Raw genomic sequence first — 114,840 nt, forward strand, 5'->3', positions numbered from 1 at the left:
GCACTGATCGTGCACAAGGACAACGCGCATTACAAAGGTCGCCAACTGACCGAGAAGATGAAAGAACTGATTCCGCGCCAGATGTTCGACGTCGCGATCCAGGCCGCCATCGGCGGGCAGATCATTGCACGGACTTCCGTCAAGGCTCTCAGAAAGAACGTACTGGCCAAATGCTACGGCGGTGACGTAAGCCGTAAGCGCAAACTGCTTGAGAAGCAAAAGGCCGGTAAAAAACGCATGAAGCAAGTAGGCAACGTGGAAGTTCCACAAGAAGCCTTCCTTGCGGTGCTCAGGTTGGATAGTTAGGTCCTATGTCACTAAATTTCCCGCTGTTGCTGGTCATTGCCGTTGCCGTCTGTGGTCTCCTGGCGTTGCTCGATCTGGTGTTCTTCGCCCCGCGTCGTCGGGCGGCCATCGCTTCCTATCAGGGCAGCGTCAGCCAGCCCGATGCGGTGGTGGTCGAGAAGCTGAACAAAGAGCCCTTGCTGGTTGAGTACGGCAAGTCGTTCTTCCCGGTGTTGTTCATCGTGCTGGTGCTGCGCTCGTTTCTGGTAGAGCCGTTCCAGATCCCTTCGGGGTCGATGAAACCCACCCTGGACGTGGGCGACTTCATCCTGGTGAACAAGTTTTCCTACGGCATTCGCCTGCCGGTGATCGACAAGAAAGTCATCCCGGTAGGTGACCCGCAGCGCGGCGATGTGATGGTGTTCCGCTACCCAAGCGACCCGAACGTCAACTACATCAAGCGAGTCGTCGGCCTGCCGGGCGACGTGGTGCGCTACACCAGCGACAAGCGCCTGTTCATCAATGGTGAGTCGGTGGCCGAGAAGCTGTTGGGCGCCGAGCCGAATACCTTGGGCAGCGCCGAGCTGTACCAGGAAAAACTCGGTGCGGTGGAGCACCAAATCCGCAAGGAAATGAGCCGCTACCGTGCGATGCCGGATGGCCAGTGGAAAGTGCCTGCCGGGCACTACTTCATGATGGGCGACAACCGGGACAACTCCAACGACAGCCGCTACTGGGATGACCCCAACATTCCCAAGGATCTGCTGGGCATGGTGCCGGACGAGAACATTGTCGGCAAAGCCTTCGCGGTCTGGATGAGTTGGCCGGAACCCAAGCTCAGCCACCTGCCGAACTTCTCGCGGGTCGGGCTGATCAAGTAATACAAGCGGCGCTGTGAACACAGCGCCGAATGCTTTTCTGGGGCTTGGACATTTTCCGATGCCCGGTACCCATCAGGATTTGAATTTGAACACTGCGTCAATCGTCGATGGCCGCCGGTGCCATCAACTAGATATGGATAAACCGTGACCGTTTCTCTAAGTCGTCTCGAGCGTCAGCTCGGCTACACCTTCAAGGACCAGGAATTGATGGTCCTTGCCCTCACACATCGCAGCTTTGCAGGGCGCAATAACGAGCGCCTGGAATTCCTCGGTGACGCTATCCTCAATTTCGCCGCCGGCGAGGCGCTGTTCGAGCGCTTCCCCCAAGCGCGAGAAGGCCAGCTGTCGCGCCTGCGCGCACGCCTTGTGAAAGGCGAGACCCTGGCCGTGCTGGCCCGAGGCTTTGGCCTGGGCGAGTATCTGCGGCTGGGTTCCGGTGAGTTGAAAAGCGGCGGTTTCCGTCGCGAGTCAATCCTGGCTGATGCCCTGGAAGCCTTGATCGGTGCGATCTACCTCGATGCAGGCATGGAGACGGCCAAGGAGCGCGTTGTCGCCTGGCTGGCCTCGGAAATCGAAAGCCTGACGCTGGTAGATACCAACAAGGATCCCAAGACCCGCCTGCAAGAGTACCTGCAGTCCCGCGGTTGCGAACTGCCACGCTACGAAGTGGTGGATATCCAGGGCGAGCCCCATTGCCGGGTGTTCTTCGTGGAATGTGAAATCACTTTATTGAACGAAAAAAGCCGAGGTCAGGGTGTGAGCCGTCGTATTGCCGAACAGGTAGCGGCCGCTGCAGCACTGATTGCCCTGGGCGTGGAGAATGGCCATGACTGATTCAACCGCAACACGCTGTGGCTATGTTGCCATCGTCGGCCGCCCGAACGTGGGCAAGTCCACGCTGCTCAACCACATCCTCGGCCAGAAGCTCGCGATCACCTCGCGCAAGCCCCAGACCACCCGCCACAACATGCTGGGCATCAAGACCGAAGGCAACGTGCAAGCGGTGTATGTCGATACTCCTGGCATGCACAAAGGCGGCGAGAAAGCCCTGAACCGCTACATGAACAAGACCGCCTCGGCCGCGTTGAAAGACGTCGACGTGGTGATCTTCGTGGTCGACCGCACCAAGTGGACTGACGAAGACCAGATGGTCCTCGAGCGTGTGCAATACGTGACCGGCCCGTTGATCGTCGCGCTGAACAAGACCGACCGTATCGAAGACAAAGCCGAGCTGATGCCGCACCTGACCTGGTTGCAGGAACAACTGCCGAACGCCCAGATCATGCCGATCTCGGCCCAGCACGGCCACAACCTCGAAGCCCTGGAGCGCGTGATCGCCGGTTACCTGCCGGAAAACGAGCACTTCTTCCCGGAAGACCAGATCACCGACCGCAGCAGCCGCTTCCTTGCCGCCGAACTGGTCCGCGAGAAAATCATGCGCCAGATGGGCGCCGAGCTGCCGTACCAGATCACCGTCGAAATCGAAGAGTTCAAGCAGCTGGGCAAGACCTTGCACATTCATGCGCTGATCCTCGTCGAACGCGACGGCCAGAAGAAAATCATCATTGGCGACAAGGGCGAGCGTATCAAGCGCATCGGCACCGAAGCGCGCAAGGACATGGAGCTGCTGTTCGACTCCAAGATCATGCTCAACCTGTGGGTGAAGGTTAAGGGTGGCTGGTCCGATGATGAGCGTGCGTTGCGCTCTCTGGGCTATGGCGACCTGTAACGGGTTGCACAGTGACTGGCGGGCTTGCTGTGGCGAGGGAGCTTGCTCCCGCTGGGCCGCGGAGCGGCCCCAACAAGGTCGACGAGGTTTTTCAGGTATAACTCGGTGGCTGCTAGAGGGGCTGCTTCGCAGCCCAGCGGGAGCAAGCTCCCCTCGCCACACAAGCGCTCTCCTTCTTTAGAGATTCCCCGTCTCATGTCGCAATCCCCACCCCCCAGCCAACCCGCCTACGTCCTGCACAGCCGCGCCTACCGCGAAACCAGTGCGTTGGTGGACTTCCTCACGCCCCAAGGCCGACTGCGCGCAGTCTTGCGCAGCGCACGGGGCAAGGCGGGTACCTTGGCGCGGCCGTTCGTGGCGCTGGACGTGGAGTTTCGCGGCAAGGGCGAGCTGAAAAACGTCGGCCGCCTGGAAAGCGTTGGCACCTCGGCCTGGCTGAATGGCGATGCGCTGTTCAGCGGCCTTTACCTCAATGAGCTGCTGATTCGCCTGTTGCCCGCCGAAGACCCGCACCCGGCGGTCTTCGATCACTACGCTGCCACCTTGCTGGCCCTCGCTGAAGGCCGTCCGCTGGAACCGCTGCTGCGCGCTTTCGAATGGCGTTTGCTCGACGACCTTGGCTACGGCTTCGAACTGGCCAACGACTTGCACGGAGAGCCCATCGCCGCCGATGGCATGTATCGCCTGCAAGTCGATGCGGGGCTTGAGCGCGTGTACCTGCTGCAGCCCGGCCTGTTTCAGGGCACCGAACTGCTGGCCATGAGCAACGCGGATTGGAGCGCGCCGGGCGCTCTGTCCGCCGCCAAGCGCCTGATGCGCCAGGCCCTGGCCGTGCACCTGGGCGGACGGCCGCTGGTCAGTCGCGAGTTGTTTCGAAAGCCCTGACGTCCCCGTGTATGCTGTGCACCGATTCTTTCCCTTTTCAGGAGCGCTTCCGTGACCACCAGCAATCGCATTCTTCTTGGCGTCAACATCGACCACGTCGCCACCCTGCGCCAGGCCCGGGGCACCCGTTACCCTGACCCGGTCAAGGCCGCGCTGGACGCCGAAGAAGCGGGCGCCGACGGCATCACCGTGCACCTGCGCGAAGACCGCCGCCACATCCAGGAGCGCGATGTACTGCTGCTCAAGGACGTGCTGCAAACCCGCATGAACTTCGAAATGGGCGTGACCGAAGAAATGATGGCGTTCGCCGAGCGCATCCGCCCGGCGCATATCTGCCTGGTACCGGAAACCCGCCAGGAGTTGACCACCGAAGGCGGCCTCGACGTCGCTGGCCAGGAAGCGCGGATCAAGGCGGCGGTGGAACGCCTGTCGCGGATCGGCAGTGAAGTCTCGCTGTTTATCGACGCCGACGAACGCCAGATCGAAGCCTCCCGCCGTGTCGGCGCCCCGGCCATCGAGCTGCACACTGGCCGTTATGCCGATGCCACCACGCCGACTGAAGTGGCCGATGAGTTGCAACGCATCATCGACGGCGTGAACTGCGGGCTCAACGAAGGCTTGATCGTCAATGCCGGCCATGGCTTGCATTACCACAACGTCGAAGCCGTGGCTGCGATCAAGGGCATCAACGAACTGAATATCGGTCACGCCCTGGTGGCGCACGCGTTGTTTGTCGGTTTCAAAGGCGCAGTGGCCGAGATGAAAGCCCTGATTCTGGCCGCTGCGAAGCACTGATAAACAATGAAGATCATTGTGGGAGCTGGCTTGCCTGCGATAGCGGAGCGTCAGTTTACGTATTCGTAGCTGGCCCACTGCAATCGCAGGCAAGCCAGCTCCCACACGATGAGTCTTCGGTGTTTTCAATGTGCGGCAATGCGAAGTCTTACTGTTTAGCCGACGCAGGTGTATCGTATCAGCCCTTTGCGGGCCCTTGGCCTGCGGCAGATACGCGAGGTTGTTGTGTCCCGATCCTTTTCCCGTCGACAAATCCTGGGTGGTCTTGCTGGCCTGGCCGTAGTAGGCGTCGGTGCCGGCGGTGGCTACCGCTACTGGCTGGGGAAAGTCGCTGAGTCCGAGGCGGGGCACGATTACGAGCTGATCGCCGCGCCCCTGGACGTAGAGTTGGTGCCGGGGCACAAGACCCAGGCCTGGGCGTTCGGCCCATCGGCGCCGGGCACCGAGTTGCGGGTGCGCCAAGGCGAATGGCTGCGGGTGCGCTTTATCAATCATCTGCCAGTCGCCACTACCATCCACTGGCACGGCATCCGCCTGCCGCTGGAAATGGACGGCGTGCCCTACGTCTCGCAATTGCCGGTGCTGCCTGGCGAATACTTCGACTATAAATTCCGCGTACCCGATGCCGGCAGCTACTGGTATCACCCTCACGTGAGCAGCAGCGAAGAACTCGGCCGTGGCCTGGTCGGCCCGTTGATCGTGGAAGAGCGCGAACCCACCGGTTTCAAGTACGAACGCACCTTGAGCCTGAAGAACTGGCACATCGACGAAGAGGGCGCGTTTGTCGAGTTCAGCATCCCCCGTGAAGCGGCGCGTGGCGGCACGGCCGGGCGCCTGTCGACCATCAATGGGGTGCCCCAGGCGGTCATCGACCTGCCGGCTGGGCAAATCACCCGCGTGCGCCTACTCAACCTCGACAACACCCTGACTTATCGCCTCAATATTCCTGGCGTCGAAGCGCAGATCTATGCCCTGGACGGTAACCCCATCGAGCCGCGCCCGTTGGGCAAGGAATATTGGCTGGGCCCGGGCATGCGCATTTGCCTGGCGATCAAGGCGCCACCGGCGGGCGAAGAACTGTCGCTGCGCAACGGCCCGGTGCGCCTTGGCACCTTCCGCTCTGTCGCCAATACCGACGCGCCTACCGCATGGCCACCGGCATTGCCGGCCAACCCGGTTGCCGAGCCAGACCTGGCCAATGCCGAGAAACTCAACTTCAATTTCGAATGGGTCGGTTCAGTGTCGGTCAATGTCGAAAACGGCAAGCCGCCGAGCCTGTGGCAGATCAACGGCCAGGCCTGGGACATCACCGACAAGACCTGCGCCGACCGCCCCATTGCCAAGCTGGAGAAGGGCAAGAGCTACATTTTCGAATTGAAGAACATGACCCAGTACCAGCACCCGATCCACCTGCACGGCATGAGCTTCAAGGTGCTTGCGTCAAACCGCCACAAGGTGATCCCGTATTTCACCGACACCTACCTGCTGGGCAAGAACGAACGCGCCCGCGTGGCCTTGGTGGCGGATAACCCAGGGGTGTGGATGTTCCATTGCCATGTGATCGACCACATGGAAACCGGCCTGATGGCCGCCATCGAGGTGGCGTGATGCGCCAGATTCGTCCCGCCGCGATTATCGACCGCAGCCGCGACCAGGACTTTATGCGCGAAGCCCTGGCGCTCGCCGCCCAAGGCGCTGCATTGGGCGAAGTGCCGGTGGGTGCGGTGCTGGTGCAGGGCGGTGAAATCATCGGCCGCGGCTTCAACTGCCCCATCAGTGGCAACGACCCCAGCGCCCATGCCGAAATGGTCGCGATCCGCGCCGCTGCTCAGGCGATCAGCAACTATCGGCTGGTGGGCAGCACGCTGTACGTGACGCTGGAACCGTGCAGCATGTGTGCCGGGCTGATCGTGCATTCGCGGGTGGCGCGGGTGGTGTATGGCGCGTTGGAGCCGAAGGCGGGCATCGTGCAAAGCCAGGGGCAGTTTTTTACCCAGGGTTTTCTTAACCATCGGGTGTTGTTTGAAGGCGGGGTATTGGCCGAGGAGTGTGGGGCTGTCCTGAGCGAGTTCTTCAAAGCCCGACGAGCCAAACCGTGATGATCGTTCCCACGCTCTGCGTGGGAACGCAGCACAGGACGCTCTGCGTCCCAAAGCGTGACGTAGAGCGTCTCAAGAGGCATTCCCACGCAGAGCGTGGGAACGATCATAGTGGTGTCATTTACGAGCGATGATCACCGCCCGCATCGGCGCCGGCAGCCCTTCAATGGTCTTGCTGTGATCCTCAGGGTCCAGGAAATCACTCAGCGACTGATACTTCATCCAGTGCGTCCCACGCTGCTCCTCAACCGTGGTCACGCTCACATCCACGCACCGCACGTCACTGAACCCGGCCCGGCGCAGCCACAGCATCAACGCCGGCACCGACGGCAGGAACCACACGTTGCGCATCTGGGCATAACGGTCTTCTGGCACCAGCACTTGTTGTTGGTCGCCTTCCACCACCAATGTTTCCAACACCAACTCGCCGCCCTTGACCAGGGTGTCCTTCAACGCCAGCAAATGCTCGATGGGCGAGCGGCGGTGGTAGAACACGCCCATGGAAAATACCGTGTCAAAGCCTTCCAGGTTCGCCGGCAAGTCTTCGAACGGGAACGGCAAGTGCCAGGCCTTGGGCTCGGACAAGTAGCGCTGCACCGCCTGGAACTGGCAGAAGAACAGCCAGTTGGGGTCCACGCCAATCACGCTGTCGGCCCCGGCGCCGAGCATGCGCCACATGTAGTAGCCGTTGCCGCAGCCCACATCGAGGATGCGCTTGCCTTTGAGGTCCAGGTGCGGCGCGACCCGCGACCACTTCCAGTCCGAACGCCACTCGGTGTCCACATGCACGCCGAACAGATGGAACGGGCCTTTGCGCCAGGGGCTCAGGCCCATCAGCGCCGTGTGCATCTGTTCGCGGGTGGCGTCGTCGCAATCGGTGTCCAGCACCAGGCCGTTGAGCAAATCTACTCTGTTGGGCTGGATCTTCGGCAGCGCATCCAAGGCGCTCTGCCAGCGCTCCAGGTCGCCATGGCCTTTTTCCATCTTGCTATCGAGCTGCGCTTGCAGGCCCTGGGCCCACACGGCCAAAGGAGTGCCGACCAGGTGGCGGGCGAGGGGGGACAAATCAATCATGGCAAGGCAATCAACGAGGCAAAGTTAAGACACTGGAACCACGGCACGACTTTCGAGAACCCGGCCGCCAGCAGGCGTTCGCGGTGTTCTTCGAGGCTGTCGAGCTTCATGACGTTTTCGATGGCGCTGCGCTTCTGGGCGATTTCCAGCTCGCTGTAGCCGTTGGCGCGCTTGAAGGCGATATGCAGGTCGGTCAGCAGCGCGTGCTCTTCAACATCGTTAAAGCGCAGCTTTTCCGAGAGGATCAAGGCCCCGCCCGGCAGCAGCGCCTGGCGAATGCGCCCAAGCAACGCCAGGCGCTCCTGGGGGGCGATAAATTGCAGGGTGAAGTTCAGGGCCACCACCGAGGCGGGCTTGAATTGCAGGGCGAGAATATCGCCCTCGATCACCTCCACGGGCAGCAACTCCTGGAACATCGAGTCCTGGCCATTGAGGTATTCGCGACAGCGCTCGACCATCGCGGCGGAGTTGTCCACGGCGATCACCCGGCAACCCTCGGTGCGTACATGGCGGCGCAGGGCTTGGGTCACGGCACCCAGGGAAGAGCCCAGGTCATACAGCACGCTACCCGGTTGGGCAAATTGCGCGGCCAGCACGCCGAGGTTCTCGACGATGGTGGGGTAACCCGGCACCGAGCGCTTGATCATGTCCGGGAACACCCGCACCACATCCTCGTTAAAGGCGAAGTCCGGCACCTGGGGCAGGGGCTGGGCGAATAGGCGATCGGGTTCTTTGCTCACGGCTGTTCCGGCGACGGTGGGGGAAAGGCCGGCATTTTAGCCAAGTTGGCCCTCGGATGCGCGGGTTGTCTGATGGAAAGCCGAGGCGGTGATGCCCCATTGCCCGAGCCAGTAGGTGGCGATCAGCAAATACGGCGCTGCCTCGAACGCCAGCACAAACCGGTTGATGCCGATCAGTGCGTCGGAAACCACAAACGACACCGCACCCGCCGCCGCCAGCCACGCTGAACGCTTGGGCACCTCGCTGTCCAGTCGCGCCAACGCACGCCAGAGCATGGCGCTGATCACCAGCGCGTAAACCACCACCGGTATCAAAAGCTCACCGAGGCCGTGGGAGATCAGGATGCTCAGCAAGATTGCGCCTACGCCGATGGCCAGCACCAGCGGCAGCAGCGCCAAGCGCCGACAGTCACTGAAATAGGCTTTGAGATAGGCCAGGTGCGCGAACAGAAACGCGCCCAGGCCAAAGATAAACAGGTCGCCTGGCCAGGCGAGCAACACGTCGCCCACCAGGGAAAAAATCAACCCCAGGCTGATCCAGCGTCGATACTCGGTGGGCGGCGCGTCATGCAGCCAACCCAGCAGCGCCAGCACCGGCAGTGGCTTGACCAGCAGGCACAGCAGCGTCGCATGGGTCGCCAAGCCATAGACAAAGGTGCCGGCGCCCATCAAGGCAAGGATCAGCCATGGCATATCAGTTCACCGTAATGGCGCAGTCAAAGGTTTCGGCAGGTTCGGCCTCCGGCTCCCAAGGTTGCTGGGATGTCAGGCGCAAACGCCCTTGCCCTGCGGCAAACGCCTGGAAGCGCCAGGTGGACTGGCCGCCACCGCCGATCACGCCGGACTCGGTGCTGCTGTAGACCTCGGGGCTCAAGGCGCGCAACACGCCGCCGGCGGAGTCCTGGATGGCCCAGCGGTAACCGGTGGTGGGGTTGCTGGGCAGGGTGAGGATCAGGTTTTGCCCGTTTTTAAGCTGGAGCGGGCAGGCGCTCTGGTTGTCCACGCTGACGTTTTGCTTGGGGGCACTGGCGCATGCGGCCAGCAGGGCAAGGCTCAAGGGGAGAAACAGGCGGGCAGCGGTCATGAAGGCTCCGTTAATACACGACGAAGGGGGAGCATAACCGAAGATGAGACAAGGTGTGACAAGGTGGGGTTTTGCGGGATGTATTCCCACGCAGAGCGTGGGAATGATCAGGTCTGGATATTTCTCAGAAGAGCACCTTCGCCACATCCGCAAACCGCTTGGCAAAGTGCACCGTCATCCCTTCCTTCAAATAGTCCGGCAACTCTTCAAAGCTGCCACGGTTGGGCTCCGGCAAGATCAACTCGTGAATCTTCTGGCGCCGCGCCGCAATCACCTTCTCGCGCACCCCGCCAATCGGCAGTACATGCCCGGTCAAGGTCAGTTCGCCGGTCATCGCCACGCCTTTTTTCGGCGGTTGGTTGCGGGCCAGGGACAGCAACGCACTGGCCATGGTCACGCCGGCACTCGGGCCGTCTTTCGGCGTGGCGCCTTCCGGCACGTGCAAGTGCACGAAAGCTTCGTCGAAGAACTTCGCATCGCCGCCAAACGACTTCAGGTTGGAACTGATGTAGCTGTAGGCGATTTCGGCGGACTCTTTCATCACTTCACCCAACTGCCCGGTGAGCTTGAAGCCGCGGTTGAGCGTGTGGATGCGCGTCGCTTCGATCGGCAAGGTGGCGCCGCCCATGCTGGTCCACGCCAGGCCGGTAATCACGCCGGTGCCGGACAGCACTTGCTCATTACGGAATACCGGCATGCCCAGGGAGCTTTCCAGGTCCTTGTTGCCGATCTTGATCACCGAGTCCGGCTCATCCAGCAGTTTTACCACCGCCTTGCGCACCAGCTTGCCCAACTGTTTCTCCAACTGACGCACGCCGGCCTCTCGCGCATAACCGTCGATCAAGGCGCGCAAGGCACCGTCGGTGATGGTCAGGCTGTTTTTGGCCACGCCGGCTTTTTCCAACTGCTTGGGCCACAAGTGGCGCTTGGCGATGGCGACTTTTTCTTCGGTGATATAGCCCGACAGGCGAATCACTTCCATGCGGTCCAGCAATGGACCGGGGATTGAGTCCAGGGTGTTGGCGGTGCACACGAACAGCACTTTGGACAGGTCCAGGCGCAGGTCCAGGTAATGGTCGAGGAATTCGACGTTCTGCTCCGGGTCCAGGGTTTCGAGCAGCGCCGACGCCGGGTCGCCCTGGAAGCTCTGGCCCATCTTGTCGATCTCGTCGAGCATGATCACCGGGTTCATCACTTCCACGTCTTTCAACGCCTGCACCAGCTTGCCAGGCAGGGCGCCGATGTAGGTGCGCCGGTGGCCCTTGATCTCGGCCTCGTCGCGCATGCCGCCGACACTGAAGCGATAGAACGGCCGCCCCAGGGATTCGGCGATGGACTTGCCCACACTCGTCTTGCCCACGCCCGGCGGGCCTACCAGCAATACGATGGAACCGGCGACTTCGCCCTTGTAGGCGCCCACCGCTAGGAATTCGAGGATGCGGCTCTTGATGTCATCCAGGCCCGCATGGTGCTTGTCGAGCACTTTGCGCGCGTGCTTGAGGTCGAGTTTGTCTTCTCCGTACACGCCCCACGGCACCGAGGTGGCCCAGTCCAGGTAGTTGCGCGTGACGGCGTATTCCGGCGAACCGGTTTCCAGGATCGACAGTTTGTTCAGTTCTTCATCAATGCGTTTTTTCGCTTGCGCCGGCAGCACTTTGCCTTGCAGGCGCTGTTCGAACTGTTCGACATCGGCGCTGCGATCGTCCTTGGTCAGGCCCAGCTCCTGCTGGATGACCTTGAGTTGTTCCTTGAGGAAGAACTCACGCTGGTGCTCGCCGATCTTGCGGTTTACCTCGGCGGAGAGTTCTTTTTGCAGGCGCGCGACTTCCACCTCTTTGCGCAGCATCGGCAGCACTTTTTCCATGCGTTTGAGCATGGGCACGCAGTCCAGCACTTCCTGCAGTTCATTACCTGTCGCCGAGGTGAGTGCCGCGGCAAAGTCGGTGAGCGGCGACGGATCGTTGGGGCTGAAGCGGTTGAGGTAGTTCTTCAACTCTTCGCTGTACAGCGGGTTGAGGGGCAGCAGTTCCTTGATCGCATTGATCAGCGCCATGCCGTAGGCCTTGACCTCATCGGTCGGCTCGCTGGGCTGATGCGGGTATTCGACTTCCACCAGGTAAGGTGGGCGGTGGTGCTTGAGCCAGGTCTTGATGCGCACGCGGGTCAGGCCCTGGGCGACGAACTGCAGCTTGCCGTTCTCGCGGCTGGCGTGGTGCACCTTCACCAGGGTGCCGTACAGCGGCAGGGCGGAGGTGTCGAAGTGCCGTGGGTCTTCGGGCGGCGTGTCCATGAAAAACAGCGCAAGGGAGTGGTGGTCGGATTTGCTCACCAGCTCCAGGGTTTCGGCCCAGGGTTCTTCATTGACGATCACCGGCAACACTTGTGCCGGGAAAAACGGCCGGTTGTGGATCGGGATGATGTAGACCTTGTCCGGCAGGTTTTGCCCAGGCAGGGCCAGGCCAGTATTGGACGAGGGGGCTTCAGCGTTTTCGGGGTCGGCGTAATCGTTGAGGTCGTAATCTGGAAATTCTTGCTGGTCGCTCATGGGGCACCTGCATCAGTAAGTATGCAGGTTAGATGGGGCGGGGTTGCGGTGGTTTCAATGGGGGGGCGTCGTTAGCAACAATTTGCATGAAATAACGGGAGAGTTGCGGTCAACGTACTTTACCCCTCCGCTTTTCGAACTGATCGTCAATAATGTGACGGCTAGACCCAGCTTTTATTGGGTTTACTTATCCCCAGTCCCAGCTAACCTGCTTTAATAAAATTCCCCATAAAAAAGGATGTTTTTTTGACGCCGGTTAGCAGTCGGCAGGGACGCGTATGACACAAGGAAAGCACGGCCAAGAGCGACGAGCGCGGCCCGAGGGCGCGGCCATGCACTGGCGCCACACGTTTCAGACCCGCATAGCCGGAGTGCTGGCGCTGTTGTTGCTGGTGGTCGTGGCCGCCACCTATTTTGCCGTGCACGCTGCCACCACCCGTGCGGTGGAGAACCAGGCCGACGTACAGTTGAACACCGGGCGTCAGGTGTTCGAGCGCCTGCTGGACCTGCGCGGGCGGCGCTTGCAGTACGGGTTGGACTGGCTCACCGCCGATGGGCCGTTCAAGCAGGCGGTGGCCGGCGGCCGGACGGTGCCGATCCTGGAGGCCCTGGGCACCCATGGCACCGGGGTCAGTTCCAGCGAAGTGGTGGTGCTGGGCCTGGATGACAGGGTCATGGTCAGTACCCTGCTGGTGCAGACGCGGGGCCAGTTGTTCCCGTATGCCGATGCCTTGCGCAAGGCGCGGCGCAGCGGCCAGCAAATGTTGATCGTCGCCATGGCCGGGCGCCCCTATTTGCTGGTGCAAAAAGATGTGCTCGGGCCTGTGCCGATCGCACGCGTGGTCATGGGCTTTCCCATGGACACGCAATTCGCCCATGAACTGCGCTCCATGAGCAACCTGGAGGTGTCGTTCCTCAGTGTGCAGGACGGCCATCTCGGTCAGCTGTTCACCACCCACCCTGGCAATTGGCGCCCAAGCATTATCAGCCTCTTGCATGGCACGCAGGTCGATCCTGAGGCGAAGATCCAGCTGTTCCATGGCCAGCGTGTGCTCAGCCAAGTGTTGCCCTTGGCCAACAGCGGCGAAGGCGATGAAGTGCGCGTGTTGCTGCAAAGCCCGCTGGACCATGCGCTGGAATCCTTCGCGCCGCTGGACCGGCAGTTCATGGGGATTGCCCTGGCGGTGCTGCTGGTCTCGCTGGCGGTGGCATTATTCCTGGCGCGGCGAGTGTCACGCCCGCTCAATGCGCTGGTGCAAGCCGCTGAACGGATCGGGGCTGGTGACTACCGCACCCCGGTGCGGGTGCGCAGCCACGACGAGTTCGGCCTGCTGGCGCGTGCGTTCAATGCCATGCAAAGCGGCATCGCCCTGCGCGAACGGCAACTGGCCCACAATGCCTTGCATGACCCGCTCACCGGATTGCCCAACCGTGCCCTGGCGATGGAGCGCCTGGGCAGTGCGGTCAGCGCACGTCGGCCAGTGGTGTTGCTGTATGTGGGGATCGAAAACTACCGAGTCATCAACGAAGGGTTTGGCCCCGAAGGTGTCGAGCACATGTTGTGCGAGGCCAGCCGCTGCTTGTCCAGTAGCCTGTTGGCCAGCGACACCGCGGCGCGCATTGCCGGCAGTGAGTTTCTGTTGTTGCTGGAAAACACCGAGATCGATTCTGCCGTGGCCCGCGCCGACCAGTTGCATGGGGCGTTGACCGAACCCCTGCGCATCGGCAATGACGAAGTGCGCCATGAGGTGAGTATCGGCATCGCCGCGTACCCTGCCGATGGGCAGCAAGTGGAAGAGTTGATCAACCGCGCGGCCATCGCCCGGCACGACGCGGCCAACTTGCCGGGGCATTTGCAGATCTACCAACCGGACCGCGACCTCGCCCACCAACGCCAGATCACCCTGATTCGCGACTTGCGCCGCGCCGTGATCGAAGGCGAGTTGTTCCTGTGCTACCAGCCCAAGCTCGATCTGCGGCACGGCCATGTGAGCCAGGCCGAAGCCTTGCTGCGCTGGCAGCACCCGACGCTGGGGCAAGTGGCCCCCGGGGAGTTCATTCCCCTGGCCGAACGCACCGGTAGCATGAGCGCGCTAACGCTGTGGGTGATCGAGGAAGCCATCCGCCAGATTGCCGAATGGGCGCAGCGTGGGCTGGTTATCCAGCTGTCGGTGAATATCTCCGTGAACGACTTGGCGGATGATGACTTGGCCATTCGCGTCACTGCGCTGTTGGCCCAATACCATGTGGGCGCCGAGCATTTGATTTTCGAGATTACCGAGAGCGCCATCATGCACAACCCGCAGCAGGCCCTCAGCGTGCTGGAGCAGTTGCGCAATTGCGGGATCAGCCTGTCGGTGGATGATTTCGGCACCGGTTACTCGTCCCTCGCCCAATTGCAGCGCCTACCGGTGCAAGAGCTGAAGATCGACCAGTCCTTTGTGCGCAACCTCGACAGCACCAGCGGCGACGGCGTGATCGTGCGCTCCACCATCGAGATGAGCCATAGCCTGGGGCTCAAGGTGGTCGCCGAGGGCGTGGAGTTCGAACACAGCCTCACCTTGCTCAAACGCTGGAACTGCGACACGGCCCAGGGCTACCTGATCAGCCGGCCGCTCAATGCCATGGCGTTCGAGCGGTGGATGCGGCGTGAGCAGGTGCCAACCTAGACAGTTTGACTGTGGCGAGGGAGCTTGCTCCCGCTGGAGTGCGAAGCGCTCCCAGGATCTTGGGGCCGCTGCGCAGCCCAGCGGGAGCAAGCTCCCTCGCCACAGGGGGGCTACTTTGGCAGCGTTCAAGCGACCAGGGCTTGCAATCGCACCCACAACCTTTGGACATGCTGATGCTCGGTGCCCAGCGCGCCGATGGACACCCTCACCATCCAGCGCTCATCGAGGATGGCGGGGGTGACGTAAGCATCGCCTGACTGGTTGAGTTTTTCTGCCCAGGCTCGCGTGTGATGGTCCAGTGCCTGGCCTTCCAAACCCGGCGGTTCATGGCGAATGCACAGGGTTTGCAAGGCGGGCGTGGCCACCAGTGTCCAGTGCTCAGTGGCTTCGATCTGCTCTGCCAGCCAGCGCGCATTGGCCAGGTCTCGCCGCAACCGCGCTTGCAGGCCGCTGACGCCTTGCTCGCGTATCAGGAACCACAACTTCAAGGCGCGGAAACGGCTGCCAAGGGAGATCCGCCAGTCACGGTAGTTTCGCACTTGGCCGTCTGCGCTGGACTGCAGGTAACTCGGGTTGGTGGTCATGATGCGAATCAAATGCTCGGGGTCGCGCACGAAGTACACCGAGCAATCGAATGCCGCGCCCAGCCATTTGTGCGGGTTGAGCACTAGGGAGTCAGCCTTTTCGATGCCATCCCACAAGGCCCGGCATTCTGGCAGGATCATTGCGGCGCCGGCCATGGCCGAGTCCACATGCAGCCACAGGCCGTGACGTTGGGTCAGTTCGCCAATTGCATCCAGGGGGTCGATCGCCATGGCGGCCGTGGTGCCGGTGGTGGCAATCACCACGCAGGGCGTGTTACCGGCGGCCAGGTCCTGTTCGATGGCGTGCGCCAGTGCCTGGGGCGACATTGCATGGTGTGCGTCGGTGGCGATGGTGCGGATATGGTTCTGGCCGAACCCGGCCAGGATCGCCGCCTTGTTGACCGAGCTGTGGGCATGGGCTGAGGTGTAGACGATCAGGGGCGCGCTGCTGTTTTGCAGGCCGTTGTGCATCAGCGCGTAATCGGAGCTGCGTTCCCGGGCGCTGATAAGCGCCACCAGCGTGGAGGTGGACGCAGAGTCCTGGATCACACCGCTCCACGTGTTGCCCAGGCCGAGCATGTCGCGCAGCCAGTCGGTGGTGACTTCCTCTATTTCGGTGAGAGCCGGACTGGATTGCCAGGACAACCCAATCACACCCAGGCCGGTGCTCAGGCAATCGCCCAGCACTGAGGACAGTTCCACATTGGAAGGGAAGAACCCGAAGAAACTGGGATGCTGCCAATGCAGCAAGCCGGGCATGATCAGTTTTTCGACGTCGCCCATGATCTGTTCGAACGGTTCGGCGGTGTCAGGCGGGCTGGCCGGCAGGGCAGCTTTGATCTCGCCAGGTCGGGTGGTGGGCTGCACGCCGCGTTGTTCGATGTTCTGTCGGTAGTCTGCAATCAGGTCGATCATGGCATAGCCATGTTGGCGGAATTCTTCGGGGGTCATAGATAAACGTCCATGTGCACGAGCAATAAAAGTATTAGCACCAGAAGTAAAACGGTTCGCCGGGGGTATAGCCGATAAACGACTGCATGCTGACGCGTTTTCCCGAATCGAACCCGCAGATGGCGTGGGGGCGGCGGGTATTGATGAGCACCAGTTCGTTCTGGCGTGGGCGGATGCGCAGCGGTTTTTGTAAACACTGTTCGGGCAGTTGGGCACCTTCGAAGCGCTTGACCTCATCATAGCTAAAGGCTTGGGTATCCCAGATGATCAACTCGCCCCCCGAAGGCGGTGTTTGCAGGTAGATATTGGCGCTGAATTGATGCTGCAGTTCAGCGATTGTGCGGGGCAGGCAATCCACATGGGGCACCGTTTCCGAGAGGTGCGCCGTCTCCGGGAACATGACGCGGATGATCCCGCAAAACATCGGTCGGCCCTGGAACGAAGCGGCTGTTGCACCTTGCGGCCAGAGCGCTTGGAACTGTTCCATCAGCTGTTGAATGGGCGGTTTTTGCGGCGCACAGAGGCTGTCGATAAGGCCGCGCATACGGGCCGCGTCTGCATAATATTTTTCTTGTGCGTCACCGCCGGCGGCCTTGCCGTACGTGGAGTTGAACGGGTTGCCCCAGCGATGCACACCATAGAAGTGCTGAACGATGCGCCCCTCTTCATAGGTTTCATGACCATAGTGTTCCAGGGTGGCGGTATCGTCGATGGCCTGAATCAACCGTGCGCTGGTGGTTGCGTTGGCAAATTCAGGTACCCGAATGGCAAGCACTTCGCCACTGATGAGTTTTTTCAAACTGGCAGTATTGAGGTGTTCAAGCTCCAGGATTTTTGTGGGGGTGGAAAGAATTGGTTTTGTAGCGACATGGTCCGTCATGCAGTGAAGCTCCCTTTAAAGTTTTATCCGTACGTCTTTTGTATTACGCAGGGCGTGCGCACTAAATTAGTTTTAAAGGGTTGAGGGGAAACGCTGGGGCATTATCAGCAGGCAAAAAAAAGCGGCTGCCCGTTCGGGCCGCCGCTTTTTTACCGCCAGCGCTACTTAATCCGGCAGTTTGAACGCCATTACATAATCACCCTGCTTGGTCCCCAGGGAACCGTGACCGCCCGCCATGACCAGCACGTATTGCTTGCCGTCCTTGCCGGTGTAGGTCATCGGGGTGGTTTGCGCGCCTGCAGGCAGGCGGCCTTCCCACAGTTGCTTGCCGTTTTTCACGTCATAGGCACGCAGGTACTGGTCCAGGGTGCCGCTGAGGAACGCGACGCCACCGGCGGTGGTGAACGTACCGCCCAGGCTAGGCACGCCCATGGTCAGTGGGATTGGAACCGGCGAGCTGTCGCGCACGGTGCCGTTCTTGTGCATCCAGATGGTCTGGTGGGTGGTCAGGTCGACCGCCGCCACGTAGCCCCAGGCCGGTGCCTGGCACGGCAGGCCCATCGGCGACAGCAGTGCTTCAAGGATCACACCATACGGGGCGCCTTTGTTCGGCTGCACGCCTTCGGTTTCGCTGACGCGTGGGCCTTGCTTGGCAATGTCGGCAGCCGGGATCAGCTTCGATTTGAACGCCATGTAGCTTGGGTTCACGAAGGCGATCTGGCGCACCGGGTCAACCGAGATACCGCCCCAGTCGAACACGCCGAAGTTGCCTGGGTACACGATCGAACCTTGCAGGGACGGCGGGGTGAACGGGCCGTCATAGCGCATGGATTTGAAATCGATCCGGCACAGCATCTGATCGAACGGTGTCACGCCCCACATGTCGCGTTCTTTCAACGGCGGCGGCATGAAGTTCAGGTCGGACTTGGGTTGGGTAGGGGAGGTGCGGTCGCCCGCCACTGCGCCCTGTGGCACCGGGATTTCATTGACGGGCACCACTGGCTGGCCAGTGGCGCGGTCCAGCACGTAGATGCTGCCTTGCTTGGTCGACGCCATCACCGCTTGCTTCACGCCCGCAGCGGTCTTGATGTCGATCAGCGAAGGCTGGCCGCCCACGTCCATGTCCCACAGGTCGTGGTGGGTGAACTGGAAGGTCCACTTCACGTGGCCGGTGTCGATGTCCAGGGCGGTCAGGCCCGCGGCGTACTTCTCGGACTCATCGGTACGGTCGCCGCCGTACTGGTCGGGCATCTGGTTGCCCATCGGCAGGTAGAGCATGCCGAGTTTTTCATCCACGGCGAACATGGACCACATGTTCGGCGAGTTGCGGGTGTAGGTCTTGCCCTCGGCCAACGGTGTGGTGTCGTCCGGGTTGCCGCTGTCCCAGTTCCACACCAGCTTGCCGGTGTGCACGTCGAACGCGCGGATCACGCCGCTTGGCTCGTCGATGGAAACGTTGTCGGTCACGTGACCGCCGATCACGACCAGGTTCTTGGTCACGGCCGGTGGCGACGTGGAGTAGTAACCGCCTGGGGCGAAGCTACCGATGTTGGCACGCAGGTCGACCTGACCTTTGTCACCGAAGTCTTCGCACATCTTGCCGGTGTCGGCGTTCAGGGCGATCAGACGGGTGTCGGCAGTCGGCACGAAGATGCGTTTCGGGCAGGCATTCGGTGCGGCGGCCGGGCTGGCAGTGCCAGTCGGGCTCTGCTCGGAAGCGTAGGCAGCGTCATCGTGGTACGACACGCCACGGCAGGTCATGTGCGCCCAACCTTTGAAGCTCTCAGCACCCTGGGTGGTGATCTTCGGGTCGAAACGCCAGATTTCCTTGCCGGTATCCGGGTCCAGGGCAATCACTTGGCTGTGCGGTGTGCACACGTAGAGCATGCCATTGACTTTCAGCGGGGTATTTTCGGCGGTGGTTTCACCGGGATCGCCTGGGCCAGGGATGTCGCCAGTGCGATAAGTCCACGCCGGCACCAGCTTATGGGCATTCTCCGGGGTGATCTGTGCCAGTGGCGAGTAACGGTCACCGAAGGCCGAGCGGCCATAGGAGTTCCAGTCGCCATCGGCCTGGGTTGGCGCAGCGCTGGCCATACCCGGCACCGCGTCGCGGTCCAGTTGGCCGGTCTTGACCATTTCACCAGGGTTGGTGAATTGGCTGGCCAGGGCGGTCGCGCCCGCCAGCACCACGGCAACGCTCAGCGCGCCAGTGCCCAGCGGTGCGGCTTGGCCACGCAGCAATGGCCGACGAAACCACGGCAGCAGCATGACGATGCCGAGGGCGAACAGCAGGGCCAGACGCGGCACCAGTTGCCACCAGTCCAGGCCCACTTCCCACAGGGCCCACACGGTGCTGGCAAACAACACCAGTGCATACAGGCCCAGCGCGGCGCGGCGAGTGGCCAGCAGCAATACGCCGGTCACGGCAATGCCGATACCGGCCAGCAGGTAGTACAGCGACCCGCCGAGCATACTCAGCTTGACGCCACCGGCCAGCAAGGCCAGCCCCATGATCAGCAGCAAGACCCCCAGCAGCCTGGGCAACAGGCGGCTTGGGCTTGAGGCACCATCAGTGCTCATAGTGTGTTTCTCCGTTACGTTGGAATTATGTAACCCCGTGCTTCACTCACTGTAGATGACGATTCGGCTCGGGCTTGGTTCATCGTTATTTTTGGTTTTTTCTGTGGATAACCGGGTTATCCACAGGCGGGCAATCAATCCCCTGGCGCAGGTCGATTCAAGACAGCGCTGTCTTTGTGCAGGAAGAAATTCGGCAAAGGGAGTCGACCGGGAGGTGAAGCGTTTCAGATTGTTGCGAAGGATAATGCGGCGGGGCGTTTTGAGAAAGGGTGAATCGCAAGATGCATCATTTCAGTTTTGGTAACAGTGACAGATAGTCGCTGCAAAAATAGCCTGATGGCAGGCTCTATCTCTGTAGGAGCGAGCTTGCTCGCGAAAAACTCACAGGCGCCGCGTTTATTCAGGAAGCGCGCGTTATCGTTGGCGTTTTTCGCGAGCAAGCTCGCTCCTACAGGGGGGGTGAGGTGACGGTTAGAAAGTGGTGCGGATGCCGAACTGCACACTGCGCCCCGGCGCCGGTGCGATGTCGCGCAGGATCGAGCTGGCATAGCGCACGGTCTGGTTGGTCAGGTTCTCGCCATTGACGAACGCCAGCCACTGGCTGCCGCCCACATTGAAGCGATACCCCGCGCTGGCGCCGAGGGTGGTGTAGCCATCGGTGCCGCTTTCGTTGTCCGGCACACGCCCTTGGCCTGCGGCATGTTCCACGTCGATACGCGCTTGCCAGCGATTCAGTTCCCACAGCAAGCCGCTGTTCAAACGCAATGGCGCAATGCGCGGCAAGGCTTCGCCGGTGTCCAGGTTGGTGGCGCGGGTGTAGTCGCCCGACAGTTCCAGCGCAAACTTACCGTAGGCGCCTTCGCCGAGCTTCCAGTGATCCTGGGCTTCGAAGCCGGCGAAACGTGCGCGCACGCCAGAATATTCGTACTCGGGAATACCTCCCGCGTCCTCTTCGCCTTCATCGTTCAGGGTACGACCCGTGCCCAACAAGCCGATGTAATTGGAGAAGTGGCTATAGAACACGCCGAAGCTGCCCTTGTGGGTGCCGTTGTCAAAGCGCAGGGCCAGGTCGCTGGACACGGCCTTTTCTTTCTTCAGGTTGGCATCGCCCAACTCGTAGGTACCGGTGGCAACGTGGGCGCCGTTGGCGTACAGCTCGTAAAAGGTCGGCGCGCGTTCGGTGTAGCCGAGGGTGGCGGCCAGGGACCAGATCGGCGTGAGGGTGTACACCGCACCTGACGACAGGCTACCGGCGGTGAAGTCACTGCTCTTGTCGGCATTGGCAAAACGCTCGTTGCCTTTGGCGTTCGGGTCGACGCTGGTGTGTTCCAGGCGTGCGCCGAGGCTGAGTTTCAGGCGTTCGGTGGCTTGCATTTCTTCGAGGATAAACAGCGCGCCGGCGTTGGTGTCGGTCTGCGGCACGAAGGCTTCTTCGCCCAGGGCCGAGAACTCGTTGCGGGTCACTTGGGCGCCGACCACGCCATCGAATGGGCCAATCGGCTGGTGACGAGCTTCCACCCGCGCTTCATAGCCTTTGTTCTTGAAGGTGGTGCCGGTTTCACCGCCTTCGATTTCGCGGTGTTCGTAGTCGGTGTACCCGGCGTCGATTTTCACCGAGGTAAACGGCCCTTGCAGGTTGCGGATCTCGGAGGCAAAGGCGTAGTGGTCCTGTTTCATGCGGATGCGCACATCCTGCTCGGCGGGTGAGCCGTAGTTACTGTCGTAATTACTGTAGGACAGCCCGGCATAACCATCGTCCCAGGTGTAGGAACCGCCCACCGCGCCGCCGTCCTGGCGCCCATTGCTGTTACCCAGGCGCCCGTTTTTGCCGGGTCCGTTTTCGCTTTCCGGCGCGTGGCGGCTGCGGGCATAGCCTGGGATTTTAAGGTCGTTGAACTCGCGCGCATTGGCATCCAGGTGCAAGGCGAAGGTGCCGTTGCCGGCTTCCAGCTTGCCGGCGCTGCTGCGGGTGGTGTCGGCGCCGCCGTAGCGCAACTCGCCAGCGCCATGGATGCCTTCGATGGCTTCGGTGGGGATGCGATTGTCGAAGGTGTTGACCACCCCACCGATGGCGCTGCCGCCGTACAGCAGGGCTGCCGGGCCCCGCACGATTTCGATGCGGTCAACGTTGATCGGATCCAGTGGCACCGCGTGGTCGTAGGACAGCGACGAGGCATCCAGCGCCCCCACGCCGTTACGCAGGATGCGAATGCGGTCGCCATCCTGGCCGCGAATGATTGGGCGGCTGGCCCCCGGGCCAAAGTACGAAGACGACACGCCCGGCTGCTTGTTCAGGGTTTCACCGAGGCTGCCTTTTTGTTGCAGGGTCAGGTCATCGCCTTCCAGCACGGTGGTGGGCGAGGCGAGTTGTGTGCTGCCCAGCGGGTTGCCGGTGACTACTTGGGGTGGCAGTTCCAGGGCATGGGCCTGGGAGCCAATCAACAGGGCGGCGGCGAGGGGCGACAAGCGCCAGAGAGAAGGCAGCGACATCGGATATTCCTGGGCAAAGTGACTGATAACTTAGGTTACAATATAACATCTCTTTTCTGTGAAAAAGGGGAACTTTTCCTGGCGGGCTATATTCAATGCGATGCTTCCACCTGCTCGCCCCGTCGGCTAAGGTGCGCGGCTGTGTTCCTCTTTTTGCAAAAGGCCCGGCATGACCGCGACAAGCAACGACCCGCTCCACGGTGTGACCCTGCAACACGTGCTCACCACCCTGGTGGAGCATTACGAGTGGAGCGGCTTGGCCGAGCGCATTGATATCCGCTGCTTCAAGAGTGACCCGAGCATCAAGTCGAGCCTGACTTTCCTGCGCAAAACCCCGTGGGCGCGGGAAAAGGTCGAAGGTTTGTACGTCAAGCTGATGCGTACCAAACGCCCACTGGATTGAGTGCATGAAGCGCTTTGTTGCGGCGGCGGCGTTGGCCGGTTGGGTGGGGTTGGCGATCCAGCAATACCTGATTCTCTATTCGCGCTGGGCCAGTGGCGCGAGCTTGCTGGGCGGCCTGATCAGTTTCTTCAGCTTCTTCACCGTTCTGACCAATACCTTGGTGGTCGTGGTGCTCAGCTACTCACTGGTCAAGCGCGACTCAGCCGCCAAGCGGTTTTTCCTCGCGCCTCGCATCAGTAGCGCGATTGCCGCGAGCATCGTGGTGGTGAGCCTGGCCTACAACCTGCTGCTGCGGCATCTGTGGAGCCCGCAAGGCTTTCAATTTATCGCCGATGAATTGCTGCACGACGTCATGCCGTTGTTGTTTGTGGTGTATTGGTGGCGGTGCGTGCCCAAGGGTACGTTGCGGCTCAAACACATTGCCGGCTGGGTGATCTACCCATTGGTGTACTTCGGTTATGTGCTGCTGCGGGGGCATATGCTCGGGCAGTATCAGTACCCGTTCATGGATGTGGACAGCCTCGGTTATCCACAAGTGTTTGTGAATGCCGGAGGGATTTTGGCAGGGTTTATCGTCATTGGGCTGGTGATCGTTGGCCTGGACAAGCGCCTCAAATCACCCTCGATTTAAAGTGAGCACCATTAAGGTGGGAGCAGGCAAGCCAGCTCCCACCTTATTCATTCTTCTCCGCTGCCCTCAGCACGCCAGTAACCCACGGCCTTGAGGTATTCCTCGTTGACCTTGTGCGCATCCAGCAGCACCCGCCGTACCTGGCGTGACAACTTGGTTTCGGTGGCGACAAAGCTGTACAGCGTGCCGCTGGGCAGCGTCAGGTTGCGCACCACGTCGAGCAGGTCATCCTGGCCGCGCATCACCCAAATAATCTCGACGTCCGCCGCGCTTTGCAGCGCTTGTTGCTCCGCCGCATCCGCGATTTCAATCACCGCCAGCACCTTGCGCCCGGCCGGCAGTTCTTCCAGGCGTCGACCGATGGCGGGCAGGGCGGTTTCGTCGCCGATCAGCAGGTAGCTGTCGAAAATGTCCGGCACGATCATCGAGCCTCGTGGCCCGCCGATATACAGGTGCTGACCGACCTGCGCCTGCTCGGCCCAGGTAGACGCAGGGCCATCGCCATGTAGCACGAAGTCGATATCCAGCTCGCCGATTTTCAGGTCGTAGCGTCGTGGCGTGTAGTCGCGCATGGCCGGTTGCGGGCCGTCGCCCTTGATGGCGAACGTCGGGCTTTCCAGCGCCGCTTGCTCGGCGGCGTTCTGCGGGAACAGCAGCTTGATGTGATCGTCGCTGCCCAGGCTGACAAAGCCCGCTAGCTCAGGCCCGCCCAGTGTGATGCGGCGCATGCGCGGGGTGATGTCCACCACCCGCAGCACTTCCAGGCGGCGGCGTTTTATTTCATGGGTTACGCGGTGAATAGCTTGTGTGTTCATTGGTCTGTCCCGTCGGCAATGGCTTGGGCGGTGCGATTGAGCAGCGCCGCAACACGAACGATTTCCTGCGGGCTCCAGTGCCCGTTGTGCGAATGCAAGGCGTGGCGCAGGTTATGCACCGCTTCATGGATTTCAGGTGGGCGGTCGTGGCCGCGCAGTGAGCGTTTGCTGACGTCGATGCGCATGCGCACGCCGTCCAGAGCAACGGCCTGCTCACTTAGAAAGAGACGACCGGCGTCGGTGATTGTGTAGTGCTTTTTCCCGCCTTCGGCATTGCCGCTGATCAGCTCGCTCTCTTCGAGGAAGGTCAGGGTCGGGTAGATCACGCCGGGGCTGGGGCTGTAGGCGCCGTCGAACAGGCTTTCGATGCGGCGGATCAGGTCGTAGCCGTGGCATGGCTGTTCGGCGATCAGCGCCAGCAGCAGTAATTTCAGATCACCCGGTGCGAAGACGCGAGGACCGCGACCGCCACGTTTTTCGAATTCACCGCGAGGTTCGTTTCTCATGCAGTCTCTCCAGACAGGTTTAGATATAACTTAAGATATATCTTAACGTGACGATAGGGCTTGGCGACCAACGGTCGTCGGCGCCTTTTCCGGCAGAGGACCTTGGAATACGTGGAATACGATTAATTTTAGAGTCATAACTTTAATTAGAGTTTAAACTCAGTTAAGTTTATGTCCGGCAGCTTGTTTGTGGTATTTTTCTGAGCGAAAGTTCTTTTGGTTGGCCCTGTTTTTTGTGTTGTAGTCTTGTTCTTACAGCTACTTTGAAAGTTTTGGCAAAGTGCCATGTTTTTCTCTCAATCCCTGATTAATAGGGCTACGCAGGCGTGAGAGGTTGCCTGCATACCTACTGTTGTTTTGAGTTGATCATTGTTTGGCGTTGCAACTAACGGCGGCGCGTTCGTTGTTAAGGCGGTTACTTGGCGACGAATCACTCAATGTTGATAACTACAGGTATTGACCATGTTCAAGAAGTTCGCGATTGCTGTTCCCCTGGCTGTTATGGCGCTGTCCTCCTCGGTAACAGCTTTTGCTGCCGGTGAAGCCAGCCACACCGTCAACATGAAGGCCACCATCCCGACTACCGTGTTCCACGCCCAGCCGCGTGACCCGAACTGGGGTCGCGATGAAACCATGACCTACAACCTGGTCAGCGGTGAGCTGGCGCCGTTGAGCGCCATCTACGACATCAAGAACACCAATGGTTCGGTTCACGCCTACATCGAAGGCGGCCCGGCCGTGCTGTTCAACGGTGACCCAAGCCAGAACATCCCGCTCACCACCACCCTCAATGGTGTGACCCTGACCGGCACCCCACAGGAAGTGGTCAACGAAGCCGACTCCACCCCAGGCGTAGGTGCGGAGATGCGCATCGTCGCAGCCAAACCTTCGGCGACTCAGCGCGGTTCGTACACCTCCGTGATGCCAGTGGTCTTCGACGCGGTACTGCCAGTAGCGCCTTGATGCCACTTAATGCCCGCTTGGCGCGGGCATGACTTTTCAGGTCGGCGAATGCCTCCTCCGTTCGCCGGCCTGGTTTTTGATTCTGGTCTCCTGGCATTCAGAGTATCCGTTCATGTTCCCGATGACGCCTATCGCGGCTGCGCTTGCGCTGCTGATATGTACGAGTGCGCTGGCGGCACCTGCTGCTTCCGGTGCAGCCACGCCCGGCAGCCTGATCACTCAGGCCCAAGGCTTGCCCGCAGGCTTTGCCGATCACTTTTTCGATGTACCCCTGGCGGTGCGCGTAGACCTGGACCACCAACTGCTTGGCGAAGCGCTGATCGTGCTGTCCCGGGATGACCGCGTTACCCTGCTCGAATTCACCGACACCGGCGACAGCAAGGTGCCGGCTGCCACCCGCGACACCTGGCAAGGTCTGCTGGAAAAAGGCGTGGCGTTGGGCGCCTGTACCCAGTCTTGCCCGCAAAAGATGATCTCTGCTTACTACAATCTGGAAAGCTCGCAGTTGTCGATCCTCACGCAGGACGTTGAACTGAGTAGCGAAGCCCCGCGCTTTTACGACCAGCCCGACGGCGGCAGCCTGGGGTTGATCATCAACAACCAGCTCAACCTCAATGGCGGTCAGCAAGACAGCCTCGGCGGCCGTTATGGTTTGCAAGCCAGTTCCAGCGTGGGCAACTGGAGCCAGGTGTTCAACCTGCAACTGGCGCGCCAGAGCGGTAATGACCAACCCATGCGCCACGCGATTCATGAGCTGTATACCCAGCGTGAACTGGAAGGGCAATTTTTTCGCCTCGGCCACTTCACCCCCAATTCCGATGGCCTGACCCGTCAACTGCGCAGCTTCGGCGCCAGCCCCGACACCGCCTTGGGCATCATGTACGGCAGTTCCGACAGCCTGGCGATCAACAACCCCAAGCCCAGCGTGTACCCGATCTACGTCACCGCCAACCGTCAGGCAGCGGTAGAGATTTATCGCAACGGCTTGTTGATCAACACCCAGGCCGTGGCCGCCGGCCTGCAAACCCTGGACACCCGGCCACTGCCCGGCGGTATCTATGAGGTGGAAGTACGCCTGGTGGAAGACGGCCTCACCACCAGCACTACCCAGGAGCTGGTGTACAAGCCCGGTAACTGGCGCAACGCCGAAGACCGCTGGCGCTACAACCTGTTCGCCGGGCGCGAAACCAAGCTGTTCAGCAACTGGGACGAGCAAGCCTCGGGTGCGGTGACGGCCGGCGCGTCGCTCAATTACCTGCTGCATCCACGGGTGATTCTTGGCCTGTCAGCCCGCCAGGTGCGCGAGCAACTGCAATATGGCAGCTCGGTGGACTGGACCGTTGCCGACAACACCAGCCTCTATGCCAATGTTTATCAAACCCGTGAACATGGCACGGGCCTTGACCTGCAAGGGCTCTACAGCTTCGGCGCGACCAACCTGGTGTTCAGTCACAACCGCAGCTGGCTCGACACCCGCGACACCTACGAAACCCTGCCCGACGGCACGCGCCTGCGGCGCAACACCTTTGTCGGCCAGGCCAGCAATTCGGCGTTGTCGGTCAACCATCGCCTTGATGCGAAAAACACTTTGAACATGCGAGTGTCCCACAGCCAAGGCAACGTCGAAGGTGCGGGGCTGGACCTGGGCTGGAGCCGTCACGACAGCTTTTTCGGCAGTGATGCCAACTGGCGTTTCTCGGTGTTCGACCGCCCCGGCAGCGCCGGCACCAATGACCAGCGCAACCGTGGCGTGGATGTGAGCCTGAGCGTGAACCTGGGCAGCGATGGCCGGCAGATTTCCGGCAGCATCGGCACCCGCACCGCCCGTGATGGCGGCCGCGATAACAATGCGTCGATCACGTATCGGCAGAACCTCACCGACCATGTGCTGCAAAGTGTCTCGGCCACGGCGATCACTGATACCTACGGCGTCGGCCTGTCAGGCATGGCCAACTTCAGTACCGACGTGGTCAGCGGCGACGGCTTTGTGCAGCGCAGCTCCTTCAATGGCGATTTCAGTGGTGGCTTGAACCTCAACAGCACCTTCGTCGCGGGCGCCGGGAAAATGCTGCTCAGCAGCCAGTACCAGGGCAACGGCGCGGGGATGATCATCGATGTGGAAACCGACCTCGACGAGATCGCCCTGCGCGCCGACGACCTGGGCGGCGGCAGCGCGGTACTGCGTCCGGGGCGCAACTACGTGCCGGTCTCGGCCTACAAGAGCAGCAGCGTGAGCTTCGACTTCGAAGGCAACCACCCGCCGGCGGCGAACATCCAGCCCGCACGCTCCAGTTACCACCTGAACAAGGGCGGCGTGGACTACCGCAAGATCACCGTGATGAAAACCGTCACCGTACTCGGCCGCCTGCTGGATGAACGCGGCGCGCCGCTTAAAGGCCATCACGTAATCAATCACGCCAGCCGTGGGGTCAGCGAAGTGGACGGGTTCTTCTCCATGGAGATGAGCGCCAGCGCGCCGACCCTGCAGGTGCGCTACCAGAACCAGTTGCTCTGCCAGTTCCGCCTGGACCCGAGCACTGCGCCGGATGAAAACGACGTGCTGATGATTGGTGATCTGCGCTGCACGCCGGACACGCTGGCCGAAGCTAACCACAAGGGCGAAACCGCCGGTTGACGGCGGTTGAAACGGGAGTTCATGACCTTGATTACCGCAATGAAAAAACGCTTGGGGCTCTGTGCATTCGCGCTGGTTTTGGGCGCTACCTACAGCTTGCCGGCACTGGCTATCGTCGAGCAGATCACGGCGGTGTTTCGCCCCGATCCGGCCAACCCAACGAGCAATAAATTCGTCAATACCACGCCGCAAAGTGGCTTGTGTCCCTGGCACGTTCCAGCCAGGTGCGAGGCGGTCAATACCTTCAGTATTCGTAACAGTTCGTTCCGGGCCTATTCCAATGGGCCGATACCGGCGTTTCCGGAGGATCCGCGCCAGAGCGCCTATTTCAAGGTGCCCTCGGCATTTCGCGATCTGCAAGTGACTCACACCGTCACCGGTCGTGCGGAGACGGTACAGATGCGCATTGCCGGTATTGGGGGACGGTGGAATGTCTCTTATCCACCGGGTGTGTCCGGCTGGGCCACGCCAGGCGTGGGCTGGAACGCTTATTGGCGAGGGGCGCCGGCACCGTGCTTGCCGATCAATTACATGGCGGCGGGACAAGCGTATGCGCTTTTTTTCTGGATCGTTCCAGAGAACGCCGGAGCCTGCAGCGTTACAAATGGTATGGAAATCGGGCGGATGAGCTACAGCACGCTTGAGTACGGCTACGAACTCAAGACACCAAACCCTCTGGGTATGGACGCTGGTACTTATGAGGGGTCCATCACTTACACCATGGGCCCGGGCGGCGATATGGATTTCGGCACCACCATGATCCCCGACGAAAACACCCTGACGTTCAACTTCATCTTGTCGGTGGAGCACGTGCTCAAGATTGACCTGCCGGCGGGCGGCAATCGCATCGAGCTGTTACCCGAAGGCGGCTGGCAAGCCTGGCTCAACCAGGGGCGGCGCCCCTCGCGGCTATGGCGTGACCAGACCTTCGCAATCTCCGCCAGCTCACGTTTCAAGATGACCCTGGAGTGCGGGCTGGTGATCGGCAACACCTGTGGCCTGCGCAACAACGACGGTGACGAAGTGCCGCTTCAAGTCGCCGTGAGCCTGCCCTATGGCTTGCGTGATCAGCACGACCAGGGCGTGAACAAACTGCCCCTGCGCCTCGACGGCGTCGGCACCGAACTGTTCCAGCCGTTGCAGTACGTGAACAACCGCGAGGGCAAGTTGCATTTCGAGGTGGGCAAGGATGACGTGGCCGACATGCTCAAGAAACCCGGCAGCACCTATTCCGGCGTGGCCACGGTGATCTGGGATTCGGAAGTCTAGGCGAGCCCGGCTCGCATATCGGCTCCCTGTGGTGGGCCGCGTTCAATCAATAAGGCGTAATCAAACATGAAACATGCAGTGTTAGGGGCTGGGCTGTTGCTGATGTCATTGGCGGCGCAGGCCGGGCCGGCGATCAATGTCGGCGTGGTGTATGACTACCTGGAGGGCGACCGCAGTTCTTATCTCAAGCGGGTGTTCAACGGCGGCACCAGCACCGCCTTTATCAAGGTCAATGTGCTGGAAATTGTCTATAACGCCGACGGCACGTCCAGGGAAATCCCGGTGGCCTCCCTGACGGATGACAAGGGCGCCGCCACCAGCCGCGACGGCCTGATGGCCAGCCCGGCGCGGTTGATCGTTCCGGCGGGCGGGCGCCAGGGGACGCGCTTGCTGTACATGGGCGAGCGCGACAAGGAGCGTTACTTCCGGGTGCGCTTCATCCCGGTGGTGCCGGAGAAGGAAGACGACTTCGCCGTGACCGACGCCGAGCGCGACGAGTACAAAAAAGATCTCGCCGCCGGCGTCAACGTCATGGCCGGTTACGGCACGGTGTTTTTCGTGCGGCCCAAGGACACCCGCTTCGATACGAAGGTCGTCGAGACCGCCGACCAGTACACACTGCGCAACGCCGGCAACAGCGTGGTGGTACTCGATGAGTTCCGGGACTGTTCAGCGGCGAAAAAAACCGACTGCGAAGCCACCACCAAACACCACATCCTGCCGGGACGCCAATGGCAGCTCGAGAAGAAGCCCGGACGTGAATACCGCTTCCAGATGATCGAAGGCCGCGACAAAACACCGATGACGGTCAACAGCAACGGGTGATGACAATGTTCAAGCAACTGACGGTATGGGCGGGGCTGGTCGCAACGTTGTTCATCGGCGGGCCGGTACAGGCGTTTCAGGAGCGCCAGAGTTTTGATGTGTCGGTCACCATTCCGATCCACGAAGCCTATGTGCTGCCCTCCGAACCTGACTGGATGGCGCAGGACCAACTGCTGGCCTGGGACCTGGCGACCTCCAGGCTCGGGCGCCTGCGCAAGAACTTCGACGTGAAAAACCTCAATGGCGGCGTAGCTGCGCGGCTGGGGGACGTGCCCTATCTGTTGAGCGGCCGCGACCGTATTGATTTGCGCGTGCTGTTCAACCGGGTGCCCCTGACCCTGGACTCGACCCAGATACTCAGCGCTGACGAGGCGGGCATGGGCCGGCGCGTCGAGCTGGAGATTGCTCCGATCGAGCCGCAGGGTGGATACCAGGGCGGGTCCTACTACGGCACGGTGCACCTGATGTTTGATTTTCTGGCGCCTTGACCGTTCGGGCTCATTTCATCGAGCTGCTGGTACTTCAGGTCGAAGGTGTTGCCGTTGTTCCATTTGGCGGTGGGGTTCTGCTGCTCAAGGTAACGCTCCCAACCTTCTCAACCGGGCTACCAGCGTACTGCGATAGGCCAGATGAATACCGGCCTCGTCGTCCGATGTGAGCCGGTGCTGGTCAAGCCGCGTGCGGGTAGCGGGGCTCGAATAACAGGGTTGGGTAGTCTGTAAGTCAGATGACCTACCCTAATCACGTCCATGAAAGCATGGGTATCTACACAACTTTTTGGTGCGACGGCGGACCTGTGGGAGGGGGCTTGCCCCCGATGGCGGCCTCAGGGCCGACCAGGGTGCTGGGCTTTGATCGAGTACATATCCGTGCTATGGGTTCCGCTTTTACAGCGGGTCACTTTCGAAAAGCGCGAAAGTAACCAAAGCGCTCTTGCCCCACCACTCGGCACCTCGCTTAGGCTCGGTGTGCCCGTAATCCGCCATGGATTTGGGGGGCCGCCGCCACGCGCCATCCATGGCGCGGGGCGGCTAAACCGGCATCCCTGCCGGTTTACCCCCCAAATCCCTGTCGAATTCCGGCCAGCGTGGTTTGACGGGGCGCCTAAGATCAAGATCAAAAGCAGAGCAAGAGCAAGAGCAAAAGCGGCTCGCTTCGCATCGTGGTTACGGTTGGCAGTGGCTACAAAAGTTGTGTAGATACCCATGCCCATGAAAGGCCAATACATAACCATTGCATCGCAGTTTGCGCTGCACGCTTATTTACCGGTGCTGCTCACGCAGGCGTTCTGCTCGTCGCCTTGCAGGTATGGCATCAATAGGGGCGCCATGCCTTTGAGCACCTGCACCGGCAGCGCCGAGGTGAAGGTGAAACCCTGCGCCGAACTGCCGGGCACGAAGGCGGTGAGCGTGCCGAAGTGGCGCTCGCCGATATAAAACACAAAGGTGGCGGTGCGGTTGATCGCTTTGGAGCTGAGAATGCGCCCGCCGGCACCGATGGCTTCGATACGGTTATCGCCGGTGCCGGTCTTGCCGCCCATGGCCAACGGTGTGCCGTCGGCGTGTTTGAAACTGCCGGCGACGCGTTTGGCGGTGCCGGCATCGACCACCTGGGAGAGCGCGCCGCGCAGGGCCGTCGCCACCTCGGAAGGCATCACTCGGCGGGCGCGGTCGGGGGCATTGATCAGGCGGGTGTCATAGGGCGTGCCGGCAGCAAAGTGCAGGCTGTCAATGCGCAGCACCGGAATGCGTACGCCGTCATTGAGGATGATGCCCATCAACTCGGCCAGCGCTGCCGGGCGGTCGCCGGAGCTGCCGATGGCGGTCGCCAACGATGGCACCAGATGGTCAAACGGATAACCCACGGCTTTCCAGCGCTGATGAATATCCAGAAACGCTTCGATCTCCAGCATGGTGCGGATACGCCCGTCGCGGGCGCTCTGATGGCGGCTTTTGAATAACCAGCTGTAAACCTCCTGGCGTTCGAACTGACTGGCTTTGACGATCTCGCTGAACGTCGCGTCCGGATGGTTGAGCAGGTAGCCCATCAGCCACAGGTCCAGCGGGTGCACCTTGGCGATATAGCCTTGGTCAGGCAAGTCATAGGCGCCTGGGCCGTAGCTGTCGTACAGCGTGTCGAGGCGTTTGTCGTTCAGCGTCTGCTGGCCTTTGGTTCCCGCCAGGCGCGCACGCAGGAAGCTGTTGAAACTCTCGCGGCTGGCGTCGGGCAGCAGGTATCGGTGCACGGCCGCCAGGCGGATCGGCGTGGGATGCAGACTGTCGAGGAAGGTTTCCAGGCGCGCCTGGGTGTCTTTTTTCTGGTACTTCTTCCAGAACTTGAGCAAAAAAGCGGTGCCTTCGCGGTCGGCGAATTGCGCCAGGTATTCCTGGCGGCGTGGCTCGCTGTCGTCCTTGAGCAACTGCGCGCTGTTGTTGGCGCTGGTGTAGGTGACGTAGCGCACCAGGTCGCGCATCAGGCGGATGAACGGCAGGTTGATCGACTCGCGCAGGGCATCGCGCAGGCTCGGGTTGCGGCCGTTGTCCTGGTTGCGAAAGTTATGGAAGCGGTGCAGGCCGCCACCGGTGAAAAAGCTTTCGCCGGGGCTGGCCGAATAGGTGCGGTCCAAGGCCGCTTCGAGCATGTCTGCCAAGGATTTGCCGGGATTTTGCAGCAGGTAGTCCACGGCCCAACGGCTGAGGCGGTCCTGCTCGGCGACCTCGACTTTTTTCAACGCTGCTGGCGTCAATGCGCCGTAGCGCTCATGTAGCTCGGCGATGATTTGCAGGTAGGTGGTCAGCACGCGCAACTTGGCGGTAGAACCCAATTCAAGCTTGCTGCCCTCGTTGATGTCGAACGGCTGGTCGGTGTTGTCGGTCTGCACCCGCACGCGCGCGCTGTCGGCGGTGCGCTCGAACAAGGTAAAGCTGTAGCGCACCTGCGGCGTGCTGGCGGGGGTGAGCAAGCGCTCGCCCAGCAGCCCGATCTCTTTGGCATAGACCGGGTCGGCCAGTTGCTTGAGGTACGCGGTGATCTGCTCCTGCAGTCGGCCTTGCAAGGTGCTGGTGGCGGACAGGTCCAGGCGGTCGAGGTCGTACAGCGGGCGATCGAGCAGCGCGGCCAGGCGGCTGCGGGCCACGCTGATGCCTTTGTTGGCCTCGATCTTCTGGGTGGTCGGTTGTTGCTGCCAGTCGCGGTAGGTGACCTGGCTGGCCAGCGCTGCCTTCAATAATCCCGGCTCGATCACGCCCTGTTGCGCCAGCAGTCGCAAGTGACTGTCGGTCAACTGCGCCAGCTCATCGCGGCCCTTGGTCAGGTAGTGGGACGGGCGGCGCTGGGCGATCATCAGCGACAGCACTTGGCGCAACGCCAGGCCACGGGCCGCCAGGCTGGGCGCGGTGTTCGTGGTGTCGGCCAGGGCCCGGTTGACCTGGTTGAAGTCGGCGCCATACCACACCCGCAGGCCTTCGGCCATGCCGTGCACTTCGCCGTGGCCGGGCACTGCCGAAAGCGGCACGCTGTTGAGGTAGTCGCGCACCACGTTCTGCCGAGCGAGGAGGGTGTCGGGGCCGTGCTGATAGGCGCGCACACTGGCCGAGAGCATCTGGCGCAGTTTTTCGCTGCCCGACAGGGTCAGGCCGTCCGGCGAATGGCGGTACTTTTCCAACTGCGTGGCCAGGGTGCTGCCGCCCGCCGTTTGCCCCGGCAGGTGCAACTGGCGCGCAACCTGTGACCACGCGGCCTTGGCAAAGCGCGGCCAGTCCACCGCCGGGTTGGCCTGGGCCGGCTGCGGGTCGAGCAACTCGCGGTTTTCGATAAACAGCAGGCTGCGCACCATCAACGGTGGCACGTCGCTGAACTGCGCATACAACTGCGTCGGGTAATTGAATTGATACAGCGGCGCGGCGCGGCAATCGGTGATGCTCAGCCCGGCCTGGATTTTTTCTGCGTAAGGAATAAACAGGCCGTGACGGCTGTAGTTCATCAGCGCCGCGGAGAAGCGTGCCTGGGACTCGATCACGTAATTACGCTTGAGCAGGCGCGGCAGGAAGTCGCCCAGGGCGCTGTAGCCCAGGCGCTGATCGAAGGGCCCGGCGCCGGGGTACAGAATCGCATCGCTGGCTCCGGGTTCGACGCGGTAGGTCAACTGCGCGGCCCATTGGCTGAGGGTGCGAGCCTGCCAGCGAGCGCTGTGCATCTCGCGCAACACGGCAAAACCCAGGGCGAGCAGCACCAGCAGCAGGATCAGCCAGAACAGCCGGCGCCATGGCCGGGGCGGTCTGAATTTTTTCGGCAATGGGGCGGGTGACGGGCTGTCGGCTTCAGCCTTGTGCGAGTCGGTTTGCCACAGTGCGCCCATAGTCGACTGATCCATTCCTACAGATTGATCGGACTTGTCTGAAGCGTAGACGCGAATTGCCTTGCCCATGAAGTTTGTCGACGGGGCAGCACACAGCGCGTCATGGCAGGCGTTAATTGTCTAGGCCAGCGGGTCGCTCGGCGGCGGTTAGCGTTTGATTTTAACTGCCCTCAGAGTATCAACATGACCGCTTCCACCCCTCCAGCCGACTCACAGCACCTCATCACGAGCGAGCAAATCGAAACGTTGTTTCGCGAGCCGCCGTCATTGCTGGCGGTAGCGCAAGAAAGCGCCCAGGCCTACCTTGACCAGCATTTTGCTGAACACAAATGGCAGGCCGGTCTGATTTATATCGCTGCGCCCGCCGACACTGACGGTAGCCTCGTTTACCAGGTCTTGTCCGAGTGGCTGCTGCAACGCCTGGCCCTCGCCGGCCCGGTGTTGCTGGTGGCGGACTATCACGTGGTCGCCCAACGGGTGCGCGAGGTGTTTGTGGAAGGTGGCCCGAGCCTGGTTGAACTGGAACGGCTGATCAACCGTTGCGGCGCACTGCTGTGGAGGACCTATGTGAAACGCCTGCAAGCCTGGTGGTCTGAAGAGCTGCCGGTGAACATGACGCGCTGGGGCTACCTGTCGGATGACCTGCTGACACTGCTATATGACTCACCCAAGCCGCCGGGATACAGCGAGGAGCAATTCGCCACACTGTTCCCCAAAACCCTGCTGCATCCGATTCGTCCGGATAACGAGTGGAGCGCCCACGGCGATGCATTGCGGGTGCAGGCGGTTTACCTGGCGGGGCCGCCCGTCGAGATGCTGCCGGTGCTGGTCCTTATTCACGGGCAACAGCGCTTGCTGTTCAGCCCGGCCAGTGGCCTGCACCCGCTGCGCGACGAGGACGAAATCGCTGCATGGTTGCCGGCTTTTGCTGAGGGCGCGTGCGTAGAGCAATGGTTTGCCGAGGACGTTGACAGCGATCCGTTCGACGCCCTGGCCGCGAGCTACCTGGCACGTCAACTGCGCGACATCGACCGGATCGACCGCAACCTGGCACTTGCACCGAGGCAGCATCAGGCGTTGCTCGACTACATCACCGATCCGCGACGCTGGTTCGTCGCCAGCCTGGGCGCGCGTCAGCAAGCGCTGCGCAGCGCCATGCCGCTGTGGCTGGCCCACGCCGAGGAGCAAGACAGCATCGCCTATGCGCGCCTGCTCCAGGCGCTGGTGGTGGCCCGCGAGCAAAATGGCGGAAAACAGTATCTCGACGGTATCGACTCGATCCGTCAGTTTGCCGATGACGCGCTCAAAACTTGCCTGCACGCTCAACCAGCGGCGCGCAAAGTGCTGCCTGCCGATGTTCAGCTGACCTTTAAACGGGTGATTGCCGCCGCAGTGCCGGTGCCGGGAGGTTTCATAGCGGGTGAAGTCGACCTGATCACCGTAAGCCTGACCGAACTGGCGCTGGAAAACCTGGCCGGGTTCCCTCACACCGTCACCAGCATCACGTTGAACGACGCCCCGGCGCCCGGTTGGTTGACTTACGACCTGCTGAGCGGGTGTGTGCAAATGGCTGACGTCGGCCAGGCTTACCCGGCTTTGTTGAAAAGAAAGCTGTTGGATGATCCAACCGAAAACGCTCGGCGCTTGCAGTTGTTCAAGCGCCAATTACGCGTGCAGTTGCCGATGCTGGCGTTGGAACTGAAGATCAAGGACGAGCACGGCCTGACGCTGGATGGCTTCAGGCGCGTGCAGGCTGCGCTGCAATCGCGCCTGGCCGATCGTACGGTACAGGACCAGGCAATGGCGCTGTGGCCGCTGGCGTTCAAGGCTTCGGCGGCTGCTGACGCCGATGAGGTGACCGCGCACTTCATCATTGGCCCAAGGGCCGGGCAGGCGGGCGTGCATCTGCTGTACCGGCCATTGCTCGAACCGATGTTGCAGGAGTACGCGTCGATCCACGCGTTGTTCGAGGCCATCAAGGCGCCAGGCCCATTACAGGACAGCGTGTTGACCTGGATCGCTCCGGCACGCCAGGCGGTCTACGCCAACGGCGGTTTCAATGAACCGCATATCCGTCGCTTTTTGCCTGGCGATGAGTTCGGCGTGTATGACAAACCGCCGGCGGCGCAACTGCACAAGCAGTTGGGCACGCAAGGCCCCTGCACCCTGGTGTTCAACGGCACGGCAAAGGCTCTGGTTGCCCTGGCTGACCGGCAATCGGTATCGAACGCCGAACAACGCTGGGCCCATATGAAACAGGTAGGTTGGCTGTTGTTTGCCAGTGTTCTGCCGTTGACCAGCGGGCCTTTGCAATTGGGCGGATGGTTGGTGCAATTGGTCGACAGCCTGCAGCAGGATATTCAGGACCTGGCCAGCGACGATGAACAGGCCAGGAACAAAGCCGTTACGGATGTACTGAGCAACCTGATGGCAATTCTTGCGCACCAGGCCACGCCCCACGCCCCCCATCAGGCGCTGCAACTGGAGCACCCCGTCTTTGCGCCGTTGGCACACGCCGAGCCCGCCGCGTCGGTGCCCGTTCGTGTCCCCGTGCCTGCAATGTTCCACACCCCGATCCGTTGGAGTAATGCGCGTAAAGACCTGACCACCGCGCAGAATGCTCGGGCACGCCGCCTGAGCCTCAGGGTTTTCTCCGGAGAATGGAGCAATGCCGAGCAAAGCGGCCCGCGCCAGGGTTTGGTCTATGACACTTCCTTTTCACCACCGCAATGGCATGCCTTGGTACGCGGGCACGTGTATCGGGTGGTGGACGAGGCCAATGCGGTGCGGGTCGTCAGCGCCGATGGCCGCGAGAAAGGTCCCTGGTTGAAATCCTTGGGTGACGGGTATTGGGATTTTGATGCGCGATTGCACTTGCCAGGGGGCAATGCCGATTCCGCGCTCGAAGCCGAACTGCAGGCACTTGAAGTGTCCGAGCCGAGCCTTGAACAGCAATATCGTGATGCTGGGCGCGCACGTGACAGGGCCGGTGCAGCCATGATCGTGGCGCGTAAGCTGGCGCGCGAATCAAAGGGCAAGGTTACCGAGGCACAGTTGGCGCAACTTGAGGAACGCTACCGCAAGGAAATGCAGAATAAGGTGACGTCCTCGCAACAAGAGCTGCAATTGCTGATGCGTTTGCGTGCGATCAAGCCACGGCCTCGCTATGAAGAAGAACTTTGTGAAGTGCTGGAATCACTGATTCTGGGCCTGCAATTACTGGATGCCGACACGCGTGAGCAGATGTTGCAGATCAATGCGCGCATCCGCCCTCTGCTCGATGTCCTGCAAGATGAGAGTGAGGACGAAGCCGGCTCCGATCTTAATCGCCAGGCCCATGCTGACCTGGACCGCAACATGCGTGAGCAAGTGGCAGCCGAGGAGGCGGCGATTCGCTGGCGCACGCTGGAAAAAACCTATATTGACCAACTCAGGGCAGTGCCGCGGCTTGGGCGCAACAAGGCCCGCGAGCTGCAAAATGACTTGGCTGCAAGGCCTTCGGTCCTGGATTTGCAAGCGTTGCAAGTGACCACACTGTGGGGCATCACCATTGATATCGAAGGCCCACCGCTGGAGGCGGAGTTTTTTGACAGCTTGAACCAGGTGATCAATCGTGCCCGCTGGGCCAGCCGCTCCCTGGCGGACCTGGAGCATCTTTCCATCGCGCGGGAAGAACGTGTAGAAGTGCTCAAAAGCCTGGGGCGCATCTATGCGCTCACCGACGACCACATTCAGTTCTGGCGCGCCATGGCGCCGGACACCTTTGACTTGGCCAATCTGCAAAAACTCCAGACGTTGCTGTCTGGCCTGCACCGTCAGGTTGAGGAGCAACTGGCTGACCTGCTGGACACCGCCCCCGGCGTGGTGTCGGTCAAGGCAGAGGCAGCAGGCTCGCGGCAAAAAAAGATCATCCGCACGCGCAACCGCGATGTGTATGTGGCCCGGGTCAAAGGCCCGACCGGCACCGCAGAGCTGGTGGACGACAAGGGCAGTGTGATCGCCACCTTCACCGAGGCCGACGACGGCGTATGGGAAGCGGTGGAACCGCCGGCCAAACCCCGTACGGCCAACCCGCAACTGGGTGCGCTGGTGAACAAGGGCCTGCGGCTGTTGGCAGGCGTCGACAACGCGATTGCGAAGGTGCAAGGCATGTCGGACAGGTGTGAGCCCGAATCCCTGCAAGCCCTGTTGGTGGCGCAAGCCAACAGTCGGCGTATGGTGGCGGCGGATATCGACAGAAAATTACGCAGCCTGGACGTCTCACGGCTGGCCGCCACCCAGCAGGCCAACGCCAGGGTGCGGGCCAGCGACTTGCGGGCCGCGGCGACGCGCCTGGAGGCGGCGGGTGTCGAGGCGCGTGTCCGGGCCAGCAAACTCAAGCTGACGCGGGCCGAAGATGTCGATTTCCTGCACGCGCTCAATGAGGTGCGCATCCAGCGACAAGGTGCCCGCGTACGCCTCAAGGGTAAAACCGTGGATTTTCTGCAAGTCTATGTTGTGCAGGATGCGCAAACGGCGCAGCCGCTGTGTTACGCGCACTTTCACTATGGAACCCGCCTGGGCCCGGACGATCACTACACCGCCGCCCACATCAAAAGCCCCGAGCAGCAGCGACTGGGGCGCCAGGCCCAGGCCGAAGCTGAAGCCCAGGCGTTCGCCCGAATGCGCAGCGGCCAGACCGGGCGCGTGCAGCAAACCCTGGACATCGACCGTGCGAGCATTTCCCGGCTGCTGGCCAGACGTTTGTTTTTCAGTGTGGACTGAACGGCACGCCGGCTCCCACATTTGAACGGCCTCGGGGTGCAGAACCGCGCCATCATGTGCTTGCCCCCAGGTGTCCCGATCCTGACCGGTTATGCAATACTCTGCGCCGTTTTGCGCCGGGAAGGCCGATCTAGACGCTTGGTGCTTGCACCGTCCAAGCGGTTTTTCTCGGGGCTTATCGCCAAATTTCCCTGTTTATTGAGTGAAAAGACCTGACGTTAGCTTTTTATACTGCACGCCCGCTGACCTGTGCGCGTGAGTCGCACCAGGCGGATTTGCCCATGAGGCGAGTCCGGTCCAGCCGGTGTATCAGCCCATCCGCGGATACGCCCAGGCTCGGTGGCTAAATCCAATAACAAAATGAGGTTGTATTCCTATGCCTGTCGGCAAACCACTGCCCCCTGGCGAGACCGCTCAAGGCGGCCCGCTCAAACGCGAACTCGGCGAACGGCATATCCGCCTGATGGCGCTCGGCGCGTGTATCGGTGTGGGGCTGTTCCTGGGGTCGGCCAAGGCCATCGAAATGGCCGGCCCGGCGATCATGCTCTCCTACATCATTGGCGGCCTGGCGATCCTGGTAATCATGCGCGCCCTCGGAGAGATGGCCGTGCACAACCCGGTGGCCGGTTCGTTCAGCCGCTATGCGCAGGATTACCTCGGTCCATTGGCAGGCTTTCTCACCGGGTGGAACTACTGGTTCCTGTGGCTGGTGACCTGCGTCGCAGAAATTACCGCGGTGGCGGTGTACATGGGGGTCTGGTTCCCCGATACGCCACGCTGGATCTGGGCACTGGCGGCGCTGATCAGCATGGGCACCATCAACCTGATCGCGGTCAAGGCGTTCGGTGAGTTCGAGTTCTGGTTCGCGCTGATCAAGATCGTCACCATCATTGCAATGGTGATCGGCGGCGTCGGTATCATCGCCTTCGGTTTCGGCAATGACGGCGTGGCGTTGGGCATTTCCAACCTGTGGACCCATGGCGGCTTCATGCCCAATGGTGTGCAGGGCGTGTTGATGTCCCTGCAAATGGTGATGTTCGCCTACCTGGGCGTCGAGATGATCGGCCTTACCGCCGGTGAAGCGCGTAACCCGCAGAAGACCATTCCCAGCGCCATCGGCTCGGTGTTCTGGCGCATCCTGCTGTTCTACGTGGGCGCGCTGTTCGTGATCCTGTCGATCTACCCGTGGAATGAAATCGGCACCCAGGGCAGCCCGTTCGTGATGACCTTCGAGCGTCTGGGCATCAAGACTGCCGCGGGTATCATCAACTTCGTGGTGATCACCGCCGCGCTGTCGTCCTGCAACGGCGGCATCTTCAGCACCGGGCGTATGCTCTACAGCCTGGCGCAGAACGGCCAGGCGCCGGCGACGTTCGGCACCACCTCCAGTAACGGCGTGCCACGCAAGGCCTTGCTGTTGTCGATCTTTGCCTTGTTATTGGGCGTACTGCTCAACTACCTGGTGCCGGACCAGGTGTTCGTATGGGTGACCTCCATCGCCACCTTCGGCGCGATCTGGACCTGGCTGATGATCCTGCTGGCCCAGCTCAAATTCCGCAAAGGCCTGAGCCCGGCGGAGCAGGCGGGCCTCAAGTACCGCATGTGGCTGTACCCGGTCAGCTCCTACCTGGCGCTGGCGTTCCTGGTGCTGGTGGTGGGCCTGATGGCGTACTTCCCGGAGACCCGTGTGGCGCTGTATGTCGGGCCTGCGTTCCTGGTGCTGTTGACCGTGTTGTACTACGTATTCAAGTTGCAGCCCGCCGTCGCCAATAGCAGCGCGACCCGCTCCGTTTAAATGTGCGGGCTTGCCTGCGATAGCGGTGGTTCAGTTGCAGATTAATTGACTGGCCCGCAGCCTTCGCGAGCAAGCCCGCTCCCACAGGGGGATCTGTGCCGGGCGTTGATCCTGTGGGCAATACCCAACCAATGTGGGAGCTGGCTTGCCTGCGATAGCGGTGGTGCAGTTAAAAATTCAGTGACTGACACTCCGCTTTCGCGGGCAAGCCCGCTCCCACAGGGGATCTGTGCCGGGCGTTGATCCTGTGGGCAATACACGACGAATGTGGGAGCTGGCTTGCCTGCGAAAGCGGTGGTTCAGTTGCCATCCTGGTGTCCGGCGGCGTCGCTAACTATGTAGTCGTGACGACGGCGCGGCTGGCGTAGCGTTGGTCCAGGCGCTTGTTCAGGTCCAGCCATGCCGCCAATAAGCCCATCAACACAGCGCCCGCCAAGGCCGTGGATAACTTGATCGCCAGGCTGTCGCCGGCCATGGCATTGAGCATGTCGGCCAGTGGCGCCAGCACCACGCCCAGGCAAAACACTTCCAGGGAGTAACGCCCCATCCTCGCCAATTGCAGGGCCAGCCACTGCTGCGTCCAGCCGACGTCGGGGAGCAATTTGGCGGTGACGTAGGCCAATGCCAGGAAGTGCAGCAGGCGCACCGGGGACAGATCGGTCTTGCTGATGGGGTACAGCCATTCGCCAATTACGCGTGGCATCCAGGCGTCATGCACCTCGGGCCAGCGCCAAGACAAGGTGATCACACAGGTCACCAACACGTAGAGCGCAGCGGCCACGAACAAGGGTTGGCGCAGCACCGGCCGCGCTTCGGCGCGGCTGGGTGAGCGCAACGCGGCTGCGCCGCCGAGGATGAACAAGCATTGCCAGGTGATGGGGTTGAAGTACCACACTCCGCCGTTGCTCGCGGGCAAATTCCAGCCCTGCCAGGGCGCCAGCAGGTACACCGCCACCGAAATCGCCACCATCACGTTGGGCACATACACCAGCAGTGGCAGGGTGAGCAGCAGGCTCAGGATCAGCACGATGTACAACGGCAACGGGTCGGTGAGGTTGGGCTTGAAGCGCAGCAGCAACTCATCCATCAAGGCCTGCTGGGTATTGCTGAGAAAATAACCCAGGCCCATTTCCTGCACCAGGTCGCGAGTCTCGATATGGCTGTTGGCGAAAATCACGATGCCCATCAACAGCGCCAACAGGAAAATATGCGCCACGTAGAGTGTCCACACCCGACGCAGGATTTTCAGGCAGGCGAAGAGATAGCCCTCGCGCTGCAGAATCTTGCCGTAGGCCAGCACGGCTGCGTAGCCGGCCAGGAACACGAAGATTTCCGCGGCGTCACTGAACCCGAAGTTCTGCACGGTGATGTTGGCGAGGGGGTTGTGAGGCACGTGATCCCAGAAAATGAAGATCAACGCCAGGCCCCGAAAAAAGTCGATGCGCGGGTCGCGTCCGTTCAGCATGGCAGCGGGCTCTTGAACAAGTAGTTGAATGACGAAATGTGAGCGCGGGCGTCGCCGCACGTCGGGCGGGCGCAGGTTGGCGGTATTTGTAAGCAATTGCAAAGGCTGGGTATTACTGAATGTCTCTAGAGATCAATGATCACCAGGGTGCCCTGGCTGCCGGCGAGCACACCGTGGGCAGTGCCGGCTTCCACCAGGTACATCTGGCCGGCGTCCACCCTGATGGCTTGATCACCGATGCGCAGGTGCAAGTACCCACTGATCACCAACAACCCTTCGTTGTAGTCGTGGGTTTCTTCCTCGTACGTCTGTTCATCCATGCGCAGTACTTTGATCCGCGCCGGGCCAACCTGGCCCAGGCGTGTGGATGTCCAACTGTCGGGCAGTTGCGCGGCGATTGCGGCGAAGTCCAGTAACGGCATGTGAATCTCCTTGTTTTCAACGATGCCGTCGGTGGTCCGGTTCAGCAGGCGGTGGGTCTTGTCAGAAAGTGTCCATCAACAAGACCCGGCACGGCTTGGCTTGATGCTCATTGATCTGGGGCACCAACCGGGTGAAGTGCTCGGTCTGGCAGTGCGCATCCAGCGCCGCTTGATCTGGCCATTGCTCGATAAAAATGAAGTGCCCAGGGTCTTTTTGATCGATGAACAAATCGTAGGCGATGCACAGCGGTTCCTGGCGGGTTTTTTCCACCAGTTCAGCGTACCAAGGGCGCACGGTTTCCAAATATTCGGGCTTGATAAAGTCTTCGGCGATGACTTTCAACATGCTAGGTGTCCTTTAGGCTGCAGCAATTTCATGCGGCTCAAAACTGTCCGCCCGCGCCATCTGCCACATCCGCGAATAAAACTCGCCGTTCACTTCCCCTGTGAGCAATTCCCCAGGCTTGAGGAATACATGCAACTGCGAAAACAGTTTGATCTCGGTCGCCGACATGCGTCGTACCAAGTGCTTGGCCGACAACTGCGACGGGTGATCGAGCCCGGCGGCGGCGAGCATTTCTGCCAGGGCATGCAGGGTGTTGCGGTGGAAGTTGAACACGCGCTGGGCCTTGTCCGGCACCACCAGCGCGCGTTGGCGCAGCGGGTCTTGGGTGGCGACGCCAGTCGGGCATTTGTTGGTGTGGCATGACTGCGACTGAATGCAGCCAATGGCGAACATGAAACCACGCGCCGAGTTGGCCCAGTCGGCGCCGATGGCCAGGACGCTGGCGATGTCGAAGGCGCTGACGATCTTGCCGCTGGCGCCGAGCTTGATCTTGTCGCGCAGGTTCAGGCCCACCAGGGTGTTATGCACGAACAGCAGGCCTTCGCGCAGCGGCACGCCGATATGGTCGGTGAATTCCACCGGCGCGGCACCGGTACCGCCTTCCTTGCCGTCCACCACGATAAAGTCCGGAAGGATGCCGGTTTCGAGCATGGCCTTGGCGATGCCCATGAATTCCCACGGATGGCCCAGGCAGAACTTGAAGCCCACAGGTTTGCCGCCGGACAGTTCGCGCAACTGAGCGATGAACTGCATCAGCTCGATCGGCGTGGAAAACGCGCTGTGACGCGACGGCGAGATGCAGTCTTCACCCATCATGATGCCGCGGGTGTCGGCGATTTCCTGGGTGACCTTGTGCTTGGGCAAAATCCCGCCATGGCCGGGCTTGGCGCCTTGGCTCATCTTGATTTCGATCATGCGCACTTGCGGGTTCTGGGCCTGCACAGCGAAGCGTTCGGGGTCGAAACGGCCGTCGCTGGTGCGGCAGCCAAAGTAGCCGCTGCCCAGTTCCCAGGTGAGGTCGCCGCCGTTTTCGCGATGGTAGGGGCTGATGCTGCCTTCGCCGGTATCGTGGGCAAAGTTGCCGAGCTTGGCGCCGTGGTTGAGTGCCCGGATCGCGTTGGCGCTCAATGAGCCGAAGCTCATGGCCGAGATATTGAACACCGACGCCGAGTACGGCTGTGTGCACTGCGGGCCGCCGACCATCACGCGAAAACTGCTGGGGTCGCTCAGTGGCGCAGGGCGCATGGAGTGGCCGATAAATTCAAAGCCTGACTGGTACACGTCAATCAGGGTGCCGAAGGGTTTGTCCGCCGTTTCGTTCTTGGCGCGCGAATACACCAGCGAGCGCTGGGCGCGGGAGAAGGGCAGGGCGTCGCTGTCAGACTCCAGCAGGTACTGGCGGATTTCCGGGCGGATGGTTTCCACCAGGTAACGGATATTGCCCAGGATCGGATAGTTGCGACGCACCGCATGGGGGCTTTGCAGCAGGTCGACAATGCCGATCAGGCTGAGTACACCGGTGACCAGCGTGATCGGCCACAGCCATTCATGTTCGATAAAGGGGAGGCTGGCGAGGGTGAAAATGACGCACACAGCAAAGAAGGCGTAGCGGCTTAACAAGGACAGGCTCATACGGTTTCCTTGGGTTCGGACTCTTCAGGTCGATTAACCATTCTGCACCTGTCGACAAAGCACGGACAAGGATTGATCGTCCAGTCAGCTATTTGGGCCTCTGCGTATTTGTACAGAAAAAAATTATCAGCTGATCAGGAACGTATTGCTGCCCCATCACATTCATTGAGTGTCTGGTTGTGACCGGGCGCTGTGAAAGTAAGGACACTTTATCAAGAAGGAATTTATAACGACCAAAACGAGTGACTTACCTATGACGACATCGATAGCGGTAGGGAATGCTTTTTCCAATGTCTGGAATTCTGCCCCCTCCAGCCACGATTGGAATAAAAGCCAGTTAACCGGCGCGCTACGGGAGCAAATTGCCCAAGAACACAAACGCATGGAAGGTATCGAAAAACCCGAGCAGGATGTGAGCCGAAAGCCGGAGATTGCCACAGGCCGCCCACCGGGTGATAACCGCACCGCCGAACAAATCGTCAACGATAATCCGATCCTCAAAAAACTGGGTCATCAAAAAGATGTCAGTCGCTCATTGGCTTACAAACTTCTGGGGGATTGGACGAGTAACAACAAAGACCCGGACGCACGGGCTGATGCAGCCTTCAACGCTGCGCGGGTGCTCAACTATATCGATACGTCTTTATCGGCTGACGGCGAACACCGAGGCAAGGCGCACGGAAATGGCGACCTTGAAGGCATTACCCGTAGCGGCGACGCTCGGCACGGTACACCTGCAGGCATGTGGAAAGACTTTACGGAACAGGGTTATTTAGCCTTGCATGAGCATCACCGTCTGGATAGTACCAGCGACACCCATGTCAGGAAGGACGGCACCAACAAAGATAACGTGCAGTGGGCTGCCGGCGAGGCTGGAAAGAGAACCCGGTTTATCCCTGGGCTCAGCAACATTCTTCTAGGTATTGGCGATTCGGAACCGGGAGTGATCGGAGCTATCAAAGGGGCCAAGGCGGGTTTTGACAAAACTCGGGCTGATGGTTTCGATGAAGCGCTCGCCAGCGCTACGAGAGGAAATCTTGTCGGCGTCGTTAAAGGGTATATCAATGCCGTGAAGAACAACGAAGCCAAGCCGAATGAGGCCCAGTCAACACTGGATAAGATCAGCAGTTAAGCCAGTTTGGTTTAATGGTTGGACGCCACAGGAAATGGATTTCCAGAAGGCCCAAAGCCCCTCGTGTTATACCTTTATTGCAATAGGTTCTCGTTTGTCTGTGCGATATTATGTTACTGTATAACAAATCAACCGCGCCCAGACGCCCCGGAGGCCTCATGAAAGCTGGTATCCACCCCGACTACCGCACCGTGCTGTTCCACGACACCGCCGCCGATGTGTTCTTTCTCATCGGTTCCACTGCTGACAGCGATCGCACCCAGAAACACAGTGACGGCAACACCTATCCCTACATCCCGCTGGACGTCTCCAGCGCCTCGCACCCGGTCTACACCGGCCAGCAGCGCAAGACCCAGGCCGAAGGCCGGATTGCCGGTTTCAACAAGCGTTTTGCATCGTTTGGCTCGAGCCCGAAAAAAGCTGACGCATGAGCATGATTCGGCGGCGTGCCCTACGCCGCCGTCTGCCGAATCGGCAGTACTACCCGAAACTTCGTACCCTTGCCCACCTCACTGCTGACGCTGATATCGCCACGGTGTTTCTTGACGATCCCATAGGACAACGACAAACCCAACCCGGTACCTTCGCCCACCGGCTTGGTGGTGAAGAACGGGTCGAAAATCTTCTGCACGCTCTCTGGGGCAATCCCACAGCCGTTGTCTGCGACTTCCAGCCACACGTTCTCGCCGTCCACCCCGTTGCTGATGGTGATGGTGCCGCGCTCAGGGCCCATGGCTTGTGCGGCGTTGATCACCAGGTTCATCACCACCTGGTTGAGTTGCGAGGCCAGGCACTCGATTTCCGGCAGCGGCGTGTAGTGCTTGACCACATCGGCCTTGTACTTGAGTTCGCTGGCGACGATGTTCAGCGTCGAATCAATGCCTTGCTGCAGGTTGGCGAATTGCCAGGTCTGGTCGTTATCCACCCGTGAAAAGTTCTTCAGGTCCTTGACGATCTGCACCACACGGCCGATGCCTTCCTTGGATTCGCGGATCAGGATTGGAATGTCGTCCTTGAGAAAATCCAGATCCAGCTCGTTGCGCAATGCCGTGAGCGGTTCGCGATGTTCTGGCGCCCCGATGTGCGCCTCGCTGCGCTGGTAGGCATCGAGCATCTGTTGCAGCTGCTTGAAGTAACTGTCGAGGGTGCTGAGGTTGGAGGAAATAAAGCCCACCGGGTTGTTGATCTCATGGGCGACACCGGCCGCGAGTTGCCCCAGTGAGGCGAGTTTTTCCGACTGCACCAGTTGGCTTTCCAGGAGCTTGCGCTCTTCAATTTCCAGTTGCAGCGCTTGGGTGCGTTCTTCCACCAACCGCTCCAGCTGCGAGGTTTGCAGGGAAGCGCGGCGCGCCATGTCCCATTTGTTGGCCAGGGTGTTGGCCATTTGCTGGACTTCAATGTTGTCGAACGGCTTTTTCAGGATCAGCAGGCGGTCGTGGGCGTGCAGGCGAAACAACAGGTCATCCCAGGAATAGTCCGAGTAGGCGGTGCACACCACCACTTGCAGGTCGGGGGCGACTTTCCACAGTTCTTCAATGGTCTTGGCGCCGTCCCAACCCTGGGGCATCCGCATGTCAACGAAGGCCAAGGCATAGGGGCGCTGTTGCGCCATGGCGCTGGTCAGCAAGCCCAGGCCTTCCTCGCCGCCATACGCGCCGTGCAGTTCGAATGCCTGGGTTTGAGGTTTGGCGGTGTCGCCGAACAACGCCGACTCCATTTCATCCAGCGCTTCGGTTGAGGCTTCGTCGGGCATCAGGATCTTGCGAAAATCCTCATGAATGGACGGTGTGTCATCGATGAGCAGGATGCGCCGGTTGGGAGGTTGGTTCATGAGCTGCTTCCGGCAAGGGTCAGGGGGATGGTCAAGGTGAAGACGGCGCCAAGGCCCGGCCCGTCGCTGTGGGCGCTGAGCTGGCCGTTCATTTCCACGGCGGCCAGGGCGCAGCTGTGCAGGCCGAAGCCGTGACCTTCCTTGCGGGTGGTAAAACCGTGGGTGAAGATACGTGCCATGTTCTCGGGTGGTATGCCTTCGCCATCGTCCTTCACACTGATCTTCAGGGTCTCGTCGCCTACCGATTCCACCGCCAGGGTGATTTGCCGTGGCCGCTCAGACAGTTTGTCCATGGCGTATTTGGCGTTGCTGATCAGGTTGACCATGATCAGCAATAACCTGTGCTTGTCCGCCAAGATCTCCGGCACCGGGGCGTACGCCTTCACAACAGTGACATGGTGACGGCTCAGCGCGCCGGCGTTCATACGCAGGGCGTCATCCATCAAGGCGCTGATATTGACCGGCTCCAGCAAGGTAGACGCACCCGCATAGGATTGCTGGGTCGAGACGATGTCCTTGATGTGGTCCACGCTTTTGCTCAACTGCGCCAGCTCATCGCTCATGCCTTGCTGTTCGATGGCAATCGCTTCGACCAACTGGTTCAGATAGCCCGGCAGCAACTTGCCCTTTTCATCCTCGGTAAGGAAGGTGCCCAGGTCGCCTTGGTGAGCGTTGATCAGTTGCATGGCCTTGCCCAGGCCGAGTGCCTTGCTGCTGCGCAGCTTGCGGCTGACCAGGTCGGCAGAGATGTTCACACTGTTGAGCACGTTACCGACGTTGTGCAGCACGTTGGTGGCGATCTCCGCCATGCCGGCCTGGCGGGCGCTGTCCATCAGCTCGCTCTGGGCATCCTTGAGCTGTTGCGTGCGCCGCTCCACCCGTTGTTCCAGGGTTTCGTTGGCGGCCTGCAACGCGCGGTTGACGCGATTTATCTCGGCGAAGCTACGCAACAGGCGCACCGCCAGGTAGAGCAGCATTACCACCAGCAAGGTCGAGAAGATCAGCAGGTAGCGATGGTACTGATGATCGATGAGGTCAGTGGCCTGCTGGTCCTGATTGAGGTGAGTGGTCAGGTCATCGAGGTGTTCGGCCACCGGCACGGCGGCAATCCGCTCGAGCAGGCTGTTGACCAGAGGCTGTTCGCGCAGGATCAGCGAAATATGATTGCTGAGGATCTCCACCGGTGCCTGGAACTCGCTGGGCAGGCTCTGTTGGTTGATGGCCAGCTTGCCCAGGCCCACCAGGATATCGGCGGCACGTTCGTCGCTGGTGACTTGGGCGAACTCCAGGCTGCTGAGCAGCAGGTCGTAAGTGTCGGTGGCCACGCTTTGCAGTTGCAGGCGGCCTTCGTCGGTCATGCTGTTGAATTGGGCCTGGATGTCGTCTTCGGCCGTCGGCAAAAAAGCCAATGAGTTACGCAGCACTGCGTTGTGGGATTTGAACTGGTCGACGAGCCGGGCTTTTTCCTCGATGGCCGTCAGGTACGCCGCATGGCTGGCTTGCCAACCGGGCAGGTCGGCAGCGCTGTGGTAGGTGTCGCGGCTTTCCAGTTCAGCCCCGATACGGGTCATCTCGGTCAGCGGTGTGACCAGTGGGTCGTAGTTGTGGGTGATCGCGATGCGGGCCTTGAGTACTTCGCTGTCCCACTGAGCATTGAGCTGCTGGAGTTGGCGGATCAAGTCGCGCGACTGGGTATAAGTGGCTGTCTGGTCGCGTGAAGACTTGAGGTACAAAAACACCAGGGTGGAGGCCAGGAACAGGGTGATGAGGCCTAGCAGGATTTGGCTGGTGCGTCGGCGTGACAAGGGTCTCATAACGGCTTGCCCGCCCATTCGCCGGTCAGGGTCTTGAGAAACTGGATAATCAGGTCCTTGTCTTCCTGGGACGGGTTGCGCCCCAACTGGTACTTGAACATCACGTCAACCGCCTCTTCAAGGGTCTTGGCCGAGGCGTCGTGGAAGTACGGCGCCGTGACGGCCACATTGCGCAGGCTGGGCACCTTGAACACATGGCGGTCTTCCTCATCCTGGGTCAGCAGGTAGCGCCCCAGGTCCGATTCCAGCGGGTTGCCGCGGGCCTTGAAGTAATCGCCCATTACGCCGAACTTCTGGAACATATTGCCGCCAATGTTCACGCCCTGGTGACAGGCAATGCAGCCGTAATCCTTGAAGCGTTGATAGCCGTATTTTTCCTGGCGGGTCAGGATATCGGTGTTGCCCAGCAAGTATTGGTCAAACCGCGAATTGTGTGTCAGCAGCGTACGCTCGTAGGTGGCCAGGGCATTTTGCACATTGGAAGCGGTGACGCCATCGGGATAGGCCTGTTTGAACGCGTTCTCGTAGGCGGGCAGGGCGGACAGGTTGCGCACCACGGTATTCCAGTCGCTGCCCATTTCCACCGGGCTGATCACCACCTGCTCGACCTGCGCCTCCAGCGTGTCCACCCGACCGTTCCAGAACTGTTTGAAGTTCAGGCTGGCGTTGAACACGGAAGGGGTGTTGATCTGCACCGGTTTGCCGTCAAAGCCAATGGAGAATGGCTTGTTGTCGGCACCGCCGCTGGTCAGTTGGTGACAGCTCGCGCAGGACAAGGTGTTGTTGACCGACAAACGCGGCTCGTTGAACAGTTGGCGACCCAACTCAACCTTGGCCGGGTCCAGTACTGGAACCGCCGGCAAGGGCTTGAGCGCTTCGTCCAGCGGCGCGGCTGACAGCGATGCGGTGCCCAGGCATAACGCGAACATCAGGCCGGAACGGTGGTTTACGACATTGCTCAAGCGAGCACTCCTTGCAGGCCCAGGGCTTTTTATTTTATTGATCCGGCATCAGTGTCGCGCTATCCGTTTGCAGCAGCTGCACAAAATCTTTCGAAGGCAGCGCCTTGCTGAACAGAAAGCCCTGGCCCTCCTCACACCGCTGGGCTTTGAGGAAGTTCAATTGGTCGACGGTTTCCACACCTTCGGCAATGATGTTCAGCTCCAGGCTCTTGCCCATGCCGATGATAGCGCTGATCAGTTGTTCGTCCTGGCTATTGATGCGCAGGCCGCGCACGAAGGATTGATCGATCTTCAGCACGTCGATGGGAAAGCGCCGCAGGTAGCTGAGGCTGGAGTAGCCGGTGCCGAAATCGTCCAGGGCCAGGCGGATGCCCATGGCCTTGATCTTTTGCAGGGTCTCCACGGTTTCGTCGACGTTCTGCATGAGCACGCTTTCGGTGATTTCCAGTTCCAGTTGGGTGGGCGGCAGGCCTGTTTCTTTCAGGATGGCGGCCAGGTTGTCGACGAAGTCCCGTTGGCGAAAGTCGATTGCCGAAATGTTCACCGACATGCGCAGGGGCGCCAGGCCCATCTCACGCCAGGCTTGGGCTTGTGCGCAGGCTTGGCGCAGTACCCACTGAGTCAGGCGCACGATCAGGCCGCTGTCTTCGGCGACCGGAATGAACTCCGCCGGGCTGACCCAACCCGACTGCGGTCGAAACCAGCGGGTCAGCGCTTCCGCACCGACGATGCGCCCGGACTCCAGCGCCAGCTTGGGTTGGTAATGCAGCACAAATTCATCGCGGTCCAGCGCCTGGCGGATCGCGCTTTCCAGGTTTTGCTGATGCTGGGCGCGCAGGTTCATGTCTTCGGTGTAAAAGCTGAAATCCCCCGGGCCGCGTTCTTTGCTGGTGCGCATCGCGGTTTCAGCGTGCTTGAGCAAACCCACGGCATTGTCGCTGTCATCGGGGTAAATACTGATGCCCAGGCTGGCGCTCACACTCAGGTCATGCCCCGCAACATGGCGAGTCGCGCTGACGGCATTGAGTACCTTTTGCGCAATGTGCTGGGTTTGCTGGGGATGCTGGATATCGTTAAGCAGCACCACGAACTCGTCAGAGCCATAACGGAACACCGAATCCGACGCCCGCACCGCCGCCACCAGGCTCAGGCTGACCTGTGCAAGCACCTCGTCGCCGGCCGGATAGCCCAGGGCGTTGTTGATGCGCTTGAAGCGGTCGAGCCCCAGAAACATCACCGCCAGTTGCGTGTCGTGCCTGCGGCCCAAGGCGATCGCCTGGGTCAGACGGTCGCCCAGCAACGTGCTGTTGGGTAACTCCGTCAGGGCGTCGTATTGCAATAAGTGCGAGACCTTGAGCAGCTCCTGCACGCGTTCCTCGATGGTGCGCTCCAGGCTGATCACTTTGAGGGCCGCGTCCTGGGCCAGTTGCCATTTCCAGGTCAGGGCGCTGGCCATCTGGCGGATTTCCAGGTGGTCGAAGGGCTTTTTCAGGATCAGCAGTTGGTCGTTGTATTTCAGGCGCGCCTCGATGGCCTCGAAGGAGTAGTCGGAATAGGCCGTGCAGAGCGCGATTTGCAGGTTGGGGTCCGCCTCCCACAACTGTTCGATGGTGTGCAGGCCGTCCCAGCCTGGGGGCATGCGCATGTCGATAAACACCATGGCGTACGGCGAATGGGCGTCCAGGGCTTTCTTGACCAGCGCCAAGGCTTCCTGGCCCTGGTAGGCCGAGTCCAGGTCAAACGCCTGGCGCACCGGTGCGGTGGTGCCGAACAGGGCGGACTCCAGAGTATCGAGGGAGGGCTCGCCATGCTCGTCGGCACAGAGGATCTTGCGAAAATCCTGGTGGATCGAAGCCGTGTCATCCACGATCAGGATGCGCCGGTTGGCCCGGCCCGATTCCGTCCTCATGGCGCACTCGGCACGTGCAAAAGGCTTGATGGCATGACAATTCCTTCCCTGGTTCTACAACTGAACGGGGCGCGAGCATGCAGTGCAGCATAGTTGAGTTCCCTTGATATCGACGGCCAGTTGGCGTCAAATCAATCGCGCTTTGTATTGCGCGGATTCAATTTAGCCTAACTTCGTTTAATTTGAAGGCAGAGTCGCCATGGATGAACAACTCGCTACGAAGTCCGCTGTTTTGCTGGTCGACGATGAAGAGTCGATCCTTAACAGCCTGCGCCGCCTGTTGCGCGGCCAGCCCTATGAGGTGGTATTGGCCACCAGCGGCGCCCAGGCGCTGGAGATCATGGCGACCCGGCCTATCGATCTGGTGATGAGCGATGCGCGCATGCCCGGCATGGACGGCGCCACGCTGCTGGCCGAGGTCCACCGCCTGTATCCCGCCACCAGCCGCATCCTGCTCACCGGTTACGCCGACCTCACCACCATCATCAAGGCGATCAACGACGGGCAGATCCACCGCTACATCAGCAAACCCTGGAACGACGAAGAGTTGCAACTGGTGTTGCAGCAAACCCTCGAGCACCAACGCCTTGAACGCCTGGCCCGAGACCAGACCGAACAGCTCAAGCTGCTCAACGCCACCCTGGAAAAACGCGTGGCGGCGCGTACCGCCGAGTTGCAACAAACCGCCGACATGCTCGACCTGGCCTACGATGAGCTCAAGCGCAGCTACGTGACCGGGACCGAAGTGTTTTCGCTGTTGGCCAACCTGCGCTTGCCCAAGGACAAACAGACCAACCGTGCGTTGATCGAGTTGATCCGGGTGTATTGCGCCGCCCAGTCCATGGACGAATCCAGCACCCGTGACCTGACCATGGCCGCCGCGTTGTACAACATCGGCAAGTTGAGCTGGACGGACAGCATGATGGTTGCACCGTCGGACAAACTGCACAGCACCGACCGCGGCTTGTACCGTGAGTATCCGGGGCAGAGCGAGTCGCTGCTGATGACCCTTGAGCCGATGAAGGACGCGGCGCGGATCATTCGTCATCACCAGGAACGTTGGGACGGCACGGGGTTTCCCGACCACCTCAAGGGCGATGCGATCCCGCCCGGTTCACGGCTGCTGAAGCTGGCGGTGGACTTTATCGAATTGCAGAAAGGCCTGATCCTGGAGCGGCACCTCAACAGCGACGAGGCGCTGTTGTATATCCGCAAGTACGCCGGGCGCCTGTATGACCCGGCGTTGGTGGAAGATTTCGTGCAAGCCTGCGCGACCTTCCTCAGCGATGTGACCCTGGGTGATCCGACGGTAAAAGTCCTCTCCACCCGTGAGCTGGAAGCCGGCATGGTGCTGGCGCGCAACCTCAATGCCGACAACGGCATGTTATTGCTCAATGCCGGCAAGGTGCTGAACCTGCCGCTGGTGGACAAGCTGATCGCGTTCGAGGCGATGGAGGGCGCCAAGTACAGTGTGTTTATCAGGGCGCCGGACGAGGTGCCGCCCCTCCTGTAGTTATACGCCCCAGGCTACGTGCTTGCTGGCGTGGTAATCAAAGATACCCCTGATGATGTAGACATCTTTGCCACCTTCTTTGCCGTTTTGTTCAATTGCCACGCGCCAAAGACCACGGCCTGTGCCGGGCTGCACCTGGGGGAGATCGACGTAGGTGAAGTTGCCTATTCGCTTGCGGCTGAGGCGACCGGCTTGGATATCCTGGGTGATCTCCTCAAGTTTGGCGGTGGCGGGGGTGGGCAGGAGTTTTTTCTGGGTTTGCGCCAGTTCATCCAGCTTCACGATGTTGATGTGCGGATCGCGAGTGGGCACGACTTCCGGCCCGACAGGCAGCGCCGGCGCTGGCCTTTCAACTCTATGGGTTTGAACGCGGGGGACTTCGAACTCCAGAGGCGTTGCAAACTTGGGCAGGGCTTTTTCGAATGCTGTGACGTCTCTACTGTCTACCATCGCTACGCCAGTATCTGCCCCATGCTGGCCTCGGGATAGGGCGATATAGGGAATACCGGATTTTTTGAAATCCTCTGAAAAGGAGGTGACTTGAAGCTTGGCGAGTTTGGCCTTGAAGGTATCCGTCATGAAAGCATCCAGGGTGCTTTTTGTCTCAGGCAGCAATAAGAATCGACGTATCGCTTCCTGGCGTGTAATTCCGAGATCTGAGGCGAGTTGATTAATACGTACGAGGTGTTCGGGCTTGTATGCAAACACTTTCAGTGCAGCATCCCGCCAAGTATAAAGTTCATATTTTGCTGCGAATTTATTCATCGCATGCTGGTGTTTGTGGGTGATGGCGTACCCGACAAATTGTGCGCCAGTATCGGGGTCGGCAACGGCAATCGATGTTCTAATTTGTTTGTCGAGGTTCTCGTTTTTGCCTATGAGCCTTTTGACTTTTTTAAACAGTTCTTCCTTGTCCCGCGCAGACAGGGGTTGCGCAAAATGTTGTGTCGACAGGTGTATATGTTCAACCGTGGCCAGTTCGAGCCGCAGGTTTAACAGGGAACTACGTAATCTCTCTTGATTGGCTCGGCTCAAGCTTTTCGAGTTCGACATCCAGCGGCGAAATTCATCTTCATCCAGGGTGCCAAGCTGTTGTCGGGCGCGAGTGATCAAATCGAGCTTCAGGGAAGCGTCGGTTTGTTCTATGACGCGCACGAAATCCCGCATTTCCCCTTCTGTTGCAAAAAGCCGCATCGCCGCGATCAGGTCCGCATCCACTTGCTGTTCAGGGGTGAGAGGACGCAGGGCACCCAGAACGGAACCTCCGCCCACAGCGTCTCGTTCGAAACGGGGCTTCCAGCTCTTTGCGTCTCCCGGTACGACCATAAAGTCCACGTGGTGACCTGCCGGGTCTTTTACATAGCGTGCGCCGTCTTCTACATAGGACTGATACAGGTGATAGCGGCCTGTTGGGTCGCGCATCGCGATGAACTGGTTATTGTGTTTATCAAAAAAACACGGTGCGCGGCCCGACTGGCGCGACAGTCTGTATCGGTGGGTGTCGGCAAACTCCACTACGTCAAAGAACGGCTCTATTTGTTCAGGCAACCGATATGGCATCACATTGACCCAGGCGGGTTCCAACGGGCGGAGGGAGGCACCTGTCAGTACAATGGCGGTGCTCCTGTCCGTACCGACTTTACTGGCCAGCCCCGGAATGCGCCGCCCCAGCTGCTTGGCCACGCCTAATCCGCGGTTGATAGCTCGGCGCAAAAACGACAGGGCGGTTTTGCCGGGTATCAACCCGAGCAGAAAATCGGCAGTTTCCACCCCGAACATAAAGGCGTTTACCGCCGATTCGCGGAAAATTTGCGCATTGCTCCGTGAACGGTAGTCGGCGTGCGCGAGTTGAAAACCCAGTTGCGCCGAATACAGGTATGCGTGGAAATTGCCGGTTATCGGCGTCAAGGTATAGCGGTACACACTGCGCGTATCGTTGAAGATCCGTGTGATCTCTTTCGTATCCTTAGTGGCCATCTGGGAAGTGAAATAGGTCTGCCATTCCGGTTTTGCTTTCAGCGTGTCCAGCTCCACCAGCCCCTTGGTCAGCTCCCGGAAGGCAACGCCATCTGGTGCATCCGGGGTATACAGCACACTGACCCCGTCAGGCTTGGTGCCTTTTCGATGAATGACCAGGACACGATGCATGACCTGCCCGCCTTGGCCCCTCTCTTGCGCGGCGCCCAATACCAGCAGGTTGACCTCTATCTCGAATTCGCTGACTCGGGGGCGGGTGGTTGAATCAGGGTGTTCAGTGACGGCTTTTATCCAGTCAAACCCACTGCCTGGCGTCTGGAATGTAAACAGCTTGGCTGCGTCAGGGTTGAGACGGTTCTCAAGCGCATCCTTATTCATTTTGGCCGCGTTGGCGCGCTGCCAGACTGTAGCGAAGCTGCTTGTCCCACTGCTCTGCGAGAAGGTTGACCGCAGATACGTATCGTATTTTTGGCCAATGTCAGCTTCTGTCGCGAGTGCGCGCAAATCATCGTTGCCAAGTTTTCCGTGAGGGTTGCCGGCTGTGTCAATAATGTTGGCGGTGGCACTGATCGTTCTATGTATGCCATGCACCGACCATGGGTCGACATTACGTTGGGTATAACTTCCCAGTGTGCGCAGATCCACCACGGTTTGGGTACGCCAGGTGCCCCACGTCAGTTTTTTGCCTGGCAGGCACTGCGGGATATTGATCTTGCGGTCTTCGCTGATGTAGACAATGGTGGCTTCCTCGTTACGATACCCGGTCATCTCGGCCGACCGGGAGGACGTTGTGACGCGCAGATGAACCAGGCTTCTATAAGGGTCAATATCAACGTTGGCATACACAGGTTTCTGTTTTTTCAGCACCTTGTCGGTCTCCTGTTGGGAGAACGCCTCCAGTGTCAAGATTCTCTCAAGATGAGGTGTGAGTTCCTCATTGCTGTCGATCAGTTCTTGTTCCAGTTGCCTGTACCGAGCCTGGTCTTGCTCGCCGGAGGTTTTCAACCATGCGGGTTCGGCCGTCAACAGGCGTAGATTGCGCACCATAAAAGCATTAGCGACATCCCACTGTGGCGTCAGGTCTGCGGCCAGGTCGAGCTCGCCTGTGGAGGGCAACGTCTCCCTGCGCAAGGCTTCGCGAACGGAGAAATGTTGCCTGACTCGCAATGCGCGGACACTGTCAGCAATCACGTCAGCGTCTATCTGGGACGGGGCCGTCGTCAGTACGGGCAAGCCGCTCAGCGCGGTACGAGCGGCTGTCGGCAGGCTTGCGATCAACAGCTTGCCTGGCGCTGCGCCGTCTTGTATGCGGGCTGCGACGGTGTCATTCAAACGCGCCAGGTTTTCAAACTCCTCAAACTCCTCGCTTGGGCTATAGAGCATCACTTTGCCCGTCAGAGGCGTCGTGCCCGTGGGGGTCAGAATGAATGCGCCGGCGAATTCACTGCCATTCTCCAGGGCCAGTCGGTACACCGTGAGCCTGTTGTCGACGGTAAACACCTGTTCACGTACCGCAGCACTTGGGTACTTGAGCACGTTCTGCGCCAGCGTCCGTGCATGCGCCGACAACGTGCCGTCCACCGAGCGCAATGCCAGTTGATGGGCTAGCACTTGTCGTCGCAGCGCGACCAATTGCTCCTCCGTGTTGGGTTGGGAGGGCTCGCCAGCCCCCCAGAATGTATTCAGGCTCAACGTGATGGCTATTTCCAGCCTGGCGGCCAGGGTTGTCGTCGAGGCATTGGCAGAGAGGATTTTATCGGTGTCCAGGGTGTTGCATTCGCGGTAGAAGGCGCCGCTCTCCTGGGTCAGATAAGACTCTGCGCCAGGCGCGCGTAAGGTGGCCAGCAGCGAGCCCAGTGGTTCGCAGGACAGCAGGTGCTTTTGTCCTTCCTGGTCTTCGCGATAGCGGCTATAAAAAATCTGGTTGGGATTGATGGGCAGATGTGCATCGGGAAACATCTCGGCCAATTGCTGCTGGTACACGCGGCCGACACTCGGCTGTCGCCTTACCAGTTCAGAGGTCTGTGCATTGAGTTTGTCGAGTTCACGGGTGAGGTAAGCCAGTTGTTCTTCGGCAGAAAGTGAAGCCGGCGGCACGACCGCAAGCGTCATCGGTTGCACGGTAGGGGTTGACGTGCTGTCGGCCGGCAGCGGTTGTGGTTCGTCAGTGGATGATTCTTTGAGGGTGGGCAATGAATTGTGCATCAGTAAACTCTTATAAAAGAGCGCGGCGCACCGAGGTGCAGCGAGCCCTGCTGAATATGAGTTTGCGAGTTTAGGGTGGCCGAAACTGGACCCTGTGGTGTATGTATGTCGGAAAAAATCGCCCTGCACTCGCGAGTTGCGTGTGCAGAATGCGCGTGGGATCCTTGGCCGCTTTTCAATCCCAGAGAGGGCCTTCCATGTCCAAGACTATCCGCATTGCAGCCGCGCTGTTGGTCCGTGGCGACGGTCAAACCCTGCTTGTGCGCAAGCGCGATACCCTGGCTTTCATGCAACCGGGCGGCAAAATCGACGCCGGCGAGCAACCTGCCGAAGCGCTCGTCCGTGAGTTGCACGAGGAGCTGAACCTGCGCGTTGATCCGAGCCAAGCCGTCTATCTTGGCCAGTTCTCGGCACCCGCGGCCAACGAACCGGGTTTTACCGTAGAGGCGGAGTTGTTCAAGGTGCAGGTCGACGTCGCCGTCACCCCTGCAGCAGAGATTGAAGAGGTGTGCTGGATCGATCCCATGGGCGAAGGTGACTTGCATCTGGCGCCATTGACGCGCGATTTGATCCTGCCGTTCTATCGTGATTCGCTGGCTACCGCATGATGATTCGCCCGCTGGACGCCGACAATGCGCAAGCCTATCGGGCATTGATGCTCGAGGCCTATGGCGCGTATCCGCAAGCGTTCACGTCCAGTGTCGCGGAGCGCGCCTCGATGCCATTGAGCTGGTGGGAAAAGCGTCTCGACAGCCCGCTGGATTGCCTGTTGGGCGGCTTTGATGGGGCGCGACTGGCCGGCATCGTTGGCCTGGCCTACGAGCCTCGCGAAAAGGCGCGGCACAAGGTGACCTTGTTCGGCATGTACGTGACCGAGGCTTATCAGCAGAAGGGAATGGGGCGGCAACTGGTGCAAGCAGCGCTTGAGGAGGCTCGCCGGCATCCGCGCCTGAAACTGATCCAGCTGACCGTCACCGCTGGAAATGAGGCGGCGTTGGCACTTTACCAACGCTGCGGCTTCATCCAGTACGGTCTCGAGCCATTGGCGGTGCGGGTAGGTGTCGATTACTTCGACAAGATCCACATGTGGCGCGAAATCCGGGTTGAATGAAGCCCAAGGTGGGAGCTGGCTTGCCTGCGACAGCATCTACGTGGTGTGACAAGCGATCCGAGTTGCCTGCATCGCGGGCAAGCCCGACTCCCACACAAGCCCGATCTGCTGGCTCGATGAGGTTCTCTCCAGCTCAGCGAACCGCGCTAACTCCATCCAAGGTCGAAAACGACGTGTCCTTGGCTGTCAGCAAAAAGTCGCGCATATACGGCGCATCCAGCATGTCTGCGCGAATTCCGGCATACAGCGTGGCAAATAAACCTTTCTCGCCCAACCGCTTGGCTTTCACATACCCGCGTGAGCTGTATTCATGCAGCGCCCAGTGGGGCATACCGCACACCCCACGGCCGCTGGCCACCAGTTGCATCATCATCACGGTCAGCTCCGAAGTCCGCACCTGGGTCGGTTCAACGTCGGCCGGTTCCAGGAAGCGGGTGAAGATGTCCAGGCGGTCACGTTCCACCGGGTAGGTGATCAGGGTTTCTGTCAGCAGGTCTTCCGGCACGATGTAGGACTTGTTCGCCAACGCGTGCTGGTTGGCCACCGCCAGCATGGCTTCGTAGGTGAACAGCGGCACGTAGGTGATACCCGGCAGTTCCAGCGGGTCGGAGGTCACCACCAGGTCCAGGTCGCCACGGGCCAGGGCCGGCAGCGGCGCGAAGGCAAAGCCCGAGGCCAGGTCCAGCTCGACTTCCGGCCAGGCATCGCGGAACTGGTCGATGGTCGGCATCAGCCACTGGAAACAACTGTGGCATTCGATCGCCATGTGCAAGCGCCCAGCGGTACCCCCGGCCAGCCGCGCAATATCGCGCTCGGCACCGCGCAACAACGGCAGGGTGGCGTCGGCCAATTGCAGCAGGCGCAGGCCGGCGCTGGTGAAGCGCACCGGTTTGGTCTTGCGCACGAACAGTGGCATGCCCAGGCGCTCTTCCAGTTCCTTGAACTGATGGGAGAGGGCGGACTGGGTCAGGTGCAGGCGTTCGGCGGCTTCCACCAGGCTGTCGGCTTCGCGCAAGGCGTGCAGGGTTTTCAAGTGACGGATTTCGAGCACAGGCGCTCCATGAAGAAAATTTGCGACGAATACGGAATGCTTGATTTTGTCTCATGTTGTGGGGCGTGTCGACCATGACCACTGGGCGCTCTTCATCAAACTGTCATCGAACTGTGGCAGCGCGCTTGAACAAACTTCATCAGACTCGCGCTCTACTGGGGTTCTGCGTTTTGGTGTTTTTCATGCGTGCGTTGTTTTTAGTGGCCGCTCTACTGTTCGGCCTGCCGTCTTTTGCGGCGTCTCGATGTGATGTCAATGTCCCGACCCAAACGGTCGACCTGGCTCAGGTGAGCATCGCCTATCAAAGTATCGGCCGTGCGTCCGACCCTGCGTTGCTGCTGGTAATGGGCCTGGGCGGGCAGTTGATTCACTGGCCGGACGAAGTGGTGGTGGCCCTGTGCGAACAAGGCTTTCGGGTGATTCGCTACGACAACCGCGACGTCGGCCTGTCCACCTGGCGGCAGGCGCCGGCGAGCGCCAACCTGACCTTCGAAGTGCTGCGCTACAAGCTCGGCTTGCCGGTGGCTGCGCCTTATACGTTGACCGACATGGCCGACGACGCCCTGGGCTTGATGGACGCGCTGCAGGTGCAGCAATTTCACGTACTCGGCGCGAGCATGGGCGGCATGATCGCTCAACACCTGGCGGCCATGGCGCCACAGCGCGTGGAAAGCCTGACCCTGATCATGACCAGCTCCGGCGCCGAGGGCTTGCCCGCGCCGAACGCGGCGCTGGTGCAATTGCTCTCGCGGCGCAGCGCGCCCAATCGTGAGGTGGCGCTGGAGCAACAGGCGGATTTGCTCGCGGCGTTGGGCAGCCCGGATATCAAGGACGATCGCCAGGCGTTGCTGCACCAGGCGGCGCTGTCCTATGACCGCGCCTTCAACCCCGAAGGCGTGAAGCGCCAGATCATGGCAATCCTGGCCGAGCCAAGCCGTGTGCCCTTGCTCAACCAACTGCGCGTGCCTGCGTTGGTCGTCCACGGCACCGCCGACCCTTTGCTGCCGGTGATGCACGGCGTGCACCTGGCCGCGCATATCCAGGGCAGCCAGTTGAAATTGATTCCCGGCCTGGCCCACCGTTTTCAGGAAGCGTTCAAGGCGCCCTTGCTGGCGGCGGTGTTGCCCTACCTGCAAGCCCATCGCCAGGATGCCGCGCACTGGGCGCAGATCGATTTGAGCGAGCCTTCGAAGGTGCTGTGAAGGTGGTGTATCGTGCAACCTTTATGTATACGCATGACTGCACGCGAGGTTGCCCACCATGAGTACTCCCCTGAAAATCGATTTCGTCAGCGACGTATCCTGCCCCTGGTGCATCATCGGCCTGCGCGGCCTGACCGAAGCCCTCGACCAGCTCGGCAGCGAAGTGCAGGCCGAGATTCATTTCCAGCCGTTCGAACTGAACCCGAACATGCCCGCCATCGGTCAGAACATCGTCGAGCACATCACTGAAAAATACGGCTCCACGGCTGAAGAGTCCCAGGCTAATCGTGCGCGTATCCGCGACATGGGCGCCGCATTGGGCTTTGCGTTCCGCACCGACGGCCAGAGCCGTATCTACAACACCTTCGACGCGCACCGCCTGTTGCATTGGGCCGGGTTGGAAGGTTTGCAATACAACCTCAAGGAAGCGCTGTTCAAGGCGTATTTCAGCGATGGCCAGGACCCTTCCGACCACGCGACCCTGGCGATCATCGCCGAGAGCGTAGGGCTGGACATTGCGCGCGCCGCCGAGATTCTTGCCAGCGATGAATACGCCGCCGAAGTCCGCGAGCAGGAACAGCTGTGGGTTTCTCGTGGGGTGAGTTCGGTGCCGACCATTGTCTTCAATGACCAATATGCGGTGAGCGGTGGGCAACCGGCGGAAGCCTTCGTCGGCGCGATTCGCCAGATCATCAACGAATCGAAATCCTGAGGCCGAGCATGCAGCAAAATGTGGGAGCTGGCTGTCAGTTGCAAATGAGTTGGCTGAAACACCGCCATCGCAGCATAGGTATCTACACAGCTTTGGTGTGACGCTGGACCTGTGGCGAGGGAGCTTGCTCCCGTGACGGACTGACAGCCGGCGCTGATCTAACTGACACACCACGATCCAAATGTGGGAGCTGGCTTGCCTGCGAAGACGGCCTACTAGCCAACGCCTATCTACCTGTCACCCCGCGATCAAACTGTGGGAGCGGGCTTGCTCGCGAAGGCGGCCTGGCAGGCGACACAGTTGGACCGTGTACATATCCATTGCTGCGGTAACGGCCACTTAGGGTTCCGCCCTGACGGCGGGTCACTTTGGAAAAGAGCCCCAAAGTAACCAAAGGGCTCTTGCCCCACCACTCGGCACCTCGCTTGGGCTCGGTGTGCCCGAACACAGGCTTGAATCCGTGGGCCGCCGCCACGCGCCATCCATGGCGCGGGGCGGCTAACCCGGCGTCCTGCCGGGTTACCCACGAATTCAAGCCTGCGTTCGGCCAGCGTGGTTTAACGGGGCGCCTGAGATCAAGATCAAAAGCAGATCAAGAGCAGATAAGAGCGACTCGCTTCGCATCGTGGTTAGCGTCTGCTGTTACAACCCACAAAGTTGTGTAGAGGCCATCGCAGGCAAGCCAGCTCCCACATTTGATCTGTGTCGGCATTAAGAGAAGCGCTGGCCCATCCCTTGCATTACCCCCCTAAAGCCCAACCGGCCTGCGGTTGGGCACTGCCATTAGGGGTGAAACTTACCTTGAATATTCTTGACCTTGACCACAGCCTCACCGGCCAGGCACCGATTGCCCGGCGGTTGGCCAGCGGTCGGGCCACGCGCCTGGACCTGCTGGACCTGGGCCCGAAATTGCGTTTGTGGTCCACCGAAAAAACCTGGAAGCGTTTCGTCGAGCGCCTGGCCCAACGGCCACGGCCCCGTGACGCGCGCCCGGAAATCCTGTTTGTCGGCTCCGGCGATTATCACCACCTTACGCCAGCGTTTTTGGCCGACCTCAAAGAGCCCGTCAGCCTGATTCACTTTGACAACCACCCAGACTGGGTGCGCTTTGCGCCCAAGCGGCACTGTGGTTCGTGGGTCAACCGGGCGCTGAAGATGCCAGCGATCCAACGCATCGTCACCCTCGGCCCGTGCAGCGATGACCTGCATAACCCGCAACTGCGCGGCGGCAACCTTGGCGCCCTCAAGCGCGGGCGTTTGCAGCTGTTTCCCTGGCAGCATCCGCCGTCCAAGGTCTGGGGCAGGGTGGGGGACGGCGCCGGCCACCAGCAACAGGAAAACCTCCTGCACTGGCGCAACCTGGCGGACCTGGATTGGGGCGCCTTCCTCGACCAGATGATTGCCAGCCTGCCCACCGAGGCGATCTGGATCACCATCGACAAAGATGTGCTCGCCAGTGAAGACGCCGCCACCAACTGGGACCAGGGCGGCATGCGCCTGACCCATTTGCTCCAGGCCCTGCGGGCGTTGGCGGCGGGTAAACGCATCATTGGCATCGACGTCTGCGGTGAGTTCGCTACGCCGGCATTCAGCAACGCGTTCAAGCGCTGGGAAGCCAAGTCCGACCAGCCGCCACCGGAGCGCTGGAGCCCGCAAGACTTGCAGCGTAATGCGGCAACCAATGAAGCCTTGATCAACCTGTTTGAGGAACTGTTCCCGTGACCCTGACCGTGGTGTTGTTACTGGCGTTTTCCATCGTCCTCGATGTGATTGGCCAGCTGTGTTTCAAATTGGGCGTGGACCGTTTGCCGCAACTCGATGGCGGTTTTCGCCTGCGTGCGTTCTGGGGCCAGGTGTTCAATGCGCCGCTGTTGTGGGCCGGCGTCGGCGCCTACGTGATTGAGTTTTTTGTGTGGCTCGAAGCGCTGTCCCGTGCGCCCTTGAGTCTGCTGTTTCCGCTGGCGGCGTTGGCCTATTGCCTGGTGGTACTGGCAGGCAGGGTGGTGCTCAAGGAGACCGTCAGTCGGCGTCGTTGGCTGGGCACGCTGGTGATTACTTTAGGTGTGATGTTGGTAGCGATCGCGGGGAATCAGGCATGACAACGCAAACAATCAATACCGGCTGGCTGCACGGGCGTGTTGGCACCCTGGTGCTATGGGCACTGCTGATCGCCACCGAAAGCGCCGGGCAGTTGTTCACCAAGGTGGCCGGCGATCAGTTGGGGCCGATGGACTTCAGTTGGCAATGGCTGGCGGACGTGGCGCGCAACCCGGGGATTCTGGCGGCGATTGCCAGCTATCTGGGTGCGTTTTTTGTGTGGATGCTGATCCTGCGGCGTAGCAGTTTGTCCCTGGCGTTTCCGCTGAGTTCGCTGGTGTTTGTGGCGGTGCTGCTGGGCTCTTGGCTGGGGTTGGGGGAGCACATCAGCGCGTTGCATTGGGTGGGCGTGGTGGTAATTATCGGTGGTATCGCACTGTTGGCTGAGGGCGAGGAACACTGAAGATAGAGCTATGAAACACAGGCCCATTGTGGGAGCGGGCGTGCTCGCGAATGCGGTGGATCAGTGAAGTATCGGGTGACTGACACACTGCTTTCGCGAGCAAGCCCGCTCCCACATTTTGCTCCCAGGTGATTCAGTCAAAGGTGTAACTGATCGCCGTCTGCACCTGGCCCTGATTCACATGGCCAGCCTCCTTGACGATGCTGCTCTTGGCCGCCGACCCCACCAAGTGTACCCAGCTGGCGCTGGTCAGCAGCGACCAATGGGGCGCCAGGGGGAAGGCGAAGCTTTGGCTCAGCGTCACGTTCTGGAAGCCCCCGCTCGCTTTATAGGGCCGCAAGCCTGAAGCGACAGCTTCGTTGTTGTCCACGCCGAAGAAGGTATTGGTCTGGCGCGCATCGGCAAAATGCGCAACCAGGCTATTGCTGCCGATAATCCCGCCACCCACGGGGTAACCCAGTTCTCCGCCGATTTTACCCAGGGCGCCGCTCTGGGAATGCCCGCCGCCCACGGCCTGGCCCAATTGCGCGTAGACCCGCCAGAAATCGGCCGGGGCGTATTGGACGAAGCCGCCCACCTCGGCCATGTCCGACACGTTGCGCAGGCCCTGCAACTCGCCGTTGGAAGTACGCCCCGGCAGGTAGTTGATATAGGGGCCCGCGGTAAGGCCGTGGGTATCCAGGGCGCTCCAGGTGAGGCCGTCATCGGTACTCAGGCTGACGTCACCCCAATCCAGGTCCAGGTAAGGCACAGGCCGGGTTTCGTAGCGGCTGCCGCTGGGGTCGTGGGGCTGATAGCTGAGGCCCGCGCCCACGTCGCCCGTGATGCCTTCTGCCCACGCGGCGCTGCAAAGGCCCCACCCTCCAAGTAAACCGGTGAATACAGCAGCAGCGAGCTTGGACATGGGGACGTTTCCTGAAGGTGGGCAGGCGCGCATGAACGCGCAAACCGACGCGCCTGCGCAAGCACTCATGTTGTTTGTAGCAAGCTACAAAAATTGTAGCTCCCGCGACACCTATCACCGCGCATTTCGCCCTAACCCCCAGCCCTGCGGGGTTTTCGCCAGTTGGCACAGTCCCTGCTCTATCCCTTGGCAAGCGCATACAGCGCGCTCCTCCAAGGCCCTTTACCTAAAGGAAAGGCAGATGATCAACTGGCATATCGTGTGTGACTTCGACGGGACCATTACTCCCACGGATGTCATCGACAACGTCCTCCAACGCTTCGCCGGCCCCGAGTGGGAAACCATTGAGCAGGAATGGCTGGATGGGCATATCGGTTCACGCGAATGCCTGAGCCGCCAACTGGCGCTGATCAAGGCCACCCCGGCTGAACTGCTGGCGTACTTTGACAGTGTCGAGATCGACCCGGACTTCCCGGATTTCGTCGATCACGTCATGGGCCTGGGTGCTTCCATCGAAGTGGTCAGCGACGGCATCGAGCAGGGCATTGCCCGCATCCTTTCGCGCAACTACGTGACCCTGCTGCCGATCCTCGCCAACCGCCTGCGCCAGGTTGACCAGGACAGCTGGCGCATCGACTTCCCGTATGCCAGCGATGCCTGTCGCGCTGCTGCCGGCAACTGCAAGTGCAAATCCACGCCGCGCAACAAGCGCGTGCTGGTGATCGGCGACGGCAAGTCCGACATGTGCGTGGCCTCCACCGCCGACTTCGTGTTCGCCAAGGGCAGCCTCGCCGACTACTGCGTCGCCCACCAGATCCCTCATGCGCGCTTCGACACCTTTGCGCAAGTGCCGGCGTTGCTGGCCAAGCTGCCACAAGGCCTCGCCGCCAACGCCACCACCTTCAACACCTCTTCTGACAATCAGGAACTCTTCCATCATGTCTGATATCCGTATCGCTACCGCCGAAGACCAGGTTCTCCTGGATAAAGAAGCCAAGTACTGCTCCTACGGCGACACCGTTCACTACATCGAGCCGCCGCGTATTTTCAGCCGCTGCGAAGGCTCTTATGTGTGGGACACCGAAGACCAGGCCTACCTCGACCTGCAAATGTGGTACTCGGCCGTCAACTTCGGCTATGCCAACCCACGCTTGAACAACGCGCTGAAAAAGCAGATCGACACGCTGCCGCAAATCGCCAGCCAGTACCTGCACAAAGGCAAGATCGAGCTGTCGGAAATGATCGCGGTCGATGCCAAGAACAAGTTCGGCCTCGACGGCCGTGTGCACTTCAACGTCGGCGGCTCGCAGTCGATCGAAGACTCCCTGAAAGTGGTGCGCAACGCCAGCAACGGCAAAAGCCTGATGTTCGCCTTCGAAGGCGGTTACCACGGCCGCACCCTCGGCGCCTCGTCGATCACCTCCAGCTTCCGCTATCGTCGTCGCTACGGCCACTTTGGCGAGCGCGCCAACTTCATTCCCTTTCCTTACCACTTCCGTGGCCCGAAGGGCATGACCAAGGAAGAGTACGGCAGCCATTGCGTGCAGCAGTTTGCTCGCCTGTTCGAGACCGAATACAACGGCGTCTGGGACCCTAAGACCAACCAGTGCGAATACGCAGCCTTCTACGTCGAGCCGATCCAGGGCACTGGCGGCTACGTGATCCCGCCGATGAACTTCTACCGCGAACTCAAACACGTCCTGGATCAGCACGGCATCCTGATGGTGTCCGATGAAATCCAGATGGGCTTCTACCGCACCGGTAAACTCTGGTCGATCGAGCACTTCGACGTGCAGCCGGACGTGATCGTGTTCGGCAAGGCGCTGACCAATGGCCTCAACCCGTTGGGCGGTATCTGGGCCCGTGAAGAGTTGATCAACCCGAAGGTGTTCCCGCCAGGTTCGACTCACTCCACCTTCGCCTCCAACCCGCTGGGCACCGCCGTCGGCCTGGAAATGTTCAAGATGACCAGCGAAGTCGACTACGGCGCCATGGTCATGGCCAAGGGCAAATACTTCCTGGAAGGCCTGCAAGACTTGCAAAAACGCTTCCCGATCATCGGCGATGTGGACGGCCTGGGCCTGGCGTTGCGCTGCGAAATCTGCGGCCCGGATGGCTTCACCCCGGACAAGGCGACCCTGGACTACATGGTCGAAGAAGGCATGAAAGGCGACATGCTGGTAGACGGCCAGAAACTCGGGCTGATCCTCGACGTAGGCGGTTACTACAAGAACGTGATCACCCTGGCGCCGTCCCTGGAAATCAGCTACCCGGAAATCGATCTGGGCCTGAAGTTGCTCGAGCAACTGCTGGTGCGAGCGACCAAGCGGTGAATGCTCAAGGGATCGACCTCGGTGAAGGCACTGCCGGTTTCGTTCTCGGTGAAGGTCCGGTCGGGATCCTGTTGATCCACGGCCTGACCGGCACGCCGACCGAGTTGCGCCAGGTCGCGAAGGGCCTGGCCAAGGTGGGTAACTGCACGGTGTATGTGCCCACACTGGCGGGGCACTGCGGCGACAACAGCGACTTGCAGGCCACTGGCTGGCAGGACTGGTACGAAGGCGTGCGCAAGACCTTCGTACAGGTCAAGCAACGCCACGGGCAGGTGTTTGTCGGTGGCTTGTCCATGGGCGCGGTGATGTCGATGTATGTGGCGTCCGAACATCCTGGGCAAGTCGCCGGGTTGCTGATGTATTCCACCACCTTGAAGTACGACGGTTGGAGCATCAACAAACTGGCGTTTCTCACGCCCTTGCTGATGAAGATTCCGTTCGGCGTACACATTTGCAGCTTCGAAGAGAAGCCGCCCTACGGCATCAAGAACGAGCGCCTGCGGGCCATCGTCGAGCGGCAGATGAAGGAAGGCGAGAGCAGCGAGGCGGGGTTGCTGACCATGGAAGGCATCACCGTGCGCGAGCTGCACCGCATGAACGCGGTGGTCAAGAAGCGCATGCCCCAGATCAAGGTGCCGGCGCTGGTGCTGCACTCCATCGAGGACGACATCACCAGCCGCTGGAACGCCGATTACGTGGAGCGCCACCTCGGCGGGCCGGTGACCAAGATCCTGTTGGACAACTGCTACCACATGATCACGGTCGATTTGCAGTACCGGCGGGTGATCGAGTTGAGTGCCAGGTTTGTCGAGCAGCACGCAGTGCAACTCAATCGTGTGGCGTGATTAGTTTACTTGTAGGAGCGAGCTTGCTGTGGCGAGCAAGCTTGCTTGCGCTGGGGTGCGAAGCACCCCCAAAAGCCTGCGACTGCTGCGCAGTCGAGCGGGAGCAAGCTCCCTCGCCACAGCAAGCTCGCTCCTACAGTAGAACGGCGTTGATAAGGAAAAACTGTGATAACCACCCAAGCCTTCCCGACCATCCGGGCTATCCAGCGCGATGCCTGGAACGACTGTTTTCCCGGTGCCCTGGAGGATTGGGACTATTACCTGGCCGTGGAAAACGCCGCGATCGATGACTTTCAGTGGCGTTACCTCGCGGTCTTCGAGGATCAAACGCTGGTGGCCGTGGCTGCCGCGTTCGTCACCCATTATCGCCTCGACACCACGGTGTCGGGGGCCGGCAAGCGCTTGACCGAGCGCCTGGAGCAGCTGTGGCCTGGCGTTTTGCAATTGGCGTTGTACGCCATCGGTTCGCCGGTGGCTGAACGCTGTGATGCCGGTGTCGCGAGCCATGTGCCCGAATCCCGGCGCCCGTTGCTGTTGCAGCAGTTACTGGAGGCTGCGCGCAGCGATGCCGACGCGCTCGGTATCGGCTTGCTGGCGGTCAAGGATGCGCCCACCAACGACCCGCATTGGACCCAGAGCTGCCTTGCCGCAGGTTTTCAAAGCATGCCCAGCTTGCCCACGGGGGTGTTGCCGCTGCCTTATGGCTCGGTGGATGCCTACCTGGGTTCGCTGGGCAAATCCACGCGCAAGGACCTGCGCCGCAAACTGCGCGCACCAGGGCCGCGGGTCGAGTGGCGGCGTAATATCGATGACGTGCTGCCCGAGGTCATGCGCCTGTATGAAGCCACGCTCGCGCGCGCAGACTTGCAGTTCGAACGCCTGCCCGCCGGTTACTTCACGGGCGTGCTCGAACACCTGCACGAGCGGGCGGTCTGTGTTCTGTACTGGGTGGACGAGCGCCTGGTGGCGTTCAACCTTATCCTGCTGGATGAGCATCGGCTGGTGGACAAGTTCTTTGGCCATGACCTTGAGTTCAGCCGCGAGTACAACCTGTACTTCCGCAGTTGGTTGACCAATGTCGACTATTGTATTGAACACCGTATTCCGGTGTACGAGTGCGGCCAGGCCGGGTATGCCAGTAAACTGCGCCTGGGGTGCGAGTTCGAGGGCAACAGCCTGTTCTTCCGCCACCGTAACCGGCTGGTCAACGGCCTGCTCAAGCTTGTAAAACTGTTTATTCGACCGGATCGTTCCGACCCTGCCATGGCTGCTGCGATAAGCGAAACCTGATGATTACCAAGACCCGCCAGAAAGCCCGCCCCTTTGCCATCTCGCGTTGGAGCGTCCAGCGCAAGCTGGTGCTGGCGTTCTGGCTGGTCAGCGTGATTCCCACCATGATCGCGGCTGAGCTGGCTGCCACCACGCTGTCGCAGATTTTCGACAGCAACGTGCGTATCTGGCTGCAAGAGTCGACCAAGATCGTCAAGGACGAAATCGGCGACATCCTTCACGACAACGCGCGCATGGCCAAGCTGTTCCTGCGCTATACCAGCCCGCCGTCGTCCAAAAATGCCGAGAAGCATGACCGGCTCACCGCCGACATTGCCGATGCCACCGATATCGACGTGGTCGCGCTGATCCGCACCAGCGACCGTAAAGTGATGTTCAGCACGGCCGCCGATGACATCGTCAGGCAGATCAACCTCACCAGCAACGCGGTGCTGCAAACCGTGCAAGTCGCCGGCGTGAGCACGGGCCTGGTGGTGTCCACCTTCGAAACCAGCCGTGACGGCGTTGATTACCTGTTGCTGGTCGCCACTTACCTGGACAGCAGTTTCCTCACCAGCGTGGCCGATGTGCATTCCCTCGACCTGCGTCTGTATTTGGCCAACCCTGCCGGTTTTTCCGAAATATTTTCCACCCAGCGCTTCGCCAATCACCCCTCACGCATCCCCAAGAATGTCGAGGCCTACCTGCGCAGCACCAAGCAGCCCAGCGAGCAGTTCACTAACCAGTACAGCGGTTTGTATTGGCCGATTTTCAATGATGCCGGCGAGTTGCAAGGCGTGATCTTCAGCGGCCTGCTACGCCATACCAGCCTGGTGGGGTTGGTGAACCAGAGCAACTTGTTCGTGCTGATCTTCCTGGTCAGCTCGGCGCTGTCGCTGGCGGCCGGGTTGTTGGTGTCGCGGCGCCTGACCAAGCCCCTGCGCGATTTGTCCCAAGGCGTGGATGCGGTGATCTCGGGCAGTTATGCGCACCGTGTGGTGGTCAGTGGCGGTGACGAACTGGCGCAATTGAGCAGCACCTTCAACCACATGACCGAACGCCTGGGCGAGTTGCATCACCTGGAAGCCCAACTGCGTCGGCGTGACCGCTTGCATGCCCTGGGTGAAGTCGCCATGGGCCTGGCTCACGAAATTCGCAACCCACTGGGCATCATCAAGACCGCCACCCAACTGTTGCATCGGCGCGCTGACCTGGCGGAAACCGACAAGCGTCACCTGGAATATGTCATCAGCGAAGTCAGCCGCATCAACGAGCTGATTACCGAGTTCCTCGATTTCGCCAAGCCCAACCCGCCGATACGCGTGCAGCAACCGGCACGCGCCCTGGTGGAAGAAATCCTCGGTTTCTGCGGCCCGGAGCTGAGTAGCCATCGCATTGACGCGCAGATCGACGACCAAGCGCCTGGCGCGACGATCTACGCCGATGCCAAGCAGCTCAAACAGGCCTGTCTCAACCTGATTCTCAACGCCGTCGACGCGATGCCCGACGGCGGGCGCCTGACCCTGGGCATTCGCAGCGTGGGCGACAACACTGTGATCAGCATCGCCGATACCGGCGAAGGCATCCCGGCGGACATGGTGGAGCGCATCTTCACGCCATTCGTCACCACCAAGGCCTCGGGCACAGGCCTGGGCCTGGCCAAAGTCTATTCGATCATGGAAAGTCACGACGGCAGCATCGAATGCGCCAGTGAGAAAGATGCCGGCGCGACCTTCAGCCTGTACATTCCGGCTGACGGTGAAGACGACGGTGAAGATGAGGACGGGCATGACGCATAACGTATTGGTGGTCGACGACGAGCCCAAGCTCTGTGATCTGCTGACCCAGGCCTTGAGCCAGAACGGCATCCAGGTGTTCAGCGCGGGCAATGGCCTGCATGCGCTCAAGGTGCTGGGGGAGGAGGACATCGACCTGGTCATCAGCGACTGGCGCATGCCGGGCATGGACGGGCCGGCGTTGCTGGCCGAGATCAAGGTGCGTTATCCGACTTTGCCGGTAATCGTGATGACGGCCTACAGCACGGTGAAAAACGCCGTGCAGTCGATGCGTAACGGTGCCTATGACTACATTGCCAAGCCGTTCGACATCGACGAGCTGGACATCACCGTGGCCAAGGCCCTGCAATTTCGCGACATCATGCGCGACAACGCGCGCATGCGCGCCGAGCTGGACGAGCATGCTCAGTTCGACAGCCTGGTGGGCGACAGTCCGGCGTTTCGCCAAGTGCTCCAGGCGGTGGATTCGGTGCGTGACAGCAACGCTACTATCCTGCTGACCGGCGAAAGCGGCACTGGCAAGGAAATGGTCGCCCGCGCCATCCACAAGCATGGCAGCCGTGCCGACCAACCCTTCGTGGCGGTCAATTGCGCAGCCATTCCTGAAGGCTTGTTGGAAAGCGAAATGTTCGGCCATCGCAAAGGCGCGTTCACCGGCGCCGTGGCTGACCGGGTAGGGCGCTTCATGCAGGCCGACAAGGGCACGCTGTTTCTGGATGAAGTCGGTGATATGCCCTTGGCGTTGCAGGCCAAGATTCTGCGCGCCTTGCAGGAGAGGGTTATCGAGCCGGTAGGCGACCCCCGCGAGCGCAAGGTGGATGTACGAGTAATTGCCGCCACCAACAAGAACCTGCTGGATGCGGTGGCGGCCAAGGAGTTTCGCGAAGACCTGTATTACCGCCTCAATGTCTTTCCGATTCCGTTGCCGTCGTTGCGCGAACGCGTGGAAGACATCGCGCCCCTGGCGCGCCACTTCGCTCACACTTTGAGCGCCACCACTGGCAAACGTATCACCGGTTTCAGCCCCGAGGCGTTGCAGGCCATGGCTGCGTATCACTGGCCGGGCAATATCCGCGAGCTGCAAAACTGCGTGGAGCGCGCAACCATCGTGGCGGCTTCATCGGTGATCGAGGATATTGATTTGCCCGGGTATTTGTTTGCTTCCACACCGAGCGAGGGTGATGTGACCGCGATCCTCAGCGACGGCCCAGGCGTGCCGCGGGATCTGGATGCGGCGCTGGCCGAAGTGGAGAAAGCCTATATTCTTGCGGCGCTGCAGGAGAGCAATGGGGTGCAGGCCGCGGCGGCGCAGCGGATCGGGATTTCCGAAAGGAGCTTCTGGTATCGCCTGAAGAAGCTGGGGATTCAGGTCGACAAGATCGTGCGCTGATCTGAGTGTGGTAACTCATGATCGCTCCCACGCTCCACGTGGGAGTGCCTCTGGTGACGCTCTGCGTCACGCGTGTGGACGCGGAGCGTCCTTGGCTGCATTCCCACGCGGGAGCGTGGGAACGATCTGCCGTGTTGCGTCAGGTGTGCAGGCGTACCCACACGCTGACCAACACCGTCGCGGCCATCAACCAGGCCACGGCGGCGACTGCCAGCGATGCCTCCAACCGCAGCCGATCGACCATCACATACAGCGTCGCCAAATACACAAAGTACGGAATGATCGACCACATCCCGAACAGGATCGTGGTCTTCAAGTCCGCAACCGTTCGGCCTTTGCCGACGATGTAATGGGCGATCAGCGCAAAAGTGGGAAACAGCGGCACCAAGCCTGCGATGTAATAGTTTCTGGTCTTGGCCAGCGCCGCCAGGATCAGCACCACTGCGGCGCCAAGTGCAGCCTTCAGGAACAGATCCATCAGTGACTCAACCCGTATTTCTTGACCTTGTCGAACAGGGTGGTCTTGGCCATCCCCAGTTCCTGGCTGGCCTGGGTCAGGTTCCCGCCGCTGCGTTGCAGGGCATCGTTGAGTAGGTTGCGCTCAAAGGCTTCCACCGCCTCGGTAAAGGCAACCCCTTGGTTGCCGCTGCCGGCGCCGCTTTTCTTGAAGGCGGGCAGGCCGAGGGCGAAACGTTCGGCGACGTTGCGCAGCTCACGCACGTTGCCTGGCCAGTCGTGGCTCATCAGGCTGGATAGGGTCTGGTTGTCCAGCTCCGGCACCGCCCGGTCGAAGCGTAGCGACGATTGCTGCAGGAAGTGTTCGAACAGTTGCAGGATGTCTTCGCGCCGTTCGCGCAAAGGCGGCAGTTCCAGGGTGACGACGTTGAGGCGGTAGTACAGGTCGCTGCGGAACTGGCTGGCGCGGCTCAACTCGTCGAGGTCGGACTTGGTGGCAGCGATTACCCGGCAATCCACCGCCACGCTCTGGTTCGAACCCAGGCGTTCCAACGTACGTTCTTGCAGCACCCGCAGCAATTTGATCTGCAGGTTGATCGGCATGCTCTCTACTTCATCGAGGAACAGCGTGCCTTGATGGGCATGCTCGATCTTGCCGATGCGACGTTTGCCGGCGCCGGTGAAGGCGTTGGCCTCGTGGCCGAAAATCTCGCTTTCAAACAGGTTTTCCGGCAGGCCACCGCAGTTGAGGGCGACGAACTGGTGGGTATGGCGCCGGCTGAAATCATGCAGGCAGCGCGCGACCAGTTCCTTGCCGGTGCCGGTCTCGCCTTCGATCAGCACGTTGGCCGAGGTATCGGCGACATTGGCAATCAGTTCGCGCAGGTTTTGCATGGCCGGCGAGCGGCCGATGATGCGGCCTTCCAGCGAGTCGCGTTCGGCCAGTTGCCGGCGTAGCGACCAGACTTCCCGCGCCAGCCCGCGTTGTTCCAGGGCGCGGCGTGCCACGTCCACCAGGCGTTCGGGCGAGAAGGGTTTCTCCATGAAGTCGTAGGCGCCGTTACGCATGGCGCCCACCGCCATGGAGATATCGCCATGCCCGGTGATCAACACCACCGGCAGGCTTTTATCCAGGGCCTTGAGGCGGGTCAGCAGTTCCAGGCCATCGATGCCCGGCAGGCGGATATCGCTGATGACGATGCCGGCAAAGTTTTCGCCGATGCGCTTGAGCGCTTCTTCGGCGCTGCCCACGCCGACGCTAGTGATGTCTTCGAGCGCCAATGCTTGCTGGCAACCGAGCAGTACATGGGGGTCGTCTTCGACGATCAGGACGGTAAGGTCTTGGGCTTGTGTATTCATGTCGACTCAGCTCGTTGAGCGCCCACCAATGGCAGGTTCAGGACAAAGGCGGTACCACCATTGGCCGGATGTTCCACGGCAAGGCTACCGCCTGTGGCGGCCGCGAGGCTTGCGGAAAGGGTCAGGCCCAAGCCCAGGCCTTGTTCGCCGGGCTTGGTGGTAAAAAAGGGTTCGAACAAATGCTTGCGCGCCTCGGGGTCGATGCCGTGGCCATTATCACGCACCAACAGGCGGTATTTGCCATCGCCGTTCTGGCCTTCCAGCCACAGTTGCGGCACTGCTTGGGCCTGCATCGCATCGAGCGCGTTACCGATCAGGTTGACCAGGATCTGCTCCAGGCGGGTCTGGTCGATCTGCAATTGGGCGTTGGCAAAGTCACGGTGCACGGTCAACGGCAGGCTGTCCAGGCGCGCGCCGAGCACCTGGAACGCGGCGTCCACGGCCTTGCCGAGGCTGGCTTCGCCCTGGTCGTCACCGCGCCGGGCAAAGGAGCGCAGGCTCGCGGTGATGCGGCCCATGCGGTCGATCAGTTCGTTGATGGTCTTGAGGTTGGTGCTGGCAGTGTCCAGGGCGCCGCGCTCAAGGAAGCGTACGGTGTTGCCCGACAGCGTGCGCAGCGCTGCCAGCGGCTGATTCAGTTCATGGGCGATGCTGGTGGACATCTGGCCGATGGCCGCGAGTTTGCCGGCCTGCACCAGTTCGTCCTGGGCGTGGCGCAGGGTTTCTTCGGCCTGGCGTCGTTCGCGAATCTGGCCCTTGAGCCGTTCGTTGCTGGCGCGCAGGTCGGCGGTGCGTTCGGCAATCCGACGCTCAAGCTGGCTGTTGGCTTCCTGCAAGGCTTCCCGTGCGGCGAGGCGGGTGGCGATGACCTTGCGCCGTTCGTTCCAGGCGATCAGCAGGAAGGCGACCAGGCCAAAGGCGACGGCCACCAGGATGCCCTGGTTGATCGCGGCGCGGCGCAGGTCGTTGAGCGGGGTGAGCAGGGTGAAGTTCCACGGCGTGTCGTTCAGCGGGCGGGTTTGCGCCAGGTAGCTGACGGCGTGCTGGTCGTTGACCACTTCGGTGTTGGCCGGGAAGGTCAGTTTCTCGGTGCCTTCGTTCAGGCGCTCACGGGCCAGGGGTTGCAGTTCATTGAGCGTCGCCCAGTAATATTGCAGGCTGTGGGCCAGGCGGTCCTTGGTGTCATCGCTCAGCGGGCGTACAGCTTTGAGGCGACGCGCGGGGTCGCTGGAAAGAATAATGATGCCGTTCTCATCGCTCACGAAAGCTTCGAGGCGCGCACGTTGCCAGCGCTCTTCAAGGGCTTCGAGGCGCACCTTGACCACGGCGACGCCGATGATCTTGCCGTGCTCTTCCAGGCCGTGGGCCAGGTAATAGCCGGGTTCGCCGTTGGTGCTGCCGATGCCGTAGAAACGACCGGGCTGGCCGCGTACAGCATTCTGGAAATAGGCGCGAAAGGACAGGTCCTCACCTTGGTAACTGTCGGCATCGCGCCAGTTACTGGTGGCCAGCACACGGCCGGTGGTGTCCATTACATAGATGGCGCGGCTGCGACTGCGGCGGTTCAGGCCTTCGAGGTAGTCGTTGACCGTCTTGCGGGTTTCCTGGTTCGGGTCGGCGAGCAGTTGGGAAACACTGGACTCCAGCTCCAGCAGGCTGGGCAGGTAGGTGTACTTGCTCAGTTCGCTTTCGACGGTGCGGGCGTGCAGCTCCAACTGGCGTTCGCCATTGTCGCTGAGGGTGCGGATGCCGTAGTAGTCACTGACCCAGAAGCCGATATAACCCAGGCCGACCATCAGGGCGATGATCAACGGCGGCAGGAACAGTTGGCGTATCAGACGAGGCTTCACGGCAAGTGATGGCGGCGCGGCGCGATATTGATTGGGGTCGCATTTCATCACAGATGCCTTGGGTCAGCTACTTCTCGCCAGTGTAAGAGCGGGCTTGTGTGGGAGCCGGGCTTGCCGGCGATGCAGGCGCCTCGGTGTAACAGTTGCACCGAGGCGATGCCATCGCAGGCAAGCCAGCTCCCACACAAGCCCGGCTCCTACAGGACGAACGGTGTTGCTTTTAGTGCTGCAGGATTTTCTCGAGGAAGTGCTGCGCACGCTCGGAGCGGGCGCTGATGTCGCCGAAGAACTCTTCTTTCGGGCAGTCTTCGATGATCTTGCCGGCGTCCATGAAGATCACGCGGTCGGCCACTTTGCGCGCAAAGCCCATTTCGTGGGTCACGCACATCATGGTCATGCCTTCGTGGGCCAGTTGCACCATCACGTCGAGCACTTCGTTGACCATTTCCGGGTCCAGCGCCGAGGTCGGTTCGTCGAACAGCATGACGATCGGGTCCATGGCCAGGGCGCGGGCAATCGCCACACGTTGTTGCTGGCCGCCGGAGAGTTGGCCAGGGTGCTTGTGGGCGTGTGCCGACAAGCCCACGCGGTCGAGCAGTTGCAGGCCCTTCTTGGTGGCCTCTTCCTTGCTGCGGCCCAGCACCTTGATCTGCGCGATGGTCAGGTTTTCGGTGATGGTCAGGTGCGGGAACAGCTCGAAGTGCTGGAACACCATGCCTACGCGCGAACGCAGTTTTGGCAGGTTGGTCTTCGGGTCGGCGATGGAGGTGCCGTCGACCACGATGTCGCCCTTCTGGAACGGTTCCAGTGCGTTGACGCACTTGATCAGGGTGGATTTGCCCGAGCCGGATGGCCCGCACACCACGATCACTTCGCCTTTTTTAACCTCGGTGCTGCAATCGGTCAGCACCTGGAAGTCGCCATACCACTTGTTGATGTTCTTGATAGAGATCATACGGCAAACCTTTTTTGCAGACGCTTGACCAGCAGCGAGGCGGAAAAGCTGATGATGAAGTAGACGACACCGGCGAAGATCAGGAACTCATTGGAGCGGCCGATGATGTCGCCGTTGGAGCGGGCGGAGTTGAGGAAGTCCACCAGGCCCACGGTGTAGACCAGGGAGGTGTCCTGGAACAGGATGATCGACTGTTGCAGCAGCAACGGCGTCATCTTGCGGAACGCCTGGGGCAGGATGATCAGGCGCATGGTCTGGCCGTAGGTCATGCCCATGGCTTGTGCCGCCGCCATCTGGCCCTTGGGAATCGACTGCACACCGGCTCGTACGATTTCGCAGAAGTACGCGGCCTCGAACATCATGAACGCCACGACGCAGGAGGTGAACGCACCGATCGGCGTGTCTTCGCCGGTGATCCAGCGCAGTACGAACGGCACCGCCAGGTAGAACCAGGTGATCACCAGCAGCAAGGGGATCGAGCGGAAGTAGTTCACGTAGGCGCCGGCCACGCGGGACAGCAGTTTGTTGGACGACAAGCGCATCAGGGCCAGGATGGTCCCGATGATGATGCCGCCGACCACGCCCATGACCATCAGCTTCAAGGTCATGACCATGCCGTTCCACAGGCCTGGAATGGCGGGGATGATGCCGCTGAAATCGAAGTCCATTATTTGCCCCCCACGGAGATCAGGCCGGGCACTGCGACTTTCTTCTCGACCACGCGCATCAGCAGCATCAGGCTCATGTTCAAGGTGAAGTAGATCAGCGTGGCCAGGGTGAAGGCTTCAAACAGGTTGGCCGAGAACTCGGCGGTCTGTTTGGTTTGCGCCAGCAGTTCCATCAAGCCGATCAAGGACGCCACGGAGGAGTTCTTGAACACGTTGAGGAATTCCGAGGTAAGCGGCGGAATGATGATGCGGTAAGCCTGGGGCAGCAGCACGTTCCAGTAGATCTGCGGCAGCTTGAAGCCCATGGCGCGCGCCGCGGATTCCTGGCCGCGTGGCAGCGCCTGGATACCGGTACGCACTTGCTCGCACACACGGGCGGCGGTGAACAGGCCCAGGCACACCACGACGCTCAGGTAGGCCGAGGTGGTCGGGTTCAGGTCTTGTTTGTACCAGTCCTGCAGGTTCTGCGGCAGCATGTCCGGTACCAGGAAGTACCAGATGAACAGCTGAACCAGCAGCGGCACGTTACGAAACAGTTCCACGTAGCAGGTCGCGATGCCCGATACGAGGCGGTTTGGCACAGTGCGCATGACCCCCAGAATGGAGCCCAGCAGCAAGGCGATAATCCATGCCACGACAGCGATGGCGATGGTCCAGCCCAGCCCGGAGAGGTACCAGTCGAGATAAGTCTCGCTGCCCACGCCGGTGGACTTGAAGAACACGCCCCAGTCCCAGTTGTAATTCATTAGGGTCTCCCCTCGAGATCGATCGATGTACAAGCACCCGCTTGGGGAAGATCCGTTCCCGCCTGACGTTGAACGCCAGGCACACACGATCGGCTCGAAAACCGCCAGGTCGAGTGTTCCAAGTTAAAACCAGCAGGTAATTACAGACGCCTGAGGGAGGGTTGGCTCCCTCAGGACATAAGCTTAGTCAGGTATCAGATTTTTACTTCTGGCGCTGGTTTGTCGCTAGGGTTAGCGATCAGCTCCTTGACCTTGTCGCTCATCGGGAAGTTAAGGTTCAGGCCTTTCGGTGGGATCGGGCTTTCGAACCATTTGGCGTAGATCTTGTTGATCTCGCCGGACTTGTACAGGGCGACAATGGCGTCATCCACGGCTTTCTTGAAGTCCGGGTCGCCTTTGCGAACCATGCAAGCGTAGGCTTCAAAGGACTGCGGAGTACCGGTAATGACCCAGTCGTCCGGCTTCTTGGCCTTGGCTTCTTCACCGGCCAGCAGGGCGTCGTCCATCATGAATGCAACGGCGCGGCCGCTTTCGAGCATCTGGAAGGATTCGCCGTGGTCTTTGGCGGAGATAACGTTCATGCCCATCTGCTTGTCGGCGTTCATCGCCTTGATGATGCGCTCGGACGTGGTACCGGCGGTGGTCACGACGTTTTTGCCTTTCAGGTCGGCAAAGTCAGCGTAGGACGGCTTGCCTTCCTTGTCTTTCTTGACCAGCAGGCGGGTGCCGATTTCGAAGATGTTGACGGTGAAATCAACTTGCTGGGCGCGTTCGGTGTTGTTGGTGGTGGAGCCGCACTCCAGATCCGCGGTGCCGTTCTGGATCAACGGGATACGGGTTTGCGAGGTCACCAGGTTGTACTTGGCTTTGAGGTCGGGTTTGTTCAGGTCTTTTTTCAGTTGCTCGACAACGGCCAACTGGATGTCGTGGGAGTAGCCCACGGGTTTGCCCGAGCCATCCGCGATGTAGGAAAACGGAATGGAGCTGTCGCGGTGAGCGAGAGTGATGGTGCCGGAGTCGTTGATTTTCTTCAGTGTGCCGGTGAGTTCGGCGGCAAAAACTGGAGTGCTGATCAGAGCAGCAGCGATAGCTGCGCCCAGGATATGGGGAACGATGCGCATCAATACTTCCTCGACATTTGTTTTTTTTATGAAGCCAGCTGAACGGCTCTCTTGTACAGCGACTGCCCGTGACGGCTCCTAAGGCGCCTCAGGCAATCGTTGAAGAGTGTAGAGCATGAGTCGTGCCATACCGAAAACAAAAGGATAACTTCATGATTTATATGGAAATTAACTTTTTGTGTCGGCAGTATTTTCGGTCGGTAGTCCGGCAAACCGAATAGGGCAGAGGGGCGCGTTCGGAAAACCGAATAGTCCGTAGGAGCGAGCTTGCTCGCGAAAAACGCAAAAACGCCGCGTTTATGCTGAATAAACGCGGCGCTCTCGGGTTTTTCGCGAGCAAGCTCGCTCCTACACTGGGGCGGTCAGGCGGCTTCGATCTTGCTGCGGTTCTGCTCGACCTTGGACAAGTAGCGCTGCAGGTTTTCCTGCTCTTGCGGCGTGGTGAACAGGCCAAGCTTGGTACGGCGCCACAGCACGTCCTGCGGTTGTGTTACCCACTCTTCGGCGCACAGGTAGTCGACTTCGCGGGTATAGAGGCCGCCACCCAAGTGGTCACCCAGATCGGCGAGCGATTGCACGCCTTCCAGCAAGCGCCAAGTGCGGCTGCCGTAGGTGGTGGACCAGCGACGGGCGATCTCGCTCGGTACCCAGTCGAACTTGGCGCGGATGGCATCGGCCAGGGCTTCTGGGGTAGTCATGTGTTCGCCACCGGGCAGGCTGGCTGTGGCAGTCCAGCTTGGGCGCATCTGGGTGAAGTACGGCGCCAGTTGGGCCATGGCCGACTCAGCCAGTTTGCGATAGGTGGTCAGCTTGCCACCGAACACCGACAGGATCGGCGCTTCGCCGGTGCCGCCGGACAGCGACAGGGTGTAGTCACGCGTAATAGCCGACGGGTTGTCCGACTCGTCATTGCACAGTGGGCGCACGCCGGAGTAGGTGTGGACGATATCGTCGCGGCTCAGCTGTTTCTTGAAGTGCGCGTTGACCGCTTTAAGCATGTAGTCGGTTTCACCTTCGGTGATCGCCACTGCAGCCGGGTCGCCGGTGTATTCGCGGTCGGTGGTGCCGATGATGGTCAAGTGGTTCAGGTACGGAATGGTGAAGACGATGCGTTGGTCTTCGTTTTGCAGAATATGCGCGTGAGCGCCCTCGTACAGTCTCGGCACGATCAGGTGGCTGCCCTGGATCAGACGAATGCCGTACGGTGAATCCAGCTTCAGGTCGTCCCGGATGAATTTGGCCACCCATGGGCCGGCGGCATTCACCAGGGCGCGGGCGCGGATCGAGAACAGGCTGCCGTCGGCACGTTCCATGTTCATTTCCCACATGCCGTTGCTGCGCTTGGCGCTGACGCAACGGGTCTGGGTGTGGATGTGCGCGCCTTTCTCGCGGGCAGCCATGGCGTTGAGTACCACCAGGCGGGCGTCGTCGACCCAGCAGTCGGAGTATTCAAAGCCTTTGGTGATTTCGCTTTTCAGCGGGCTGTCGGCACCGAACTTGAGGCTTTTGGAACCCGCGAGCTTTTCGCGCTTGCCCAAGTGGTCATAAAGGAACAGACCAGCACGAATCATCCAGGCCGGGCGCAGGTGCGGGCGGTGCGGCAGTACGAAGCGCATTTGCTTGACGATGTGCGGTGCCTTGGCCAGCAGTACTTCGCGTTCGGCCAATGCTTCACGCACCAGACGGAATTCGTAATGCTCCAGGTAACGCAGTCCACCGTGGATCAGCTTGCTGCTGGCCGATGAGGTGTGGCTGGCCAAGTCATCCTTTTCGCAAAGGAATACCGACAAACCGCGACCGGCTGCGTCTGCTGCAATCCCGACGCCATTGATCCCACCACCAATTACGGCTACGTCATAGACTTCGGCAAGCGGTGGAGCAGGCAAGGTGGAAGGGTTCATCGGCTGGCCTCGCGATCTTTTCGTCTTGGAATTCGAACATGAATGTTCATTTGCGAAAATGGTAGCTGATAATTGCGGGCACAGCCACCCGACTTCGATTGAAAAAACTCATCGAAGGGCGGAGAAAGGAAGAATTATGAACAAAGGTGAATGTATGGGTGTGAGTGAGGCCGTCATCGCGGGCAAGCCCGGCTCCCACATTTGATCGCATTTCAAACTGTGGGAGTCGGGCTTGCCCGCGATGACGCCTGAACAGGCGCTAAACGACTTCCAGCCGCACCTTGTGCTCATTCAGCACTTGCACCAACGCCGGCACCGGCTGCTGGTCAGTCACCAGGCAGTCCACCAGGCTGATCGGCCCCAGGCGAATCATGGCATTGCGCCCGAATTTGCTGGAGTCCGCCGCCAGGATCACCTGCCGCGCATTGGCGATGATTGCCTGGGAAACCCGCACCTCCTGGTAATCGAAGTCCAGCAGGCTGCCGTCCTCGTCGATCCCGCTGATGCCCACCAGGGCAAAGTCGACCTTGAACTGGTTGATGAAGTCGACACTGGCCTGGCCCACCACACCACCGTCACGGCGCACATTGCCGCCGGTGAGCAACACATCGAAGTCGTCCTTGGCACTGAGCATGGTGGCGACGTTGAGGTTGTTGGTGATGATTTTCAGGTGGCTGTGATTGAGCAGCGCACGGGCGATGGATTCGGTGGTGGTGCCGATGTTGATGAACAGCGAGGCATGATCGGGAATCTGCGCGGCGATGGCTTCACCGATGCGTTGCTTCTCGTCGCGCATCTGGTCGGCACGCATGGCGTACGCGGTGTTCTCGACACTGGAGTCATAGGCTGCGCCGCCGTGGTAGCGGCGCAACAGGTTGGCGTCCGCCAGCTGGTTGATATCGCGGCGGATGGTTTGCGGGGTGACAACGAATAGCTGCGCCATTTCCTCGATACTGACGTACCCGCGTTCGCGGACCAGTTCGAGGATTTGTTGTTGGCGGGGAGGCAGATTCATGGGGCGTCCTTTGGGCTGCCATACAAAAGTGGCCCATGATGACGCAGGAATCCGCTCCCTGCCAGTTACAACCTGCCGTAAGCCAGCGCTTGGCTTATTCGGCGCCTTCGTGCGGCTCCCAGTCACGGGTGCGGCTCACAGCTTTTTGCCAGCCGGCGTAGAGTTTCTCTTTGGCCGCCTCGTCCAGCTGTGGCTCGAACTCGCGCTCGATTACCGCCTTGCCGCGCAACTCGTCCAGGCTGCCCCAGAAGCCACACGCCAGGCCCGCCAGGTAGGCTGCGCCGAGGGCGGTGGTCTCGCGCATTTGCGGGCGTTCTACCTGGGTGCCGAGGATGTCGGCCTGGAATTGCATCAGGAAGTTGTTGGCAACCGCGCCGCCGTCCACGCGCAGGGCCTTGAGGCGTTCGCCCGAGTCCTGTTGCATGGCGTCGAGGACGTCGCGGGTCTGGTAGGCAATCGACTCCAGGGCTGCGCGAATAATGTGGTCTACGCGTACGCCACGGGTCAGGCCGAACAGTGCGCCACGGGCATACGGGTCCCAGTAGGGCGCGCCGAGACCGGTGAAAGCGGGTACCAGGTACACGCCGTTGCTGTCCTTGACCTTGCCGGCAAAGTATTCGGTGTCGTGGGCATCGTTGATGATCTTCAGCTCGTCACGTAGCCATTGCACGGTGGAGCCACCGTTGAAGACCGCGCCTTCCAGGGCATAGGCCACCTCACCGCGCGGGCCGCAGGCAATGGTGGTGAGCATGCCGTGCTTGGATTTCACCGCCTTGTCGCCGGTGTTCATCAGCAGGAAGCAGCCGGTGCCGTAGGTGTTCTTGGCCTGGCCCGCTTCCACGCACATCTGGCCAAACAGGGCCGCTTGCTGGTCGCCGGCAATGCCACCGATAGCGATGCCGCTCTTGGTACGGCCATAGATTTCCGACGACGACTTCACTTCAGGGAGCATTTCCCGTGGGATGTCGAGAATCTCCAGCATCTTCGCATCCCACTCCAGGGTGTGGATGTTGAAGAGCATGGTGCGCGACGCGTTGGTGTAGTCGGTGACGTGGGTCTTGCCGCCGGTAAATTTCCAGATCAGCCAGCTGTCGACGGTGCCGAACAGCAGTTCGCCATTGCGCGCACGTTCGCGACTGCCTTCGACGTTGTCGAGGATCCACTTGAGCTTGGTGCCGGAGAAGTATGGGTCGGTCACAAGGCCCGTGGTGTCGCTGATGTATTGCTCATGGCCGTCGCGCTTGAGCTGCTGGCAGATCTCGGTACTGCGGCGGCACTGCCAGACAATAGCGTTATAGATCGGGCGGCCGGTGATCTTGTCCCAGACCACCGTGGTTTCACGCTGGTTGGTGATACCGATGGCGGCCACCTGGTCATGGTGCAGGCCGGCCTGCGCCAGCGCTTCGACCATCACCGCGCTCTGGGTGGCGAAGATTTCCATCGGGTCATGTTCAACCCAGCCAGCCTGCGGGTAGTGCTGGACGAATTCACGCTGGGCGGTACACACCACGTTGGCGTCACGATCGAAGATGATCGCCCGGGAACTGGTGGTGCCCTGATCAAGGGCAATGATGTAGTTCTTATTCTGAAGGTCGGTCATGTCAATTGCCTTGGACGAAATAAGGAAGTCAGAAATCAGCCTGGGCCGCGAAGGGCAGGGGACCAGGCTGGCGCTTTCAGGAAATACGAGTCTTGCCGTTGACAGCCGTGTCAGGTGTTTCTTCAGCGATAGCCGGTGCGGCGCTCGGCAGGTGGCGAGCAATCAGCCCGCGATAGGCCGCAGCGCCCAGGCATGCGCCGACAATCGGAGCGAAAATCGGCACCAGGAAATAAGGAATATCGCGACCGCCAGTAAAGGCCATTTCACCCCAACCGGCGAAAAAGGTCATCAGCTTGGGACCGAAATCCCGTGCCGGGTTCATCGCAAAGCCAGTCAACGGGCCCATGGCGCTGCCGATTACGGCGATCAGCAAACCGATCAGCAGGGGGGCCAGGGGGCCGCGTGGCAGGCCGTTGTTATCATCGGTCAGAGCCATGATCACGCCCATCAGGATGGCGGTGATGACCATCTCCACCAGGAATGCCTGGGCCGTGCTCAGCAGCGCATGGGGATAGGTGGAGAACACCGACGCCAATTCCAGGCTGGCTTGGGAGCCGCGGACCATGTGGTGAGTTTGTTCGTAATCGAAAAACAGATTGCTGTAGAGCGTGTACACCAGGGCGGCGGAGCAAAAGGCGCCGGCGACCTGGGCAAGAATATAGAAGGGCAGTTTGCGCTTTTCAAAATCGGCAAAGATGCACAGGGCGATACTGACCGCCGGGTTGAGGTGAGCCCCGGAAATACCGGCACTCAGGTAGATCGCCATGCTCACGCCGACCCCCCAGATGATACTGATTTCCCATAAGCCAAAGCTCGCACCCGCGACCTTGAGCGCGGCGACGCATCCTGTACCGAAGAAGATCAGCAGCGCGGTGCCCAGGAATTCGGCCATGCATTGGCTCGAAAGTGAAGGCTGTTGAAGAGCAGTTGTCATGGAAAACCTCAATTGTTGTTCTTGTCTTGCGCACGGCCTCAACGGGCAGTTGCGCGATATTCACCACGAGAAGGATCCCCATCCTGGATCGCGGCTTACTGCGGAGTACCAGAGGATTATTCCTACGGTATTCGGAAACGAAAAAATATAGACAAGAATGACCGCTGTCAAAGGTCGAAAGTGAACCATTGGTCATTTCCGAACTATTGGTGTGGTGAATGATCATGGCCAAGGCGCGTTGCTTTTGCGGTGATAGGTCTGTGCTAGAGCGTTTTAGGTAGGCTTGGCCTAGAATTGGCCATCAGTTTGCCCGCCCGGAGCCGTTATGACCCCTGCATTGGACCTGTTGAAAAAAGTTCGCGCCGAACATCATGTGCATAGTTATGAACATGATCCCAAGGCAGCCTCGTATGGGCTGGAGGCCGCGGAAAAATTGAGCCTGGACCCGGCCCAGGTGTTCAAGACGCTGCTGGCGAGCAGTGAGAAGGGTGAATTGTTGGTGGCGGTTGTGCCGGTCGTCGGAAGTCTGGACTTGAAAGCCCTGGCTCATGCTGCGGGTGTGAAGAAAGTCGAAATGGCTGACCCGGCAGCGGCGCAGCGTTCCACGGGTTATCTGTTGGGCGGCATCAGCCCGCTGGGTCAGAAGAAGCGGCTGCGCACGTTTATCGATGAAACGGCGCAACCCTTTGCAACGATTTTTGTCAGCGCGGGCAGAAGAGGATTGGAAGTTGAATTGCCAGCGGCGGTGTTGGCTGAACACACCCAGGCCAAATTCGCACCGATCGGGCGGGCCTGATATTCATTCTTTGAAGTCTATGAGGATCAAATGTGGGAGCTGGCTTGCCTGCGATAGCATCAACGCGGTGTAACAGATAACCCGAGTTGTCTGCATCGCAGGCAAGCCAGCTCCTACATCCCGACCCGGTTTTATCAGTGAGCGACGCTGTGGCGGCGCACGCCTGACTCAACAGCAGGAATTTGCGCCGCTGTGCTGCCGGATGCCTGGAACACCACCAAATGCTCAGCCGCCACACGAATCCCCACCTCCGCGCCCACTTGGTGATCGGCATGGCTGGGGAAAATCGACTCCAGCTGAGCGCCGGTCGGCAGCTGTAACCGGTACAGCGTTGAGGCGCCGAGGAAGGTCTTGCCGACGATCCGGGCTTTCAACGCGCTGTCCGGCGCATACACGATATCGTCCGGGCGCAGCAGCACGTCCACCGCAGCGCCGGTCGGCAAGGTGTAGGCACGGTTGCCGCGCAGGTCGCCCAGTTCAGTGCTGACCGATTCGGGCGAGTTCAGCCGACCACGGATGAAATACCCTTGGCCGATGAAACTGGCGACGTAAGGCGTCTGCGGTTCGTGATAGAGGTTGTAGGGCGTGTCCCACTGCTCAAGGCGGCCTTCCTTGAAGACCCCGACGTGATCGCTGACGGCGAAGGCCTCTTCCTGATCATGGGTTACCAGGATCGCGCTGGTGCCGCGAGCCTTGAGGATGTCGCGCACTTCATGGCTGAGCTTGCGGCGCAGTTCGCCATCGAGGTTGGAAAAGGGTTCATCCAGCAACAGCAGTTGCGGCTCCGGCGCCAGGGCCCGGGCGAGAGCGACGCGTTGTTGCTGACCACCGGAAAGCTCATGGGGGAAGCGCTTGCCCAGGTTCTTCAAGTTGACCAGTTCCAGCAACTCGGCAACTACGCGCTCTTTTTGCGGGTGCTTGCGAATGCCAAAGGCGATGTTGTCAGCCACGCTCAGGTGCGGGAACAACGCGTAGTCCTGGAACACCATGCCGATACGACGTTTTTCCGGGGCGAGGGTGAAACCGGCACGGGAGATGACTTCGCCCGCCAGGCTGATTTCGCCTTCATGCACCGGCTCAAAGCCAGCAATCGCGCGCAGGGTAGTGGTCTTGCCACACCCTGAAGAGCCGAGCAGGCAACCGATATCGCCGGCGTTGAGGTGCAGGTTGAGGTTCTGCACGACGCGCTGGTCTTGATAGCCGCATGCCAGATTGCGCAGGTTCAGCAGTAATGACTGGCTCATGCGTGGTGGTACGACGGTGGTACGAGGAATTCGAGCAAGGCTTTTTGCGCATGCAGGCGGTTCTCGGCCTGATCCCACGCGACTGAGCGCGAATCGTCGAGCAGGTCCTGGCTGATTTCTTCGCCCCGGTGGGCGGGCAGGCAGTGCATGAACAGCACGTCTGGCGCGGCCAGGTCGAGCAACGCACGGGTCACCTGGAACGGCGCGAACTGGGCCAGGCGCTTGGCGGTTTCGTCTTCCTGGCCCATGGAGGTCCAGACGTCGGTGCTGACCAGGTGCGCGCCGACCACTGCGTCTTTCGGATCGCGCAGCAGTTGCACACGGCCATCGGCCTTGGCCATGAACTCGGCGCTGGGCTCGTAGCCTTCAGGGCAGGCGATGCGCAGGTGGAAGTCGAACTGGATCGCCGCTTCTATATAGCTGTTGCACATGTTGTTGCCATCGCCGATCCAGGCCACGGTCTTGCCTTGGATCGAGCCACGGTGCTCGAGGAAGGTTTGCATGTCGGCCAGCAACTGGCAGGGGTGCAGGTCATCGGACAGGCCGTTGATCACGGGCACACGGGAGTTGGCGGCAAATTCGGTCAAGGTGCTGTGGGCGAAGGTACGGATCATCACGGCATCGAGCATGCGCGACATCACGATGGCGCAATCGCTGATCGGCTCACCACGGCCCAGTTGGGTGTCGCGCGGTGACAGGAAGATGGCCTGGCCACCCAGCTGGATCATGCCGGCTTCGAACGACAGGCGTGTGCGGGTCGAGGACTTTTCGAAAATCATCCCGAGTACCCGGTTTTTCAACGGCTCAAACAGTACACCGCGGTTACGCAGGTCTTTAAGCTCAATGCCTCGACGGATCACGCTGACCAGCTCTTCGGGCGTGCAATCCATCAGGGAGAGAAAGTGCCTTGCGCTCATCATTAACTACCTTTTGCAACAGACCGCAGATACTCAAAGCCTTGTTTATTGCGACAACGGGCGAGACCTGCGGCGAAAGCCGCACGGGGCGACGAAATAGGGGAAGACGCGATATTGACATTAAATGTCGCGTTTTACCAATAGGGCTACGGCTTTAGGGGTGTTCAAGCAGGGCGCTGGCGCGCGTTTGAAGACGATTTCCTGACAGCAGCGAGCCATTTGTACACTGGCGTCCAGGCCTTTTGCAATGCGCGGGGGCGGCTTGGGCCAGGTCGCGTCGGTTTCAGCGCCTGCTGACAAGGTTTCTGAAACATTTGCTCATGTTTAGCCATGCCCTGGCCTATGCCCGTCGATTCACAACGCGAAGGTTGCTGGCGCGCCAAGTGGTCGCGGCCCATAGTTGAGTCAAAGCCCCTATAAAAGAGACTGGCCATGACCAAGACTCTCCACCACCGTGCCTGCCACCTGTGCGAAGCCATCTGCGGCCTCACCCTGGAAACCACCCAAGCCGAAGACGGTAGCCTGGCGATCACCTCGATCAAGGGCGACCCTCTGGACAGTTTCAGTCGCGGCCACATCTGCCCCAAGGCGGTGGCCCTGCAGGACATCCAGAATGACCCGGACCGCCTGCACCAACCCATGCGGCGGGTGGGCAGCGAATGGCAGCCGATTGGCTGGGATGAAGCCTTTGCCCTGGTGGCCGAGCGGCTTGCGGGTATCCAGGCGCGGCATGGGCAGAACGCGGTGGCGGTGTATCAGGGCAACCCAAGCGTGCATAACTATGGGTTGATGACCCACAGCAACTACTTTCTAGGGCTGTTGAAGACGCGCAATCGTTTTTCCGCGACCTCGGTAGACCAACTGCCTCATCACCTCACCAGTCACCTGATGTACGGCCACGGCCTGTTGTTGCCCATACCCGATATCGACCAGACCGACTTCATGTTGATTCTCGGCGGCAACCCGCTGGCTTCCAATGGCAGCATCATGACCGTGCCCGATGTGGAGAAACGCCTCAAGGCCATCCAGGCGCGGGGCGGAAAAGTGGTGGTGGTCGACCCTCGGCGCAGCGAGACGGCAGCCATCGCGGACCAGCACGTGTTCGTACGCCCCGGCGGCGATGCGGCATTGTTGTTTGGGGTGCTCAACACTTTGTTCTCCGAAGGGCTGACACGCGACAGCCATTTGCCGGTGCAAGGCCTGGATGATGTACGCAAGGCGATTGCCGGCTTCGATGCCGAGGCCATGAGCCGCCAGTGTGCGGTGCCTGCCGAGCAGATTCGCCAGTTGGCCAGGGACTTCGCCGGCGCTGACAAGGCCGTCTGTTATGGCCGCATGGGGGTCTCGACCCAAGCGTTTGGCACCCTGTGCCATTGGCTGGTGCAACTGATCAACCTGGTGACCGGCAACCTGGACCGTGTCGGCGGCGCGCTCTGCACCAGTCCCGCGGTGGACCTGGTGGCCTCCACCAGCGGCGGCCATTTCAACCGCTGGCAGAGCCGCGTGTCCGGGCGGCCGGAGTACGGCGGAGAACTGCCGGTGTCGGCGCTGGCCGAAGAAATGCTGACCGAGGGTGATGGGCAGATCCGCGCCCTGGTGACGGTGGCCGGCAACCCGGTACTGTCCACGCCTAACGGCCGCCAATTGGAACAAGCCCTGGACGGGTTGGAGTTCATGGTCAGCATCGACCTGTATATCAACGAGACCACGCGTTATGCCGACCTGATCCTGCCGTCCACCTCGGCGCTGGAAAACGATCACTACGACACCACCTTCAATCTGTTCGCGGTACGCAATGTCACACGCTTCAATCGCGCCATCCTGCCCAAGCCTGAGGGTGCGTTGCATGACTGGGAGATCTTTGTCGGCCTGGCCAAGGCGTTTGCGGCGCACACTGGCGCGGTGCTCAAGCCCACCCTGCCACCGGCACAGATGATCGACTTCGGGCTGCGTGCGGGTGCCTATGGTGACGCATCCAGTCATAAACTGTCGGTGGCGATGTTGGCGGATCATCCCCATGGCGTCGACCTGGGGCCGCTCAAGCCCAACCTCGTGGCACGTTTGAAAACCGCGGATGGCAAGGTGCAAGCGGCACCGGCCGTGATCCTGGCAGACCTGGCGCGTTTCGCCGCGCAGCCGGTGCCGGTGGCCGACGAACTGCTATTGATTGGCAGGCGGCATGTGCGCAGCAATAATTCCTGGATGCATAACTATCACCGACTGGTGAAGGGTAAGCCACGCCATCAACTACTGATGCACCCCGATGATCTGGCTAGCCGTCAGTTGAGCGATGGCCAGCGGGTGCGGGTGAGTTCGCGTATCGGTATGGTCGAGGTGGAAGTAGCGGCCAGCACGGACATGATGCCGGGTGTGGTCAGCCTGCCTCACGGCTGGGGCCACGGTCGTCCGGGCGTGCAGATGAGCATCGCGAGCAGCCAGCCGGGGGCGAGTGCCAATGACTTGACCGACGAGCGGCAATTGGACGAGTTGTCGGGTAATGCGGCGCTCAACGGCGTACCGGTGAAGGTGGCGGCGGCCTGAGCATCCTGCTGGATTTTTGCGTTACAATGCGCCACCGTGCCGACCCGTGAGTCGCAAAGTTCCTGCAGAGGTGTTCCATGGATATCATCGAAACGATCAAAGAGCAGATTGCCAACAACACCATTCTGCTTTACATGAAGGGCGCACCTAACGCGCCTCAGTGCGGTTTCTCCGCAAAAGCGTCCCAGGCTGTGATGGCATGTGGCGAGAAGTTCGCTTACGTGGATATCCTGCAAAACCCTGAAATCCGCGCCAACCTGCCAAAGTACGCCAACTGGCCGACTTTCCCGCAGTTGTGGGTAGCCGGTGAGCTGGTTGGCGGTAGCGACATCATCACTGAAATGGCAGCTGATGGCTCGCTGCAAGCGCTGATCAAAGACGCAGCGCAAAAAGCAGCAGTCAAGACTGACGCCTAATTGGCGAGCAATAAAAAGCCCCGCTTCTCTGGTGAGAGCGGGGCTTTTTTGTGCCTGAACGCTACGGGTTATTCACCCATCTGCGATTGCAGGTAATTCTCCAGGCTGACCTTGTCGATCAGGCCCAACTGGGTTTCAAGCCAGTCGATATGCTCTTCCTGATCTTCCAGGATATCTTCCAACAGTTCACGGCTGCCGAAATCGCCCTTGGTTTCGCAGTGAGCGATACCAGCCTTCAGGTCGCTGTGGCTCTTGCGCTCAAAGCCCAGGTCGCTGCTGATCATTTCCTGGGTGTGCTCGCCGATGTTCAGCTTGCCCAGGTCCTGCACGTTCGGCAGGCCTTCCAGGAACAGGATGCGCTTGATCAGCGCGTCGGCGTCCTTCATGGCCTTGATCGATTCTTTGTATTCACGCTTGCCGAGCTTTTCCAGGCCCCAGTCATCGTACATGCGCGCATGCAGGAAGTACTGATTGATCGCGACCAGTTCATTGGCAAGGATTTTGTTGAGTTGCTGGATGACTGAGATGTCGCCTTTCATGACTGGGGTCCTGCCCTGTAATAGCTGTGTATAGGGAGGAGTCTGAGCGGTGAAAATCCTAGTGTCAAACCTAAGTTATTGAATAATAAATGAAAATTAATCGGAATAAGAATGTTTGTGTTCCGCGTCTTGGCTCTAACTAATTGAATTACAGGCATAAAAAAACCGGACACAAGGTCCGGTTCTTTAAAACATGCCTATCAGGCGTGTGTAAATTCTGTCGAGTAGGGGAGTGCGGCCTGGGCTGTTTGCAGCTGCGTCAGGGTTTCCCGTACCACTTGCTTGGCCAGGCAAGCACATTTGCCGCACTGGCTGGCAACGCCGGTGGTTTCACGCACTTCTTTGTAGCTGCAGCAACCTTCATAGATTGCTTCGCGGATTTGTCCGTCGGTGACGCCAGTGCAGAGGCAGACATACATAAGTGAGAACCGTCGCGGGTTTATGGCTTAAGTGCGATGGATCTTAATGTTAACGAGAATGATTGTCAAAATAGTTTCAGCAGCAATCCGGGGGGAATTGCCCGTGCGCTGACGAACGGTTTTTTCGGTGTATGATGGTCGGTCTTCACGAAGCGTGATTGCGTCATATTTCTGTCTGTTTCCACAGGCAGACTCGACCGGTCCTTTTACTTCAATCGTCACCCCTATATCAGGAGATATCCAATGAGCGTACTCGTCGGTAAACAAGCCCCGGATTTCGACGTACCAGCCGTCCTCGGCAATGGCGAAATCGTAGACAGCTTCAAGCTGTCTGAAGCCATCAAAGGCAAATACGGCCTGGTGTTCTTCTACCCGCTGGACTTCACCTTCGTCTGCCCTTCAGAGCTGATCGCCCTGGACCACCGCATGGACGATTTCAAAGCGCGCAATGTTGAAGTGGTCGCGGTTTCCATCGACTCCCATTTCACCCACAACGCCTGGCGCAACACCGCCATCAACGACGGCGGCATCGGCAAAGTCAAATACACCATGGCTGCCGACATGAAGCACGACATCGCCAAGGCCTACGACGTTGAGTCCGAAGGCGGCGTGGCGTTCCGTGGCGCGTTCCTGATCGACGACAAGGGCGTTGTGCGCTCGCAGATCATCAACGACCTGCCGCTGGGCCGTAACATGGAAGAGCTGATCCGCCTGGTCGACGCGCTGCAATTCCACGAAGAGCACGGCGAAGTCTGCCCTGCCAACTGGAAAAAAGGCGACAAAGGCATGAACGCTTCGCCAGAAGGCGTTGCGGCTTACCTGACCGAGAACGCTGGCAAGCTGTAAGCCAACGTCACGGTACAAAAAAACCGGCCTGAAAAGGCCGGTTTTTTTATGCGTGGGATTTGCCTTCAGTCGTTGAAGTCTTCCCAGCCGCCCATCTGTTTCCACCGATTGACGATGCCGCAGAACAGCTCGGCGGTCTTTTCGGTGTCGTAGCGGGCCGAGTGGGCTTCACGCCCGTCAAAGTCGATACCGGCCGCCTGGCAGGCTTTGGCCAGAACGGTCTGACCGTAGGCCAGGCCGGCAAGCGTTGCGGTGTCGAAACTGGAGAACGGATGAAACGGGTTGCGCTTCATGTCCAGCCGCGCCACGGCGGCGTTCAGGAAGCCCAGGTCGAAACTGCTGTTGTGGCCGACCAGGATCGCACGTTTGCAGCCATTGGCCTTCAACGCCTTGCGCACGCCACGGAAGATATCGGTCAGCGCCGCTTCTTCACTTACCGCCATACGCAGTGGGTGGTCGAGCTTGATCCCGGTGAATTCCAGGGCAGCGGCTTCGATATTGGCGCCTTCAAACGGCTCGACGCGGAAGAAATGGGTGTGTTCCGGGTACACAAAGCCCTGTTCGTCCATGCCGATGGTGGTTGCGGCGATTTCCAGCAAGGCGTCGGTGGCGCAGTTGAAACCACCGGTTTCTACGTCGATGACGACCGGCAGATAGCCGCGAAAACGCTCGGCCATCGGATGGCGCGAGCCGCCACCGCCGTGCTCTTGTTCGTCGTCGTAATGGTCTTCACTCACTTGCTTTCCTCCAGCAGGCGCCAGCGCAGTGTTTCACCGGCGCGCAGCGGGATAACGGTCAGTTCGCCAAACGGCAGGCTGGCAGGGGCGGTCCAGTCTTCACGGACCAGGGTAATGCGGTCGGTATTCGCCGGCAGGCCGTAGAAACGCGGGCCGTTGAGGCTGGCGAAACCTTCGAGTTTGTCCAGCGCGTTACGCTGTTCGAAAGCTTCGGCGTACAACTCGATGGCGGCAAACGCGGTGTAGCAGCCGGCGCAGCCGCATGCGGCTTCCTTGGCGTGCTGGGCGTGTGGCGCAGAGTCGGTGCCGAGGAAGAACTTCGGGCTGCCGCTGGTGGCGGCATCCAGCAGTGCGACCTGGTGGGTATTGCGCTTGAGAATAGGCAGGCAATAGAAATGCGGCCGAATCCCGCCCACCAGCATGTGGTTGCGGTTGTAGAGCAGGTGATGAGCGGTGATGGTCGCGCCAACGTTGGCCGACGCTTCGCTGACGAACTGCACCGCATCGGCGGTGGTGATGTGTTCAAACACCACTTTGAGCGTAGGGAACAACTCGACCACACGACGCATGTGTTCATCGATGAAGATTTTTTCGCGATCGAACACATCCACGTCGCCACGGGTGACTTCCCCGTGGATCAGCAATGGCATGCCGACCTCCGCCATGGCTTCGATCGCCGGCAGGATCTTGTCGATACTGGTTACACCGGAATCGGAGTTGGTGGTCGCACCTGCCGGGTACAGCTTGGCGGCGTGCACATAACCGCTGGCCTTGGCTTCACGAATTTCTTCAGGCTGGGTGCGGTCGGTCAGGTAGAGCACCATCAACGGTTCGAAGCGGCTGCCGGCCGGTCGTGCAGCGAGGATGCGCTGGCGATAGGCGTCGGCTTCTGCGGCATTGCGCACCGGAGGTACCAGGTTAGGCATGATGATGGCACGGCCAAACGTGCGGGCCACATCGGCCACGGTTTGGGGTAACGCAGCACCATCGCGAAGATGAATATGCCAGTCGTCGGGACGCAGCAGGGTCAGGCGGTCGGACATTGGGGATTCCAGGCGGGTCAATCTGGTGGGAATGCTACCGGAAAAGACTCTTGCAGGCACTCGCTATCAAGTTTTGCCGGATGCTACCGATATCTCCGGGTATGCCTTAACGATGTATGACGCTTTGAAGTGTTGTAGAAACCAGTGGAGCCTCCCGTGCGCCAGTATTATCTAGCCCTGCTCAGTGTGTTCGCCAGCCTGCCTGCGGCGGCCCTCACGTTCCAGACACGTCTGGAGAATATTGAGTGGAAGGTGGAGGGCGATCAGTTCGAGTGCCGCCTGACCCAGCCGATCACCGATTTCGGTTCCGGTGAGTTCGTGCGCCGGGCCGGCGAGCAGGCAACGTTTCGTCTGAAAACCTATGGCGGCACTCTTGGCGCCGGCTCGGCAACCTTATTGGCCGCGGCCGCGCCGTGGCAGCCGGGCCGAGGTGATATCAACCTTGGGGCCGTGCGTGTCGGCAGCGGCGACGTCCTGTTCAATAGCTCCCAGGCCCAGGCCGGCCGCCTGTTCACGGGTTTGCTTGAAGGGCGCAGCCCGACCGTGCGGCATTACGGGCGTCAAGGCGGCTACTCGGAAATTCGCCTGCTGCCTGTGAAGTTCAACAAGGCGTACAACGATTATCAGGTGTGCACCACCAAGCTGCTGCCCATGAATTACGACCAGGTCAAACAGACTGAAGTGGGCTTCCCCGGTGGTGGTATTGAGCTGGACGCGGCGGCCAAGAAGAAGTTGTCGGTGATCCTGGCATTCATGAAAGCCGATCCCACGGTCAATCATGTCGAGTTGAACGGTCATTCCGATAACAGTGGCAATCGCCTGACCAACCGTGACGTCTCACGGCGCCGCGCCCTGGCGGTGATGGACTACTTCAAGGCCAACGGCATTCAGGAATCGCAAATCACGATGCGCTTCCATGGCGAAAGCTACCCCTTGGCGCCCAACACTAATGCCACCAACCGTGCGCGTAACCGCCGTGTAAATATTCAGCTTGAGCGGGTGGCTGCCCCAGAGAAACCGGCGCCTCAGGCCACTGCGCCGAGCAACTCGGCGGCTACCTCATAAGAGGCGACCATCGGTCGCCCACTCGACATAATCTGTCGCTTTATCTTCATTTGCTGTCGCGCCCCTGTAATTTCACGGTTTTGATCGGTAGAATCGTCGCCTTTCCGTACAACCCCGTGGAGTGATGGCATGGCCGACGTAAACAAGGTCGTTCTCGCGTATTCCGGCGGCCTGGACACTTCGGTGATCCTCAAGTGGCTGCAGGATACTTATAACTGTGAAGTGGTGACCTTCACCGCTGACCTGGGTCAGGGTGAAGAGGTCGAACCTGCACGTGCCAAGGCGCAAGCCATGGGCGTGAAAGAGATCTACATTGACGACCTGCGCGAAGAGTTCGTCCGCGATTTCGTTTTCCCGATGTTTCGCGCCAACACTGTCTACGAAGGTGAGTACCTGCTGGGTACCTCCATCGCACGTCCGCTGATCGCCAAGCGCCTGATCGAGATCGCCAACGAAACGGGCGCCGACGCCATTTCTCACGGCGCCACCGGCAAGGGCAACGACCAGGTACGTTTCGAACTGGGTGCCTACGCACTCAAGCCAGGCGTTAAAGTCATTGCGCCGTGGCGTGAATGGGACCTGCTGTCCCGTGAAAAGCTGATGGATTACGCTGAAAAGCACGCTATTCCGATCGAGCGCCATGGCAAGAAGAAGTCGCCGTACTCAATGGACGCCAACCTGCTGCACATTTCCTATGAAGGCGGCGTGCTGGAAGACACCTGGACCGAGCACGAAGAAGATATGTGGAAATGGACGGTCTCCCCGGAGAACGCTCCAGACAAGGCGCAGTACCTGGAACTGACTTACCGCAACGGCGACATCGTTGCGCTGGACGGCGTTGAAATGACCCCGGCCACCGTACTGGCGACCCTGAACCGTATCGGCGGTCAGCATGGTATCGGCCGTCTCGACATCGTCGAGAACCGTTATGTGGGCATGAAGTCTCGCGGTTGCTACGAAACCCCGGGCGGCACCATCATGCTGCGTGCCCACCGCGCCATCGAGTCCATCACCCTGGACCGTGAAGTCGCCCACCTTAAAGACGAGCTGATGCCCAAGTATGCCAGCCTGATCTACACCGGTTACTGGTGGAGCCCTGAGCGTCTGATGCTGCAACAGATGATCGACGCTTCCCAGGCCCACGTGAACGGTGTCGTGCGCCTGAAGCTGTACAAGGGCAACGTGATCGTCACCGGCCGCAAGTCCGATGAGTCGCTGTTCGACTCCAACATCGCCACCTTCGAAGAAGACGGCGGCGCCTACAATCAGGCGGACGCGGCAGGCTTCATCAAGTTGAACGCACTGCGCATGCGCATTGCTGCCAACAAGGGCCGCTCGTTGTTCTGAACCGTGCGCCCGTCGTGAAAAATGGCCCCTTTTGCAAGGGGTCATTTTTTTTGCCTGGATTTTAGATGCGGCGCTGTTTATTAGCGTTTAGCGTGTGTTTAAGGATTTTTCCGTAACTTGCGCAATTATTATCCAGTTTATCTTTATGTTTTTAAGGTTGAATGATTTTTTACATCTGAGGAGGAACTATGTCTGACAGAAAATTCACTCATGTAGCTGCAATGGATATGTGAGTTTTTGAATTTTCTGTAGGAATTATGGAAGTGTCGAAATATGTTAAATGGAACTAATGCGGATAGTTTTTTCGGGGCGGTTTGCTGGCGCCATTGCGACAAACAAGGGGTATTTCCTGAAAGACTTGTGCGGCACGTTTACTTTCACGGGCTGATGGTCATGATCTTTCACTCAAAATATGTACGCGTCGAGAAAGGTCTGAAAGCAACCATAAAGCTCTATGCATCTAAGTTGGCGAATTTTTGTAGGCTAATTCCTATCTTCTTGTGGGTTGGGTCTCTGCCTGCTCTTGCTCGGGGGGGAATGCTATGCCAACTAGTAATCGACTAGGCTATTGTGTTTGCTCTAAATAATTCGAACAGCGAAATTGGACTTTCTCATGAATAAAGTGCTGATCGTGGATGATCATCCCGTCATTCGTCTTGCTGTGCGCATGCTAATGGAGCGTCATGGTTATGAGGTCGTTGCCGAGACTGATAACGGTGTCGATGCGTTGCAACTTGCACGGGAACATATGCCGGATATTGTGATACTGGATATCGGAATCCCCAAGCTCGACGGTCTGGAAGTTATTTGTCGGCTGGCTTCGACCAAGCAAGCCGTCTCGTTCAAGGTGCTGGTGCTGACGTCCCAGGCGCCTGGCCATTTTTCCATGCGCTGCATGCAGGCGGGTGCCGCCGGCTATGTGTGCAAGCAGCAGGATCTGACAGAGTTGCTCAGTGCCATCAAGGCGGTGCTTTCCGGCTATAGCTATTTCCCGAACCAGGCGCTCAACTCAGTGCGGTCAACCATGGGCAATGCCAGTGAAGCCGACATGGTCGAACGCTTATCGGGACGGGAGATGATGGTGCTGCAGCAACTGGCCCGTGGCAAAACCAACAAGGAAATTGCCGATGGCATGTTCCTCAGCAACAAAACCGTCAGTACCTACAAGACGCGCTTGCTGCTCAAGCTCAATGCCAGGTCCCTCGTGGACCTGATCGAACTGGCCCAGCGCAACGGCTTGGTCTAGGAGGATATTGCCCCCCTTGAATACCCGTGTAACCGGCAGAAAAAAGCCTCCGGCAGGGAGGCTTCCGGCCGTCAACGGCTCGATCAGAGATCGAAGTCGTAATCGGCCAGCTGTTTTTGCAAGCGTCGCTCTTCCAGAAGATTGTCGATAGTGCGGCGTTTGCTTAAATTGGTCTTGGCCACCTCTGCCACAGGTGCCTCTACCACATCGTCATCCGACTCAACGAGGTCGTCTTCCACTTCCAGTTGTTCGTTGCCAGCGCTCATAAGGTCAACTCCAGGCTAAGACTGCCGTTGGGGCTCCTTATAGCGATAATCCGCGAACGGGTAAAAAAGATTTTTTCAATCGTCTGATCACAAAAACCAATGATCGCTCAATCGTCGGAGGTCTTGTCCTTGTATTCGCACAAGTCTTCGATACGGCAGCTGCCGCAGCGCGGCTTGCGGGCCTGGCAAACGTAGCGTCCGTGCAGGATCAGCCAATGGTGGGAGTCGAGCAGATAGGGCTTGGGCACGAACTTCATCAATTGCTTTTCCACCTCAATTACATTCTTGCCCCGTGCAATGCCGGTTCGGTTGCTGACGCGGAAAATGTGCGTGTCCACCGCCATGGTCAACTGCCGAAACGCCGTATTGAGCACCACGTTTGCCGTTTTGCGGCCCACGCCAGGCAAGGCTTCGAGGGCTTCGCGGGTTTGTGGTACCTCGCCTCCATGCAGCTCCAACAGCAGGCGGCACGTTTCGATCACATTCTTGGCCTTGCTGTTATACAGGCCGATGGTCTTGATGTATTCGGACAGGCCTTCCACACCCAGAGCGTAAATCGCGGCGGGTGTATTGGCCACAGGGTACAACTTCGCCGTGGCCTTGTTAACGCCAACGTCCGTGGATTGAGCCGAAAGGATCACCGCAATCAGTAATTCGAACGGTGAGGAGTAGGCCAGTTCGGTTTTCGGTTCCGGATTGTCTTCGTGAAACCTGCGGAAGATTTCCAGGCGTTTTGCGGCATTCATAGGGACAGACGTTTCCTTGCAGGCGGTCGGCGTGATGTTAGTAATACACAGCGCAGTGGGTCAGCCGTTGGCCTCGGCATCTTGCAGCGTTTGCTCGGCGTCATTCAATGCAGCTTTCAAGGTTGCCAATTGATGCTCGTCAGCATGGTGATCCTGAGCCTTTTTCAACGCTGCACGGCGCATGGCCAGCTGGATTTTTGCGCGCTTGAACTCGGCGCTTTTAGTGGTCGTCTTTGGTGGCTGCGGTGAGCTGTTGGCCTCCAGTGCGGCAAGCGCCTGCTCGGATGCCTCGAACTGTCGCTGCAGCATAATCAATTGCGACTGTTGCTCAAAGGTCGGCGGATGCCCAAACGCTTTCAAGGATTTGTGCAACTGAGCGCGACTCATGGCGACGCTGCTTTTGGCCTGCTTGATCGCAGCGTCCTGAGCGGCCTGAGTGTTATCGACCGGTGCAACCTCCATCGGCGCTGCGCGCTTGGCTCGTGCCAGTCGTTCGGCGAGCTTGCAGGCTTCTTCACGTTGCAGGCGGGCGTTACGTTGTTCGAAGCGTCGCCGCGCCCGGTTGCGTTTGAGGTCGCGTGCACGCCGTTCATCATCGTTGCTGGCCAAGTCACCGACGATAGGCACAACGTCAGCAAGCGGGCGCATCTCGATACAGTCGACAGGGCAGGGCGCAACACACAGGTCGCAACCTGTGCACTCGTCGACAATCACGGTGTGCATCAACTTGGCGGCACCCACAATGGCGTCCACCGGGCAGGCCTGGATGCATTTGGTACAGCCGATGCATTCGGCTTCGCGGATATAGGCGACTTGCGCAGGCGCATCTCCACGGCTGGTGTCCAGCTCCAGTACCGGCAGGCGCAGCAGTTGCGCGAGCCCGGCAATGGTATCCTGCCCACCGGGCGGGCACTTGTTGATGGCTTCGCCTTTAGCGATGCCTTCTGCGTAAGGCTTGCAACCCGGGTGCCCGCACTTGCCGCATTGAGTCTGCGGCAGCAGCGCGTCGATACGTTGAATGAGGTTCATGCTGTGATCATAGCGTGGACGCCCGGCCCTGGGAGGAGGGCAAGCTGAGAAGCCCCGCCGTAGCAACAGCGGGGCATTTTGCAGAGGTTACTTGATGCGTTGACCCGGCTTGGCACCGCTGTCCGGGCTCAGCAGGTAGATTTCTTCGCCGCCAGGGCCCGCCGCCATCACCATGCCTTCGGAAATGCCGAACTTCATTTTCCGTGGCTTGAGGTTGGCGATCATCATGGTCAGGCGGCCATCGAGCTTGGACGGGTCCGGGTAAGCGCTCTTGATGCCGGAGAACACGTTGCGCTGTTCGTCACCGATATCCAGCGTCAGGCGCAGCAGCTTGTCGGCACCTTCCACGGCTTCGGCCTTGATGATCAGCGCCACACGCAGGTCTACGGCGGCAAAGGCGTCGAAATCGATTTCCGGGGAAATCGGGTCCTTGGCCAGCTCGCCATTGCCCGCCGGCGTGGATTGGCCGGTATCAGTCTGGCTGGCGACCAGGTCTTCTTTCGAAGCGTCGGTCATTGCCTGGACTTTCACCGGGTCAATTCGGGTCATCAAGGGCTTGAACGCGTTCAACTGATGATTGCCGAGCAAGGTGGTGTGATCGTTCCAGCTCAACGGCGGTACGTTGAGGAACGCCTCGGCATCGGCGGCCAGCAATGGCAGCACCGGCTTGAGGAAGATCACCAACTGACGGAACAGGTTGACTCCGGTGGCGCAGATCGCCTGGACTTCAGCTTCCTTGCCTTCCTGCTTGTTCAGTGACCACGGCGCCTTGTCGGCGATCCAGGCGTTGGCGCGGTCGGCCAGGCCCATGATCTCGCGCATGGCGCGGGCAAAGTCGCGGGCTTCATAAGCGTCGGCGATGCTCGGCGCGGCGGCCAGGAAGGCGTCGGTCAGTTCCGGTGCGGCGTTCTCGGCTACCAGTACACCGGCGTTGCCCTTGTGGATAAACCCGGCGCAACGGCTGGCGATGTTGACGACTTTACCCACCAGGTCCGAGTTGACCTTCTGTACGAAGTCTTCCAGATTCAGGTCCAGGTCGTCGACGCCACGGCCCAGCTTGGACGCGTAGTAATAGCGCAGGTATTCCGGCGACAGGTGGTCCAGGTAGGTGCGCGCCTTGATAAAGGTGCCACGGGACTTGGACATTTTCTGGCCGTTGACCGTCAGGTAGCCGTGCACGGCAATACCGGTCGGCTTGCGATAGCCCGAGCCTTCAAGCATCGCTGGCCAGAACAGCGCGTGGAAGTTGACAATGTCCTTGCCGATGAAGTGGTACAGCTCGGCGGTGGAGTCCTTGCCCCAGAACGCGTCGAAGTCCAGCTCCGGGGTGCGGTCGCACAGGTTCTTGAAGCTGGCCATGTAGCCGATCGGCGCGTCCAGCCATACATAGAAGTACTTGCCCGGCTCGCCCGGGATCTCGAAGCCGAAGTACGGCGCGTCGCGGGAGATGTCCCACTGCTGCAGGCCACTGTCGAGCCATTCGGAGAGTTTGTTGGCCACGGCGTCCTGCAAGGTGCCGCTGCGCGTCCAGGTTTGCAGCATTTGCTGGAAATCCGGGAGCTTGAAGAAGAAGTGCTGCGAGTCCTTGAGCACCGGAGTGGCGCCGGAGATCGCTGACTTGGGATCCTTCAAGTCGGTCGGTGCGTAGGTCGCGCCGCATTTTTCGCAGTTGTCGCCGTACTGGTCTTCGGTGCCGCATTTCGGGCAGGTGCCCTTGATGAAACGGTCGGCCAGGAACATCTTCTTTTCCGGGTCGAAATACTGGGTCACCGAACGTTGGTCGATGTGCCCGGCTTCTTTCAGCCGCAGGTAGATCTGGCTCGACAGCTCGCGGTTTTCGTCCGAGTGGGTCGAATGGAAGTTATCGAAGTCCACCAGAAACTCGGCAAAGTCGGCGCTGTGTTCAGCCTGCACGTTGGCGATCAGTTGTTCCGGGGTGATGCCTTCCTTTTCGGCGCGCAACATGATGGCCGAACCGTGGGCGTCGTCCGCGCAGACATAAATGCATTGATTGCCGCGATGCTTCTGGAAGCGCACCCACATATCGGTCTGGATGTACTCAAGCATATGGCCAAGATGGATCGAACCATTGGCATAGGGCAGGGCGCTGGTAACGAGGATCTTGCGTGGCTCGGACATGGGGCTCGGCTACTTGATGAAACGGAGGTCGGCCACTATAAAGCGCCGGGAAATTTATTTCACCCCGTGACGCTGTTTCAGTGTCTTGCGCACCTTCGAAAGCATGCCGTTCGGCGGCTGGAACGGTTAGGATAGCCGCCTGTTTCAGTCAGTCTTTTTTCGGGAGTAGCCCATGAGCGCCGTCAATCGCGCAGCGGTGGAAGCCGTTCTTCGCCAGTACACCGACCCTTATTTGAACCAGGACCCGGTCAGTGCCGGTTGTGTGCGTGCCATCGAGGTCCAGGGCGACCAGGTGTCGGTGCAGTTGCAACTGGGTTATGCCGCGGGTTTGTTCAAAAGCGGTTGGGCGCAGATGTTGCAAATGGCCATCGAGGGCCTGGACGGCGTGGGTTCGGCCAAGGTCGATATCCAATGTGTGATCGCGCCGCACAAGGCCCAAGCGCAGATCCCGGGCCTGGCCAACGTCAAGAACGTGGTGGCGGTGGCGTCCGGCAAGGGCGGTGTGGGTAAATCGACCACGGCGGCCAACCTGGCCCTGGCCCTGGCGCGGGAAGGTGCGCGCGTGGGCATTCTCGATGCCGACATCTACGGGCCGAGCCAGGGCGTGATGTTCGGCATCGCCGAAGGCACGCGGCCGAAGGTGAAGGATCAAAAATGGTTTGTGCCCATCGAGTCGCTGGGTGTGGAAGTGATGTCCATGGCGTTTCTCACCGATGACAACACGCCGATGGTCTGGCGCGGGCCGATGGTCTCCGGTGCGTTGCTGCAACTGGTCACACAAACGGCTTGGGGCGACCTCGACTACCTGGTGATCGACATGCCGCCAGGCACCGGCGACATTCAGTTGACCCTTGCGCAGAAAGTTCCGGTGGCCGGTGCAGTGATTGTCACCACGCCTCAGGACCTGGCGCTGCTCGACGCCAGGAAAGGTGTGGAGATGTTCCGCAAGGTCAACATCCCGGTGCTGGGTGTTGTGGAAAACATGGCGGTGCACATCTGTTCCAACTGCGGGCATGCCGAGCATCTGTTCGGTGAAGGTGGGGGCGAGAAGCTCGCTACCCAGTATGGCGTTGAACTGTTGGCATCGTTGCCATTGGCGATGGAGATTCGCGAGCAGGCCGATGGTGGCAAACCTACCGTAGCGGCAGAGGCTGATGGGCAGATCGCGATGATCTATCAGGAATTGGCCCGTCACGTCGGTGCGCGGATTGTTTTGCAGGAAGCGACGACGCCGGCGATGCCGACCATTACCGTGAGCGACGATTGATTAGGCTTTAACGGTTACGCGAAAAGCCTGACGATCCGTGGTGCTCTCAGGTTTTTCGCGAGCGAGCTCGCTCCTACAGGTGGGGCGCCAATAGGGCTTGCTGCTACTTTGCGTAATGCGCGTGTAAGCATTCGCTTACTTTTCCGTAAGTGTTTGGTTTTTTTAGCGGTTACGTACGTCTTGAATCGACGAAGCTATTATCTAAGCTTTTGAAAAATAAAGATTATTTTAATTCTGGCGAGCGGAAAAGTTTGTCAGCCCGCCGTGGGGATCGCGTTGAACTTCTCTGGGAACGCTCTAACATCAGCCCTGTGTCCACGGATTGGCACAGCCATCAAGGAACGATGGTTTGAAGGACCGTCGCAGGATGCGATTCATCAGGATGATGAAAAGGAATACAGGGACTAGGGAAAAAATGTGGGCGGGTCATACCGCCCCTTTTTTTTGCCTGTAGAAAAGTGAATGCAGGCACCCGAACGCAAAAAAGGCCCTCAAGGGGCCTTTTTTTGTTGGGCAGCGGCGCTTTAGCGCTCTAGTTGCTCAATTTTGTTGGGCTTGCCATCCCATTCAGCGGCATCCGGCATCGGATCTTTGCGCTCGGTGATGTTTGGCCACACTTCGGCCAGCTCGACGTTCAATTGAATGAATTGCTCCATGCCCGCAGGCACTTCGTCCTCGGAGAAAATCGCGACGGCCGGGCATTCTGGTTCACACAGGGCGCAGTCGATGCACTCATCCGGGTGGATAACCAGGAAATTCGGGCCTTCGTAGAAGCAGTCCACCGGACAGACTTCTACGCAGTCGGTGTACTTGCACTTGATGCAGTTGTCGGTGACGACGAAGGTCATTTCTAATTTTCTCCTCAGGCGGCGGCAGCGAAACCCCTTGTGGTGGGGTTCGCGAGGTTTGAGAGCGATAGTCTGCGGACCAGGCTAAAAGCCCGCAGCATCCCAAACCGCGCGAGATTCTATCAGCTTGCAAGCGTCTGCGTTATATCCGAGTCTTCAGTGCATATAACATTTCGAGCGCTTTACGCGGCGTCAAGTCATCCAGATCAAGCTTTGCCAACTCATCCAGCACTGGATGGGGCAGGCTGGCGAACATATCGCTCTGGTGCGGCGCGGCGGGTTTCTTGCTGGCTTTGGCCGGGCTGGCGACCACCGTTTCATGGGGCAGGGCCGTGGTTTCCAGGCGGCTGAGGTGTTCACGGGCGCGAGTAATCACCTCGTTCGGCACACCGGCCAACTGCGCCACGGCCAGACCATAACTCTGGCTCGCCGGCCCTGGCAGCACATGGTGCAGGAACACGATGCGCTCGTTGTGCTCGGTGGCATTGAGATGCACGTTGGCCACCAGCGGCTCGCTTTCCGGCAACACCGTCAGCTCGAAGTAGTGCGTGGCGAACAGCGTATACGCACGCAGATGCGCCAAGCGTTCGGCCGCGGCCCAGGCCAGGGACAGGCCGTCGAAGGTGCTGGTGCCGCGGCCCACTTCGTCCATCAGCACCAGGCTGCGTTCGGTGGCGTTGTGCAGAATGTTGGCGGTTTCGCTCATTTCCACCATAAAGGTCGAGCGGCCACCGGCCAGGTCATCGCTGGAGCCGATCCGCGTGAAAATGCGGTCCACCAGGGACAACTCGCAACTGGCCGCCGGTACGAAGCTGCCGATATGCGCCAACAACACGATCAACGCGGTCTGGCGCATGTAGGTGGATTTACCGCCCATGTTCGGACCGGTGATCACCAACATGCGGGTATCGTCGTCCAGCGACAGGTCGTTGGCGACGAACGGCGTGGTCAGCACCTGCTCCACCACCGGGTGACGGCCTTGCACGATGCGCATGCACGGTTCGCTGACAAACCGTGGGCAATTGAGGTCCAGGTTCAGCGCACGTTCGGCGAGGTTGCTCAATACATCCAGCTCCGCCAGGGCGGCGGCGGTGTCTTGCAACGGCGCCAGGCGGCTGATCAAGTCCTCGAGCAAGGCTTCGTAGAGCATTTTTTCCCGCGCCAGGGCGCGGCTTTTGGCTGACAGCGCCTTGTCTTCGAACTCTTTGAGCTCAGGGGTGATAAAACGCTCGGCGCCTTTGAGGGTCTGGCGACGTTGATAGTCGATAGGCGCCGACTCGGCCTGCTTGCTCGGCAGCTCGATAAAGTAACCATGCACGCGGTTGTAGCCGACCTTCAGGTTGGCCAGGCCCGTACGGGCTTTTTCGCGGGCTTCTAGGTCGATCAGGAACTGCCCGGCGTTTTCGCTCAGGGATTGCAGCTCATCCAGCTCGCTGTCGTAGCCGGTTTTCAACACGCCGCCGTCACGAATGATCGCCGGCGGGTTGTCGATAATGGCCTTTTCCAGCAGCGCCGCGAGGTCCGGGTAAGTGCCAGCGGTGACGGCAAGCTGTTGCAGGTGCGGCGTGTCCAGTTCGGTCATCGCGACTTGCAGCTGCGGCAGGGCGCTCAAGGCATCGCGCAGGCGCGCCAAGTCGCGGGGCCGCGCATTGCGCAGGCCGATCCGCGCCAGGATGCGCTCGATATCGCCAATCTCTTTCAGTTGCGGCTGCAGTTTTTCAAAGCGATAGCCGTCGAGCATGCAGGTAATGGAAGATTGGCGCGCTTGCAGCACCGTCAAATCCCGCAGCGGACGGTTCAACCAACGGGTCAGCAAACGGCTGCCCATCGCGGTCTGGCAACGGTCCACCACCGATTGCAGGGTGTTATCACGCCCACCGGCCAGGTTGGTGTCCAGTTCCAGGTTGCGACGGCTGGCGCCATCGAGCACCACGGTATCGTCGAGACGCTCATGGCGCAGGCTGCGCAAGTGAGGCAGAGCAGTGCGCTGGGTTTCCTTGGCGTAGCTGAGCAAGCAGCCTGCGGCACCGATGGCCAGGGTCAGGGTTTCGCAACCGAAGCCTTTAAGGTCCTGCACCGAGAACTGCTGGCACAGACTTTTCAGCGCAGAGTCGCGCTCGAAATCCCACGGTGCACGACGCTTGGTCCCACGACGTTTCTCTGCCGGCAAGTCCTTGGGCCAATCATCCGGAATCAACAACTCCACCGGATTGATACGCTCAAGTTCCGCCAACAGGTTCTCCCAGCCCTTGATCTCCAGCACGCTGAAGTTGCCGCTGGTGATATCCAGCACCGACAGGCCGAACAAACGCTCATCGCCCAACACCGCCGCAATCAGGTTGTCGCGACGCTCATCCAGCAACGCCTCATCACTCACCGTGCCCGGCGTAATAATGCGTACTACCTGACGCTCCACCGGCCCTTTACTGGTGGCCGGGTCGCCGATCTGCTCACAGATCACCACCGACTCACCCAGCTTCACCAGCTTGACCAGGTAGCCTTCCAACGAGTGGTAAGGAATCCCACACATCGGAATCGACTGCCCCGCCGACTGCCCGCGCGCGGTCAGGGTGATGTCCAGCAGCTTGGCGGCCTTCTTCGCGTCTTCATAGAAGATCTCGTAGAAGTCGCCCATGCGATAGAACATCAACTGATCAGGGTGCTGGTTTTTCAGGCGCCAGTACTGCTGCATCATTGGAGTGTGGCTGGAGAGGTCGGTCATACGCGGGCTTCAGCTATTCCTGTCTAATAGACAAATCAAATCTGTCTAATACTACAGGGATTTAGCGCTATCTGCAGAGGCAGGGTTTGACCGAAATCCGACGCGCGGCCTATGAATTTCCATTATCTGCGTATAGAATTCCGCACCCGAAAAGTGAGCGTTCATACGGATATGGGTCACCTGGAAGACTTGTTGCAGATGGAGGCAGCGGTTCTTTTCGCTAAGGCCAATAAGAAGCGTATTGCCAGGGAGTTTACCAATCCCGCCATCTACCTTCCTGATCGGTCACCGGTTTCTGTCTTTATGTCCGGCTGTGCTGGCGCCGGTAAGACCGAAGCGGCAAGCGAATTGATTAGTGAGCTGGACGCAAACTCTGGGTTTCGTACGATGCGTATAGACCCGGATGATTTACGCGGTCATTTTGATGGGTACATTGGCACGAATTCTTGGATGTTCCAGAGGCCAGCTTCGATTCTGGTTGACAAGATTCATGACATGGCGTTAGAACAGAGCCAGTCTTTCGTTCTCGATAGCACATTGTGCAATTTCGATAAGGCTGACCTGAACATAGCTCGCTCCCTTAAGAAAGACCGTAAATGCGTGATCATGTTTGTCTACCAGAAGCCTGAATTGGCTTGGCGGTTCGTACAGGCTAGAGAGCGCAAGGAGGGGCGTAGGGTCCCTCCGGAAGTTTTTGTTGAACAGTTTTTCGCTGCTAAAGACGTTGTGAACGCCCTGAAGGCAAAATACCGCAACCGATTACAGGTAAACCTGCTCATCAAAAACACTGATGCTTCCTTGCAGATCACTGAGGAAGACATAGACTCAATCCATGGCGACCTGCACGTCGGTTACGATCGTCAGGGCCTACTCAAGCACCTCAAGGCTGGGGCAATGTTATGAAAAAAGTGCAAGCCGCTCGTTCGACTCCGTTCTCCGAGTTTTTCCGCAGCGCATCTACTGACAAGAAGAAGAGCGTCTATGCAGTCGTTCTGCAGCGCGCAACTGAGCGTCAACTGAATGTGCTAAAAGCTGGATAAGCTTTTGCTCAGCCACAAAAAAAGCCGCAGTGATGCGGCTTTTTTTATGCTTTTAAATCAGCTCTGTCCGGCATTTTTGGCGGCAGTCCCACGTTGATTTTGCGCAGGCGCAGATAACGTTGCGTCATCTTGGCGTCGGTGTGGCCACCGAGCTTCTGTGCGTCGTTGCCCTGGTCATCGGTATCGGAAAGCGACTTCGCGCGCAGGTCGTGGAGACTGGCATCTTCGACGCCAGCTTTCTTGCAACTGATCGCAAACGCATCTTTAACCGAACTGTAGTGCACCGGTTTTCCGCCGCGCGGCGAGCAGAACAAAGTTAGCCCGCGGATCTTCCGTGGGAGCGCCTTTGCCCGGGCCACCAGGTCCTCCAGGTCTGGCGTCATCTGCACCAGCAGCCTCGCATTCGTCTTCTCCTGTTTGAAGGCGATGCCCTCGGGGCTGATGTCGGCCAACCGGATGGCCAGCACGTCACCTATGCGCTGGCCGGTCAGGTAGCACATCTCGTAGATGACGCGCATGTTGTCGCTTGAGTTGGCGCAGATCGCCTGGAACTCGCCGTGGGTGATGTACCTGTCGCGCTTGTGCTCCAGGTGCCGCCGCACGCCGATGCACGGATTCGAATCAACGATCTGCTGCTCCAGGGCGTAAGTAAACACCGCACGCAGCACCGAGATCACCCGGTTCGACATGTTAGGCGTATCCGCCATGTGAATCTTGAGCGCGACGACGTGCCGCTGCAGTACCTCGCGGGGCTCGAAGTCGGCGAAGTTTTCCTTCAGTCGTTCGCATGCCGCTTCGTACTGCTTGAGGGTGTTCGGCTTGAGGGGCGGCTTCGTCCTGGTGCGCATCTGTTCGAGCGCATCGTCGATCAACTTCGGCATGCCGCCCTGGCTGCCCTTGTCCAGCAGCTTGGCGTACTCGGCCAGTGATGCCTGAAAGTCGGTGCCCAGGCGTTTCCACTTGCCCTTGCGGACCAGATAATAAGCGCCATGCTTCTGGTACATGCACGCCGGCAGGTGCCGGTCCTTCTTGCGCGGACGCATCGATCTTCACCTCAACTCAGCCGAAGCTCCGGCCCCTTCCTTGATTGAATACCACCCAGCCGCCCGATGACAACCTGGCGCAGCACCTTCGGGTGCCCATCACCACCTACCGCGAACCCGTAGCGCTCGGCGGTCAGCCACTTTATCTGCGCCCCTGGCTTCTTATAGCCGGTCAGGTCGGCAACTTCCTCTGCTGTCAGAAACATACCTACCTCCTTTCGTGTCGCGACACGCTTTCTTTGTGCGTGGATAGTGTCGCGACCTTGATGATCATTGACGCGTGGCCTTACCTGGTGGCAGTGCTGGTTTCGATTCGATGAAGCTGCTAGCGCTGTTCTCGCCGCCAATGTGGCGGAAGTAGTCGATCTCGACCTTGGCACTCTCGATCAGCACGCGACTGATGTCGGAGACGGATTGGGCGCGGGATACCTCCTTGGCCAAGTCTTCGTCAGTGGCTTCACGCACCGCTTCAAGCTGTGCAAACAGGTGGTCGCGCAGATCGCTCAGTTTGTTCTTCATGACTTTCTCCTCTTGATCTCTTTTTTGATTTCGTTCTGCAGGTGAAGGATGTCGACTAGTTCTTCGGGCAGATCCTTGTGTTTTGCGTGACGACGTATTTGGTTCTCGGAGCGCGTGCGCAAACAAAGGTTGTCCAGCTCAACATTCCGAACATTCCCGTCCTTTGCCGCTACGATCATCCCTTCGGGGACAGGGCCGTTTGTCTGCTCCCAGGTGTGTGTATGCAGCGGCTTCCAAACATCCGGTTGGGCAACCTTCACCAGGATGTATCGCCCCTTCTGATGTATTGCTCCGACCGGCCTCGGGTCTTGGCCAGGTGGCTTGCCGCGCTTTTCCCAAGCCGAGAAGAATGCTTTTCTGGAAGACTCCGCGCGATGAGCCGCGCTCTTCCTAATCCCCAGCCCTTTAGCTCTTTGGCAAATTGCGGTAAGGGTGCGACCAGGTAGGAGATTCAACATGGAGTCATTGCCACCGGCTTCGTAAAACCGCCGAATAATGCCGTCCTCCGCTTCGCTCCAGCGCTTTGTTTGGCGCCCGCCTGCATCCTTACGCACGACAGTGGTCCTGCTGAAAATGGTCAGCCAGCACCCGGCGTGCGTCGATACCGCACGATGCCGACATTGCGTAGATCTGCCCGAACGTGGTTTCCCGGCGCTGCAAAGCATTGAACAACTCGATCAGGCGCTGGCCCTTGGTTCCGTTGAGGCGGGTCATAGCTGGAACCTCTCGTCGCCTGGTGCGGGGGCGGCCTGCAATGGGGCGATTTCAGCCGATGAACTGGCCTGAGAGGCCCGGCCCGCCTCGCTTGAGGGGGTGGCCTGCTGCTGGTGCTGAAGCGAGCTATCCGGCAAGCAACTGATCCCGGTGTTGTTCAAGATCCAGCAGGTGACGCCGCGGGCGGTGTCGTGTTGAACGTCGACAAACTGCTCGCCGGCGGTTGCTTGGCCAGCGATCAGTAACAGGGCGGTGAGGATCAGTCGGCGCATGGCGCATCCTCCATTAGGTTGCCGGTGGTCAACCCGAACACCGCCGCTTCCGTGCCCAGCGCTTTCCGGCCGTAAGGGAGTTGGGCAATCAGGGGATGGGCGTCGTTCAGGCTGGGCAACTCGAAGACCACGGTCAGGAATGCCGGCTCGCTACCCACCATCTTCACGCGGTCGTCGATGTGCATGGAGCGGGATTTAACCGGGGTGGTGACGGTGTTGGCCAACGCATCCAGTAGGATCTGCTGGCGGTTCTGCCCATCCAGGTACTGGCGCACCGCCTGGACGAATACGCTGTTCATGCTGCGATCGCTGGCGGTCGCTGCCGCTTCAATGTCGGCGCGCAGGCCGTCTGGCAGGCGCACTACAAACTTGTCGGCGGTGCGGGAATCGTAATTTGTGGTGCTCATGCTGATACTCCAGGCTCGGTCTTGGTGGCTTTGATGGCCAGGATCACGATGAAAGCAGAGCCCAAGAAACTTGAGGCGGCCAACGCCGGGTGGCCACTGACAATCAGCGCATAAATTTGAAACCCTGTGGAAAGCACGCTCACCCATGCGTGATTCAAAACCTTTTTGGCGGTATCACCTTTGATCGCGCCGCACAGAGCGCCCAGCCAGCACAGGACGTTCATCGCGACAACGACATAGAACGCAAAGTCCTGTGCCGCTGCTGAGCCCATAAGCAGGCACAGGCTAAGCGCCAGGCTGACCAGTACAGAAAACAGTTTGTTTTTCATGGTTCATACCCTTGAAGGCTAGGCGCTACGCGCCCAAAGCAATTGAATGATTGAATTAACAAAGGATTCTGCGGACAGGGCGCGCGAGCCGCTCGTAGAGCTTGACGTCGTTGGTGAGCCAGCCATCTCCAAAGTCCATGCCGTAGGCGCCGTAGGCGGAGCGCTGCGTGCTGCTGATGTACCAGTCCTTCTCGAACGATTCAGGCAGGTACAGGTAGCCGTGATGCAGCTCGCCAGAGGAGGGCAAATAGAAGTCGTTATGCCCGTCGCAGGTGTAGGCATACGCAGCGTCGGCGGCCGGGTGGGAACCGTCGCGATTGACCAGGATTGCGGTGTTCTCGCGACCGTCGATGTTGCTGGTAGCCTCGACACTGGTGCCGTGCTCGCCATAGGCGTGCTTGCCCACGTCCTTAGCGGCGAAGATGATGTGGCACAAGCCTTCAGGGTAATGGCGAAGACCGCCGTAGAGCCCGCCCTGGCCCGGCCAGTAGTCGCCGATGGCTGGCGGGGTGAGTGAATCCGGTGCGAACTTCTTGAGCGCCTCGGCAAATTGATCTTTTACGCTCGGCAAGAAGGTAACGGCCGGCGCCTCGGCCTCAAGAATGTTGACCGTCAGGTTCAGGGTTCTGATGTTGAGCAGTGGTGCTTTCATGGGGGGCTCCTGGCTGACTCCACAAAATTGCGGAGTCGCCGTTAGTGGTCGGTTACTTGCCGATACCGATGAATGGGGTGGCGCTGCCGCTGGTCATGTACACGGGCAGCTTCCCGTCCCACTTCTCGATCGCGTTCAGCTCAACAACGCCCGGGTTCTTGCGCAGCGCCTCACCACGGATGTTCAGTGACTCGGCTTCGCCCTGGGCCTTGAGGATTGCTGCGTCCTTGTCGCCTTGGGCGGCGGCGCGCACCTTGGCAGCCTCGGCCTCGGTCTGGCGCAGTTCGTTCTCGCGCTGCTGGGCCTTTTGGGTGGCGGTGATGCTGTTGTTCAGAGCCTCGACAACCTGCGGCGGCAACACGATCTCGCCATTTAGGTAGAGCGACTCGACCACGATCCCCTTGCTGTCAAAGTGCTGCTGGACCTGGGTTTCGATAGCCTTCAGGAATGCCTCTTTGCCCGGGCCGTACACCTCGGACGCCTTTACCTTCGAGCCGGCGTTATTGAAGGCATTGCGCACCACCTGCGGCACGTTCACCTGGATGATCTCGTCCATCGACTTGCGGTAGGTCTGGAATAGCAGGGGAGCAGCCCCGGGCTTGGCGCGCAGCGTGATGCCGATCGGCGCACTGATCGTCATCCCGTCGCGGTCCTGGAACTTGACCTGCTGCAGGTTGAAGTTCTGGGCGAACGTCGGGAAGAGGAACAGCTCCTCGTTCGGTGTCAGCCACTTGTAGCCGACGGTGGCCTCGGTGGGTGCCACGCCCTTGTCACTGCCCATCAGGTTGACGATCACGCCGGTGTAGCCGGCAGGTACCTTCGAGCAGCCCGCCGTGACGGCGAGCAGGCACAGCATTGCAATGGCGGCGATCCGCTTCATTGGTCTTTCTCCTGGGTGTTGGCCGATTGGCCAGGTTTGGGTGTGGTGATATGCAGGTACAAGCAGGCGCTGGCGATCAGCCAAACAGCGGTACCGAAGAAACCGCCGACGACATCAAGGTCAGAGCTGCTGCTGATAAGGTCGCGCGCTGCAAAGAACAGCCAGCCGGCGGACACGCTGACGTAGAGCAGGATCGCTATCAGCACCTTGAACAGCTGGAACGGGGTGATCGGTTTACGAGACATTCACTTTCTCCAGGGCGAACAAAGGCCCGCCGCGTTGTTGGCTTTCGCAAAAAATCAGATTGGGTTAGGCGGCTTGAGCGGCCTCGATGCGGCGGACGGCCACGCGGGTTTCGATACGGCGCTCACCTGGGCGGCGGATGCGACCGAACTGTTCAGTGTTGGCTTGTTGGGCGGTGATCACCATGCAAAGCAGCACGACCAATGGGCTGATGACACCCTTGCGCATTGCCTCCGCCACCAACTGGGCGCGGCGAGTTACGCCGAGCTTTGTCGATGCAGCGAGAACGCGCTTCTTGATGCTTTCCGGCTGAACGCCCAGGTCTCGCGCCAGCTCTTTGCTGGTCTGGCCCATGGCAATCCCCAGCACGCACTGCAGCTCACGCAGGGCCAGGCCCATGCCAAG

At 60.0% G+C, this 114,840-nt stretch carries 103 protein-coding genes (2 of these 103 cut by a window edge); 44 read left to right on the plus strand and 59 right to left on the minus strand.

The window, feature by feature from the left end; all coding sequences use genetic code 11:
* From lepA to tadA, 8 genes are all read left to right on the plus strand, one after another.
* Positions 1 to 306 carry the final stretch of a translation elongation factor 4 gene (gene lepA, locus GIW79_RS05875; RefSeq protein WP_032877619.1) on the plus strand. The gene continues 1,494 nt to the left of window position 1, outside the view, so the window shows 306 of its 1,800 coding nt (coding positions 1,495-1,800); its start codon lies off the left edge, out of view; the stop codon is at positions 304 to 306.
* 5 nt (positions 307 to 311) lie between these two features.
* Positions 312 to 1,166: a signal peptidase I gene (gene lepB, locus GIW79_RS05880; protein WP_003188855.1), complete on the plus strand. Its 855-nt coding sequence runs from the start codon at positions 312 to 314 to the stop codon at positions 1,164 to 1,166.
* A gap of 144 nt (positions 1,167 to 1,310) precedes the next feature.
* Positions 1,311 to 2,000, plus strand: a complete 690-nt coding sequence (rnc, locus tag GIW79_RS05885) for a ribonuclease III (RefSeq protein WP_003188856.1) — start codon at positions 1,311 to 1,313, stop codon at positions 1,998 to 2,000.
* On the plus strand, positions 1,993 to 2,895 hold the full coding sequence (gene era / locus GIW79_RS05890; protein ID WP_236453844.1) for a GTPase Era: 903 nt from the start codon (positions 1,993 to 1,995) through the stop codon (positions 2,893 to 2,895). Before rnc ends, era begins: the two co-directional genes overlap by 8 nt.
* A 195-nt stretch (positions 2,896 to 3,090) precedes the next feature.
* Positions 3,091 to 3,780, plus strand: coding sequence for a DNA repair protein RecO (recO, locus tag GIW79_RS05895; protein ID WP_127880867.1), 690 nt, complete (start codon positions 3,091 to 3,093; stop codon positions 3,778 to 3,780).
* 51 nt (positions 3,781 to 3,831) lie between these two features.
* On the plus strand, positions 3,832 to 4,575 hold the full coding sequence (gene pdxJ / locus GIW79_RS05900) for a pyridoxine 5'-phosphate synthase (RefSeq protein ID WP_003188860.1): 744 nt from the start codon (positions 3,832 to 3,834) through the stop codon (positions 4,573 to 4,575).
* Between the two features lie 225 nt (positions 4,576 to 4,800).
* On the plus strand, positions 4,801 to 6,183 hold the full coding sequence (locus tag GIW79_RS05905; RefSeq protein WP_056790546.1) for a multicopper oxidase family protein: 1,383 nt from the start codon (positions 4,801 to 4,803) through the stop codon (positions 6,181 to 6,183).
* A complete protein-coding gene (gene tadA, locus GIW79_RS05910; RefSeq protein WP_054897751.1) occupies positions 6,183 to 6,674 on the plus strand; it encodes a tRNA adenosine(34) deaminase TadA in 492 nt (163 codons plus the stop codon). Before GIW79_RS05905 ends, tadA begins: the two co-directional genes overlap by 1 nt.
* A 117-nt stretch (positions 6,675 to 6,791) precedes the next feature.
* Here tadA and cmoB read toward each other — a convergent pair whose 3' ends face one another.
* The 5 genes from cmoB to lon form a co-directional block, all read right to left on the minus strand.
* On the minus strand, positions 6,792 to 7,748 hold the full coding sequence (gene cmoB / locus GIW79_RS05915) for a tRNA 5-methoxyuridine(34)/uridine 5-oxyacetic acid(34) synthase CmoB (protein ID WP_236454645.1): 957 nt from the start codon (positions 7,746 to 7,748) through the stop codon (positions 6,792 to 6,794).
* Positions 7,745 to 8,488, minus strand: a complete 744-nt coding sequence (gene cmoA, locus GIW79_RS05920) for a carboxy-S-adenosyl-L-methionine synthase CmoA (RefSeq protein ID WP_236454644.1) — start codon at positions 8,486 to 8,488, stop codon at positions 7,745 to 7,747. The genes cmoB and cmoA overlap by 4 nt, the downstream gene beginning before the upstream one ends.
* Positions 8,489 to 8,524: 36 nt before the next feature.
* The gene (locus GIW79_RS05925; protein WP_236454642.1) at positions 8,525 to 9,181 is read right to left on the minus strand and encodes a lysoplasmalogenase; all 657 of its coding nucleotides are present in this window, start codon (positions 9,179 to 9,181) and stop codon (positions 8,525 to 8,527) included.
* A 1-nt stretch (position 9,182) separates the two neighbouring features.
* Positions 9,183 to 9,572, minus strand: coding sequence for a protease inhibitor I42 family protein (locus GIW79_RS05930; protein ID WP_198714869.1), 390 nt, complete (start codon positions 9,570 to 9,572; stop codon positions 9,183 to 9,185).
* Positions 9,573 to 9,696: 124 nt separating this feature from the next.
* Positions 9,697 to 12,117 (minus strand): endopeptidase La, encoded by a 2,421-nt coding sequence (gene lon, locus GIW79_RS05935; RefSeq protein WP_105225874.1) that lies wholly within the window; start codon positions 12,115 to 12,117, stop codon positions 9,697 to 9,699.
* 332 nt (positions 12,118 to 12,449) lie between these two features.
* On the opposite strand from lon, the gene GIW79_RS05940 reads away from it, so the two are divergent.
* On the plus strand, positions 12,450 to 14,786 hold the full coding sequence (locus GIW79_RS05940) for a putative bifunctional diguanylate cyclase/phosphodiesterase (RefSeq protein ID WP_200582744.1): 2,337 nt from the start codon (positions 12,450 to 12,452) through the stop codon (positions 14,784 to 14,786).
* Between the two features lie 125 nt (positions 14,787 to 14,911).
* Here GIW79_RS05940 and GIW79_RS05945 read toward each other — a convergent pair whose 3' ends face one another.
* From GIW79_RS05945 to GIW79_RS05965, 5 genes are all read right to left on the minus strand, one after another.
* Positions 14,912 to 16,321: a pyridoxal phosphate-dependent decarboxylase family protein gene (locus tag GIW79_RS05945; protein WP_057976103.1), complete on the minus strand. Its 1,410-nt coding sequence runs from the start codon at positions 16,319 to 16,321 to the stop codon at positions 14,912 to 14,914.
* A 34-nt stretch (positions 16,322 to 16,355) separates the two neighbouring features.
* Positions 16,356 to 17,201, minus strand: a complete 846-nt coding sequence (locus tag GIW79_RS05950; protein WP_236454640.1) for a 2OG-Fe(II) oxygenase — start codon at positions 17,199 to 17,201, stop codon at positions 16,356 to 16,358.
* Between the two features lie 165 nt (positions 17,202 to 17,366).
* Complete coding sequence (locus GIW79_RS05955) at positions 17,367 to 19,784, minus strand: glucose/quinate/shikimate family membrane-bound PQQ-dependent dehydrogenase (protein WP_034127999.1); 2,418 nt, start codon at positions 19,782 to 19,784, stop codon at positions 17,367 to 17,369.
* Positions 19,785 to 20,008: 224 nt separating this feature from the next.
* Complete coding sequence (locus tag GIW79_RS05960) at positions 20,009 to 20,224, minus strand: hypothetical protein (RefSeq protein ID WP_034127998.1); 216 nt, start codon at positions 20,222 to 20,224, stop codon at positions 20,009 to 20,011.
* Between the two features lie 31 nt (positions 20,225 to 20,255).
* Positions 20,256 to 22,274: a TonB-dependent receptor gene (locus GIW79_RS05965; RefSeq protein ID WP_236454638.1), complete on the minus strand. Its 2,019-nt coding sequence runs from the start codon at positions 22,272 to 22,274 to the stop codon at positions 20,256 to 20,258.
* 169 nt (positions 22,275 to 22,443) lie between these two features.
* Between GIW79_RS05965 and GIW79_RS05970 the strand changes: the two genes are divergently transcribed.
* Together GIW79_RS05970 and GIW79_RS05975 are read left to right on the plus strand one after the other, a co-directional pair.
* Complete coding sequence (locus tag GIW79_RS05970; RefSeq protein ID WP_003188882.1) at positions 22,444 to 22,677, plus strand: VF530 family DNA-binding protein; 234 nt, start codon at positions 22,444 to 22,446, stop codon at positions 22,675 to 22,677.
* 4 nt (positions 22,678 to 22,681) lie between these two features.
* Positions 22,682 to 23,308, plus strand: a complete 627-nt coding sequence (locus GIW79_RS05975) for a Pr6Pr family membrane protein (RefSeq protein ID WP_034127996.1) — start codon at positions 22,682 to 22,684, stop codon at positions 23,306 to 23,308.
* A 47-nt stretch (positions 23,309 to 23,355) separates the two neighbouring features.
* Here the strand turns inward: GIW79_RS05975 and GIW79_RS05980 are convergent, their stop codons facing one another.
* Together GIW79_RS05980 and GIW79_RS05985 are read right to left on the minus strand one after the other, a co-directional pair.
* Complete coding sequence (locus tag GIW79_RS05980; RefSeq protein WP_236454635.1) at positions 23,356 to 24,123, minus strand: siderophore-interacting protein; 768 nt, start codon at positions 24,121 to 24,123, stop codon at positions 23,356 to 23,358.
* Entirely contained in the window at positions 24,120 to 24,629 is a 510-nt protein-coding gene (locus GIW79_RS05985; protein WP_034127994.1) for a PadR family transcriptional regulator, read from the minus strand. Before GIW79_RS05985 ends, GIW79_RS05980 begins: the two co-directional genes overlap by 4 nt.
* A gap of 462 nt (positions 24,630 to 25,091) precedes the next feature.
* On the opposite strand from GIW79_RS05985, the gene GIW79_RS05990 reads away from it, so the two are divergent.
* The 5 genes from GIW79_RS05990 to GIW79_RS06010 all read left to right on the plus strand — a co-directional run bounded on the left by GIW79_RS05990 (position 25,092) and on the right by GIW79_RS06010 (position 30,809).
* Positions 25,092 to 25,592, plus strand: a complete 501-nt coding sequence (locus GIW79_RS05990; protein WP_054897684.1) for a CS1 type fimbrial major subunit — start codon at positions 25,092 to 25,094, stop codon at positions 25,590 to 25,592.
* 112 nt (positions 25,593 to 25,704) lie between these two features.
* Positions 25,705 to 28,227 (plus strand): CS1-pili formation C-terminal domain-containing protein, encoded by a 2,523-nt coding sequence (locus GIW79_RS05995; RefSeq protein WP_186526468.1) that lies wholly within the window; start codon positions 25,705 to 25,707, stop codon positions 28,225 to 28,227.
* A gap of 21 nt (positions 28,228 to 28,248) precedes the next feature.
* Entirely contained in the window at positions 28,249 to 29,496 is a 1,248-nt protein-coding gene (locus GIW79_RS06000) for a hypothetical protein (protein ID WP_054922508.1), read from the plus strand.
* 66 nt (positions 29,497 to 29,562) lie between these two features.
* Positions 29,563 to 30,321: a hypothetical protein gene (locus tag GIW79_RS06005; RefSeq protein WP_054922506.1), complete on the plus strand. Its 759-nt coding sequence runs from the start codon at positions 29,563 to 29,565 to the stop codon at positions 30,319 to 30,321.
* A 5-nt stretch (positions 30,322 to 30,326) separates the two neighbouring features.
* On the plus strand, positions 30,327 to 30,809 hold the full coding sequence (locus tag GIW79_RS06010; protein WP_054922516.1) for a CS1 type fimbrial major subunit: 483 nt from the start codon (positions 30,327 to 30,329) through the stop codon (positions 30,807 to 30,809).
* A 770-nt stretch (positions 30,810 to 31,579) separates the two neighbouring features.
* Here GIW79_RS06010 and GIW79_RS06015 read toward each other — a convergent pair.
* Positions 31,580 to 34,678, minus strand: coding sequence for a transglycosylase domain-containing protein (locus GIW79_RS06015; RefSeq protein WP_034126433.1), 3,099 nt, complete (start codon positions 34,676 to 34,678; stop codon positions 31,580 to 31,582).
* 183 nt (positions 34,679 to 34,861) lie between these two features.
* On the opposite strand from GIW79_RS06015, the gene GIW79_RS06020 reads away from it, so the two are divergent.
* Both GIW79_RS06020 and GIW79_RS06025 read left to right on the plus strand, forming a co-directional pair.
* Entirely contained in the window at positions 34,862 to 39,442 is a 4,581-nt protein-coding gene (locus GIW79_RS06020; RefSeq protein ID WP_236454633.1) for a hypothetical protein, read from the plus strand.
* Positions 39,443 to 39,818: 376 nt separating this feature from the next.
* Positions 39,819 to 41,237, plus strand: coding sequence for an amino acid permease (locus GIW79_RS06025; RefSeq protein ID WP_054897689.1), 1,419 nt, complete (start codon positions 39,819 to 39,821; stop codon positions 41,235 to 41,237).
* A gap of 334 nt (positions 41,238 to 41,571) precedes the next feature.
* On the opposite strand, the gene GIW79_RS06030 is transcribed toward GIW79_RS06025, so the two are convergent.
* The 4 genes from GIW79_RS06030 to GIW79_RS06045 all read right to left on the minus strand — a co-directional run bounded on the left by GIW79_RS06030 (position 41,572) and on the right by GIW79_RS06045 (position 45,102).
* Entirely contained in the window at positions 41,572 to 42,702 is a 1,131-nt protein-coding gene (locus tag GIW79_RS06030; protein ID WP_054917575.1) for an OpgC family protein, read from the minus strand.
* 125 nt (positions 42,703 to 42,827) lie between these two features.
* Positions 42,828 to 43,124 carry a cupin domain-containing protein gene (locus GIW79_RS06035; RefSeq protein WP_057976091.1) on the minus strand — a complete coding sequence of 99 codons (297 nt, stop codon included), beginning with the start codon at positions 43,122 to 43,124 and terminating at the stop codon, positions 42,828 to 42,830.
* Positions 43,125 to 43,185: 61 nt separating this feature from the next.
* Complete coding sequence (locus tag GIW79_RS06040) at positions 43,186 to 43,470, minus strand: putative quinol monooxygenase (RefSeq protein WP_236454632.1); 285 nt, start codon at positions 43,468 to 43,470, stop codon at positions 43,186 to 43,188.
* Between the two features lie 12 nt (positions 43,471 to 43,482).
* Positions 43,483 to 45,102, minus strand: a complete 1,620-nt coding sequence (locus GIW79_RS06045; protein ID WP_054897693.1) for an FMN-binding glutamate synthase family protein — start codon at positions 45,100 to 45,102, stop codon at positions 43,483 to 43,485.
* A gap of 253 nt (positions 45,103 to 45,355) precedes the next feature.
* On the opposite strand from GIW79_RS06045, the gene GIW79_RS06050 reads away from it, so the two are divergent.
* Positions 45,356 to 46,234 carry a hypothetical protein gene (locus GIW79_RS06050; RefSeq protein WP_236454630.1) on the plus strand — a complete coding sequence of 293 codons (879 nt, stop codon included), beginning with the start codon at positions 45,356 to 45,358 and terminating at the stop codon, positions 46,232 to 46,234.
* Positions 46,235 to 46,392: 158 nt separating this feature from the next.
* Positions 46,393 to 46,665 (plus strand): type B 50S ribosomal protein L31, encoded by a 273-nt coding sequence (locus GIW79_RS06055; RefSeq protein WP_034126440.1) that lies wholly within the window; start codon positions 46,393 to 46,395, stop codon positions 46,663 to 46,665.
* 20 nt (positions 46,666 to 46,685) lie between these two features.
* Here the strand turns inward: GIW79_RS06055 and GIW79_RS06060 are convergent, their stop codons facing one another.
* From GIW79_RS06060 to GIW79_RS06075, 4 genes are read right to left on the minus strand one after another with little or no spacing between them, the layout of a single operon-like run.
* A complete protein-coding gene (locus tag GIW79_RS06060) occupies positions 46,686 to 48,065 on the minus strand; it encodes an ATP-binding protein (protein WP_127880882.1) in 1,380 nt (459 codons plus the stop codon).
* Positions 48,062 to 49,879 (minus strand): DAHL domain-containing protein, encoded by a 1,818-nt coding sequence (locus tag GIW79_RS06065; protein ID WP_236453964.1) that lies wholly within the window; start codon positions 49,877 to 49,879, stop codon positions 48,062 to 48,064. Before GIW79_RS06065 ends, GIW79_RS06060 begins: the two co-directional genes overlap by 4 nt.
* Positions 49,876 to 50,841 carry a cytochrome-c peroxidase gene (locus GIW79_RS06070; protein ID WP_236453967.1) on the minus strand — a complete coding sequence of 322 codons (966 nt, stop codon included), beginning with the start codon at positions 50,839 to 50,841 and terminating at the stop codon, positions 49,876 to 49,878. Before GIW79_RS06070 ends, GIW79_RS06065 begins: the two co-directional genes overlap by 4 nt.
* A gap of 34 nt (positions 50,842 to 50,875) precedes the next feature.
* Complete coding sequence (locus GIW79_RS06075) at positions 50,876 to 52,750, minus strand: putative bifunctional diguanylate cyclase/phosphodiesterase (RefSeq protein WP_236453971.1); 1,875 nt, start codon at positions 52,748 to 52,750, stop codon at positions 50,876 to 50,878.
* Positions 52,751 to 52,949: 199 nt separating this feature from the next.
* Between GIW79_RS06075 and GIW79_RS06080 the strand changes: the two genes are divergently transcribed.
* Positions 52,950 to 54,263, plus strand: coding sequence for an HD domain-containing phosphohydrolase (locus tag GIW79_RS06080; protein WP_054897699.1), 1,314 nt, complete (start codon positions 52,950 to 52,952; stop codon positions 54,261 to 54,263).
* Here the strand turns inward: GIW79_RS06080 and GIW79_RS06085 are convergent, their stop codons facing one another.
* Positions 54,264 to 58,445, minus strand: a complete 4,182-nt coding sequence (locus GIW79_RS06085; RefSeq protein WP_236453974.1) for a hypothetical protein — start codon at positions 58,443 to 58,445, stop codon at positions 54,264 to 54,266.
* Between the two features lie 197 nt (positions 58,446 to 58,642).
* Between GIW79_RS06085 and GIW79_RS06090 the strand changes: the two genes are divergently transcribed.
* Positions 58,643 to 59,053, plus strand: coding sequence for an NUDIX hydrolase (locus GIW79_RS06090; RefSeq protein WP_034126447.1), 411 nt, complete (start codon positions 58,643 to 58,645; stop codon positions 59,051 to 59,053).
* Entirely contained in the window at positions 59,050 to 59,556 is a 507-nt protein-coding gene (locus GIW79_RS06095; protein ID WP_236453976.1) for a GNAT family N-acetyltransferase, read from the plus strand. Before GIW79_RS06090 ends, GIW79_RS06095 begins: the two co-directional genes overlap by 4 nt.
* Positions 59,557 to 59,689: 133 nt before the next feature.
* Here the strand turns inward: GIW79_RS06095 and metR are convergent, their stop codons facing one another.
* Positions 59,690 to 60,607 (minus strand): transcriptional regulator MetR, encoded by a 918-nt coding sequence (metR, locus tag GIW79_RS06100; RefSeq protein WP_054897703.1) that lies wholly within the window; start codon positions 60,605 to 60,607, stop codon positions 59,690 to 59,692.
* Between the two features lie 182 nt (positions 60,608 to 60,789).
* Between metR and GIW79_RS06105 the strand changes: the two genes are divergently transcribed.
* From GIW79_RS06105 to GIW79_RS06125, 5 genes are all read left to right on the plus strand, one after another.
* The gene (locus tag GIW79_RS06105; protein ID WP_034126527.1) at positions 60,790 to 61,809 is read left to right on the plus strand and encodes an alpha/beta fold hydrolase; all 1,020 of its coding nucleotides are present in this window, start codon (positions 60,790 to 60,792) and stop codon (positions 61,807 to 61,809) included.
* A gap of 58 nt (positions 61,810 to 61,867) precedes the next feature.
* Positions 61,868 to 62,521, plus strand: coding sequence for a DsbA family oxidoreductase (locus GIW79_RS06110; protein ID WP_034126450.1), 654 nt, complete (start codon positions 61,868 to 61,870; stop codon positions 62,519 to 62,521).
* Positions 62,522 to 63,322: 801 nt separating this feature from the next.
* On the plus strand, positions 63,323 to 64,243 hold the full coding sequence (locus GIW79_RS06115; RefSeq protein ID WP_236453979.1) for an arginase: 921 nt from the start codon (positions 63,323 to 63,325) through the stop codon (positions 64,241 to 64,243).
* Entirely contained in the window at positions 64,240 to 64,620 is a 381-nt protein-coding gene (locus tag GIW79_RS06120; protein ID WP_003188930.1) for an EamA family transporter, read from the plus strand. Before GIW79_RS06115 ends, GIW79_RS06120 begins: the two co-directional genes overlap by 4 nt.
* Positions 64,617 to 65,021, plus strand: a complete 405-nt coding sequence (locus GIW79_RS06125; protein ID WP_054917752.1) for a transporter — start codon at positions 64,617 to 64,619, stop codon at positions 65,019 to 65,021. Before GIW79_RS06120 ends, GIW79_RS06125 begins: the two co-directional genes overlap by 4 nt.
* 133 nt (positions 65,022 to 65,154) lie before the next feature.
* On the opposite strand, the gene GIW79_RS06130 is transcribed toward GIW79_RS06125, so the two are convergent.
* Positions 65,155 to 65,925, minus strand: coding sequence for a MipA/OmpV family protein (locus tag GIW79_RS06130; RefSeq protein WP_034126453.1), 771 nt, complete (start codon positions 65,923 to 65,925; stop codon positions 65,155 to 65,157).
* A gap of 241 nt (positions 65,926 to 66,166) precedes the next feature.
* Here GIW79_RS06130 and GIW79_RS06135 point away from each other — a divergent pair, with 241 nt between their 5' ends.
* From GIW79_RS06135 to GIW79_RS06160, 6 genes are all read left to right on the plus strand, one after another.
* A complete protein-coding gene (locus tag GIW79_RS06135; RefSeq protein ID WP_054897708.1) occupies positions 66,167 to 66,871 on the plus strand; it encodes an MtnX-like HAD-IB family phosphatase in 705 nt (234 codons plus the stop codon).
* The gene (locus GIW79_RS06140; RefSeq protein ID WP_034126455.1) at positions 66,864 to 68,258 is read left to right on the plus strand and encodes an aspartate aminotransferase family protein; all 1,395 of its coding nucleotides are present in this window, start codon (positions 66,864 to 66,866) and stop codon (positions 68,256 to 68,258) included. The genes GIW79_RS06135 and GIW79_RS06140 overlap by 8 nt, the downstream gene beginning before the upstream one ends.
* A complete protein-coding gene (locus tag GIW79_RS06145; protein ID WP_054897709.1) occupies positions 68,255 to 69,103 on the plus strand; it encodes an alpha/beta hydrolase in 849 nt (282 codons plus the stop codon). The genes GIW79_RS06140 and GIW79_RS06145 overlap by 4 nt, the downstream gene beginning before the upstream one ends.
* Positions 69,104 to 69,268: 165 nt before the next feature.
* A complete protein-coding gene (locus GIW79_RS06150; protein ID WP_054897710.1) occupies positions 69,269 to 70,393 on the plus strand; it encodes a GNAT family N-acetyltransferase in 1,125 nt (374 codons plus the stop codon).
* Positions 70,393 to 72,171, plus strand: coding sequence for a sensor histidine kinase (locus GIW79_RS06155; RefSeq protein ID WP_057976061.1), 1,779 nt, complete (start codon positions 70,393 to 70,395; stop codon positions 72,169 to 72,171). Before GIW79_RS06150 ends, GIW79_RS06155 begins: the two co-directional genes overlap by 1 nt.
* Entirely contained in the window at positions 72,161 to 73,558 is a 1,398-nt protein-coding gene (locus GIW79_RS06160) for a sigma-54-dependent transcriptional regulator (protein ID WP_034126458.1), read from the plus strand. The genes GIW79_RS06155 and GIW79_RS06160 overlap by 11 nt, the downstream gene beginning before the upstream one ends.
* Positions 73,559 to 73,697: 139 nt before the next feature.
* On the opposite strand, the gene GIW79_RS06165 is transcribed toward GIW79_RS06160, so the two are convergent.
* From GIW79_RS06165 to GIW79_RS06215, 11 genes are all read right to left on the minus strand, one after another.
* Entirely contained in the window at positions 73,698 to 74,036 is a 339-nt protein-coding gene (locus tag GIW79_RS06165) for a GlpM family protein (RefSeq protein WP_014717129.1), read from the minus strand.
* Complete coding sequence (locus GIW79_RS06170; protein ID WP_034126459.1) at positions 74,036 to 75,373, minus strand: sigma-54-dependent transcriptional regulator; 1,338 nt, start codon at positions 75,371 to 75,373, stop codon at positions 74,036 to 74,038. The genes GIW79_RS06165 and GIW79_RS06170 overlap by 1 nt, the downstream gene beginning before the upstream one ends.
* Positions 75,370 to 77,271: a sensor histidine kinase gene (locus tag GIW79_RS06175; protein WP_054897713.1), complete on the minus strand. Its 1,902-nt coding sequence runs from the start codon at positions 77,269 to 77,271 to the stop codon at positions 75,370 to 75,372. Before GIW79_RS06175 ends, GIW79_RS06170 begins: the two co-directional genes overlap by 4 nt.
* Positions 77,272 to 77,443: 172 nt before the next feature.
* Positions 77,444 to 78,178 carry an amino acid ABC transporter ATP-binding protein gene (locus GIW79_RS06180; protein ID WP_003188952.1) on the minus strand — a complete coding sequence of 245 codons (735 nt, stop codon included), beginning with the start codon at positions 78,176 to 78,178 and terminating at the stop codon, positions 77,444 to 77,446.
* On the minus strand, positions 78,175 to 78,846 hold the full coding sequence (locus GIW79_RS06185; RefSeq protein ID WP_003188954.1) for an amino acid ABC transporter permease: 672 nt from the start codon (positions 78,844 to 78,846) through the stop codon (positions 78,175 to 78,177). Before GIW79_RS06185 ends, GIW79_RS06180 begins: the two co-directional genes overlap by 4 nt.
* Positions 78,846 to 79,592: an amino acid ABC transporter permease gene (locus GIW79_RS06190; RefSeq protein WP_014717132.1), complete on the minus strand. Its 747-nt coding sequence runs from the start codon at positions 79,590 to 79,592 to the stop codon at positions 78,846 to 78,848. The genes GIW79_RS06185 and GIW79_RS06190 overlap by 1 nt, the downstream gene beginning before the upstream one ends.
* A 194-nt stretch (positions 79,593 to 79,786) precedes the next feature.
* Complete coding sequence (locus GIW79_RS06195; RefSeq protein WP_003188957.1) at positions 79,787 to 80,713, minus strand: glutamate/aspartate ABC transporter substrate-binding protein; 927 nt, start codon at positions 80,711 to 80,713, stop codon at positions 79,787 to 79,789.
* A 362-nt stretch (positions 80,714 to 81,075) separates the two neighbouring features.
* The gene (glpD, locus tag GIW79_RS06200; protein ID WP_236453980.1) at positions 81,076 to 82,614 is read right to left on the minus strand and encodes a glycerol-3-phosphate dehydrogenase; all 1,539 of its coding nucleotides are present in this window, start codon (positions 82,612 to 82,614) and stop codon (positions 81,076 to 81,078) included.
* Positions 82,615 to 82,873: 259 nt separating this feature from the next.
* The gene (locus tag GIW79_RS06205; RefSeq protein WP_003188962.1) at positions 82,874 to 83,629 is read right to left on the minus strand and encodes a DeoR/GlpR family transcriptional regulator; all 756 of its coding nucleotides are present in this window, start codon (positions 83,627 to 83,629) and stop codon (positions 82,874 to 82,876) included.
* Positions 83,630 to 83,723: 94 nt separating this feature from the next.
* Positions 83,724 to 85,229 (minus strand): glycerol kinase GlpK, encoded by a 1,506-nt coding sequence (gene glpK, locus GIW79_RS06210; RefSeq protein ID WP_032893327.1) that lies wholly within the window; start codon positions 85,227 to 85,229, stop codon positions 83,724 to 83,726.
* Between the two features lie 76 nt (positions 85,230 to 85,305).
* Positions 85,306 to 86,163 (minus strand): MIP/aquaporin family protein, encoded by an 858-nt coding sequence (locus GIW79_RS06215; protein WP_014717136.1) that lies wholly within the window; start codon positions 86,161 to 86,163, stop codon positions 85,306 to 85,308.
* Between the two features lie 325 nt (positions 86,164 to 86,488).
* Here GIW79_RS06215 and ybaK point away from each other — a divergent pair, with 325 nt between their 5' ends.
* Positions 86,489 to 86,959, plus strand: a complete 471-nt coding sequence (gene ybaK / locus GIW79_RS06220) for a Cys-tRNA(Pro) deacylase (protein WP_054897716.1) — start codon at positions 86,489 to 86,491, stop codon at positions 86,957 to 86,959.
* Positions 86,960 to 87,093: 134 nt separating this feature from the next.
* Here ybaK and GIW79_RS06225 read toward each other — a convergent pair whose 3' ends face one another.
* Positions 87,094 to 88,203, minus strand: coding sequence for an ABC transporter ATP-binding protein (locus GIW79_RS06225; RefSeq protein WP_034126462.1), 1,110 nt, complete (start codon positions 88,201 to 88,203; stop codon positions 87,094 to 87,096).
* Entirely contained in the window at positions 88,200 to 89,120 is a 921-nt protein-coding gene (argF, locus tag GIW79_RS06230) for an ornithine carbamoyltransferase (protein WP_034126463.1), read from the minus strand. The genes GIW79_RS06225 and argF overlap by 4 nt, the downstream gene beginning before the upstream one ends.
* A gap of 432 nt (positions 89,121 to 89,552) precedes the next feature.
* Here argF and GIW79_RS06235 point away from each other — a divergent pair, with 432 nt between their 5' ends.
* Positions 89,553 to 91,661 (plus strand): molybdopterin oxidoreductase family protein, encoded by a 2,109-nt coding sequence (locus GIW79_RS06235; RefSeq protein ID WP_213153281.1) that lies wholly within the window; start codon positions 89,553 to 89,555, stop codon positions 91,659 to 91,661.
* 77 nt (positions 91,662 to 91,738) lie between these two features.
* Positions 91,739 to 92,077 (plus strand): Grx4 family monothiol glutaredoxin, encoded by a 339-nt coding sequence (gene grxD, locus GIW79_RS06240; protein WP_054898038.1) that lies wholly within the window; start codon positions 91,739 to 91,741, stop codon positions 92,075 to 92,077.
* 68 nt (positions 92,078 to 92,145) lie between these two features.
* Here grxD and bfr read toward each other — a convergent pair whose 3' ends face one another.
* Both bfr and GIW79_RS06250 read right to left on the minus strand, forming a co-directional pair.
* A complete protein-coding gene (gene bfr / locus GIW79_RS06245) occupies positions 92,146 to 92,616 on the minus strand; it encodes a bacterioferritin (protein WP_054898039.1) in 471 nt (156 codons plus the stop codon).
* Positions 92,617 to 92,816: 200 nt separating this feature from the next.
* Positions 92,817 to 93,035, minus strand: coding sequence for a bacterioferritin-associated ferredoxin (locus tag GIW79_RS06250; protein ID WP_017526354.1), 219 nt, complete (start codon positions 93,033 to 93,035; stop codon positions 92,817 to 92,819).
* A 243-nt stretch (positions 93,036 to 93,278) separates the two neighbouring features.
* On the opposite strand from GIW79_RS06250, the gene GIW79_RS06255 reads away from it, so the two are divergent.
* A complete protein-coding gene (locus GIW79_RS06255) occupies positions 93,279 to 93,881 on the plus strand; it encodes a peroxiredoxin (protein ID WP_003172097.1) in 603 nt (200 codons plus the stop codon).
* Between the two features lie 65 nt (positions 93,882 to 93,946).
* Here the strand turns inward: GIW79_RS06255 and rnt are convergent, their stop codons facing one another.
* Positions 93,947 to 94,618, minus strand: a complete 672-nt coding sequence (rnt, locus tag GIW79_RS06260) for a ribonuclease T (RefSeq protein ID WP_003188980.1) — start codon at positions 94,616 to 94,618, stop codon at positions 93,947 to 93,949.
* Positions 94,615 to 95,661, minus strand: coding sequence for a dihydroorotase (gene pyrC / locus GIW79_RS06265; RefSeq protein WP_032893318.1), 1,047 nt, complete (start codon positions 95,659 to 95,661; stop codon positions 94,615 to 94,617). Before pyrC ends, rnt begins: the two co-directional genes overlap by 4 nt.
* 156 nt (positions 95,662 to 95,817) lie before the next feature.
* Here pyrC and GIW79_RS06270 point away from each other — a divergent pair, with 156 nt between their 5' ends.
* From GIW79_RS06270 to GIW79_RS06280, 3 genes are all read left to right on the plus strand, one after another.
* A complete protein-coding gene (locus GIW79_RS06270) occupies positions 95,818 to 96,726 on the plus strand; it encodes a flagellar protein MotY (protein WP_236453982.1) in 909 nt (302 codons plus the stop codon).
* Positions 96,727 to 96,855: 129 nt separating this feature from the next.
* Positions 96,856 to 98,073 (plus strand): argininosuccinate synthase, encoded by a 1,218-nt coding sequence (locus GIW79_RS06275; protein WP_003188984.1) that lies wholly within the window; start codon positions 96,856 to 96,858, stop codon positions 98,071 to 98,073.
* Between the two features lie 613 nt (positions 98,074 to 98,686).
* Positions 98,687 to 99,319, plus strand: coding sequence for a response regulator transcription factor (locus GIW79_RS06280; RefSeq protein WP_003188986.1), 633 nt, complete (start codon positions 98,687 to 98,689; stop codon positions 99,317 to 99,319).
* Positions 99,320 to 99,402: 83 nt separating this feature from the next.
* Here the strand turns inward: GIW79_RS06280 and GIW79_RS06285 are convergent, their stop codons facing one another.
* From GIW79_RS06285 to metG, 4 genes are all read right to left on the minus strand, one after another.
* A complete protein-coding gene (locus GIW79_RS06285; protein WP_014717144.1) occupies positions 99,403 to 99,585 on the minus strand; it encodes a PA3496 family putative envelope integrity protein in 183 nt (60 codons plus the stop codon).
* 107 nt (positions 99,586 to 99,692) lie between these two features.
* Positions 99,693 to 100,331: an endonuclease III gene (nth, locus tag GIW79_RS06290; RefSeq protein ID WP_057976052.1), complete on the minus strand. Its 639-nt coding sequence runs from the start codon at positions 100,329 to 100,331 to the stop codon at positions 99,693 to 99,695.
* A gap of 60 nt (positions 100,332 to 100,391) precedes the next feature.
* Complete coding sequence (gene rsxB / locus GIW79_RS06295; RefSeq protein ID WP_054917769.1) at positions 100,392 to 101,360, minus strand: electron transport complex subunit RsxB; 969 nt, start codon at positions 101,358 to 101,360, stop codon at positions 100,392 to 100,394.
* An 87-nt stretch (positions 101,361 to 101,447) separates the two neighbouring features.
* Positions 101,448 to 103,499, minus strand: a complete 2,052-nt coding sequence (metG, locus tag GIW79_RS06300; protein WP_034126469.1) for a methionine--tRNA ligase — start codon at positions 103,497 to 103,499, stop codon at positions 101,448 to 101,450.
* A gap of 172 nt (positions 103,500 to 103,671) precedes the next feature.
* On the opposite strand from metG, the gene apbC reads away from it, so the two are divergent.
* Positions 103,672 to 104,766, plus strand: a complete 1,095-nt coding sequence (gene apbC / locus GIW79_RS06305) for an iron-sulfur cluster carrier protein ApbC (RefSeq protein WP_034126470.1) — start codon at positions 103,672 to 103,674, stop codon at positions 104,764 to 104,766.
* A 524-nt stretch (positions 104,767 to 105,290) separates the two neighbouring features.
* Here apbC and fdxA read toward each other — a convergent pair.
* Both fdxA and mutS read right to left on the minus strand, forming a co-directional pair.
* Positions 105,291 to 105,614 (minus strand): ferredoxin FdxA, encoded by a 324-nt coding sequence (gene fdxA, locus GIW79_RS06310; protein ID WP_003172109.1) that lies wholly within the window; start codon positions 105,612 to 105,614, stop codon positions 105,291 to 105,293.
* A gap of 142 nt (positions 105,615 to 105,756) precedes the next feature.
* Positions 105,757 to 108,336: a DNA mismatch repair protein MutS gene (gene mutS, locus GIW79_RS06315; protein WP_198834222.1), complete on the minus strand. Its 2,580-nt coding sequence runs from the start codon at positions 108,334 to 108,336 to the stop codon at positions 105,757 to 105,759.
* A gap of 111 nt (positions 108,337 to 108,447) precedes the next feature.
* On the opposite strand from mutS, the gene GIW79_RS06320 reads away from it, so the two are divergent.
* Positions 108,448 to 109,239 carry a zeta toxin family protein gene (locus GIW79_RS06320; RefSeq protein WP_236454737.1) on the plus strand — a complete coding sequence of 264 codons (792 nt, stop codon included), beginning with the start codon at positions 108,448 to 108,450 and terminating at the stop codon, positions 109,237 to 109,239.
* Entirely contained in the window at positions 109,236 to 109,376 is a 141-nt protein-coding gene (locus GIW79_RS06325) for a hypothetical protein (protein ID WP_236454741.1), read from the plus strand. The genes GIW79_RS06320 and GIW79_RS06325 overlap by 4 nt, the downstream gene beginning before the upstream one ends.
* A gap of 44 nt (positions 109,377 to 109,420) precedes the next feature.
* On the opposite strand, the gene GIW79_RS06330 is transcribed toward GIW79_RS06325, so the two are convergent.
* From GIW79_RS06330 to GIW79_RS06385, 12 genes are all read right to left on the minus strand, one after another.
* Positions 109,421 to 110,419 (minus strand): tyrosine-type recombinase/integrase, encoded by a 999-nt coding sequence (locus GIW79_RS06330; RefSeq protein ID WP_236454744.1) that lies wholly within the window; start codon positions 110,417 to 110,419, stop codon positions 109,421 to 109,423.
* 11 nt (positions 110,420 to 110,430) lie between these two features.
* Positions 110,431 to 110,625 (minus strand): DUF4224 domain-containing protein, encoded by a 195-nt coding sequence (locus GIW79_RS06335; protein WP_105225913.1) that lies wholly within the window; start codon positions 110,623 to 110,625, stop codon positions 110,431 to 110,433.
* A 64-nt stretch (positions 110,626 to 110,689) separates the two neighbouring features.
* The gene (locus GIW79_RS06340) at positions 110,690 to 110,938 is read right to left on the minus strand and encodes a hypothetical protein (protein ID WP_236454747.1); all 249 of its coding nucleotides are present in this window, start codon (positions 110,936 to 110,938) and stop codon (positions 110,690 to 110,692) included.
* On the minus strand, positions 110,935 to 111,492 hold the full coding sequence (locus tag GIW79_RS06345; RefSeq protein WP_236454750.1) for an HNH endonuclease signature motif containing protein: 558 nt from the start codon (positions 111,490 to 111,492) through the stop codon (positions 110,935 to 110,937). Before GIW79_RS06345 ends, GIW79_RS06340 begins: the two co-directional genes overlap by 4 nt.
* Positions 111,485 to 111,652: a hypothetical protein gene (locus GIW79_RS06350; RefSeq protein ID WP_236454753.1), complete on the minus strand. Its 168-nt coding sequence runs from the start codon at positions 111,650 to 111,652 to the stop codon at positions 111,485 to 111,487. Before GIW79_RS06350 ends, GIW79_RS06345 begins: the two co-directional genes overlap by 8 nt.
* Positions 111,649 to 111,924, minus strand: a complete 276-nt coding sequence (locus tag GIW79_RS06355; RefSeq protein WP_236454756.1) for a hypothetical protein — start codon at positions 111,922 to 111,924, stop codon at positions 111,649 to 111,651. The genes GIW79_RS06350 and GIW79_RS06355 overlap by 4 nt, the downstream gene beginning before the upstream one ends.
* Complete coding sequence (locus GIW79_RS29590; RefSeq protein WP_268934323.1) at positions 111,912 to 112,331, minus strand: Arc family DNA-binding protein; 420 nt, start codon at positions 112,329 to 112,331, stop codon at positions 111,912 to 111,914. Before GIW79_RS29590 ends, GIW79_RS06355 begins: the two co-directional genes overlap by 13 nt.
* On the minus strand, positions 112,328 to 112,660 hold the full coding sequence (locus GIW79_RS06365; protein WP_236454758.1) for a hypothetical protein: 333 nt from the start codon (positions 112,658 to 112,660) through the stop codon (positions 112,328 to 112,330). Before GIW79_RS06365 ends, GIW79_RS29590 begins: the two co-directional genes overlap by 4 nt.
* Positions 112,661 to 112,715: 55 nt before the next feature.
* Positions 112,716 to 113,312, minus strand: coding sequence for a DUF1566 domain-containing protein (locus GIW79_RS06370; protein WP_236454761.1), 597 nt, complete (start codon positions 113,310 to 113,312; stop codon positions 112,716 to 112,718).
* 52 nt (positions 113,313 to 113,364) lie between these two features.
* On the minus strand, positions 113,365 to 114,192 hold the full coding sequence (locus GIW79_RS06375; protein WP_236454764.1) for an SPFH domain-containing protein: 828 nt from the start codon (positions 114,190 to 114,192) through the stop codon (positions 113,365 to 113,367).
* Positions 114,189 to 114,437, minus strand: coding sequence for a hypothetical protein (locus GIW79_RS06380; protein WP_236454766.1), 249 nt, complete (start codon positions 114,435 to 114,437; stop codon positions 114,189 to 114,191). The genes GIW79_RS06375 and GIW79_RS06380 overlap by 4 nt, the downstream gene beginning before the upstream one ends.
* A gap of 64 nt (positions 114,438 to 114,501) precedes the next feature.
* A protein-coding gene (locus tag GIW79_RS06385; RefSeq protein ID WP_236454769.1) for a response regulator transcription factor crosses the window boundary here: on the minus strand, positions 114,502 to 114,840 show its 3' portion. The gene runs 45 nt beyond the window's last position; 339 of the gene's 384 nt are visible here — the last part of the coding sequence; its start codon lies off the right edge, out of view; it ends in the stop codon at positions 114,502 to 114,504.

This window comes from Pseudomonas sp. PA-7-1E (assembly GCF_021605325.1).
GTDB classification, from domain to species: domain Bacteria; phylum Pseudomonadota; class Gammaproteobacteria; order Pseudomonadales; family Pseudomonadaceae; genus Aquipseudomonas; species Aquipseudomonas fluorescens_BV.

Excerpts from the sequence above, each read along its gene's own strand:
- GIW79_RS06010 (WP_054922516.1), top strand. The coding sequence starts at position 30,327 with ATGTTCAAGCAACTGACGGTATGGGCGGGGCTGGTCGCAACGTTGTTC.
- GIW79_RS06355 (WP_236454756.1), bottom strand. The coding sequence starts at position 111,924 with ATGCGCCGACTGATCCTCACCGCCCTGTTACTGATCGCTGGCCAAGCA.
- GIW79_RS06005 (WP_054922506.1), top strand. The coding sequence starts at position 29,563 with ATGAAACATGCAGTGTTAGGGGCTGGGCTGTTGCTGATGTCATTGGCG.
- GIW79_RS06015 (WP_034126433.1), bottom strand. The coding sequence starts at position 34,678 with ATGGGCGCACTGTGGCAAACCGACTCGCACAAGGCTGAAGCCGACAGC.
- rsxB (WP_054917769.1), bottom strand. The coding sequence starts at position 101,360 with ATGAACCTCATTCAACGTATCGACGCGCTGCTGCCGCAGACTCAATGC.
- GIW79_RS06155 (WP_057976061.1), top strand. The coding sequence starts at position 70,393 with ATGATTACCAAGACCCGCCAGAAAGCCCGCCCCTTTGCCATCTCGCGT.
- fdxA (WP_003172109.1), bottom strand. The coding sequence starts at position 105,614 with ATGACCTTCGTCGTCACCGACAACTGCATCAAGTGCAAGTACACCGAC.
- GIW79_RS05950 (WP_236454640.1), bottom strand. The coding sequence starts at position 17,201 with ATGACGGACCATGTCGCTACAAAACCAATTCTTTCCACCCCCACAAAA.
- GIW79_RS06125 (WP_054917752.1), top strand. The coding sequence starts at position 64,617 with ATGACAACGCAAACAATCAATACCGGCTGGCTGCACGGGCGTGTTGGC.
- ybaK (WP_054897716.1), top strand. The coding sequence starts at position 86,489 with ATGACCCCTGCATTGGACCTGTTGAAAAAAGTTCGCGCCGAACATCAT.
- grxD (WP_054898038.1), top strand. The coding sequence starts at position 91,739 with ATGGATATCATCGAAACGATCAAAGAGCAGATTGCCAACAACACCATT.
- GIW79_RS06105 (WP_034126527.1), top strand. The coding sequence starts at position 60,790 with ATGCGTGCGTTGTTTTTAGTGGCCGCTCTACTGTTCGGCCTGCCGTCT.
- GIW79_RS06140 (WP_034126455.1), top strand. The coding sequence starts at position 66,864 with ATGTCTGATATCCGTATCGCTACCGCCGAAGACCAGGTTCTCCTGGAT.
- argF (WP_034126463.1), bottom strand. The coding sequence starts at position 89,120 with ATGAGCGCAAGGCACTTTCTCTCCCTGATGGATTGCACGCCCGAAGAG.
- cmoB (WP_236454645.1), bottom strand. The coding sequence starts at position 7,748 with ATGATTGATTTGTCCCCCCTCGCCCGCCACCTGGTCGGCACTCCTTTG.
- GIW79_RS06195 (WP_003188957.1), bottom strand. The coding sequence starts at position 80,713 with ATGCGCATCGTTCCCCATATCCTGGGCGCAGCTATCGCTGCTGCTCTG.
- GIW79_RS06235 (WP_213153281.1), top strand. The coding sequence starts at position 89,553 with ATGACCAAGACTCTCCACCACCGTGCCTGCCACCTGTGCGAAGCCATC.
- GIW79_RS06180 (WP_003188952.1), bottom strand. The coding sequence starts at position 78,178 with ATGATCTCTATCAAGAACATCAACAAGTGGTATGGCGACTTCCAGGTG.
- GIW79_RS06250 (WP_017526354.1), bottom strand. The coding sequence starts at position 93,035 with ATGTATGTCTGCCTCTGCACTGGCGTCACCGACGGACAAATCCGCGAA.
- GIW79_RS06035 (WP_057976091.1), bottom strand. The coding sequence starts at position 43,124 with ATGCCGTTACTGGACTTCGCCGCAATCGCCGCGCAACTGCCCGACAGT.
- glpK (WP_032893327.1), bottom strand. The coding sequence starts at position 85,229 with ATGACCGACCTTCAGAATAAGAACTACATCATTGCCCTTGATCAGGGC.
- nth (WP_057976052.1), bottom strand. The coding sequence starts at position 100,331 with ATGAATGCCGCAAAACGCCTGGAAATCTTCCGCAGGTTTCACGAAGAC.
- GIW79_RS06285 (WP_014717144.1), bottom strand. The coding sequence starts at position 99,585 with ATGAGCGCTGGCAACGAACAACTGGAAGTGGAAGACGACCTCGTTGAG.
- GIW79_RS05955 (WP_034127999.1), bottom strand. The coding sequence starts at position 19,784 with ATGAGCACTGATGGTGCCTCAAGCCCAAGCCGCCTGTTGCCCAGGCTG.
- GIW79_RS06160 (WP_034126458.1), top strand. The coding sequence starts at position 72,161 with ATGACGCATAACGTATTGGTGGTCGACGACGAGCCCAAGCTCTGTGAT.
- GIW79_RS06350 (WP_236454753.1), bottom strand. The coding sequence starts at position 111,652 with ATGACCCGCCTCAACGGAACCAAGGGCCAGCGCCTGATCGAGTTGTTC.
- GIW79_RS05990 (WP_054897684.1), top strand. The coding sequence starts at position 25,092 with ATGTTCAAGAAGTTCGCGATTGCTGTTCCCCTGGCTGTTATGGCGCTG.
- GIW79_RS29590 (WP_268934323.1), bottom strand. The coding sequence starts at position 112,331 with ATGAGCACCACAAATTACGATTCCCGCACCGCCGACAAGTTTGTAGTG.
- GIW79_RS06255 (WP_003172097.1), top strand. The coding sequence starts at position 93,279 with ATGAGCGTACTCGTCGGTAAACAAGCCCCGGATTTCGACGTACCAGCC.
- GIW79_RS06170 (WP_034126459.1), bottom strand. The coding sequence starts at position 75,373 with ATGAATACACAAGCCCAAGACCTTACCGTCCTGATCGTCGAAGACGAC.
- GIW79_RS06365 (WP_236454758.1), bottom strand. The coding sequence starts at position 112,660 with ATGAAAAACAAACTGTTTTCTGTACTGGTCAGCCTGGCGCTTAGCCTG.
- bfr (WP_054898039.1), bottom strand. The coding sequence starts at position 92,616 with ATGAAAGGCGACATCTCAGTCATCCAGCAACTCAACAAAATCCTTGCC.
- GIW79_RS06080 (WP_054897699.1), top strand. The coding sequence starts at position 52,950 with ATGGATGAACAACTCGCTACGAAGTCCGCTGTTTTGCTGGTCGACGAT.
- GIW79_RS06205 (WP_003188962.1), bottom strand. The coding sequence starts at position 83,629 with ATGAATCTGCCTCCCCGCCAACAACAAATCCTCGAACTGGTCCGCGAA.
- GIW79_RS06380 (WP_236454766.1), bottom strand. The coding sequence starts at position 114,437 with ATGTCTCGTAAACCGATCACCCCGTTCCAGCTGTTCAAGGTGCTGATA.
- GIW79_RS06370 (WP_236454761.1), bottom strand. The coding sequence starts at position 113,312 with ATGAAAGCACCACTGCTCAACATCAGAACCCTGAACCTGACGGTCAAC.
- mutS (WP_198834222.1), bottom strand. The coding sequence starts at position 108,336 with ATGACCGACCTCTCCAGCCACACTCCAATGATGCAGCAGTACTGGCGC.
- GIW79_RS06135 (WP_054897708.1), top strand. The coding sequence starts at position 66,167 with ATGATCAACTGGCATATCGTGTGTGACTTCGACGGGACCATTACTCCC.
- GIW79_RS06330 (WP_236454744.1), bottom strand. The coding sequence starts at position 110,419 with ATGCGTCCGCGCAAGAAGGACCGGCACCTGCCGGCGTGCATGTACCAG.
- GIW79_RS06020 (WP_236454633.1), top strand. The coding sequence starts at position 34,862 with ATGACCGCTTCCACCCCTCCAGCCGACTCACAGCACCTCATCACGAGC.
- GIW79_RS05940 (WP_200582744.1), top strand. The coding sequence starts at position 12,450 with ATGCACTGGCGCCACACGTTTCAGACCCGCATAGCCGGAGTGCTGGCG.
- GIW79_RS06130 (WP_034126453.1), bottom strand. The coding sequence starts at position 65,925 with ATGTCCAAGCTCGCTGCTGCTGTATTCACCGGTTTACTTGGAGGGTGG.
- GIW79_RS06025 (WP_054897689.1), top strand. The coding sequence starts at position 39,819 with ATGCCTGTCGGCAAACCACTGCCCCCTGGCGAGACCGCTCAAGGCGGC.
- tadA (WP_054897751.1), top strand. The coding sequence starts at position 6,183 with ATGCGCCAGATTCGTCCCGCCGCGATTATCGACCGCAGCCGCGACCAG.
- GIW79_RS06275 (WP_003188984.1), top strand. The coding sequence starts at position 96,856 with ATGGCCGACGTAAACAAGGTCGTTCTCGCGTATTCCGGCGGCCTGGAC.
- GIW79_RS05985 (WP_034127994.1), bottom strand. The coding sequence starts at position 24,629 with ATGAGAAACGAACCTCGCGGTGAATTCGAAAAACGTGGCGGTCGCGGT.
- apbC (WP_034126470.1), top strand. The coding sequence starts at position 103,672 with ATGAGCGCCGTCAATCGCGCAGCGGTGGAAGCCGTTCTTCGCCAGTAC.
- GIW79_RS06095 (WP_236453976.1), top strand. The coding sequence starts at position 59,050 with ATGATGATTCGCCCGCTGGACGCCGACAATGCGCAAGCCTATCGGGCA.
- GIW79_RS05980 (WP_236454635.1), bottom strand. The coding sequence starts at position 24,123 with ATGAACACACAAGCTATTCACCGCGTAACCCATGAAATAAAACGCCGC.
- lepB (WP_003188855.1), top strand. The coding sequence starts at position 312 with ATGTCACTAAATTTCCCGCTGTTGCTGGTCATTGCCGTTGCCGTCTGT.
- GIW79_RS06340 (WP_236454747.1), bottom strand. The coding sequence starts at position 110,938 with ATGAAGAACAAACTGAGCGATCTGCGCGACCACCTGTTTGCACAGCTT.
- GIW79_RS06050 (WP_236454630.1), top strand. The coding sequence starts at position 45,356 with ATGACGACATCGATAGCGGTAGGGAATGCTTTTTCCAATGTCTGGAAT.
- GIW79_RS06030 (WP_054917575.1), bottom strand. The coding sequence starts at position 42,702 with ATGCTGAACGGACGCGACCCGCGCATCGACTTTTTTCGGGGCCTGGCG.
- GIW79_RS06280 (WP_003188986.1), top strand. The coding sequence starts at position 98,687 with ATGAATAAAGTGCTGATCGTGGATGATCATCCCGTCATTCGTCTTGCT.
- GIW79_RS05995 (WP_186526468.1), top strand. The coding sequence starts at position 25,705 with ATGTTCCCGATGACGCCTATCGCGGCTGCGCTTGCGCTGCTGATATGT.
- GIW79_RS06185 (WP_003188954.1), bottom strand. The coding sequence starts at position 78,846 with ATGGACTTCGATTTCAGCGGCATCATCCCCGCCATTCCAGGCCTGTGG.
- GIW79_RS05930 (WP_198714869.1), bottom strand. The coding sequence starts at position 9,572 with ATGACCGCTGCCCGCCTGTTTCTCCCCTTGAGCCTTGCCCTGCTGGCC.
- lon (WP_105225874.1), bottom strand. The coding sequence starts at position 12,117 with ATGAGCGACCAGCAAGAATTTCCAGATTACGACCTCAACGATTACGCC.
- GIW79_RS06110 (WP_034126450.1), top strand. The coding sequence starts at position 61,868 with ATGAGTACTCCCCTGAAAATCGATTTCGTCAGCGACGTATCCTGCCCC.
- GIW79_RS06215 (WP_014717136.1), bottom strand. The coding sequence starts at position 86,163 with ATGACAACTGCTCTTCAACAGCCTTCACTTTCGAGCCAATGCATGGCC.
- GIW79_RS05975 (WP_034127996.1), top strand. The coding sequence starts at position 22,682 with ATGAAGCGCTTTGTTGCGGCGGCGGCGTTGGCCGGTTGGGTGGGGTTG.
- GIW79_RS05970 (WP_003188882.1), top strand. The coding sequence starts at position 22,444 with ATGACCGCGACAAGCAACGACCCGCTCCACGGTGTGACCCTGCAACAC.
- GIW79_RS06000 (WP_054922508.1), top strand. The coding sequence starts at position 28,249 with ATGACCTTGATTACCGCAATGAAAAAACGCTTGGGGCTCTGTGCATTC.
- GIW79_RS06320 (WP_236454737.1), top strand. The coding sequence starts at position 108,448 with ATGAATTTCCATTATCTGCGTATAGAATTCCGCACCCGAAAAGTGAGC.
- GIW79_RS06065 (WP_236453964.1), bottom strand. The coding sequence starts at position 49,879 with ATGAGACCCTTGTCACGCCGACGCACCAGCCAAATCCTGCTAGGCCTC.
- GIW79_RS06325 (WP_236454741.1), top strand. The coding sequence starts at position 109,236 with ATGAAAAAAGTGCAAGCCGCTCGTTCGACTCCGTTCTCCGAGTTTTTC.
- recO (WP_127880867.1), top strand. The coding sequence starts at position 3,091 with ATGTCGCAATCCCCACCCCCCAGCCAACCCGCCTACGTCCTGCACAGC.
- GIW79_RS06055 (WP_034126440.1), top strand. The coding sequence starts at position 46,393 with ATGAAAGCTGGTATCCACCCCGACTACCGCACCGTGCTGTTCCACGAC.
- GIW79_RS06040 (WP_236454632.1), bottom strand. The coding sequence starts at position 43,470 with ATGTTGAAAGTCATCGCCGAAGACTTTATCAAGCCCGAATATTTGGAA.
- GIW79_RS05965 (WP_236454638.1), bottom strand. The coding sequence starts at position 22,274 with ATGTCGCTGCCTTCTCTCTGGCGCTTGTCGCCCCTCGCCGCCGCCCTG.
- GIW79_RS06175 (WP_054897713.1), bottom strand. The coding sequence starts at position 77,271 with ATGAAATGCGACCCCAATCAATATCGCGCCGCGCCGCCATCACTTGCC.
- pyrC (WP_032893318.1), bottom strand. The coding sequence starts at position 95,661 with ATGTCCGACCGCCTGACCCTGCTGCGTCCCGACGACTGGCATATTCAT.
- GIW79_RS06060 (WP_127880882.1), bottom strand. The coding sequence starts at position 48,065 with ATGAACCAACCTCCCAACCGGCGCATCCTGCTCATCGATGACACACCG.
- GIW79_RS06085 (WP_236453974.1), bottom strand. The coding sequence starts at position 58,445 with ATGCACAATTCATTGCCCACCCTCAAAGAATCATCCACTGACGAACCA.
- GIW79_RS06165 (WP_014717129.1), bottom strand. The coding sequence starts at position 74,036 with ATGGATCTGTTCCTGAAGGCTGCACTTGGCGCCGCAGTGGTGCTGATC.
- GIW79_RS06225 (WP_034126462.1), bottom strand. The coding sequence starts at position 88,203 with ATGAGCCAGTCATTACTGCTGAACCTGCGCAATCTGGCATGCGGCTAT.
- GIW79_RS06045 (WP_054897693.1), bottom strand. The coding sequence starts at position 45,102 with ATGAGCCTGTCCTTGTTAAGCCGCTACGCCTTCTTTGCTGTGTGCGTC.
- GIW79_RS06090 (WP_034126447.1), top strand. The coding sequence starts at position 58,643 with ATGTCCAAGACTATCCGCATTGCAGCCGCGCTGTTGGTCCGTGGCGAC.
- metG (WP_034126469.1), bottom strand. The coding sequence starts at position 103,499 with ATGTCCGAGCCACGCAAGATCCTCGTTACCAGCGCCCTGCCCTATGCC.
- GIW79_RS05945 (WP_057976103.1), bottom strand. The coding sequence starts at position 16,321 with ATGACCCCCGAAGAATTCCGCCAACATGGCTATGCCATGATCGACCTG.
- GIW79_RS06375 (WP_236454764.1), bottom strand. The coding sequence starts at position 114,192 with ATGAAGCGGATCGCCGCCATTGCAATGCTGTGCCTGCTCGCCGTCACG.
- GIW79_RS06075 (WP_236453971.1), bottom strand. The coding sequence starts at position 52,750 with ATGAGGACGGAATCGGGCCGGGCCAACCGGCGCATCCTGATCGTGGAT.
- GIW79_RS06190 (WP_014717132.1), bottom strand. The coding sequence starts at position 79,592 with ATGAATTACAACTGGGACTGGGGCGTGTTCTTCAAGTCCACCGGCGTG.
- era (WP_236453844.1), top strand. The coding sequence starts at position 1,993 with ATGACTGATTCAACCGCAACACGCTGTGGCTATGTTGCCATCGTCGGC.
- GIW79_RS06335 (WP_105225913.1), bottom strand. The coding sequence starts at position 110,625 with ATGTTTCTGACAGCAGAGGAAGTTGCCGACCTGACCGGCTATAAGAAG.
- glpD (WP_236453980.1), bottom strand. The coding sequence starts at position 82,614 with ATGAACCCTTCCACCTTGCCTGCTCCACCGCTTGCCGAAGTCTATGAC.
- GIW79_RS05925 (WP_236454642.1), bottom strand. The coding sequence starts at position 9,181 with ATGCCATGGCTGATCCTTGCCTTGATGGGCGCCGGCACCTTTGTCTAT.